Source organism: Aquimarina sp. RZ0, from assembly GCF_008370685.1.
GTDB lineage: Bacteria > Bacteroidota > Bacteroidia > Flavobacteriales > Flavobacteriaceae > Aquimarina.
This window is the reverse complement of sequence record NZ_VTZU01000013.1, coordinates 1-106,656: the sequence shown is the minus strand read 5'-3', so window position 1 is coordinate 106,656 and position 106,656 is coordinate 1. Positions and strand designations below refer to the sequence as shown.

Annotated in this window: 54 protein-coding genes and 1 pseudogene; 22 read left to right on the top strand and 33 right to left on the bottom strand. The window is 33.9% G+C overall.

Annotation, left to right across the window (positions count from 1 at the left end; all coding sequences use genetic code 11):
• From F0000_RS28570 to F0000_RS28090, 4 genes are all read right to left on the bottom strand, one after another.
• Positions 1-198: phage integrase N-terminal SAM-like domain-containing protein (locus F0000_RS28570; protein WP_368668078.1), on the bottom strand; the 198-nt coding region annotated here is incomplete at its 3' end.
• Positions 199-1,522: 1,324 nt separating this feature from the next.
• Positions 1,523-2,665, bottom strand: a complete 1,143-nt coding sequence (locus F0000_RS07085; RefSeq protein ID WP_149624015.1) for a N(5)-(carboxyethyl)ornithine synthase — start codon at positions 2,663-2,665, stop codon at positions 1,523-1,525.
• A 440-nt stretch (positions 2,666-3,105) separates the two neighbouring features.
• Positions 3,106-3,279, bottom strand: a complete 174-nt coding sequence (locus F0000_RS27640; protein ID WP_188112040.1) for a hypothetical protein — start codon at positions 3,277-3,279, stop codon at positions 3,106-3,108.
• A gap of 647 nt (positions 3,280-3,926) precedes the next feature.
• Positions 3,927-5,324, bottom strand: a complete 1,398-nt coding sequence (locus tag F0000_RS28090) for a hypothetical protein (protein ID WP_223148881.1) — start codon at positions 5,322-5,324, stop codon at positions 3,927-3,929.
• 1,190 nt (positions 5,325-6,514) lie between these two features.
• Between F0000_RS28090 and F0000_RS07075 the strand changes: the two genes are divergently transcribed.
• A complete protein-coding gene (locus F0000_RS07075; RefSeq protein WP_149624014.1) occupies positions 6,515-10,273 on the top strand; it encodes a G8 domain-containing protein in 3,759 nt (1,252 codons plus the stop codon).
• 328 nt (positions 10,274-10,601) lie between these two features.
• Here F0000_RS07075 and F0000_RS07070 read toward each other — a convergent pair whose 3' ends face one another.
• The 10 genes from F0000_RS07070 to F0000_RS07025 all read right to left on the bottom strand — a co-directional run bounded on the left by F0000_RS07070 (position 10,602) and on the right by F0000_RS07025 (position 21,713).
• The gene (locus F0000_RS07070; protein WP_149624013.1) at positions 10,602-11,558 is read right to left on the bottom strand and encodes a DUF4340 domain-containing protein; all 957 of its coding nucleotides are present in this window, start codon (positions 11,556-11,558) and stop codon (positions 10,602-10,604) included.
• Positions 11,551-13,056, bottom strand: coding sequence for a Gldg family protein (locus tag F0000_RS07065; RefSeq protein ID WP_149624012.1), 1,506 nt, complete (start codon positions 13,054-13,056; stop codon positions 11,551-11,553). The genes F0000_RS07070 and F0000_RS07065 overlap by 8 nt, the downstream gene beginning before the upstream one ends.
• Before the next feature lie 14 nt (positions 13,057-13,070).
• Complete coding sequence (locus F0000_RS07060; RefSeq protein WP_149624011.1) at positions 13,071-13,796, bottom strand: ABC transporter permease subunit; 726 nt, start codon at positions 13,794-13,796, stop codon at positions 13,071-13,073.
• A gap of 2 nt (positions 13,797-13,798) precedes the next feature.
• A complete protein-coding gene (locus F0000_RS07055; RefSeq protein WP_149624010.1) occupies positions 13,799-14,728 on the bottom strand; it encodes an ATP-binding cassette domain-containing protein in 930 nt (309 codons plus the stop codon).
• A 22-nt stretch (positions 14,729-14,750) separates the two neighbouring features.
• Positions 14,751-15,167 carry a hypothetical protein gene (locus tag F0000_RS07050; protein WP_149624009.1) on the bottom strand — a complete coding sequence of 139 codons (417 nt, stop codon included), beginning with the start codon at positions 15,165-15,167 and terminating at the stop codon, positions 14,751-14,753.
• A 31-nt stretch (positions 15,168-15,198) separates the two neighbouring features.
• Positions 15,199-15,636 carry a hypothetical protein gene (locus F0000_RS07045; RefSeq protein WP_149624008.1) on the bottom strand — a complete coding sequence of 146 codons (438 nt, stop codon included), beginning with the start codon at positions 15,634-15,636 and terminating at the stop codon, positions 15,199-15,201.
• A gap of 636 nt (positions 15,637-16,272) precedes the next feature.
• Positions 16,273-18,006 (bottom strand): glycosidase, encoded by a 1,734-nt coding sequence (locus F0000_RS07040; protein ID WP_149624007.1) that lies wholly within the window; start codon positions 18,004-18,006, stop codon positions 16,273-16,275.
• Between the two features lie 10 nt (positions 18,007-18,016).
• Positions 18,017-18,955, bottom strand: coding sequence for a carbohydrate kinase family protein (locus F0000_RS07035; RefSeq protein WP_149624006.1), 939 nt, complete (start codon positions 18,953-18,955; stop codon positions 18,017-18,019).
• A 33-nt stretch (positions 18,956-18,988) separates the two neighbouring features.
• Positions 18,989-20,299, bottom strand: a complete 1,311-nt coding sequence (locus F0000_RS07030; protein ID WP_149624005.1) for an MFS transporter — start codon at positions 20,297-20,299, stop codon at positions 18,989-18,991.
• 520 nt (positions 20,300-20,819) lie between these two features.
• Positions 20,820-21,713 (bottom strand): hypothetical protein, encoded by an 894-nt coding sequence (locus F0000_RS07025; protein ID WP_149624004.1) that lies wholly within the window; start codon positions 21,711-21,713, stop codon positions 20,820-20,822.
• A 175-nt stretch (positions 21,714-21,888) separates the two neighbouring features.
• Here F0000_RS07025 and F0000_RS07020 point away from each other — a divergent pair, with 175 nt between their 5' ends.
• The 5 genes from F0000_RS07020 to F0000_RS07000 all read left to right on the top strand — a co-directional run bounded on the left by F0000_RS07020 (position 21,889) and on the right by F0000_RS07000 (position 37,021).
• Positions 21,889-26,013, top strand: a complete 4,125-nt coding sequence (locus tag F0000_RS07020; RefSeq protein ID WP_223148879.1) for a hybrid sensor histidine kinase/response regulator transcription factor — start codon at positions 21,889-21,891, stop codon at positions 26,011-26,013.
• 217 nt (positions 26,014-26,230) lie between these two features.
• Positions 26,231-29,314 (top strand): TonB-dependent receptor, encoded by a 3,084-nt coding sequence (locus F0000_RS07015; RefSeq protein ID WP_149624002.1) that lies wholly within the window; start codon positions 26,231-26,233, stop codon positions 29,312-29,314.
• 21 nt (positions 29,315-29,335) lie between these two features.
• Complete coding sequence (locus F0000_RS07010) at positions 29,336-30,880, top strand: RagB/SusD family nutrient uptake outer membrane protein (protein ID WP_149624001.1); 1,545 nt, start codon at positions 29,336-29,338, stop codon at positions 30,878-30,880.
• A 130-nt stretch (positions 30,881-31,010) separates the two neighbouring features.
• Positions 31,011-34,346, top strand: coding sequence for an FG-GAP-like repeat-containing protein (locus F0000_RS07005; protein WP_149624000.1), 3,336 nt, complete (start codon positions 31,011-31,013; stop codon positions 34,344-34,346).
• Between the two features lie 167 nt (positions 34,347-34,513).
• Complete coding sequence (locus F0000_RS07000) at positions 34,514-37,021, top strand: glycoside hydrolase family 3 protein (protein WP_149623999.1); 2,508 nt, start codon at positions 34,514-34,516, stop codon at positions 37,019-37,021.
• 635 nt (positions 37,022-37,656) lie between these two features.
• Here the strand turns inward: F0000_RS07000 and F0000_RS06995 are convergent.
• Positions 37,657-41,655 carry a non-ribosomal peptide synthetase gene (locus F0000_RS06995; protein ID WP_149623998.1) on the bottom strand — a complete coding sequence of 1,333 codons (3,999 nt, stop codon included), beginning with the start codon at positions 41,653-41,655 and terminating at the stop codon, positions 37,657-37,659.
• Positions 41,656-41,704: 49 nt separating this feature from the next.
• Positions 41,705-48,355, bottom strand: coding sequence for a polyketide synthase (locus tag F0000_RS06990; RefSeq protein WP_188112038.1), 6,651 nt, complete (start codon positions 48,353-48,355; stop codon positions 41,705-41,707).
• 370 nt (positions 48,356-48,725) lie between these two features.
• Here F0000_RS06990 and F0000_RS06985 point away from each other — a divergent pair, with 370 nt between their 5' ends.
• Positions 48,726-49,508, top strand: a complete 783-nt coding sequence (locus F0000_RS06985; RefSeq protein ID WP_149623997.1) for a hypothetical protein — start codon at positions 48,726-48,728, stop codon at positions 49,506-49,508.
• An 89-nt stretch (positions 49,509-49,597) separates the two neighbouring features.
• Here the strand turns inward: F0000_RS06985 and F0000_RS06980 are convergent, their stop codons facing one another.
• The 4 genes and pseudogenes from F0000_RS06980 to F0000_RS06965 form a co-directional block, all read right to left on the bottom strand.
• Complete coding sequence (locus tag F0000_RS06980; RefSeq protein ID WP_188112037.1) at positions 49,598-50,443, bottom strand: class I SAM-dependent methyltransferase; 846 nt, start codon at positions 50,441-50,443, stop codon at positions 49,598-49,600.
• Positions 50,444-50,726: 283 nt separating this feature from the next.
• Positions 50,727-52,517 (bottom strand): CotH kinase family protein, encoded by a 1,791-nt coding sequence (locus tag F0000_RS06975; protein WP_188112036.1) that lies wholly within the window; start codon positions 52,515-52,517, stop codon positions 50,727-50,729.
• A 306-nt stretch (positions 52,518-52,823) separates the two neighbouring features.
• Positions 52,824-52,913 (bottom strand): annotated as a pseudogene (locus tag F0000_RS28565) (IS3 family transposase); the annotation flags it as partial.
• Between the two features lie 559 nt (positions 52,914-53,472).
• Positions 53,473-54,729, bottom strand: a complete 1,257-nt coding sequence (locus F0000_RS06965; RefSeq protein ID WP_149623994.1) for a glycosyl hydrolase — start codon at positions 54,727-54,729, stop codon at positions 53,473-53,475.
• A 668-nt stretch (positions 54,730-55,397) separates the two neighbouring features.
• On the opposite strand from F0000_RS06965, the gene F0000_RS06960 reads away from it, so the two are divergent.
• Complete coding sequence (locus F0000_RS06960) at positions 55,398-58,505, top strand: chondroitinase family polysaccharide lyase (protein WP_149623993.1); 3,108 nt, start codon at positions 55,398-55,400, stop codon at positions 58,503-58,505.
• 5 nt (positions 58,506-58,510) lie between these two features.
• Here F0000_RS06960 and F0000_RS06955 read toward each other — a convergent pair whose 3' ends face one another.
• From F0000_RS06955 to F0000_RS06930, 6 genes are all read right to left on the bottom strand, one after another.
• A complete protein-coding gene (locus F0000_RS06955; RefSeq protein ID WP_255452657.1) occupies positions 58,511-61,876 on the bottom strand; it encodes a VCBS repeat-containing protein in 3,366 nt (1,121 codons plus the stop codon).
• 115 nt (positions 61,877-61,991) lie between these two features.
• The gene (locus F0000_RS06950) at positions 61,992-63,551 is read right to left on the bottom strand and encodes a RagB/SusD family nutrient uptake outer membrane protein (RefSeq protein WP_149623992.1); all 1,560 of its coding nucleotides are present in this window, start codon (positions 63,549-63,551) and stop codon (positions 61,992-61,994) included.
• A 12-nt stretch (positions 63,552-63,563) separates the two neighbouring features.
• Positions 63,564-66,503 carry a TonB-dependent receptor gene (locus tag F0000_RS06945; RefSeq protein WP_188112035.1) on the bottom strand — a complete coding sequence of 980 codons (2,940 nt, stop codon included), beginning with the start codon at positions 66,501-66,503 and terminating at the stop codon, positions 63,564-63,566.
• A 1,145-nt stretch (positions 66,504-67,648) separates the two neighbouring features.
• Positions 67,649-70,615 (bottom strand): GEVED domain-containing protein, encoded by a 2,967-nt coding sequence (locus tag F0000_RS06940; RefSeq protein ID WP_188112034.1) that lies wholly within the window; start codon positions 70,613-70,615, stop codon positions 67,649-67,651.
• A 406-nt stretch (positions 70,616-71,021) separates the two neighbouring features.
• Positions 71,022-71,450 (bottom strand): DUF3995 domain-containing protein, encoded by a 429-nt coding sequence (locus tag F0000_RS06935; RefSeq protein WP_149623989.1) that lies wholly within the window; start codon positions 71,448-71,450, stop codon positions 71,022-71,024.
• A complete protein-coding gene (locus F0000_RS06930; RefSeq protein ID WP_149623988.1) occupies positions 71,450-72,583 on the bottom strand; it encodes an FAD-dependent monooxygenase in 1,134 nt (377 codons plus the stop codon). Before F0000_RS06930 ends, F0000_RS06935 begins: the two co-directional genes overlap by 1 nt.
• 83 nt (positions 72,584-72,666) lie before the next feature.
• On the opposite strand from F0000_RS06930, the gene F0000_RS06925 reads away from it, so the two are divergent.
• The gene (locus F0000_RS06925; protein ID WP_188112033.1) at positions 72,667-73,290 is read left to right on the top strand and encodes a TetR/AcrR family transcriptional regulator; all 624 of its coding nucleotides are present in this window, start codon (positions 72,667-72,669) and stop codon (positions 73,288-73,290) included.
• Between the two features lie 62 nt (positions 73,291-73,352).
• Here F0000_RS06925 and F0000_RS06920 read toward each other — a convergent pair whose 3' ends face one another.
• From F0000_RS06920 to F0000_RS06905, 4 genes are all read right to left on the bottom strand, one after another.
• On the bottom strand, positions 73,353-74,237 hold the full coding sequence (locus F0000_RS06920; protein WP_149623986.1) for an RDD family protein: 885 nt from the start codon (positions 74,235-74,237) through the stop codon (positions 73,353-73,355).
• A gap of 202 nt (positions 74,238-74,439) precedes the next feature.
• A complete protein-coding gene (locus tag F0000_RS06915) occupies positions 74,440-74,622 on the bottom strand; it encodes a hypothetical protein (RefSeq protein WP_149623985.1) in 183 nt (60 codons plus the stop codon).
• Positions 74,623-74,677: 55 nt separating this feature from the next.
• A complete protein-coding gene (locus tag F0000_RS06910) occupies positions 74,678-75,328 on the bottom strand; it encodes a CPBP family intramembrane glutamic endopeptidase (protein WP_149623984.1) in 651 nt (216 codons plus the stop codon).
• Positions 75,329-75,443: 115 nt separating this feature from the next.
• Entirely contained in the window at positions 75,444-76,262 is an 819-nt protein-coding gene (locus tag F0000_RS06905; RefSeq protein ID WP_149623983.1) for a LytTR family DNA-binding domain-containing protein, read from the bottom strand.
• A 591-nt stretch (positions 76,263-76,853) separates the two neighbouring features.
• On the opposite strand from F0000_RS06905, the gene F0000_RS06900 reads away from it, so the two are divergent.
• The gene (locus F0000_RS06900; RefSeq protein ID WP_149623982.1) at positions 76,854-78,230 is read left to right on the top strand and encodes a TlpA disulfide reductase family protein; all 1,377 of its coding nucleotides are present in this window, start codon (positions 76,854-76,856) and stop codon (positions 78,228-78,230) included.
• Positions 78,231-78,591: 361 nt separating this feature from the next.
• On the opposite strand, the gene F0000_RS06895 is transcribed toward F0000_RS06900, so the two are convergent.
• Both F0000_RS06895 and F0000_RS06890 read right to left on the bottom strand, forming a co-directional pair.
• Positions 78,592-81,165, bottom strand: coding sequence for a T9SS type A sorting domain-containing protein (locus F0000_RS06895; RefSeq protein ID WP_149623981.1), 2,574 nt, complete (start codon positions 81,163-81,165; stop codon positions 78,592-78,594).
• Between the two features lie 700 nt (positions 81,166-81,865).
• Positions 81,866-83,557, bottom strand: a complete 1,692-nt coding sequence (locus F0000_RS06890; protein WP_149623980.1) for a T9SS type A sorting domain-containing protein — start codon at positions 83,555-83,557, stop codon at positions 81,866-81,868.
• A gap of 1,065 nt (positions 83,558-84,622) precedes the next feature.
• On the opposite strand from F0000_RS06890, the gene F0000_RS06885 reads away from it, so the two are divergent.
• From F0000_RS06885 to F0000_RS06870, 4 genes are all read left to right on the top strand, one after another.
• Positions 84,623-87,865 carry a DUF1553 domain-containing protein gene (locus tag F0000_RS06885; RefSeq protein ID WP_149623979.1) on the top strand — a complete coding sequence of 1,081 codons (3,243 nt, stop codon included), beginning with the start codon at positions 84,623-84,625 and terminating at the stop codon, positions 87,863-87,865.
• Between the two features lie 5 nt (positions 87,866-87,870).
• Positions 87,871-89,376 (top strand): DUF1501 domain-containing protein, encoded by a 1,506-nt coding sequence (locus F0000_RS06880; protein ID WP_149623978.1) that lies wholly within the window; start codon positions 87,871-87,873, stop codon positions 89,374-89,376.
• Positions 89,377-89,430: 54 nt separating this feature from the next.
• Positions 89,431-90,540: a 6-bladed beta-propeller gene (locus F0000_RS06875; protein ID WP_149623977.1), complete on the top strand. Its 1,110-nt coding sequence runs from the start codon at positions 89,431-89,433 to the stop codon at positions 90,538-90,540.
• A gap of 90 nt (positions 90,541-90,630) precedes the next feature.
• Positions 90,631-91,998, top strand: a complete 1,368-nt coding sequence (locus F0000_RS06870; protein WP_149623976.1) for a DUF2231 domain-containing protein — start codon at positions 90,631-90,633, stop codon at positions 91,996-91,998.
• Between the two features lie 49 nt (positions 91,999-92,047).
• On the opposite strand, the gene F0000_RS06865 is transcribed toward F0000_RS06870, so the two are convergent.
• The gene (locus tag F0000_RS06865; protein WP_149623975.1) at positions 92,048-93,661 is read right to left on the bottom strand and encodes a hypothetical protein; all 1,614 of its coding nucleotides are present in this window, start codon (positions 93,659-93,661) and stop codon (positions 92,048-92,050) included.
• 336 nt (positions 93,662-93,997) lie between these two features.
• On the opposite strand from F0000_RS06865, the gene F0000_RS06860 reads away from it, so the two are divergent.
• The 8 genes from F0000_RS06860 to F0000_RS06825 all read left to right on the top strand — a co-directional run bounded on the left by F0000_RS06860 (position 93,998) and on the right by F0000_RS06825 (position 104,441).
• Positions 93,998-96,532, top strand: coding sequence for a glycoside hydrolase family 2 TIM barrel-domain containing protein (locus F0000_RS06860; RefSeq protein WP_149623974.1), 2,535 nt, complete (start codon positions 93,998-94,000; stop codon positions 96,530-96,532).
• Between the two features lie 126 nt (positions 96,533-96,658).
• A complete protein-coding gene (locus F0000_RS06855) occupies positions 96,659-97,822 on the top strand; it encodes a glycosyl hydrolase (protein WP_223148882.1) in 1,164 nt (387 codons plus the stop codon).
• Positions 97,823-97,869: 47 nt separating this feature from the next.
• Complete coding sequence (locus F0000_RS06850) at positions 97,870-98,886, top strand: zinc-binding dehydrogenase (RefSeq protein ID WP_149623972.1); 1,017 nt, start codon at positions 97,870-97,872, stop codon at positions 98,884-98,886.
• A gap of 25 nt (positions 98,887-98,911) precedes the next feature.
• Positions 98,912-99,676 (top strand): SDR family oxidoreductase, encoded by a 765-nt coding sequence (locus tag F0000_RS06845; protein WP_188112042.1) that lies wholly within the window; start codon positions 98,912-98,914, stop codon positions 99,674-99,676.
• 31 nt (positions 99,677-99,707) lie between these two features.
• Positions 99,708-101,159, top strand: a complete 1,452-nt coding sequence (gene aldA / locus F0000_RS06840; RefSeq protein ID WP_149623970.1) for an aldehyde dehydrogenase — start codon at positions 99,708-99,710, stop codon at positions 101,157-101,159.
• A gap of 19 nt (positions 101,160-101,178) precedes the next feature.
• Positions 101,179-102,273: a mandelate racemase/muconate lactonizing enzyme family protein gene (locus F0000_RS06835; RefSeq protein ID WP_149623969.1), complete on the top strand. Its 1,095-nt coding sequence runs from the start codon at positions 101,179-101,181 to the stop codon at positions 102,271-102,273.
• Between the two features lie 46 nt (positions 102,274-102,319).
• Entirely contained in the window at positions 102,320-103,372 is a 1,053-nt protein-coding gene (locus F0000_RS06830) for an aldose epimerase family protein (RefSeq protein WP_149623968.1), read from the top strand.
• Positions 103,373-103,424: 52 nt separating this feature from the next.
• The gene (locus tag F0000_RS06825; protein WP_149623967.1) at positions 103,425-104,441 is read left to right on the top strand and encodes an L-rhamnose/proton symporter RhaT; all 1,017 of its coding nucleotides are present in this window, start codon (positions 103,425-103,427) and stop codon (positions 104,439-104,441) included.
• Positions 104,442-106,656: the final 2,215 nt, after the last annotated feature.

Genomic DNA, 106,656 nt, shown 5'->3' with positions numbered 1-106,656 from the left:
CATTTTAATAGAAGAATGACTTACTTTACGAAGTCGTAAGTGATACATATATTCAGTAATTTGTTGATCATTGAGTAGATGAAAACTTTGATCATAATACAAACTGATCTGACATAAAGCACTTAAGTAGTTGTTGCAGGTAGATTCTGAATATCCAGAGGCGATATAAACCTTTCTATATCTTTGGTACGCCTTTATGAAGTTCGGTACAGTTCTTTTTGCTTTTTCACAGCAAGACTCAACTCTTTTTTTTGATACATAAGTTATAGATTTTAATTATTTCTATTAAATTACGAAATCCAGCAGAAAAAAGTTACCGAAGGTTTAGTTCAACATGAATATATAGGGCATGCCTTCTTTATATTCCATATCCTTAATATACAATAATTTACAAAAAAACAGGGAATTTTCAACTATTTAATTCTTTAAAACGGTACCAATTTGCTATCATTTTTGGGGTCTAACTTTCAATACGTGTATTCATTTTTACCATCATGTCATTTATATGTAGGTTGTTTAGATCCAGTTAGGTACAGAATCTCTGTAATTTCCTTTTGAAAATCTTCTTTGTCGGAGTTAGTAGTAAACATTTTACCTGCGAAGTTTGATATATCTTTTCCATATTCCATTTGCCCGAACATTTACATCAGCTCTTAGATGAAATCACCGTAAACTGAATTAAATTACTTTTTAATTCAGACGAGAAAGAAGATTCATAGATCTAATATGGTGCTTTTGGAACGATATTAGACTGAAAGGATCAAACGGATTACCATATTCCCAATACTGTAAAATTTTCGGGTATAGCCATCAGATTAAATTTTTAGGCAATATAAAATAGATTAATTCCCTGTTTAGAACATAGTTTTATCCTAAAGAACATAAAACATCGTGCTTTGCTTTGTAAGAGTCAAATATTTTGATGATAGCATATCACAAAATTAATTACAAAAACTTAAACACGGCTTATACGATTTGTGATTAAAAAATTCGTATAAATTCATTGAATTATTTTTTCTTTATGCAAGGCAAAAAAATCAAGCATAGCTATAGCTACGGTTTATTTTTTAAACGAAGTAGAAAGGAAAAAGAAACGATGAATATGCGAAATTTTTAGTTATAAATCGTATTATATGGTTAGTCTGGAGGTTCAAAGGGATTAAGAAGTTTTAATGTTATAGCTCGATTAAACAATAATGTCATAAATAGATAGAGCAACTTTGTAGCACTATGTTAATTCTTTGATTTAATGCGTGATTCAAAAAAGGGGTGGATATATTTTCCTGCTAAGCCACTTTTTTGATAAAATTGTCCAAACCCAGACATAGTTGTCTGGGTTTTTATTGATTATTATTTGTAATCAAGATGAGTCCTAATAGGGATGCATACTGTTTTCTTGCAATTACACAAATCTTGTTGACTACTTTACCCGATAATCGAGATTTAAATGTTCCGAGGCTTGCCTCGAAATCAACTTGTTTTTTCAATAAATGTCTCGTATCCTTTCCCTGAGGTAGTTTACTTAATTCACTACATGAGGATAAGCTTCTTTGCGATTCTGGAATCTAAGAATGGCTTGTTTTACTATTACTCCCTCGTCTATATTTATTGCATTTTTGATAGTAATATTTTCTAACCAGCCTGTTCGTCCTTCGAGTACTGATCTTAAATGTACAATTAGTGCCGCAGAAATTGATCTTGAAGCACTTTCCCAAAAATAGCTTGGAGTATGATCCACCGCATAATAATCGATCTTGTCTACTGCTATAATTGGGTTTTTAAAGCTGGTTGGTTTAGCAAAATAAAAACCCATTCCTTCATCACAACTAACATCGATGATCAACGTACCTGGTTTTAATCGAGACCTTTCCTCTTCAATTACAAAATTTATAGGATCATTCGGATCTTGAAAAGTACCATTAATTATGATCTCAGAATCACTGATCAAATCTAACAGGGGTTTTTCTGATCCGTCATGTTCTACTATAAGCAATCGAGGATCATTGATTTCGTTTTTAACAATTCGAGCGTAATTTACATCCAACACCTCTTCTCTGACCTCATGATCAGGTCTTTGAACACATACAGTGATGTCTCTAAACCCATGAGCTTTTAATGCGTAAATAGCTCCTCTACTGACGGCACCAAAACTAAATATAATCACTTTCCTTTGATTTCCATAATGCCCATCTATGCCTTTCAGTTGCAAGGCATGTATAACAGCGCAGTAACCTGCCATTTCATTGTTCTTATAAAAAGTATGTCTACCCATTTCTCCATTTGGCTTCCAAACGAACATATCTTCGAAGGCTATTAATGTTAGTTTTCTATCTACAGCCGTTTGGGTAATCTGCATTTGTTGAGCGCAGTGAGGATACCCCCAAAGGACGCCACCCATTTTTAACGCTTCAAGATCAGACAATACTGGTTTTGCTATAATGGCATGCCCAATATCTGATAATATCTCATCTCGTGATGCCATTCCTCCTGTTTGATCTGCAATTTCTTCATCTTTAATATTAAAAGGAATTCCATATCCTTTTTCGAAAATAAGCTGTCTGCGAATGTTTTCTGGAAGCCTTTTCAGATGTTCTGGATGAATAGGGACGCGCCTTTCATCTTCTTTTTTTGAAGTTCCAATAACACCGATTTTTGATAAAGCCATATGATTTTTGTTTTTTCAATTGAAATTGACGGTCGCTATTAATGAAATAAACAAGACGTCTTAATAAGATTGTTGTAAATGGTTACTTAAAAATCAGTCATTAAGTGATATAGCGCATCAATAATCAGAAAAGACATATAGAAAGTGACCTTTTGGGTTTCCAAGGCTAAAACCTACAAGTATGATAATATCAACGGATAAATAATCCGATACCAAAGATACCTTAAATAAGCGTATTAGCAGGTCTCAATCAGTATAATTGATGAGACTGAATAAATTAGTAATTTGAAATAGAAAAAAACAAGTAATATTATTTTCTCGTTCTCCGTGAAAAAACAGCACTATATACACCGTATATTTATTTTTTATTTGATAAGATCAGATCTATAGTTATAAATATTTTTTACTTTTCTACTATTTAGTTTTATATAAAAATCTAATTATTCTTCAAACCAATTAAGGTCATTACACATATCCAAAGTTTCGTTCATTAATTTAGAGTAATTTTTTAAGGGTTTGTTGTATAATCCGACAAACAAACCATCCTTACCAGGAAAGTAAAAATAAAATGAATTAAATCCACTTACTTCGCCCGTAAGATAAATCATATCCATTTTTATATCTAGATTTGGTCTTGGGCGTTATAAATCAACTATATATTTTGGATCTTATGTTTTGAAGATTTATCTTATACTATTGCACTTTGAATTCGTTGTGAAAAAAAGCATATTTTATTATCTCAGTGAGGAAGAAAAAAGAACATTTTATTTCAGTAAATTCAAATAGTAGTATTATATCCGAATGCGTGAAAAGTAAATCAGGGAAATGGTACTTCGAAAATATATATTCTGATTTTAAAAAAGAGGATTTCATAAAAAGCGTACCAGATTTTCTTTAATGAATCAACGACGCTTTCAATAGTTTAAATTATGCCATAGGGTTTTGTGATGCGCGATGAGGATATATATCAATAGTATAACGTTTAATCATCATCATTATCAGTGAGTGTTATAATAATGGATAATGTACTTCCTACATCATTGTTTAAAAGTATACAAGTTCTTTAATATGAGTATAGGCTTCTTCTACAGCTTGCACCCTTATTTTTTTATAACACTCGTTATTAGAATGTTAATGATTTAAACTGTCAAAGTCAAGAAAAAATCTCAGAACTAAACTAATCATACAAACAAAAAATGCCGAACTATCAAAATAGTTCGGCACTTATCAACTAATAAATTTTACTTATGATAATATTTAATTAATTTGTTGGATTACCATATTGTTGACCAATTGCGCTGCTAAATGGTTGAGAAATTACCGGACAGTTGATAATCGCTCCTGCTGCCGTTAACAAATCTGACAAAGAATTTGATGCTGGATATTGATTTAAATTACCTCTAAAAGGTCTTAAAATACCTTGTTCCAATAATTCATTTATTTGATCGAAACTTTTTAGGATTACACGCTCTTCTTCGGGAACTGTAAATTCTGTTAAATGAGCATCCCACATTGGTGCATAATCAGGATCTCTTGGATCAATAGGGAATGTATTTGTCGGATCCATAGTTTGTCTGTTACTTAAAGAAGCTGTATTTAGTCCTTGGAATAAACCATCACCAGTATCTCCTCTACCATTTACTGTAGGACTAAAAGGTAACATAGAACCTCCAGGGAAGTTTCCAAATGATGGTAATTGCGCTAATCTTGGTGCAAAAACTCCCAATTCAATTGCTGCAGGAGCTGGATCAGAAGTATCGGTTACAATATGGAAGTAATAAGGTCTGCCATTATGCCAGCCGTCTAATAATTGTAATACTACCGCCGCTCCATTTCTATCTAAATTTGGATTATTCTGATTGTCTTCTTGTTCTGAAGATGTTCCGTTTCCATGTGGAATTCTATCGTGTAAACCTGTACTATTTGCTATTGGTTGTGCATTGATAATTACATCTGTTCCTGGTAATACGACATAAGAAGACCAGTTCTCATCTGCAATTGCACCTGGATTAACTTCTGCTGGAGGGAATCCAAATAATAACCCATCACTTGAAAGTCCACCTGCTACTAAACTTCTTGCTGGAGAAAAGTCTACTGTTCCTTCGAAAACAAGTCTACCATCATCACTCCAGGTAGAATTTTGATCGCCACCAGAACCAATTGCATTTGCCATTCTAGGCGCATAGATAACTCCTAATAACCTTGCTAGTTCTTTATTTGAAGCTTCTGTAATTACATAATATAGCTCTCGTGGGGTTCCATTAACTATTTCCCAGCCTTGAAACATAGGAAGTCTTACTGTGGGACCATCTGGAGCAACATTTCTGTCTACCGTGTAATCTACACCTAATACACTTGGAAAAAATACATTTGCTTCTTCTGGATAATCTACCGCCGGGTTATCAGCATCAAATGGAACTCCTCCATCAGTAGAAATACTAGTCAATAATAAATCCGCTGCATCAACCATCATCTCTACAACAGCATCTTCTCCATCTTGTCCGTCCACTCCGTCTTGTCCGTCCACTCCGTCTTGTCCGTCCACTCCGTCTTGTCCATCAATCCCGTCGATACCATCTCGACCATCTTCACCTTCGCAACTTGCAAAAAATAGACCTAGTGACAATATTGTCACAAATATTAAATTAAATTTTTTCATTTTTTTTCATTTTTAAATCTTAATTATTAATTTTAATGTACGTATCTTTTGTCTTCTCTAGAGTTGTGAAAAATTTTCAAAAGTTTAGACCTATATCTTTAGTTTTACTTACAATAAAAAAAAAGTTAAAAAACTGTAAATAATTAATTTCCTAACAGTTAGGTGGTTAAGGTTTTTATTTAACAAAAATATAACTTTTTTTATTTTGATTTTACAAAATGTTAGTTTTGTTACATTTTTTTTGAAAAAAAATGACTATGTAAAAACCAGAATTGTCAATATTTTTTTCATTTTCTTATAATTTAAAGTCGGTGAAGATTAGAACAAAACTAAAGAGTTGTTAAATCAAAAACAGTATTATTTAGACTGAATTTAAATAATGTTTTATTAATTATACTACCCTTGATTCATACGGAAACAAAAAAACAATCAAAATAGCTCGGTTGTATTCATACTAATAAAGTGGCTTGTATAAAGCTATAGATATAGCTGATTGGAAGCAATAAAATAAATGTTTGGGGTTATTTCTATAATTAGATTTTATTAAACAAAAATGGAAGCTTTTTGAGCTTTCATTTTTACTAAAACCAGATAAATCGAAAAAAGTCATGGCTATAGCGGCAATATAAAAGTCCTAAATGTAAGGACATGATACTAAATTAAATAGATCGTAATTTAAGAAAATTAACAAAGCATGAGTTTGCCCTGGTATACTCACTTCTTCTATATATAAAAGACTGATAATCAATTACATTAATTTTTTATTGAAAATTTATAGCCAAAATTGACATTTCTTAATAACAACAAGATAATAGCTTTTAAAATAAGCACTTAGATCATTTTATTTATAAAAAAGAATAGGCTGATTAGTTACATATTATAAGACTATTTAACTGAAAATCTGTCGATAATAAAACCTTAAACAATCTACTATTGGTGGATTCAATACTTCAGCACTAAACAAAATATTACCCCAAATCGTGTAACCGTAGGTTAAACCTCTCTTTCTTTGCACCGATTTAAAGATTTTTCCTATGGATAGCTCTCAGTAAAATTAATCAATCCGTAAGAAAAAATCTTCCTTTTGGGTTTTTGTCGGATTCTAATAGTATTTGGTCTAACTATCTGTGTAACAGGAGTTTTTTTTATACTAAAATAGCTCAATAAACGTTTATTTAAAAAAAAATATTATGAAAAACTTTATTTTTAAGAGCTCTTGGAGTTTTATACTTATTTTCTTAACAACATTCAATATCACTGCTCAACAAGTGACTAAAGCTAAAGCCAACGGAAACTGGAATTCAGCGAATACTTGGGATAATGGCGTCCCTAATGCTAATAAAAGAGCCATAATCAGTAAAAATTTTAGGGTAAATATTGTTGGAAGCCATACTGCAAAAGAAGTTGTGGTACACGGCACACTAAATGTAAATGAAAATGGAAATCTCAACAAGGCGCTAACCACTCGATGGGTGCACGTAAACAGCGGCGGTGTCTTCAGGATAGGTCAAGCTAACAACCGTTTTGATAGAGGAAATTTTACGCTTACCCTAACAGGAACCGATCCTAATGCCAACCAATCAGTGCCGATGGCTAATGGCATGAATATGGATATAAAGAAAAATGATGGTTTTCTTATGGCCGGAGGCGGAGGAAGACTTCAATTTTTTGGAGAAAATAGACTCCCCTTTACCAAATTATCTCAAACTGCCGCTATTGGTGCTAGAACTATCACAGTAGCTAATATTATTGATCGCAACCATTCTGGTGCACTTTCAGCACAACATGATGGGGTTCTAAACTGGGAAGTTGGAGATCAGATTGTTATAGCCAGTAGTGCTACAGATTATACCCGTGAGGATGTTCGAACCATCACCGCAATTCAAAATCTTGGTGCCAATACAAGATTAACACTAGATCGCCCGTTGACATATATGCATTATGGAGAAATTGAGACCTATGGAAAAGATCTAGACCCGCAAAGTATCAATCCAGGAAAGACCTTTTCTATAGATTTACGAGCAGAAGTGGCATTACTTAGTAGAAATATAAAAATAAAAGGAACAGAAGCGCAGGATACCGATAATTTCTTCGGGGACAGAGCAAAATTAGTTAAAGAAGGTAAAGGTAAAGCCAAAAATGGAGTTGGAGGTCATATCATGATCATGCCGTCTGCAGGACAAATAAGTGTCGAAGGTGTTCAACTAGATCTTATGGGACAGGCAGGAAGATTAGGAAGGTACCCTTTTCACTGGCATGTAGCTAGAGATCGATCAGGAGATTACTTCAGAAATTCTTCTATTACTAACAGTAACAATCGTGGAGTAGTAGTACATACCACCGATAATGTGGTTGTTGAAGGTATCGTTTTACACGATGTTCACGGTCATGGATTCTTCACAGAAGACGGTGTAGAGTTGAACAACAAGTTTATTAATAATATTGCTTATGGTATTCATAGAGTTCATCCCGACGATAATAGACCTGGAGCTGCTGCTTATGTGGTAGATGAAACAGATACTTTTCATGATAGAACAGATCGATCACGAACAACATCTGCCTTTTGGATTGCGAATGCAGGAAACGATTATATAGGTAATGTAGTAGCGGGATGTGAAGGATCCGGAATTTGGTTTGGACAACCAGCATTACCCAGAGGTGCTGCCGGAAAAATTGCAGAATATGCAAATTTTAGACCTAGAGAAACTCCTTTAGCTAATTTTGATCATAACACAGTACATTCTAGTGTCACTGGATTTGTAGTAGCCTTAAGAGGGAATGCTCCTGATGGAGGTGGTGCTTTTGGTGAAAAAGAGCGTACATTTGGTAATATTGATCCTGTTTATAAAAATTTGACGATTTATTTGACAAGAATTGGATTGTATCCTTTGGTATCCAATGTCAGACATACGTTTACAAACTTTAAAGCGGCTGATAACAACTTCTTTAGCTGGGATTCTGATCCCAATTTGATCAAAGATGCCTTGTTGGTAATACGCAGTCGAGGAAATCTTAATGAACGTAATAAAGAAGTTACTGGTTTAGCACTTTACCATGGAAATACAATTATAGAAAATGCACATATTGCTGGTGTTGGTGGAAGATTTTTTGTAGCTCAAGGTGGTGGAAACCGTGTGCGATCAGGTGCAGAAACCGAAGGGTTATCTTATGAAAATGATGGATCCTACTCAAAGATGAATGCGGCGCAACGAGCTAATCATTTAAGCATTAGAGATGTGTATGATCGTGATGGTACGTTGACATCTCGTTTTGGTGGTGGTCCTGGTTATTCTTTTGCTCCATTAGATCCATGGACTTTCGATAGTAGTTTAGGAGACAAAAGAACGGGTAGTACCAATGATCAATTCAAATCTATTGTGACAAAACAACGTTATGTCAATCTTGAAACCCCTACAAGTTCTAATCCTACTAGAGAAAATAAAAGACCTAAAGTCACCATTACATCTCCGCAAGGGGTTACTATAGATTTTAAGAAAAGAAATGAATTTAATCAAAGAAGAGTAGGCTTAAAAGCTGGTGCCGAATATACACTGCGATTCCCAGAAGGATTCAATATTGATACTCAGGATATGTTATTGTCGCTTCACCAGTGGAGTATGCCTTCAAATACAGTGGGTGTTATTTTAAAATTGGTAGATCAGGCTAATAATATCAAGCCTAGAAATTATCAAACAAAGCAAGTCTTTTCTAAGTTAAATTCGCTTGGAGCTCTTAGAAATTCGAAAGTAGATAGTTATTTCAGGGCTGGTAATAACGACCTTTACCTTAAACTAATGAATCGTGGAGAAAGTATTCACGGAAATTGGATTCACTTTGTGAAAGCTGATCCAGGTCCATCTCAGAACACTAAACCCGTAGTTAGTTTTGTATCACCTTCAAACAAAAATCTAAATATTGGTGATAATTTGTATGTTAAAGCAAACGCACGTGATGCAGACGGAACTATTAATAATGTAAAATTGTACGTGAACGGCACACTTGTTAGACAAGAAAATATAACTCCTTATGAATGGGGCGCTAGTGGTCAAGATGATCTTTTATTACAAAATTTAAGTGCTGGCAGCTATACGCTTAGAATTGTAGCTACAGATAATGATGGAGCAACCAGTGAAGCAACACTTACTATTTCTGTAGTTGACCCAAATAGCGACCAAGTAGTATTATTTGATGGTTGTAATTACAGCGGTACAAGCGCTAATTTCAGTGAAGGAACTTTCGCTTTTAGAGAATTCACAAGTAAATTTCCAAACGATAAATTGTCATCTATTAGAGTGCCTAGTGGATACAAAGTGACGCTTTATCTACACGGGGGACCTTCTGGAAGAACTTTAGTATTGACTAGAGATGATGGATGTTTGGATAATAATAATTTTAATAATATTACTTCTGCCATTAAAGTAGAGCGTCAAGTAAGAGTATTTGGAGGTTGCGCTTTTAGCGGAACTAGTGCATCATTTGGAGAAGGAACTTTTGAATTTAAAGAATTTACGGCAAAATTCCCAAATGACCGCTTGTCTTCTTTAAGTGTTCCAAATGGGTATAAGGTAACACTTTATGAACATGGAGGACTTTCTGGCAGGACTAGAGAATTTATAGCAGATGATGACTGTTTACAAGATAACCGTTTTAATGACTTGGCATCTGCCATCAAGGTTGAAAAAATTGGCACTACAAGAGATAACAATGATGTTTTGAATGCTTCTATAAGTATGTACCCTAACCCAACGGAAGGCTTATTATACTTTGAGAATGTACCATTAGAAAGCACAGGATTTGTATATAGTCTGAATGGTAAAAAAGTGATGGACTTTATTGTCGATGAAAACTATCTAATTGATATCTCAGGATTAGCAAAAGGAATCTATTTCGTAAATATTATAGATAGTGAATCATTACAAGAAATTTTTGCAAAGGTTTACAAAGAGTAAATTTTGTAGGTCAAAGTATTAATTATACGATTTGTGATTAAAAAATTCGTATAAATTCATTGAATTATTTTTTCTTTATGCAAGGCAAAAAAATCAAGCATAGCTATAGCTACGGTTTATTTTTTAAACGAAGTAGAAAGGAAAAAGAAACGATGAATATGCGAAATTTTTAGTTATAAATCGTATTACTCAAGATGAGTACTACAATAAAAAGAAACCTTGGCTATACCAAGGTTTCTTTTTTGTCTAAAAAAAAAATGTTTTCTATTTGAATATTTTAAAACCAGAAATAGAAAAAGTCGAGGTGCGTTCCTGGTATAATAATTCGTTACTTAATAAAATGATCGCTACTAACAAATAATTGCTTAAAAATTCCGATAGAATCACTTTCGAAAAAGACTTGAGGGTTCATAGTAGATTTTAAATAAAATTTGCTGGCTATTGTATCCTTATATGCTTCAATTATGGTTTCATTCATATTATTTCCTTCAATTCTTATTTTGTAATCAGCTTTTGTTTTAGGTATAAATGTATCCGCAAATTTTGAATTATTTTTATAAGATATAGTTGTTAAGTACTGAGCCACTTTTGTTGAATCAGCAATTATTTCTCCTATATTCCAAACGCTGTCTTTTTTGTGGAGTATCAAACGCTGCTCTTCTGGATAATCAAACTGAATTTTGGTTACTGAATTTTTGTCTACTTTTAAAAAATCAGAATTTCTCCAGGAATTAAAATCCCGATTGAAGGTATTGGATAGCATTCCTTTTGCACTATACACTTTTGGATCATCATTCACGCGTATATATGTAGATCCATTAAGATTATATTGACTATACTGATTTGCAGGCTTTTCATATTTAATTTTTCCAAGGTACAAGGTTGTTGGTTTTCCTTGATTATCCTCTACAATCACTTTGATAGCTGTAGCGTCTTTTAATTGATATGTAGCCCATTTATCTTTTGTTTTAGCAACTAACCGCTCTATGGTAAGCTGTGTTAGCTGACCGAGGATCATATTTATATTTTCAGGTTTCATAACACTAGAAATCGTTCCTTGTGATACCTGCCAATCTTGAGTACTTTTTGAAAAAGTGATTTCAGTACCATTTGTAGCAACTTTTTGTATTCTAATCTTAGATACTTGAGAAGTATCAATTGCAATAATATCTGTTTTTAAGGTAGTTTTATTGTTATTTTTCCTAAAATAATTTGTCCCCAAAAAGATGATTGCTAAACTTGCCAAGACACCAACCAATACTTTATTATTAATATTTTTACTCATAACTTTCTTGCATTCTTTTAATTCGTTTGTTTTTGTTCATTTGCATACGTACCACGCCATAAATGACTACTAGAAGTATTGGGAATAAAAAATTGAAATACTTTAATACTGTTTTAGTACTATCCTCTAATACCTCAATTGGTCTGTACTGAATTCCCTTTGTTCTGAGATCAATTAACCCCGTATCATCACTAAGCCAATCTATAGCATTGACCATAAAATTTATATTATTAGGCTGCACTTGCTGCTCTTGATTAGCATTTACAGCAAAATCTCCATCACTAATAATACAAATTCGAGATCTATTACCATTAGGATGAGTTTGCTCCAGTATTCCTGCGACAGTTTGTTTTTGTAATGGAAAATCATTTTCTGTCCATTGTTTTTGAATATCAAAGTATTGAGGAGCTTTTACACTTCCAGATTTTTCTGAGGTAAAAGCAATAGGTGTAAATTTCTTTAAAGAATCATTTGCTGTATAGTTAATTGGGCTTGCAAATTGCATAATTACCGCTTCTAATCCTTTGGTAATTGGGTGATCAGAAAAAGTATTGATGATGGGTAAATACGGAAAAGAAACATTAGAATTGAAACGAAACATTCCTTGTTGTTGCTGCACACTGACCGAAGCACATTGCGCATCTACCACAAAATCATCTTTGATGTCTACTCCTTTTTCCTGTAACCAATGCTCAACACCTGTATTAACAACTGAGCCATAAGACCTGTTAAGATCTCCATCAACTCTGTTTAATGCTACGACTAAATTACCACCTCTTTCTAAAAAGTCATCTAATTGTTTTAAGGCTCCTTTTTTTAGAGTATCCGAGGGTTTTACTAAAGCTACGGTCTTAAATGTATCCGGAATCGGAACAGAATCATTGAGGTCCAACGGTGTCAAATTATACAATACATCCAATCCTTGCTTTACCTGTATCATTTGTTGTAAAGAAGGCTCTCCAGAACCTTGTATTAATCCTATTGACGGCTTATTGGTTACTGCAATTTTTTTAATCGAAGAAGATAAAAGATATTCTATAGGAGCTCCTGGTTGCATAAAAGGAATTACCTCTTTTTGTTCTTCTAACGCTAGTACAGCTCCAAGAAAAGCTTTCTGTTGTTTCATTTGATCTTTTTCTCTTACATTGATCATTACCGGATTAACGCCTGATTCTATTGCCAGTCGTTCTTTTTCTTCATTTTCATTAGGGTTAATAAATTCATACACTAGATTATTATCAGAAAGACGCGCATATTCTATAAGATATTCCTCAAAATCCTTTTTGGTTTTAGCAATATCTGGCGGGAGGTTCTCAGAGAAGTAAGCTTTTACAGTAATTGGATTTTCTAGTGATTCCATAATATCTTTGGTGGCATCACTTAATGTATATTGATTGTCTTCTGTAAGATCAATCCTAAAAAAGAATTGTTCTGATACAAGATTGATAAATACCAGAATTCCTATAATCAAAAGTATGGTAATACTTAATTTTTTCATTTTGCGTAATAAATTTATTTAGACATATGCCTTTTTGATAATGAAGTTTCTGCTAGAAAAAGACCTAATACAGTAACAGATAAGAAGTAGATGACATCCTTAGAATCGATAACTCCTCTTGAAATAGACTCAAAATGGGATTGTAGACTTAAGGAGTCCAATAATTGTCCCGTAATACCGGTAAAATTATCGGCCAAAACACCAAAAATGATATGAAAAAATAGCCCTATTAGTAGAGCCAGCATAAAAGCTACTATTTGATTGGTGGTAATACTACTGGCAAAAATCCCAATAGCCGTATAAGTAATACTCATTAAAAATAATCCTAGATAACCACAAATGGTTCCTCCATTGTCTAAATTTCCTATATTAGAAATCGTAATTATATACGGTAAGGTAGCTACTAAAGCGATGCAAATCAATAGTAAAGATCCTAGGAACTTACCCAAGATTAATTGTCGATCCGTTACTGATTTTGTCAATAACAATTCTAAAGTTCCTGTTTTTTGTTCTTCTGCCAGCATTTTCATAGTAATAGCAGGAATAAAAAAGAACAATGTCCAGGAAGCGATATTAAAAAATACTCTCAGGTTGGCTTGCCCTACCAAAAAAATATCATTGCCATATAGCCACGTAAAAAAACCACTAAACCCTAAAAATAGTCCGAGGATGATATAGGCGATTAGCGAATCAAAAAAAGTTGCTAATTCTCGTTTTGCAATAGTCCAAATAGTGCGCATAATTAATTCATTGTTACGTTTCTAAAAATATCTTCTAATTTGGTTTCTAAGGGGGTAAGCTCTGTAAGTACCCACTTTTTCTGTACACATAGATCGAATATGGATCTTCTGGAGCTTTGTTCGGATACACTTTGTAATTCGAAAAGATTAGTGTCTTTTTTTACAAAATCGACTTCACGTACTGTGGGGAGCTCATTGATTGATTGTATGACAATGTTGGGATCAGCATCTTCAATACGTACTCTTAGTATTTCATTGCCCTGAGCTTGTTTTCTTAAAGTATCAGCTGTACCGTCTGCAACGATAGTACCCTTATTGATAATCAAAATACGATCACAAGTCGCTTCTACTTCTGGTAATATATGTGTACTTAAAATCACCGTTTTTTCTTTCCCCAGATCGCGTATTAATTTTCTGATCTCAATAATTTGGTTAGGGTCTAATCCTGTAGTCGGCTCATCTAAAATCAGAATTTCGGGATCGTGTATCATTGCTTGTGCAAGTCCAACACGTTGTCGGTATCCTTTGGAGAGTTCTCCTATTTTTTTATGTTTCTCCCGATTGAGCCCACAGATTCCTATCATTTTTTTGATTCTTTTTTTGATCTGTGTTTTATCAAGACCTTGGATTGCAGCACAGAATTCCAGATAATCTATTACAGGCATATCCAGATACAAAGGGTTGTTTTCTGGTAAGTAGCCTATATGTTGTTTTATGTCATCCGATGTTTCTCTAACACTTTTTCCACCGATACGAATGTCGCCTTTTCCGATACCGATGTAACCCGTGATCATTTTCATTGTAGTGGATTTTCCAGCACCATTTGGCCCAAGGAATCCTAGTACTTCGCCAGTTTTGACGTCAAAGCTGATGTTATTTACAGCTGTTTGAGGGCCATACGTTTTTGTTAAATTCTCGATTTGTATGTTCATAAAAACTAATGTAATTGGTAATTTATATTTTGCCTTGTTTTTTTATATAGGTTGTATCTTTTTTTTGGGGTTTAGATTCAAAAAAATGATCAAACAAACTTTTTTGATCCAGCATCCTTTGTTTCCATATAGAATCAATATGCATAAAACTATCAGTAAATATAGATTCATCTAGCTCAAATGAATTTCCAAAAAAAGACGAATGTTGATTAGGGAAGAAGTCCTTAAAAATGGAATCTAAATGCGACCTGTTTATAGTACCAGTAGTACTGGAATAAGAATAAATAGAATCATAACGTATCAGATTTCCGTGTTCATCATACTCTTTATTTACTTCAATTCTTTCATCTGGTTTATTTTTATCATTCCTGTTTTGAGCGTACGGTAAGTTCGTTACAGAAGTTATAAGGAATACGACGGTAATTATTATTGTTTTCATTGTGATGACCTTTAGTATGTTGTACAATAATTTATGATATAAGTTGTAAAACTTCTTTACTGTTTTGAATGTAATGATAGATTTTTGAACGCTTTTTTTTAATCTCTCTATTGTATTCCCTGCTTTTTTCAATACGCTGAATTAATAGTGATTCTATTCTATATTTTATGGTATCTATTGGTAACTGCTTTCTATAGGGGAGTGCAATATGACCTTCAATAAAGATGTATTTGCAATATTTTTTAAGTAGGGACTTATTATAAGCAGTAATTTTTGAAACCATCATGCCGACACGTAGCATTTTACCCTTTATATCAACCTTAAAATTGTTCTTTTTTAAGTAAGAGATAGATATGCTAAGACCTATTCCTCTAGAAGTAGAAGCCATTTGTATATTTTCAAAAGTTAAGTTTGGGTTGTTTTGATTACTATAACTTTTCTTATTTTTATGTATATCTAAAAATTCCATAACATTTTGATTTAAATTATACTTTGAATAAGTATTCGTTTAAACGAAATAGAATGAATTCAGCAGAAAATGTTCTTTCTAATGCTTTCATTTTAATACAAAAAGATTAATACCTTTTAAAAATGATTAATTTAAGTTCTATCTATAAAACTTAAATTCAAAAAAATCTATCCCCGATGGGAAGATTGTAAGAAGTTTACTGATCTTATGAAGCCTGTTTATGTATGAAGACAATATATGAGTAAAAAAGTGGTTGTCAATCGACCAAACCGAAAACACAGGCAAATAACTGTTTTCTAATTTAATAAATCGCATTACTATATTTTTTTATTTGACAAATAAAAAAAAATCAAATCAAATACCAAAACTAAAATTATAAAAAACAAGTTAAAGAATTGTAAAAATGGTAGCTTTCGTAATTGAACTCATCTTGAGTAATGCTTTGACTTACAAAAGCCAAACTTTTCTGTTGAAAACCACTACTCAAGATGAGTTCATTGATAATCTCTAAAAGCGATAAAGGTTTTCTGTTTTTTGTGAAATTAATGAATGGAGAACCAATAAATCTTAAGCAGAATCAAACTAAGTTGTTAAATAAAGTTACTGATAATCTATCTAAATCGTATATCTGAGTACTTAATAAAAGTATTGATTTCTTATTCCGGCTTTTGTGTAATTTATTTTGAAATGGTATGTTTTTAGATTTGCAGTAAGATGTGCAATCTCATCTTGATTTATCCACTTAATATTAATTTCTTCATCCGAAGTGTCGTTAATCATGATACTTCCTGAAAATGCTTTTGATGTATTTCTCAATCTAATTATTTCCAATTGTTTACGCACTACATCTTGTTGTAAACCATTTTCAACAGCCTGCATTGAAAGTGTTGTTCTATTGATTTCTTTATGACTGGCATTTCCCCCTTTATTTACAGCTTCAATATCATTTTTACCAGCAAAAATATCTAAATACCATACTTGTGGAACCCCTGGTATAAACATTTGAATCGCTCTGGCAAGTACTAATTTTTGCTCATTTTCGCCCAGAGCGCTAAAAAATGTTGCATTCACTTGATAATAAGAAATCTTATTACCTGATGGATCATAAAGATTTTTTATACTACCACCTCGTTCCATTATCGTGCTCATAATAGCTTCAATCTCCTGATTTTCCAGTAGTCCTTTATTATAAGTTCCGTTAACATCTTTACCTTTTAGATCGAGTATTGGAATTCCGTCGTGACACCCTAACATATTAACTGTCTTATAACCGTTGTTAATAATTTCTTTAGCCCATGTTATAAGTGCTTTACTACTGCTGTTTTCAAGAGTATGAATGGTTAAACCTGGCAAAAAAAAATCATATATTTGATAGCCTTTTTCAGAAACTTCTTTGTGTAAATACGATCCATATTCTGCATGGATTTCTGGCAAGATAGTTAGATCATTTTTGTCCGCAATTTGTTTAATCCGCTCTAAATACTTCCAGGTTCCTGGTGTATTGAAAAAGTTGGATAGCCCAATTTCTTTATGCAAATATGCAAAAGCATCTAATCGTAATATTTTACAGCCAAAATTGCGTACCTGTTGCAAGGTTTCTTCATAAAAATTCCAAACCAATTGAGATTTTGCATTCACATCCATTTGACCCAAATACGATCGATTCTGAGATACACGCTGTAAAATTTCATCTTTACAATGTATACAATCTTCAAAATCAATTGTCGTAATGTCTTTGCCTTCTTCTATTGCCGAATTAATATTGTTGCAAATCCATTTAGCTTGATTAGAAGTTAATCCATTGACTTTAATCAGGTCATCAATACTTATTTTAGTATACGTAATTTGTTGATAGAACGTATTCCAGTATGGCTTTTCTGAGCCATCAGGAAAAAGCACTTTTAAAATTGGTAATCCAGATTTTCTCATAAATAATTTTTTAAGAAACTCTTCTTTAGGAATTAAAACACCATCATCTCCCATAGTACCATGTCCTTTCCAGAAGTTGTTCCAATCAATAAAAAAATCTTTATATTTTGATTTTTCTCCATAGTTACGTAAATCTTTAAATTGAGGAGATGTTACTGATAAGTGATTTAATACAATATCAAGCTTCAATTGTATATTAAGTTTTTCTAGTGCTTTTAAATCTTTTGTAGAAACCAAATCTTCATTAAGGTTATAATTGATTATAGAAAAACCTCTATCCAAATCACTATTAAAAAAGGTAGGCAGTATGTAAAACAATGAAAAAACATTTTTAAATTCAGGCATTTCCAGCATTTTTATAGTATCACTCAACTTGTTGCCGATACTATCCGGGTATGCGTTAAGCATAACCCCGTTATTAATATTAGAATCTTTTGACATCATTGATGAGTTATAAAAGTTCTGAAAATAGGGTGCGATTATTTGGTAGACTCCCTACATTTTGAAGTTTTAATGCTGCTAGTTGGAGCGCAACTTCCAGACACTTTTCAACAGGTTTGTTTTTTATGTAGGCAAACAAAAAACCAGACCAAAATGCATCTCCCGCTCCGGTAGCATCCTGTACCCGATCAATTTTTATTGCAGGTAGTTCTATTACTTTTTCTCCTTTTTGAGATAGCTTAACACCTTTACTCCCCAGCGTCAAACATACAATATCGATATCTATAGCATGAAAAAAGTTGAAAATTTCTTGATGAGGTAATGTTTGCTCGAAAAGCCTGAACATATCATCTTCGCTAATTTTTACCATCGGATTGAATTTACAATATGCCTTAATCACTCGTAATGCTTCGTCACGACTTTTCCATAATTTTTTATCATAATTTATATCGATACTTAATTTGCATCCTACATTAAACGCTTCTTCAGCTTTTTTTAAAATGGTGGATTGTGCCGGTTTTTTACTCAGTGCAAAACAGGTAGTATGGTAAATCTTTGTTTTTGAAAGTACCTTTTTTAAAATCTGTTTTTCTGAGATGTAAGAATCAGCTTTGCGCATCGCAATAAAATCAGGTGTATGTGCTGTTCTCGATACAAAAATAACACTAGTAGGTTTATGGTCAATTTTTTTTATGTAATTGGTGTGTACTCCCACTTCGTGAAGCTTTTTAAAAATATAATCTCCAAAACCATCATTTCCAACAGTAGCTACCAGTACCGGTGCTAAACCCAATCTAGCCAAATTCATAGCAACATTAGCAGGCGAACCTCCTAAATACCTATGATAATCACTTGTCTTATTAATAGGAACTTCGGTTTGATGCCCAATAAAATCTATGAGTACCTCTCCAACACAAAGTATGTCTATATCTCTAGTATTATCTTTCATTTTTGTTAATTATAAAACCTTAAAAAACATAAGCTATTGTAGTTTAACGGTCTCTTTTTTACTCTTAATGAATAAGGTACAAACCAAGCTTATCAATAGCAGTATTCCTGCAAAAGTGATCGCATTTCCGGGATGGTTATTCAAAAAATACTTTAAAACATATCCAAAGGATAGTGTTTGGAGTATCATGGGCACTACAATCATCATATTTATAATTCCCATATAAACTCCATAACGTTCTTTTGGAATGTCCGCAACCACCATTAAATATGGAATCCCCATCATACTGGCCCAACCAATACCAAAACCAGTGATGGCAAAAAACAATAGGTTTTTATTTTCGATATGTGGAAATGCCAAAAAACCAATAGCTGCTATGAGCAAACAAAATGCGTGTACTTTTTTTGCACTATATTTTTTTGCAAACCCGACCAAAGCAAATGCTATTAAAAATGTAACTACGTTATACCAACCATTGACCAAACCTGTCCAGCTTACTGCTTCGGCATAGGCATTACTATTTGTTGCCGGAGTAGCATTCCAAACCGAAAGTGCAATGCTTTTGGAGGAATTTTGCCAATAACAAAACAGCGCATACCATTGAAAAAGATACACCAACGCTAATTGCCACATTACTTTGGGCATATCTTTTATAGCCGAAAAGATTTCAAATAAGGGAGAGAATATCTGTTGTTTTTTACTTTTTAATTTTTTCAACTCTTCTGCTGATGGCGGGATTTCGGTTGTTTTACTAATACTCCATAAAATAGACCCTATGGAACAAGCTGCTCCAAGAAAAAAGGAGGCATAAACCCAGGAGGGTAATGATCCTGTTTTTCCAATAATAATCATGGGAAAGATAAATAATGATAAATTGGCTAATGTTTGCCCAAAACCGGTAAAAAAACTTTGCATCTGAAAACCCAAAGGCTGTTGCTCATCATTTAGCTTATCGGCTATAAGTGCCCGATATGGTTCCATAGCGGTGTTGTTCCCTGCATCCAAAATCCATAATAACCCTGCTGCCATCCATATAGAACTACTATAAGGAAATGCTAATAATGCAATACTGCATAAGATAGCTCCAATTAAAAAATACGGTTTACGCCTTCCAAATTTTGAACTCCAGGTCTTATCACTCATCGCTCCTATTATTGGTTGCACCAGCAAACCTGTTACGGGACCTGCAAGGTGTAATAACGGAATTTGATCTGGAGTTGCTCCTAAAAAATCATAAATAGGAGTTACTGCACTTTGTTGTAACCCAAAACTATATTGAATACCAAAAAAACCAACATTCATATGTAGGATTTGCCAGAAACTTAATTTTGGTTTTTTAAACATAGTATTATTTACGGGTTAATTGCTTTGAAAAGTATCGAAAGCACCTTTATTCATTACACATTTTTCATCTATATCTAAAACAGGTAGCATTAAATAACCATCAAACTCTGCTTTTACAACGCAGGTTGAAAAGCCAGCAGACTAAATCAAATAGGAAATAGCATTTTGATTAAATACTAAAGCAGCATTACGAAGTAATTCAATTTTTTTTCAAATCGTAATAAAAATGCTCTTTTTGACTCAATTTCCGATACTACTATAAAATATAAAAACACTTCATTGATCAAAAAATAACTATTTCTCGCCAGAATAAAAAAAGTTTAAACCACTTTAAATCATAGAAATCCAAATACTCCCCTGTTTTTTTAATTTGTAAATGGTATAACAGCGAATGCATAAATTGTTTTACAGGATCAATAAAGCGACAGGTCATATGTAAGGAAAATAATTCTGCTTACATATAACCTGTTACTTTGGCTATTTAATTTATTATGAAATATCGATCACATACAAATACCTATTATGGACATACTCCAATGTTGTCTAAGTAAAAAGTACCTGCTACATCATCTCCAGGGCTTATTTGCGCAGCAAAACGAATATATTCTCCAGATGGAATAAAGGATTCAAAATCCAATACCCCCAATACCCCATCAGCATTGCCAGTAAAACCAGCTGTAGCAGTAGAAAAATTAATACGAAGCTCTTCCCATCCGCTACCAGTATGAATAACTGTGACTTCGGCTTCTCGTTCTGTATCGTTATTAGGATCTTGTTGTACTGCAAATTTTATCGGGACTTCTACGTTTGACCAAAAATTTAGCCTAATGATTTTATCATCAGCGCTAAAATTTGCATTGCTTAACATTTGAATTCCAATGCCATCAAAATTGCCACCGCCATCTTGAGTTATTTGTAATACATTTGATATTTCAGGATTTGCACCAGAAGGGTCAGGATTTTCTACAACTTCTACCGCGGCGCCATTAAATCCAAATTCGAATGCACTTCCGCCTCCATCATCCCAGGTAACCGGCGTACCAAAAATTGGTGCACAAGGGTCTGCCGGAGGGACTAATTCAAATTGCTCCTCGGTAACTTTGTCATTAGCAGCGATAGCTCTTATCGTAACAAAGAAATTCTCTTCAGATTCCGGATAGGTAAAAGTTAACGATTCTTGAATACCAACTAAGGTTGCAGGTTGAGCAGGAAGCCCAGATAATACTTCAAATGCTGTTGCTCCTTTTGCCGTTGGGTTTATAGTAACCGAAAAAGGGGGTGTCATATTATTAAATTGGAGGTTAGCCTGAACATCAGTAGGAGCAGGGCCTTCTACCAATACAGCATCAAAGTCATTTTCTCGATCACAAGAAAGTATGGAAATAAGAACCATTCCAAAAATAAAACGTCGCATAAACAATTATTTTTAATAATTTAGTTGACACAATATAGTTCATTACTTCTATGAATGAATAGATTGATGTTTTTTTACAGCCTGTTTGCAACATTTGAAGCTTAAAATGCTACAAATTTTATTTTATCTAAGGATAAAATGTTTTTTATTATGTTTTAAATTCAACATACATATGATGAAATTTAAAATGGATTTTTATAAGCTTTCAAAACGTGTACTTGTACTTGTTTTTCTGATTAATACCATAGGAATCCAATCTCAAATAAATTTTAAGTCCCTTAAATTTCATTTGGTTAAAGAAAATATATTCCAGCGACCAATAACCAGCATGGTTATAGATACCTATGGTTTTATATGGATAGGAACCGATGGTGCCGGGCTCTACAAGTTTAATGGTTTTTCTTATACTTATTATGGCCATGACTTAAAAGATGCTAATAGCATTAATAGTAATTCTATAAGCTCATTGTTTATTGATGCTTCCGGGCAATTATGGATAGGTACCAATGCTGGTTTGTGTATGTATGATAACCGACAAAATTCTTTTAAACGTTTTGAAATCAAGACCGTAACCAAAACAGACGATAGCTACCCTAATATTGTATGCATTGCGCAATACAAAGATGAATTATTGGTAGGAACTGTTAATAGAGGGATTAAAAAGATAGATGTTAAAAACAGATTGATAAAGAATTATGGTTTACATAAGACAACCGTAAATGACTTGAAATTTTCAACAAAAGGAGATCTATACATAGCTACAGAAGAAGGGCTTAAATTAGAATTGATTCATAATAAGGGCGCATTTGAAAGTATTCCTTTATCTAATAAGAATAGTGCCTCAGAACATATTACAAAATTACACTTGGATCAACGGGAAAACCTTTGGGTTGGTACTTTGAAAAGCGGGATGTTTAAAAGCGATTTAAAAAAAACTCGTACATCATTTGATGCCTTGGCTATAGCACCTCAAAGAGTTATGGATATTGTTAGCGGGATGGATCATGTTTTTATTTCTGTTGAAAATGAAGGTCTGGTCATTATGGATATGAATGGGAAAGCGGTGAAACATTATCAATATGATGCACAGGATAGTAGTAGCATCGCATCTAATTCGGCCTGGTCATTATTATTGGATAATGAAAATAGGCTTTGGCTTGGATACTATGAAAATGGTTTAGGTTTTTTTGATAAATATCATAATAAATTTAAATCCATACAGAAACAAGATGTGAATAATAGCTTTCAGATCAATAATGTAAAAGCCTTTGCAAAAACAGATGATGGTAAAATTTGGATAGCTCAGAATAACAAAATTGATATTTTGAATACTAATTCTGGCGAGATTGTCAATGTTTTTGGAAAATCAACAACAGACTACAAAGGGCTTAAAAGAGAAATCTATGTCGAAGGTATTTTTGTGGATAGTAAAGGAAATACGTGGATAGCTACCTGGGGTCATGGTATTTTTTTACTAAAAAAAGGGAGTAAGACTTTTCAGAATTTCACAATGGAAAATACTGCGGGTGTTCTTTTAACAGATAAGATTAGATGTTTTACAGAAGATGAGCTTGGTAATGTTTGGATTGGTTCTCATTTGGGAGGAGTGTATTATTTTAATTCAAAAAAAGGAAAAATTGAAATTCCTATAGTCGATTCTGTTGAAAACACAAAGATTGCAAAAAAGGATATCAAAGTAATTTTTCATGACAGCTTTGGTGCGATTTGGGTAGGTACATCTTCGGGGCTTTACCATATAGAAAGTCAAAAAGAAAAAGGATATGTCGTCATTTGGCATGGAAATGCACTTTCTTCCAAATTTGGAGGGCATCCAAGTTCTCAACGCATATTGGATATCTATGAAACTCAGGATGGAATTGTATGGTACGGGACTAATGGAGGATTGTTTTATTTACATAGAGAAAAGCAAGATTTTGAACGGTTCGAGTTGCCGGATTATGACCTTACGTATGTAAATGCCATATTTGAGCCTGTAAAAAGCGAACTATGGGTAAGTAGCAAAATGGGGATATTAAAAATAAAACGGGATACAAAGGAAGTTGTACAGTTTACTAGTGATGATGGGTTGCTCGAAAATTTTCTGATCGATCGTGGGGTAATTATGGATAATAATGACCGGTTTTATTTGGGTACCAAAAACGGAGTAAATGTTATCGAACCTCAAGATATAAAGTATAATCCTTATTTGGTAAAACCATACCTAAAGGATGTTAGAATTTTTAATAAAAAGACGAATCAAAAAGAAAAAGGCAATTATTTTGATGTGACCAAAGAGATGAATCTAGTTACATTACAACACGGTCAAACAATACTGACTATTGATTATGAGGCAATAAGCTATACTAGGCCTGAGAAAAAACAATATGCTTATTTTTTAGAAGGTTTTGAGAATACCTGGAATTACGTAGGATCAAAAACCAGTGCGACCTATACAAATCTGGATTCTGGCGAGTATACATTTAAACTCAAAGCATCCAATAATGATAATAAATGGGATGAAGCCGCTACTGTTTTAAAGATTAAAGTACTACCTCCCTGGTGGAAAACCTTTTGGGCGTATTTGATTTTTCTTCTTCTACTGGCACTGATGATCTTCTTGGCAACGTATTTATATAGAAAACGAGTCAATGAAAGAAACAGTTATAGACTAGAAAGAGAACGAAGAAAACAGAAGGTAGAACTACAGCAACAAAAACTACAGTTTTTTACAAATATTTCTCACGAATTCAGAACTCCTCTTACCCTAATCATCAATCCTATAAAAGAACTGATAGAATTAGATGAAGCAGATTTTTCTGCTTCGGTACGCCAAAAACATCTTATAATCCATAAAAATGCTGAGCGTCTTTCCAGATTGATTAATGAATTGATGGATTTTAGAAAATTACAATCTAATAAACTTCGATTAAGAATTAATCAGTTTAATCTTATAGACCACGCCAAAAGGATCCTTAGCTTTTTTAATGAAGAATCAAAAAGAAGATCAATACGTCTTGATTTAAAATATGAAAGTGCAAATCTGGATTTATGGGCTGATAGTGGAATGTTAGATAAAATTTTCTTCAATTTGTTGTCTAATGCCTTTAAAGTAACACCAAATGAAGGTCGAATACAAGTAAGCATAATTTCCGGAAGTAAAAAAATATTACCATTAATCAGTAAAGAAGTACCTATTCCTGTCATAGAAATTCATGTAAAGGATAACGGTCCTGGAATAGATCAAAAAGATTATAAAAAAATATTCAAAAGATTTTACCAAATTAGTGAATTAAATAAATCATACTACGGAAGCACAGGTGTTGGCCTGGAGATGGTAAAAAGCTTTATAGAACTTCATAAGGGAGTTATAGAAGTTGAAAGTGAATTAGGTAAAGGATCTGTTTTTAAGATATCTATACCCTATGGCAAAGAATTTTTTGGAAGTGCAGAAGATTCTTCAGTAAACTTGGAAAAGCAAAGTGAATTAACCGAATTCGAACCAAAATCAAAACCGGAAATCTATAAAATTGAAGAAATCCTATCTAAAAAAGAGATAAAAAAGAGATTGCTCATTGTAGAAGATAATATAGACCTTCAAGACTATCTTGTCTCAATCTTGGAACAAGATTACGAATTGCTTTTAGCATCTGATGGTCAGGAAGGTTGGTTTAAAACCATGGAGCATCGTCCGGATATCATTATTACTGATATCATAATGCCTCTTATGGATGGTATGGAGTTTAGTAAGAAAGTAAAAAACAATCCGGATTTAAATCAAATACCAATAGTGATACTTACAGCTAAAGATTTAGCCAAAGACAGGATCAAAGGTATGGAAGTCGGGGCAGAAGCATATCTGGTCAAACCTTTTGATGCAAAGGAACTTAAGGTAGTTTTAGAACAACTACTTCTGAAAAAAGAGCATTTATTAGAGCAGTATGCAAATGTACCTCTCGATCATCAGGCAAAAAAAGAAAAAGATCTGGATAATGACTTTATTCAGAGAGCCGTTAGTTTTATTCAGGAAAATATAGAAGATACTTCTCTAAACGTTGAGAAATTATCGTCACATCTTTGCCTGAGTCGCAGTCAGGTCTATCGAAAAATAAAAACCCTGACTAGCTTATCACCGGTTGAATTTATAAGGAGAGTACGTTTAGAAAAATCAAGAACGCTTTTTCAAAATAATAAAAATATTAATGTGAGTGAGGTAGCTCATAAAGTGGGCTTCTTGTCTGCTTCTTATTTTACTGTTTGTTATAAAAAACAATATGGGGAGCTTCCAAAAACCAAAAGATGAACTAGTATTGATTATGGGATAACCATCTCTGCTAAACTTTAATAATGGATATACTGTTTTTACTTATGAATGAGCCAAATAACTTTAAATACAACATATGCAACATTTATTGCATCATATAAACTACTCTAAACCTTCACGTAAATTTAACTTGCGCTTAAACTAATCTTCGTAGTGTTAAAATATCACTCAGGGAACGATAAAAATTCAATTTGAAATGAAATCTATAGTAATTGGAAAAATTAAATTAAAGAATCTATTTGCTGTTTTCTTTCTGATTATAACAAGTCAGGTTATGGGGCAATCAATTACAGGAACTGTTATTGATGGTGATGGTCGCCCTATCCCTGGAGTAAATGTTATTATAAAAGGAAAAGGAAAAGGTGTTATTACTGATTTTGACGGTAAATATGCTCTGAATCAATTGAAGAATGATGATGTTCTGGTATTTTCATCTATTGGCTTTAAAACCGAAGAGGTTCTCTATACAAATCAAAAGGAAATAAATGTTGTATTAGTTGAAGATTTGGTAAGCCTTGACGAAGTAGTTATTGTCAATTATGGTCGACAAAGGAATACACCGGTTTCGGTTGTTAACTCAGAAGCGTTGAGTGAGTTCCCTGCCACAGATCTTGGTCAGGCACTTCAGGGTAGAGCTGCTGGGGTTACTATAACCAATGGTGGTTCTCCGGGATCGCAAACCTTGGTGCAAATACGCGGAGTCAATACATTTGGAGATGGTACACCGCTTTTTGTGATAGATGGTGTTTTTACCAATAGTATTAATAATCTTGACTTGGCTAGTATTGAAAAAGTTGATATTTTGAAAGATGCTGCTTCTCTGGCAGTATATGGTTCAAGAGGGACTAATGGAGTAGTGCTTATAACCACTAAAAAAGGGAAAGCAGGAAAAGCATCTTTTAAATTAGAAGCATCTTCTGGTGTTCAGGAGTTTAATAGAAGATATGATGTATTGAATACAGAGCAGTACATTCAATTTCTTCGTGAAATTAATGCCTTGGTTGGTCAAAATGGTGGACCAGACTTTCCGGTAGGAAGAGTTAATAATGACCCATTGTTTGATGGTAATGGGATAGATACAAATTGGCAGGATGCATATTTTCGATTAGCACCTATGTATAACATTAGTTTTAATGTAAATGGAGGTAGTGAAAAAGCTAGATTTAATCTAGGGTTTTCCAGATTAGATCAAGATGGGATTTTTATTGATACTGGTTTTAACAGAACTACCCTCAACCTCAATACAGATGCCAATATTGCTGATTGGTTGGATATTGGACAAACGCTGGCATTATCTTTTAATGAAACAAAATTACCCGAACAATCCGGAGGTAGAGATGCTTTTCAAAATATACTACGTCAGGCACCATATATTCCAGTTGTTGGAGAAAATGGTCTTTTTGGAGGTACCACCACAGAAGATGCCAACGATTCTAGAAATCAAATTAGAATACAAAATTCTCAAGATAATTTATCAAGATTTTCATCAGCTATAGGTAGTTTGTTTGTCAATATTAAAATCGCGAACGGACTAACCTTCAGATCTCAATTTGGGTTGAATACAAATCTACTGTTACAAGACGCTCAAAGAAAAGCATTTGAAGAAAGTGGTCAATTTTCTAATACGATTAATTTTATAGCCAAAACCAGACAAACATTATCCCAAACGGTATTGACTAATACATTGGCTTTTGACAGAGATTTCAATAAACATTCTGTAAACGCTTCAGCAGTATTAGAACAAACAAGAATACGATTAGAATCGGCATCAATCTCTGATAATAATGAAGTGTCGCCTGATATCCCTGAAGCATTCTCACCAAATGCAAGAGCAACATCATTTTCGGTTCCTGAAAATTTAAATTCTGTTCTTTTCCTGGCGGGTTATGGATTTGATAATAGATATTCTATAAGTGGTTCAGCAAGACGCGACGTTTCCTCAAGATTTTTACCAGAAAATGCATCTCAATGGTTCTTTTCTGGTGGAGTAGGATGGGATGTTTCTAATGAGCCCTGGTTTGATATTGAGGCAATTAATAGTTTTAAATTAAGAGCAAGTTATGGAGAAACCGGGAATAATAGAACAGGTAATGCCGTAAACCAGTTCTTACCAACATTGGGACTAAACTTCCCTGTCTCTTTAAATAATGAAACCTCACCAGGAATTAGCCCTAATAATGCCGCAAACCCTGATTTGCGTTGGGAGACACAAATTAAACAAAATTATGGTTTGAATACAGCTTTTTTGTATGACCAGATTCAATTTGGTGTAGATTATTTCAAGAACCGAAGTGAAGATCTTTTGATTCCAGTAGAATTACCTCCGTCAGCGGGAATTCCCGGGAATGCGCAAACAGGTTCTACAGTGATTAGAAATATTGGAACGGTAGATGTAAAAGGTCTCGAGTTTACTATAGGATATAATGATTATAAGGGTGATTTTAAATGGAATTTTTGGGCGAATTTAACAAGAGCAGAAAGTATTGTTGAAAACCTTGGTCCAACCAATGAACCTATTGAAAGAGCAACCCTAAATCCTCCATTTGCTCAACGATTAAATCGATTGGCAGTCAATGAAGCTCCGTTCCACTTTTTTGGTCTGGTAGCGGATGGTGTATTTTCTACTCAAGAACAAATAGATGCAGAGCTACCCAATAATGCTGACGCAGCAGTTCCTGTTCAACCCGGAGATGTAAGATTCATAGACTTAAACGGAGATGGGTTGATTAGCTTTGAAGATCAGGATGTTATCGGAAATCCAAATCCTGATTTTACTTATGCCATTAGCCTTAAAGCAGAATATAAAGGTTGGGATTTTGATGTGCTCTTTAATGGAGTACAAGGAGTGGATATTCTAAATAGTAATATCTTTTATTTAGAAGGTTTGGAAAATGGATTTAATTTTGGAACTCAAGTATTACGAAGATGGCAGAATCCTGGAGATGTTACAGATGTACCACGATTTAGATTTGGAGATAACATTAATAATTCAATATCTACAAGATTCATCGAAGATGGTTCGTATCTTAGATTAAGAAATGTAACTATAGGGTATACTTTACAAAATAATTTAGTAAGTAAACTAGGAAAAGGGTTTATTAAAAAGTTGCGATTGTATGTGCAAGGTCAGAACTTGTATACATTTACAAATTATACAGGGCTAGATCCAGAAATAGCACCATTTTATAATGCCCAGGGCTTAGTGGATGGTTTGGGAATTGATAGAAGTGCTCAACCCAGACCCATTACGGTATTGAGTGGAATTCAAATAGAATTTTAAAAAGATTAAATTTTGGAAAAGATGAAAAAAATTAGTAATTATTTGTTAAAAAGCACTACATTCTTTTGTATGCTGATATTTACAGCTTGCGATGAAGATGTGCCTGTAGAAAATACAAATGCATTGAATCCTGAAATATTCTTTGAATCAGCATCTCAAGTGGAGGCTGCAGTAAATGCAAGTTACAATCAATTTCAGATTCTATATCAGCGGGTTGGATATGTTTTTCCAGACACCATGTCTGATGAAGTAGTGTCTAGTGGTGATGCAAACTTTGCACCTTTCAATAGATTTGAGTTTAATGCAACTCTAGGTAATATTGCACAATATTGGACTGCATGTTTTAACGGTATTGGAGCTTGTAATTTTGTAATAGGTAATGAGGAGAGAATGAGAACCAACTCAGCAAACAGTGATTTTACAGAAGCTGATGTCGATGATGCATTAGGTCAAGCCTATTTTTTAAGAGCATTATACTATTATCATTTGGTAAAACGTTTTGGAGGCGTGCCGATCAAAGCAGATTTGGCGACTGCACTTGATGATGAACCACGTGCTACTGCAGACCAGGTGTACGATCAAATGATAGCAGATTTGAAATTGTCTACCCAACTTACTTTTCCTAAAGGGACAACAGAAGTCGGGAGAGTTACACGAGAAGCAGCTTATGCGCTTTTGGGTAAAATCTATTTGCATCGTGAAATGTATACAGAGGCACAACAAACTTTAAATAATGTTACTAACCATACGCTATTACCATTAGAACAATATCGTGATAACTTTAGTGAATCTGGGGAACATAACGATGAGTCTATGTTTGAAATCGGGTATAATGGAGAAGTAGGCACCGAAACAGAACGTTGGGCACAAACAGGGATTGGAACTTCTGAGGTGACTTTTCATTCTCAGGAGTATACAGGATGGGGCAATGCAAAACCCTCCTCCAAAGTTATTGCAGAATTCGAAGACGACGATCCAAGATTAGATATGGCGATACTTCAGGATGATACCGATACGTATGGTCCGGGAGATGTCTTTCAGTTTCCTTGTCCAGGATGTTCTGGTGGACCAGTATGGTATAAGTTTTCTCAATTGTACGATGATCAGGATGTAGCAGAAAACAGTGGCGTAAATGTTAGAATTATGCGATATGCTGATGTTGTACTGATGCAAGCCGAAGTAGAAATGAATTTAGGGAATATTGATGGAGCGGTAAGTTTTCTGAATCAGATTCGAGATCGTGTAGGTATGCCAAGATATGGAACTGCTACTATGGATGCTCGCGGTTTTCCGGTAAATACATCAGAGCAAGTATTTAATGCTATTGTTCACGAAAGATTTGTAGAACTTTGTGGAGAGCAGCAACGTTTTGATGATTTGATACGCTGGAATCTGGATGATGAAGAACTCTCCATTTTCCCGGATGAGAATTTTAATAATCCTGATCCTTCTCTTCAGAATGTTAGAAATTATGATCCAAATGTTCATAGAATAATGCCTATTCCTCAAAACGAAATAGATAGTAACACACAAATAGGACCTGAAGACCAGAATCCAGGCTACTAGCGATAGATGTTACCTGTATTAGAATTGTAATGTGGACAATAAGGACTGAAAAATATTTTTTTCACACTTATATTACGAATAATCTCTATAAACAAAGTATTTTAGGAAAAATAAGTAAAATGGATACTATATGTCGAGAGTTTTTCTAGTATTGTCATTGTTGAGTGCGGTTGTTTTTTTGGGTTGTAATAAGAATGCAAATAATGATAAAAAAGATCAACAGGAAAAGTCGAACAAAAAGATTTTTAACAAACTTTCGGCAGAATCCACAGGAATACGTTTTGAAAACCGACTTGTCGAAAGTGATACCTTGAACTATTTTACGTACCCATATATTTATATGGGAGGAGGAGTTTCTGCAGGAGATATCAATAATGACGGCTTGACTGATCTTTTTTTTACCGGTAATATGGTTGATAATACGCTTTATCTCAATGAGGGAGGTCTTACATTTAAAGATGTGACCTTGGATTCAGGTTTGAAAGGAGATAAGCGATGGTATACCGGAACAACTATGGCAGATGTAAATGGAGATGGTTTATTAGATATTTATTGTCTGGTTGCCGGGCAATCCGGAAAAAAGCAAAATCAACTTTTTATTAATAAAGGTGATAGCACTTTTGAGGAAAAAGCAAAAGATTTTGGATTAAATGATGCAGGAAATAGCGTTGATGCAACTTTTTTTGATTTTGATAACGATGGTGATCTGGATGTATTTGTGGCTAACTACCCCATCACCCCTTTCGAATATAATAGTTATCATTACCAAAGGCGAATGGACAGGGTAACCGATTTGGAAACCGATAATCTATATAGAAATGATAATGGGTACTTTACAAAAATCACAGAACCTTCTGGGGTAAAGCTATACAGTCTTTCTTTAAGTGTTACGGCATCCGATTTGAATGATGATGGGTGGACAGATCTTTATGTTTCTAATGATTTTGGTACTCCAGATTGTTTATACATAAATCAAAAAGATGGAACTTTCAAAAATGAAATCAAGCATGCAACGGCACATACATCTTTTTATGGAATGGGAGTAGACATTGCAGATTTTAATAATGATGGATTGCTAGATATCGTTCAAATGGATATGGATGCGGCTTCCAATCGAAGATCCAAAGCCAATATGGCTAGTATGAACCCAGAACTGTTTGCAAATATCGAACGAGTAGGGTTTCAGTATCAATATATGCAGAACACACTTCAAATGAACACTGGCTTTAACCATAAAGGTGTTCCAAAACTTAAAGACATTTCGCGTTTGGCAGGTATTTCATCCACAGATTGGAGTTGGGCTCCGTTAATGGCAGATTTTGATAATGACGGCCTTAAAGATTTATTTGTTACTAATGGTACCCGTAGAGAAATCAATAGTAAAGATTATTTTGAAAGTCTATCAGGAGAAAAAAGACATAAAGATAGTTTGTTGGCTAAGAGTCTTCGTATCCCGTCAGAACCTATTGATAATTTTATTTTTAGGAATAATGGAGATCTCACGTTTTCAAAAAATAATGAGACATGGGGAATAGAAGACAAAGGCTTTTCTAATGGAGCAGTGTATGCAGATTTAGATAATGATGGGGATTTGGAGCTAATTACTAATAATATAGATCAAAAAGTTTCCGTTTTTGAAAATTATAGTTCAGACGTTAATAATCACCTTACATTGACTTTCAAGGGAAGTTCTAAGAATTTACATGGTATAGGTACCAAGGTTCATATCTATCATAAGAATTCGCATCAAATTCAGGAAGTTTCTTTGAGCAGAGGGTTTCAGTCTTCAGTAGCGCCAAAAATTCATTTTGGACTTGGGAAAGATCAGGTAATAGATAGTCTTATTGTGATATGGCCTAATCAAAAGAAACAAAAACTAGTAGCCGTAGCCGCAAATTCAATATTAGAACTTGATTTTGAATCAGCACAGGAGAACATACAAAAAAAAGATGTTGCCAGTACGTTATTTGAAAGTTATCCGGATACTTTGGCACTTTATAAGCATAAAGAAAATATCTATGATGATTTTAAAAATGAAATTCTTTTGCCACATAAGACTTCTCAATTTGGTCCGGGTATAGCGGTCGGAGATTTAAATGGTGATGGTATGGAAGATTTTTATATCGGTGCAGCATCAAAATATCCCGGGGGGATGTTTTTCCAAAAGGCAGATGGTACCTTCGAACAACAAAAATTAAAAATTCTATTACAAGATAGAATGCACGAAGATATTGGTTCTCTAATTTTTGATGCTGATAATGATGGTGATAAAGACCTTTACATCGTTAGCGGAGGTAATGAATTTGGACCCAACTCACCAATGCTACAAGATAGACTATATATCAATCAGGGGAATGGAGATTTTGTAAAAAGTAAGGAAGGATTGCCAGTATTTTATGAAAGCGGTAGTAGAGTGTATGCTTTTGATTATGATAAAGATGGAGATCAGGATTTATTTGTGGGAGGGAGATTGGTTCCTGGAAATTATCCTTACCCGGCTAGCAGTTACATGCTAGAAAATAAAAGTGAATCAGGAGTAGTTAAATTTGTTAATGTCACTCAGAAAATTGCACCAGCATTCAGTAAACTCGGTTTGGTTACAGCTGCTCAATGGTTGGATTTTGATAATGATGGGTGGCATGACCTGGCGATTGCCGGAGAATGGATGAAGCTGAAAATTTTTAAGAATTTGGATGGGGCTACCTTCAAAGAAGTAACTAGGGAGCTAGATTTAGAGGATACCACTGGTTGGTGGTTTAGTCTTAATGCAGACGATATTGATAATGATGGCGATATGGATTTGATTGCTGGCAACCTTGGAGATAATTATAAATATAAGGCAAATGGAAAGGAAACTTTTGATGTCTTCTTAAATGATTTTGATGGAAACAGAACAAACGATATTATACTAAGTTATTATAATGAAGGAGAACAATTCCCTGTTAGAGGTAGAGAATGTAGCTCGCAGCAGATGCCTTCAATCAAAAAGAAATTTAAGAATTATGATGAATATTCCAAGGCTACCTTACTGGATGTATATGAAGAAAAAAAACTGGAGAAAAGTATTCATTACAAGGTGTCCTCTTTCAAAAGTGCAGTGTTCTTTAATCAAGATGGAAAATTTAAAAGGAACGATTTACCTGTAAGAGCACAAATAGCACCGACAAATCAAATTCTGATTGCAGACCTGGATTCTGATGGCATAAAAGACATGATTTTGGGAGGCAATCTATATGGCTCTGAGGTAGAAACACCAAGAGCTGATGCAGGCCATGGTACTTTTCTAAAAGGGATCAATAATAATAAGTTTGAAGCATTTTCCTCAAAGGAAACAGGGCTTTTTGTTGATGGAGATGTAAAAGATATGGCATTCATAACCATAAAAGGGGAAACCTATATCTTGGTAGCTAAGAATAATGACTTTTTAAAATTTATTAGGATAAATACTAAAACAAAGCTTAACTAATTTTGGTTGAGCATATTTGATGATGGCGATCTATATTTTCTATTCTTTTTTTAACTAAAAATTTCATAAAATTTATAGAGGTCACTATGCGAAAACTAAATTTAAAACAACTCTTAATTACTCATTTTAATTTAATATAAAACCACAAATAACATCAATTTTTCAATATGTATACTACCAGACGTTTTAACTTATATATATCCTCACTATGTATTTTGTCAATATTAACCTTAAGCTGTGTTCAGGAAAAGGGCATTACAGATAAGGGAAAATCAAAAAAACTTGAAAATTCTAAAGATTGGCCAACTATCAAACCGCTACCACTTGATCCAGCGATTGAGGCAAAAATAGATGAACTACTCCCAAAACTAACATTGGAGCAAAAAGTAGGTCAGGTTATTCAGGCGGATAGTGAATCTGTTACACCAGAGGAGGTAAAGCAATATCGGTTAGGTTCTGTACTAAGCGGTGGAAACTCTGCTCCAGGGCCGTTGTCCTATGCAGATACAAAAACTTGGTTGTCCATGGCTGATAAATATTATAACGCATCTATAGATACAGAAGGTGTTGAGGTTGCCATACCATGCATATGGGGGATAGATGCGGTACATGGTCACGCAAATCTTAGTGGAGCTATAGTTTTCCCACATAATATTGGGCTTGGAGCGATGAACAACCCAGATTTAATTGAGAAAATTGCATCGGTGACTGCTCTGGAACTTACTGTATCTGGTCATGATTGGACGTTTGCTCCAACTTTGGCTGTGCCTCAAGATCTGCGTTGGGGTAGGAGCTATGAGGGATTTTCTGAAGATGGAAGTATTGTAAAGTCCTATGCAGATCGAATTGTTTATGGATTGCAGGGGCGTCGTGGTGAGGCTGATTTTATGGGAAACGGACGGGTCATATCTTCTGCAAAGCACTTTCTTGGTGATGGTGCTACAGAAAATGGTGTTGATCAAGGTGATGCCCTAATTAGTCAGGAAGCGTTGCGCAATGTACATGCGGCAGGCTATTATAGTGCGATCCCCGCAGGTGTTCAAACTGTAATGGCTTCTTTCTCGAGTTGGCGTGGTAGAAAACTACATGGTGATAAAGAGCTGTTGACGGATGTCCTGAAAGGACAATTAGGGTTTAACGGTTTTGTTATAGGTGACTGGAACGGTCACGGTCAGGTTCAAGGATGCACAAATACAGATTGTCCGCAATCTTTCAATGCTGGTGTAGATATGTATATGGCTCCTGATAGTTGGAAAGGTTTGTATGAGAGTACATTGGGACATGTTAAGAATGGAACGATTGCGATGTCACGCTTGGATGATGCTGTACGTCGTATTCTTAGAGTGAAAATTGCTTCGGGTATTTTTACTAAAGGTACTCCCAGTACACGTAAAAATGCAGGAAACGAAAATCTCTTAGCACTACCGGAAAACAGAGCTATCGCACGTCAAGCTGTTCGAGAATCCATGGTTTTACTGAAGAATAACGGTGGTGTTTTACCAATTGATGCTAAGAAAACTATTTTGGTAATTGGTGATGGAGCAGAAAGTATCTCCAAAGTATGTGGAGGTTGGACATTATCATGGCAAGGTAAAGATCATACAAATGATGAATTTCCTAATGGAGAATCAATACTAGAGGGGATCAAAGATGTGGTTACTACCTCTGGAGGTAAAGTTATTTATTCGGTTGATGGAGATACAGATGCAGCAGCAGATGTTGTAATTGCGGTATATGGAGAAGACCCATATGCAGAGTTTCAGGGCGATCGTAAAAATCTTGATTTTGTACCCAATAATTTTGATCTAAGTGTATTAGCTAAATTTAAAAAGAAAGGCATTCCAGTTGTTTCTGTTTTTCTATCAGGTCGTCCATTATGGTGTAACCCCGAACTGAACAATTCTGATGCTTTTATTGCAGCATGGTTACCCGGTAGTGAAGGAGGAGGTATTTCTGATCTGTTATTCAGAAGAGACCCTTCCTATGATTTTACGGGTCGTCTTTCATTCTCATGGCCTTCAAGTGCCGTCGTATCAAAAGATAGTAAAGCGCTGTTTAAATTAGGGTATGGACTTTCTTATAATAGTACGGTAACACTCGATAATCTTTCAGAAATTTCGGGAATAGAAAATAGTGAAGTAGTGTCTACGGGTGTGTTTTATAGAAAAGGCACAGCGGTTGCACCTTGGGGATTATGGTTACGTTCGGGCGAGTTAGTTAAACAAATTGCTAGTTTTCCTACATCTGTTGGAGGACTGATCATTAGTAAAACCGACCGTGAGACTCAGGAAGATGCATTGAGAATAAAATGGACAAAATCAGATTTCGATCAGATGCGTATCAGTGCAGTTTCTCCAAGTGATATGTCTCGCCAGGCAAATGGTGCCATGGAACTTGCTTTCTTTGCTAAATCATTTAAGGGTACAGATACAGTTGTAAAAATAGGGATGTGTGATCTGGATTCTTCTTGTGATAAAACCTTTAATATCAATATTAATACTACTGATTGGCAAGAATATCGAATATCTCTTAGTTGTTTTGGCAATCTGGGTGTTGATATGAGCAAAATTAGCGCTGCGTTAATGATAACTGCAGAGGAAGGCGTAGATATAGGTTTAGACAATATTCGTTTAGAATCAGATATTGATGCAAAGCCAGGATGTGATGGTAAGTAGGATTTATAGTATTTCTGATTTAAAATAAATCATTGATTTTTAGTGTTTTAGACAATAAATAGTATAGAGGAAAGCTTGAAAAGCTGAGGTTTTTATCAAACTAAAAATAAGTTATTTCCCATTGAATACCCCGATGGCCTTGCCTCGGGGTTATTTAATCAGACACGTTTTATTTTTGTAACTTTTTAATAATACGATTTACGAATAAAAATTTCGCATCTAATGATACGATTTATAACTAAAAATTTCGCATATTCATCGTTTCTTTTTCCTTTCTACTTCGTTTAAAAAATAAACCGTAGCTATAGCTATGCTTGATTTTTTTGCCTTGCATAAAGAAAAAATAATTCAATGAATTTATACGAATTTTTTAATCACAAATCGTATGACATTCTTTTTCTACTATATTTTCTTCATAAAATGAAACAATAGCTATTCTTTAATTTGATTCATCAATCTAGCGAAAAATCCTTGCCATTATTTTTACGAAATTCTCACCCGTAAATCGTATAAAAAGTCATCTATAGGTCAATTAAAAAGGGAGTTTCTGAGCTATTCTTTGTTGTTTTTCATCTTTGTGCAGCTCAAAATAGATACGTTTACTTTTTCTATAATTCTCATTTCTACAACAGGTATCATTCTGAGTCTATTGGTTCAGACTTGTCCAAAACATCTTGTAACTTACTGCCAAACTCTTCGACAACAGGAGACAGAAACATTTCAGAATGATTTCCGGGGATCATATGTTTACGAATTCCTTTTAATGCAATCTTGCTCCAACCTAAATATTTGTAGTCGTGTGCATAAAAAATATTTTTAGTTGCTCTAAAAAGATCTACTGTTATGTCTTGTGGAATTAGGCGATAACGCTCAAATGCCAATTGGTGCATTTTATCAATTTTTGTAGTACGATTAAACTGCATTTGCTGTTGCTTTTCACGTCCGTATTTTAGCCTTAAATACCATCCGGAAATTTTTAGTGTTAGCAGGTAATATCTGCGTTTAAAGTTTTTTATGCTACTAAACATGTTAAACGTCATAAAAATTAATTGGGCTATGTTATAGAACATAGAGACTATTTTTTTTACAAACGGATTAGAATAATAATATGAAGGATAAACATAGCTATCAAGTAATGCTAGGGTTTTCACCTTTTTTCCTTGAGCTCTTAATTGTTTTGCCATTTCGTAAGCAATCACACCTCCAAAAGAAAACCCTGCCAATGCATAAGGACCTTCTGGATTTACGGATATAATTTCTGAGATATAATGAGAAGCCATATCTTCAATAGTGTCATGAGGTTTAGCCTTACCACTGAGTCCTTTAGCTTGTAAAGCATATACAGGTTGATTAGGACCTAGGTTGTCAGCTAAATTTTTGTAAATTAAAACATTATAATTAGCGCCGTGTACAATAAATAGAGGAGGTTTATTTCCTTTTGGTTTTAACGGGACTAATGAATCCCAGGAAATCTGTTTTTTATCTAGATACGATGCTAATTTTTGAATAGTAGGCTGTTCTAGCAAAGCAGCTAGCGGCAACCTGTTTCCTGTTTGTTTCTCTATTAGTGTCATTACTTTTACAGCGATTAGAGAATGACCTCCTAATTCAAAAAAATCACTATGAATATCAATTTTATCAACCTCCAGACACTCTTCCCAAATGGATGCAATTATGTGTTCAGATTTGGTTTGAGCCTTTGTGAAAGTTGATTGGTTAGTCTGGATTGAGGATAAATTTAGTAAAGCATTACGGTCTATTTTTCCATTGAGTGTTGTAGGGAAATTACTTAACACATTAAACTGTTGTGGAACCATATGAGCAGGAAGTATTTCAGACAGACTTCTTTTCCACGTACTCATTGTAGCTTCAGGAATACTATTTGATTGTGTTGAAACTACATGGGCGATCAGTACGTCATTTTTTACAATAACTACAGAGCTGTGTACAAGTTCTAATGAATCTACAGCTTGTTCTATTTCGCCCAATTCAATACGATGTCCTCTAATTTTGATTTGATGATCCAGACGCCCCAGACATTGTATTTCTCCTGTCGGAAGCAATTTTCCCAGATCTCCGGTACGATATAAAATAGGGGTATGTTCCGTTTCAAATGGGTTCTTTATAAATTTTTCATATGTTAAGTCTTGACGATTCCAATATCCTTTGGAAACTCCATCTCCTGCAATACACAATTCTCCAACTGTATTCGGAGAAGCCAACAAATTGTACTCATTTAAGATATAGAATTGAGTATTTGAGATAGGATGGCCAATGGTGATAATATCATCATCCTTCATAATTCTTTTGACAGCAGACCATATGGTTGTTTCTGTGGGGCCATACATATTCCATAATTCATATGCGCTATCTAATATCTTTTTTGCTAATCCTATCGGTAGTGCTTCCCCACCGCAGAGAGCTTTTATAGGTAATGTTTCTGTCCACCCGGCATCTAACAACATTTGCCAGGTCGTTGGTGTAGCTTGCAACATAGTAATATGTTCATCTTTTAACAGCTCAAGCATAAGTCGGCTATCTTTAGCGGTTTCATCATTGGCTATGACTAATGTAGCACCTTTTAGAAGTGGAAGAAACAACTCGAGTCCTGCAATATCAAATGATATCGTTGTAATTGATAAAAAGGTGTCGTTTTCTTCTATACCCGGTTCATTCATCATACTGGATAAAAAATTAACCAGATTTTTATGAGTGACCATAACTCCTTTTGGCTTGCCTGTAGAGCCCGACGTATACATGATATATGCAAGTTCATTTATATCAACAGATATGTTTGGAGGAGATAATGGATACTTGGATAAATTTGGAAATATAGTGTCTGTTATTAGTATATTTACATTAGTCTTAAATGAAGACGAAAATTCTTTTGTTGTAATTAGATAATCGGCTTCAGCATCTTTCATCATAAATTCTAACCTTGTTACAGGAAAGTTAGGGTCTAGCGGAAGATAGGCTGCACCACATTTCATGATAGCAATTAAGGCTACTACAAGCTCAATAGATCTTGGCAAAGAGACAGCAACATAATCACCTTGCGTTACTCCCTGTGTTATCAAATAGTGAGCTAATTGGTTCGCGCGCTCTTCTAAATTTTTATATAAAACCTCTGAATCACCAAATTTGATAGCTTGTTTCAGGGCTGTGATTTGGGATTGATTTGTCAGCAGTTCGTGTAATGGTAGTTTGTGGTAAGAAGCTGAAGTCGCATTCAGTTCTGCATAAGCCGAATTATCTACTTTTATAATATCACCGATTGTACTTTCTGAATTAGCTACAATATCAGTCAGAACTTCCTTAAAAGAAGTCATCATCTGTGCAATAGTTTCCGGCTTAAAAAGGGCCACATTATACGACCATTCTAATATGAGTTCACCTTCTGTTCCTGTAGCATTTACAAATAGCTCAAAGGCTTCATAAGCTCTGGGATTACTTTTTAACTTATAATGCAGTTCTTTAAAATCAACTGCACTGGTCATTCCCATATCAATATTAAACATAATAGGAACCAATGGCACTCTTGATGGATCTCTGGCAATTGTAAGTTTTTGGAGTAGTTGACCAAAACTAAATTGTTGATGATCATAGGCATCAAAAATTGCAGTTTTTCTATTTTTTAAATACTCGAGGAATGGTGTATCCGGTGCAAGTTTACTCCTCAAAGGAAGTAAATTTACACAATGCCCTATTAACTGAGTCTTACCACTCTGAGACTGACCTGCTGCAGGAAGACCTAAAACCAATTCATCCTGACCTGTTTGACGATATAGAAAAACCTCAAAGGCTGCTAATAGTGTAACGACAAAACTAGCACCAGATCGAATTCCTACTTTTTTTAAATTAGCTACTAAATCACTATCAATTTCAAAATCTAAGCGTTCTCCATTAAAAGTTCTTAATCGTGGTCTTGGAAAATCTGTTGGTAAGGTAACTATTGGAACAGATGATTCGTATTGTTGAAGCCAATATTTTTGGGTTTTTATATATTCCTGACTTTCCATAAATTTTTGTTCTCCATCTGCATAAGAACTAAATGTTTCAGCTTGTGGAATATCAGGTGGTGTATTCGTAATATTTGCCGAATAGAAACTTCCTAATTCTTCAAGCATGATCCCAATAGACCAACCATCACAAATGATATGATGCGCAGTGAGTATCAATTGATGCTCTTGCTCAGAAAGTTTTAATAAACCAGCCTTAAATAAAGGTCCGTCAATCAGATCAAAAATATAATGGGCATCTCTGGATATATAGTTTTGTACTTCTTTGTTTTTATGAGTTATGTCAAGCTGCGAAATGTCCTGATAAAAAACCTCAATAGGAAGTTTTTTAAAGATGATCATAAAATGCCCATTTGGGCTAAAAGTAGCTTGTAAAGCTTCATGCCTTCCAATGAGCTTTTGTATAGCGCTTTCTAGAGCTGTTTTACTCAAGTTTCCTTGAAGTGTCAATGAAACAGATTCATTATAAGCTCTATTTGCATCTTCTCCACCAAGCACGCAGGCCATCCATATTTCAGACTGTGGTTGGGTGATAGGAATTATACGAGCTATTTCCGGACCAGAAAATGGATTGAACGTGCTAGTAATAGGTGTTTTGGTAATTATTTGACTCATAGGCTATAAAGCTATGTATTCAGAACATTATTATTAGTTTTTTAATACTTTACAATTCGATTTTATGGTATTCACCATTCTTTTGCTTATGTGCTACGAACCAAGCTGGATTCCCATCCTCATCTCTTCCAAGCTTAGCACCTTGAACAGGAGGAGTATTTAATTGATCAACTGGATTCTTGATTGATATATCATTTGTTTTTGTATCAAAATTATTGAGTTTAGTGTTCAAAAATCCAGCAGAGATTAACTCATTAATACTAGAAAGGAGTACTGTTTTAACCTGTTGAATATCTTCTTCAAGATATGCATTTGTGAGAAAGCATGGAAATCCGTCCCAAATGTGAATACCCTTTTCTCTCATTAATGTAAATAACAACTCCGAATAAGAGATTTCTTCAGTAAATTTAAGTCTCCAAAGCGAACCAAAATATGTTATTTTCATAGGTAAACCTTGTTTTTCAAACGCTTCATTAAGATCAGATGCTAGATTTTCGGTCATAGAGGTTAATTTGTTCTGGAGTGCAACTCCCTGAGATTTCATAAAAAGTAATGATGCTTTAGTAGAAGCAAGCGCAAGCGGATGCCTAACAAATGTGCCGGCAAAGTAGGTTACTCCTACTTCTGGAATTGAGTTATCTCCGTATTCCCAAAATCCACCATCAAGTGCATCCATATATTTTTTATATCCCAAAATAGCACCAACAGAAACTCCTCCGCCAATTACTTTTCCATAGGTAGCAATATCAGCTTTTATGTCAAACAACGCTTGTGTGCCGCCGGGATGCATTCTGAACCCGGTAATGATCTCATCAAAGATAAGTAAGGTTTCTGAAGCTTTGGTGATCTCACGAACCTCCCTAAGAAAATCTACAGGTTGAAATTCTGGTCTGCGACTTTGTACGGGTTCTGCAAGAACTGCAGCTACTTCATTCGCACGATTGCGAATAATTTCCAGACTTTCTTCTGTACCGTACTCCAGTAATAAAATATTCTGAACCGAATTAGGTAAAATCCCTGCTGCTGCCGGGAAGGTTTTTAGCTTTTTAGATCCTCGCACAAGGGCTTCATCATTAATTCCGTGATAGGATCCTGTAAATGCAATAATAAGTGATCGTCCGGTAACAGTGCGTGCAATGCGCATCGCTCCCAAAACAGCTTCTGAACCGGTATTGCAAAGGGCTGCTCGCTCATGACCTGTAAATTCGCAAAGAAGTTCACAAACTTCGCCTGCCAATGGATGTTGAGGTCCTACTTCAAAGCCAAGTTCTATTTGCTGATGTAGGGCTTCTTTTATAAAATCAGGTTGATGCCCAAACAAACACGAACCAAAGCCATTCAGGGTGTCAATATATTCATTGCCATCTACATCCCAAAGACGATTTCCTGACGATTTTTCAATAACAATAGGGTAGACCAGCTCTTTTGTTAATGGCTTAAAGCCTGATACCACCCTTGGATCTGCCATATGTGTTCGATGTTTTTGAGTATATGTTTTACTACCTCCCGTTTTTTTATTGTAACTAAGAATTAGTTTTTCTAAAAAATTTTGTTGCTCACCGTTAAGTTCGGATGTTTGTCGATCGATTTTTGGGGAAGCACCAAAAGGTTTTTTATGCTCCTTAATCTCATCTTCAGAACGTGCTTCTGATGATGAATTGATGATGGGAGTTACTGGAGCTGGAAGTGGTTCCTGGATCGTAACGGCGGGAGCTGGATTATTTCCTTTTAATAATTCCAGTTGCTTTCCTAATAATTGAAGTTGTTGAGCGATCAAATCTATTGCAGAAGTATTATTAGTATAGGCATTACCTGTGTTTATAGAATTAGCAGGAAATGACATACTTGGTGTTACTTGAGAAGCATTGACAGTTGATGTTACAGGTGCGGGAGCAAAGCGTTCTGGAGGTAAGGTTGTATCCAAATAGTCTGCCAAAAGGTTTGGTGTACCAAATTCATCATTTAACTGGCGAAAGCTAATAGGAGTTTTGAATTCATTTTTACAGATAATTGACATTTGTGTCAGAACAAGAGAATCGAGACCAAGCTCCAGAAAACTATGGTCATACTCAGAGGCTTCAATCTCCATTCCCGAAGTATTCGAAACTATTTCTGAAATTTTTTTCAGAATTTTTACTTTTCTATTTGGTTGTGAAACGGTAGTCATAGGAAATTCTATAGATGTATTATTGCTGGATTCAATTAATTTATTTCTCTTTTCGGAGGTTAGCTCTTTTATGGGTGGATCTACCCAACAAGGTTTGCGATCAAATGCATAAGAGGGTAGTAGCACTCTTTGTCTGGGTTGTTTTGTATAAAATGCCTGCCAGTCTGGTTCTATGCCCTGTAGCCAAAGTTGTCCCAAAGCCTTTAATACGGTATGGTAAGAATTTTCGTTTTCAGCGGGTGCTACTAAACTGGCAATCGCGGTAGTTGATTTTGCTTTCTTTTTTTGTTGTGATAAGGTTGTTAATGCGCGACCGGGACCAACCTCTAACAATAGTATGTCTTCTAATCCAAGTGCCGTTTCCATAGCATCCGAAAAGCGAACGGTTGCTCGCAAATGATTTGTCCAGTATTGAGGGTCGGTAGCCTCTACATCACTAAGCCAGGTGCCTGTCACTGTAGAAATAATGGGAGTATGAGGTGCATTTAATCGTACTTTTTTGACTTCCTCTTCGAAACCCTTTAAAACGGGGTTCATCATAGTAGAATGAAAAGCATGACTCGTTAAAAGTAATCGATTGGGAATTTCGTTCTTTTCTAAAGTTTTAGAAAACAATTTAATAGCGCTCTCTTCACCAGAAACTACACATAATTGATCTGAGTTTATAGCGGCTACAGAAAGTGTTTCTGGAAGCATTGCGGATAAACTATCGTAAGTCATTCTTACAGACAGCATACTACCTTCTGGAAGTTCATTCACTAATTTACCGCGAATAGCAATAAGAAGTAGTGCATCTTTTAAGGAAAATACACCCGCCAAATGAGCTGCAACAAATTCTCCGATACTATGCCCACAAAGTAGTGTAGGACGAATTCCCCAATTCATCCATACTTGAGAAAGTGCATATTCTATTACAAATAAGGCAGGCTGTGTAAATCGAGTTTCTTTTAAAATATGTTCTGCTTCTTGAGTGTTGTTTTCAGGATATAAGATCGTTCGGATATCAAAATGAAATTCTTCTTGTAAAATTTCAGCACAATGATCGACAGCCTCTCTAAAGACATTTTCGTGATTATACAATGCTTTCCCCATTTGTAAGTATTGTGCTCCCTGACCAGGAAAGAGAAAAGCAAGTTCGTTTGGAACGATCTTTAAAACGGTATGGTTGCCATTGTTTTTTTTCTTATTTATTAAATATTGAGCAGCTTTGGCAGTAGTTTCGCCTAGTATGAATTGACGATACTTAAAACTATCTCTGGTTGTATTTAAGGAATAAGCGACATCGGCTAATGAAGGTGGCGCTTTTTTTTGTAAATAATTAGTTAATTCTGTTGTATATGTGTCTAAACTGGAAGCCGATTTTGCAGACCAGGATAGTAGTTGTATCGGTCGTCCTGAATCAGATGGTTTAGTCTCTGTGGTATATTCTTCTACAATTAAGTGTACATTGGTACCACCAACACCAAATGAACTTATGCCAGCACGACGGATAGCTGATGATTGCCATTCACGTAAGCTTGCATTTACATAGAAAGGACTGTTTTCAAAATTTATAGCTGGATTAGGTGTTGAAAACCCTAAAGAAGGTGGTATCTGCCGATGATGCATCGACAATATAGTTTTGATTAAACCGGCAACACCTGCAGCTGCGGTAAGGTGTCCCATATTACTTTTTATAGAACCTATAGCGCAATAGGATTTTTGATCTTGTTTTCCAAAAGCCTTGTGCAGGCCCTCCATTTCGATGGGATCACCCAGCGGAGTAGCCGTACCATGTGCTTCGATATAACTAATGGATGAAGGTAAGATTTGACTGTCATGAAGTGCTCTACTAATAGCATCCGCCTGCCCTTCTGAACTAGGAGCAGTAAAACTACCTTTACCGCCACCGTCATTGTTAATCCCTACTCCTTTTATGACACCATAAATAAAATCTCCATCTTTTTTTGCGCGCTCCAGACTTTTTAAGAGAACGACTCCCGCACCATCACTAAATACGGTTCCTTTGGCATCCGCATCAAAAGAACGGCAATGTCCATCAGAACTCAACATAGAACCTTCTTGATACAGATGACCACTATATATCGGTGCTGTTACACTCGATCCCCCAGCGATGGCGATACTACATTGATTATTGCGAATGGCTTCAACAGCTTCGGCAATAGCAAGTAATGAAGTGGAGCAGGCAGATTGAACACTGACGGCTGGTCCTTTAAGATTCAGGTGATATGCAGTTCGAGAAGAGATATAATCTTTTTCATTTACTGTATTGGCTTGAAGCGTTCCTATACGATTTAATACTTTCTGATTGGGTAGTATATTGTTTTTATAATAGGTGTTTGTCCCAGTTCCTGCATACACTCCGATACTTCCTTTATAGTGTTTAGGGAGATGTCCGGATTGTTCAAGAACCTCCCATGCAATTTCTAAAAATAATCGCTGTTGTGGATCCATAGCTTCTGCGAGTTTTGGGTTCATACCAAAAAATGCAGCATCAAATTCTTTTGCAGAAGGCACAATGCCTCTTGCTCTTATATATAGAGGATCGTTACGTAGCGATCCGGGAATGGTCTTATCAAGCTCTTCTGGTGTGAAAAAAGAAATGGTTTCTTTCCCTTCCTTAAGTACTTCCCACAATGCCTCAATAGAAGAGGCTCCAGGAAATCTGCCTGCCATTCCAATAATGGCGACATCACTCGTAGTGGTTTTGTTTTTTGTTTGTGTTGAATACTCTATTAAAGAATCTGGTTCTGAATCTTTTTCAAGGTACTTGGCTACTAAACTTATTGTAGGATACTGATAGATTTTAGTCACCGGAATTTTCAGTTTCAAAAGTTGTCTCATCGAGGTAGCTACTTTTTGCGTTAGGAGAGAAGTTCCTCCTAACTCAAAAAAGTTATCATCAATACCAATGTTTGGTATTTGAAGAAATTTACTCCATATGGAGGCAATATCTTTTTCTAGTTTTGTATGTGGCTTTTTAAAAAGAGATGCTGAATCTGGTCTTACATATTCGGGTGCTGGTAGTTTTTTCTTGTCAATTTTACCATTGATGGTAATTGGAAACTCATCAATCCACATGAAAATCGAAGGAATCATATGATCCGGTAAAATCTCTTCAAGCTGTTTCCGAACAGTATTTGTATCTTGTTCTAATATTGCTGATTGTAAATAGGCAACCAGTTTTGGTTCTCCTCCTGTCAAATTACTAACGATTACTGCATTTTTTTCGATACTAGGGAGTGTATCAAGAACTGATTCAATCTCACCTAATTCAATGCGGTGACCTCTCACTTTGACCTGCTGATCTCTTCGTCCAAGACATTGTACTTGACCATTTGGTAACAATTTTCCTAAATCACCAGATAGATATATTTTATTTCCTGTTTTCGAAATAAAAGGATCTTCAAGAAAGTTTTTATCGGTTAATTCGGGTCTGTTTAAATATCCTAGTGATACTCCATCTCCACCTATAGCTATTTCTCCTACTTCTCCAGGTACTACAGGGGTGCCTTTTTTATCTAATAAATACGCATATGTATTGGCAACAGGTCTGCCTATAGTAATTGGATCATCATTCTTAGTGATTTGTGTTAGAAAAGCACATACTGTAGTTTCTGTTGGGCCATAAATATTCCACAATTCGCTACAGAGATCCAGAAGTTTATGAGCCAAATTTAGAGGTACAGGTTCTCCTCCGATTAATGCTTTAATATTAAGCGGTTTTTTCCAGCCCGAATCTAGAAGTATCTGCCATATGCTCGGAGTACCCCACATCATAGTGATGTTGTTCTTGGATGCTTTTTCTAGTAATAGTTGCCCATCAAGTCTCGTTTCTTCATCTACAATAGATATAGATGCACCGTGGATCAGAGGAAGAAATGTTTCCATCACCATAGCATCAAAAGAAATGGTAGTAACAGCAAAAATCGTATCGTGACTATTGATCCCTGGTTCTATTCCCATAGAATAAATAAGATTGATCGTGTTTTGGTGAGATACCTGAACTCCTTTGGGTTTACCTGTAGATCCAGAAGTATAGATGATATACGCTACGGATTGAGGATCTATTTTTAGGTAGAGTGATTTTGCAGGGAAACTACCTCGCTTTTGTAAAATATCTTCAACAAATATATTTTTTGATGTATCCGGAAGATAGTTTTTTGAAGATTCACATAGTACATAACTTGCTTTGGAATCTGTAATGATAGTCTCTAATCTCTTTTTGGGATAATGCACATCGATAGGGACATAGGCGGCACCGCATTGCAGAATAGCAAACATAGAGACTATCAATTCGGGGGATCTATCCAGAGAAAGTGCAACAATTTGACCGGGTCGAACCCCTTGATCCCACAAATAATGAGCTGTTTGGTGAATTCTTTTTTGAAGCTCGCTATACTGAATTTTTATAGTATTAAACTCTATGGCGATCGCGTTAGGATTCGCCATAGATTGTTTGTCTATAAGTTCATGAAGCGTTGATTTCGGATACTCAAGTACCGAGCCTTGTATTGTAGTAGCAAGTTTCATCTTTTGTTTATATTTCCCTTGTAAAAATTAACTAAAATTAACAATTAAATAAGTAATTTTTAGCATTTCAAATTTAAAAAATATTTTAGAAGCGCCTAATTAATAATAATACTTATAAATTTACACTCAAATTGAGTGTGGATTAATTGATTAGATTTACCTGCTAATAGCTAGATTCAGTAGGGTTTTGGGGAGATATAATATTTTATGAGTATAAGATTACATAGACTATAAAAATGAATAAACTTTTCCAGATTACGTAATTAAGCGTGTTAAAATCCTCTTTTTTCTAAAAAATTAATCAATTTGGTAAGAAGGTTATGATTTTTAATCCAAGGACTCTATAAAACAAATATTATTAAAGAAAACTATGAAAGATTTTATAAAGAAGTATGAAATTTGGATATTTTTAGTGCTTGCTCCTTTAATTAACACCATTATTACGTATGCCAATAGCAAAGGGATTATTACTGGTTTTGTATATACTCATGGTCGTTTTTATGCACTTTTATTCTTATTAATTTGCATTGTAAAATTTACAAAAGGCAATGAGGGGATAAAGGATGTATTTAGACCGATGTTAATCTGGAAAATTAATCCGATGTGGTATCTGTTTAGTTTGTCATTTGCATTAACGCTGGCTGCCTTTACTTTGTTTCTGAAATCTATTTATTATGACATTGATTATTATGCACTTTTAAAATTGAATGTTCCAACCTTAAGGAATAGTTTTTTTTTACTGACCTGGGCATTTATGGGAGAAGTTGTATGGGTGAGTTATTCAGTTCGTACCTTATCAAAAATGATGAAACCATTTTATGCAAGTCAAATTATTGGTATTGTTTGGGCTTTATGGTGGATTCCATCTGTGTATATCAATACAGGTGTTATTGAAGACCTTCCCGCATGGCCTTTATTTTTAAATATGATGGGTGCAGCAGGGATGTGTGCCATTATCTATGCACAAACCAAAAGTGGTATTTGCGTATGGATATTACAATATATGCTGAATATGTCTATAATATTATTACCTGTTTCTCCAACGGTTGGTGGTATCCCAACCTATTCAGCATTTGCTACTATTTATTTTCTAACGATGTTAGCTTTTATGTATTTTATGAATCCAATCAAAAAAGAAGTGAAAAGTGATTGAGTTTTTTTGACTCTGAGAGATTACAGTGTTTTATAGAAGCACTTTGGAGTTGAGACTTTTTCAGAGAAGGATTTTTTTATGAATACATCCTAATTTTTTACCCCAATAAAACTGAGTTTGGAGGATTCATGAAGTGGTTTATAAGACAGATGCCATATACTAAAGCCTGCATTTTTAAAGAGTTTAGGGTAGTTATGTGAAAATGAGCGTTCAGGGCCATAAGGTTGAGACCCAGAGTTTATGTCAAAATTATGATCTGTACCATTAGGTTCTATAGCAATAAAGATAGTATTACCCAAACTGTTTATTTTCTTTAGAAATGTTTGTAGCCGTTCTTCTGTAAAATACTCTAGTACACCTCTTGATGTTACAAAAATAGTATTCTCTTTACCATGTTTTTTAACCCATTCAAAACCATCTGAGGCTACAAACTCAAGTCTTTTATTTGTGCTGAATTTTTCGATATTTATATTTACTTGAACTTGGCTGAGATCAATCCCTACAAAATGATTGATATCAGGAAATTCTGAACTCAGATATTCTAAAACATTTCCATTCCCTGTGCCAATTTCTACCAGTGTATTAAATGTTTCTGATTGATTTGATAATTCATCTTTGAGAAGCTCAAAAATAAAGGAACAATCTGGTAAGAAATTCTTCTCAAAAGTAGTGTTGGTCGCTTCAAAAAAATCGGCACCTTGTTTTGTCCAATAGTTTTGGTGCATTGCTGCTAATGTCTCATAATCTTGTTTATTTTCGACTTTCTTCAATATGGCTCTGCGCATTAAGCGTTCTGTTAAACTTAAATTGTTTAACACCAAAGTGACTCCGTTTTCTGATAACTGATTCGCTTTTTTGGGTTGTAATAGCACTAATAAATTTCCTAAAGTACTGGCAAGTATTTCAACAAAAACAGCTCTGATTTTGAGTATCATCATACATAATTTAGAAAACAATTAAACATCAAGCTTTCCTTCTTTTAGAAAAAACTATAAAAATTGGATATCATTAAAAAACTAATATACACAAAAAGGTGATAATAGGTTTTGCAAAAGAAATTAATATTCAAATTTGATTTTGCTGTATTCCCGACCAGGTACTATTTACCATCTAATCATAATTTTTAAAAACAAAAGAAAATCCAAGATTTACAACTAATAAATCTTGAATTTCTATTTCTTCAAAATTGTTATAGTAACATCCTGTAGTCGATGTACACTATTCTTTAATAAATTTTACGACTTCACTATTTCCGTCCACTGTTTGTACGTCAATAAAGTACGTTCCTTTGGGAATAGAAGCTACATTCATTTCTTCGGTAACCTTTGTTTGTTGTGCTAACTCTTGTCCCATTAAGGAATAAAGTGTTAGGCTCTTGACCTTGCTTGTAGTAGAAATTTTTAAGGTTTCTTTGACAGGATTAGGATATAAAGCAATTGTAACTTTGTCTTTGATCTGGTCATCTATTGATAATACTGGTTCATTATTAGTATTAAAAGTCGGATCTTGTATCATAAAATCTCCTGTTCCATTAGGCACTCGGGCATAAGCTTTATTGAGTTCTTGTGCCCCATAATTAACTTGATCTATAATAGTGAGATCCTCATATACCAGTAAAAGGTTACCTCTTGACTTTTTAATTTGAAAGTTCGTATGAATACCTTGCTGATGAATATCCCGATCTGCCCATAAAATCAAATATCCATTGGCAGGGATGGTAACTTCAGAAATAAAATTCCATTTTTTAGGAAAATCAATATCATCACTAAGATAGAAATGCTGATCTAGTACAATGTCCTGGTTGGTGTTATTATATAACTCTATCCAATCAGGAGTCCCTCCGTCAGGCTCTTGTATTCCTCCTGTGTTATCACTAGAAGCAACAAATTCGTTAATAACAAGATCCCCAGGCTGTAATGGATACGAATAATCACGACAGCTTACTCCTTCAATAGTAAGTTGATCTTGTAACCAACCTCTTCTCTTATCAATCCATGTTCTTAATTCTGCTGCCGATGTTACAGTAACTCCTTGAGAATTACTAGCCATCACAGCTTCATTATTACTAATTAGTTCTTCTATAAATGATGTATCAAAAAGATATTGACTAAGTTCACAAGCTACCTCAAGATATAATTTTTTGTATTCTGGGGTGTTCCAAATGATGTCTAATTGCCATCGTGGCTGAATTGTACCAGCATTAACATCTCCTCTAAAAGTAAAGTTATAATCCCAAGGTAAAAAGTGAAATAATTTACTCTTTTCACTGTAATAGGTATAATAATTAGTATGAGGAAAATTATCCACCGCTTTTATCACATCATTGATTACAATAAACTTTAGAAAATCTCGAAAATAAACTTCCTGGAATAATTGTGGGTTTATATCGCCTAGATGCATATCTCCAAAATTGCCAAATACATCAAGCCCGTATTTTAATTCACGTTTATGTTTAGAGGTATATTTTGATAAACTTCCTGCATCTGCAAAATGATCTTTTATAAATGTTTTATCTATTTGCTGCACTAACAGATAAATATTGATAAACTCATCATTAACATACACCTCTACATAAGAGCTTCTTGGAGCGGGTACTCCTGCACGTCTAAATAGTTCATAGGATATCCTATCTTTTTGGCGGAACTCATCAACATAACTATTAGTGAGATTAATTTTTTTCATACCATCAAACTCCTGATCAGGTACAAATTCATTGATATCGATTTTCATGGGTACTTGTTCTCTTCTAGCGGAGCTTCTTCCTTTAGTCCGTATACCAACAGATTCAATTTTCTCGCCATCAAACTTCATATCAACCTGATAATAAGGTCGGTCATCAGGTGTGTCTACATCATCTTGTAATGTTTGATAAAGATTTGGATCTGTTTTTGAAGTAATTCTTAATTCATGAATTTTAGTGGAGTCAAATAATTTATCTCCCTTCGTTTGAGAAAAACCCGAAATGTAAGTAATAAAAGAAAATGCTAGTAATATAATTCTACTTGTCATCATTTTTTTGTGTGTGATTATATAGTATAAACGCATTACTTTTAAAACACCCTACCTTTAAATTTAAATAATATTAACCCGTGATGTATGCAGAAAAGTTGTGCATTCTGCTAAATAGTAATAAATTGAGATCAAGAGGTTGTTTTTACAGACTTTTATCTGTAAACTCATCTATCTCATTTTAGACAAGTGTTCGGGAAAACCCATTAAAATAGTGAATTTGCAAGAGAAATTCTGACAATTTTTCTAAGACCTATACTATATTTTTAAATTCATAAAATTGTGATTCGACTTCTATTAGGAATTTTATATCTTAAATGAAGAGGGTGATCTTTTTCTATTATACCACACCTCTATATAATCGAACACAGCTGTTTTAGCTTCTTGTATTGTTTTTAAATTATGATAATAACGAACTCTTTTTTATTGTTTTATAGTTTGTAATATGGTTTAAAAAGAGTATACATTAAAAGTCTATAGTTTGAGGTTCTGATACGATTTATAACTAAAAATTTCGCATATTCATCGTTTCTTTTTCCTTTCTACTTCGTTTAAAAAATAAACCGTAGCTATAGCTATGCTTGATTTTTTTGCCTTGAATAAAGAAAAAATAATTCAATGAATTTATACGAATTTTTTAATCATAAATCGTATGAGTACACTATTAAATAAAAAGGATATCGAGATATTTGAATTGTTTGAAGCGACCTCACGGCTTTTAAAATTTCTGTTTTCAGGAAGTACGACTTTTAGACAAGCGCTAAATTCAGAATAGTAATGCAGATGTATGATACATTTTTTTGATCAAAAATCAATTTTGTTTCAGAAACTAAATTCTTTCGAGATTAAGGTAAGGTTTATAAGAACTGAGAGATTCTGAATACCTCACTCATTAAAAGTGTATCATACATCTGTATAATTGACAACAAACGAGATTATTCCTTGTTATTATAATTTATTTTATGACTAGCTTTTTAGTATACATTTGTGAAAACCCCATTGCGGTCAAGGTATAGATTCCTGGTTTTTTGTTAAGTTCGATCTCGATAGGTTCAGTGCCCTGAGTTATATCTACTGTTTTAATTACTTTGCCAAGCATGTCGCTTATTAGTAATTCATAGTTCCCTTTTTTTGGAAATTTAATAGAAAAAAAGCCATCAACTGATGGATTTGGGACTACTGATAATTGATTGTTTAGCAATGTGTTTTTTTCTTGATATAGCGATTCCTTTCTTGAATTTCTCCATCCGGGCATATCGCGTAATGTTGTTGTTCGATATGAAAAATAAGTGTCTTGAATTTGTCGGGTACTATTTCTTTCGAAAACAAGTTCTGCCCATCCCATAAAGAAAGTCCAATTAGGTTGACTTGCTATAACTTGAGGAGAAGGAATAAACTCAAATTCGCCTATACCCATAGGTTTGCTTCCAGCGAAATTTTTGGCTTTATTATAGGTTCTGGTGGTATAGCCCTTATTATACATATCGACTGCAAATACATCCCAGTACCTTCCGCCAGGGTTGTAGCTCCACCAGTCATAATTAGAATCGTCTACATCAAAGACAAAAATAAGGTTGCTTAGACCTTTAACATTTTTAAAATAGTTTTGAGTAAGTCGATATAAACGTTTAGATCTGTTATTCCTTTTCACTCCACCCCACCATGAAAAGTTATTATTGATCTCGTGTAAAGGTCTGAAAAATACTTCTACACCATTATCTTCTAATCTTTGAAGGTAGAAAGCCACTTCATCCATCATTTCTTTCCATTTGGTATTAATAGGGGTTCCATTTCTTAATAACTGCTCCCATTCCCAGGATGATAATTTGCTTCTTACTCCATTACCATCAAAACCACAGGGTTGGGATTTTGCAGGATTACAAGCGTGCCACATTAAACTCACAATAGCTCCGTTGTTCCATTCTATAATAGCCTGTTCAGTCATTTTCCAGCGATATTGAATATCTTCTGAACTAAATAAGAAATCACCTCCCCATAATCCAGGATATTCACCAGTTACTTCATTGATTCTGCGGGTTTGTTTTGATGGATCCCAGTTAGGTTCTCTGTTGTGATGACCAGTTACAGTTCTCTTTCCTTTAATACTATACAGATGATTTAAAGATTTCCATTTTGTCTGTGCTATGCTTTCTGTATAAAAAAAGGTGCAGAATAAGAGAATACTGATTGTAGGGATTGTAAAGTACTTCATACGTTAGTTTTAAGTTGTTTTAGGATACTGTTATTGTGATAGTTTAGGTTTTTATTATCGTGACGTGGATTAAGGTGTTTGTAGGTTTTTGATTATTAAGTTGTTATATGGTTATAGGCAATTAGTTGAAAGTTATGCCAGCAATATTCCACTATTTTGATAGTAAAAAATGGAAATATGATGTTGTAAAGGTATTAAAGTAAGAAAGGTGTCAATAATACTATGCTGTTTAATTATGATACTTTGATGGGGAATTTTGAATTTATTTTTAGTAGGGAATAATCCTCTTAACTTTATCTGGTGTATCTAAATATTTTCCAGCAGGATAGCTTGAGAACTTGCTTCGGGATTCTTGGATTGGTTTACTCGATAATCGAGATTTAAATGCTACGAGGCCTGCCTCGAAATCAAAATGTTTTTTTTCAATACATGCCTCGTAGGTTTGCCCCGAGGTAGTTCATTATAATTATTCAGTTGATCGATAGTTCTGAAATTCTAGAATCATATCATTTTTTTAAGTACATTCATTCCCTTTATCCGGGTTGGATGAATTGATAGATACTATTTTAATTTGAGTGGTAGAATTGATAGCTTTTGCACACTATAGCTATTAGATTGATGGTGTCTGATAATTTATCTTAGCTTGAGTATAACTTAAAACCTAACGAATGAGTCATAGAAGAAACAATCGACCTATATACGGGTATTCGGTAAAAATATTTAAGACTACCATATTTTTTTTCTTTGGATTTATATATGGTCAACAGGAGAAATCTTCTGTAGAAGGTACTATATTGAGTTTTGAAAATGGAATTTCAGACAACATAAAAGCTTCTAAAGGAAAAATCTCGCTTTCCTCTTTGCACTATGCCGATGGATCGAACAGTCTGCGATGGGATTTTGTTCCCGGAGATGAATTACAAATAAAAGCTGAGATTGGTTATCGACCGCAGAAGATAGATACCATTAAAAAAATATTAGATACATCATATCCGCATCTTAGCAAACCTATTGGGTTTGATTTTCCTGTTTTTTCTGAAAAAAGGCAAAACACAATTTTGAAATTCGTTTTCGGAAGAGATGCAGAAGAAGATTGTTCTATTGATTTACAATTAGGTTTTGATGGCTGGCGGAGAGTTAGTACTGCATATGACAGAGGTCATCTAAGAGGTACTCCCAAGATGGATATGAATATTTTGAGGATTAAAAATCTATCGAATACCTCAGGAACAATATATTTGGATCATCTTATCTTTTCAAAACAGCTAAATCCCAGGGCTGTAAAGCCTGATCCGGTTATACCGAGTATTTCTTATCACCCACAAAGACGAGGACCTGCCGGAAATCGCATTAAAAACTATAACTATTTAAACAAACCCTGGTTTCCTTTAGTAAAAAAAGTAGAGAAAAGCCATACAAATTCTTTTAAAACCATTCATCAGAGGTTAGTAGATATTCAGTATGAAGGGCTTCACAGTATTTCTAAGCTTTCTGGAGAAAAACTAAAAGAGTTATCCGCTGTGCACCAATATTTTAATTTAAAAAGAAGAGAAGGATTTATAAATGGATTACATCCTACAAAAGGAGAAGACCGTAAGAAGCTCTGTTTGTTTATAAAAAATCTTGGAATCTTATATAATCAAGTACAAGATGAAGGTCAGAAATTAGTAATCAGTCGGTATCTTATTGATTGTATTGAACATGGGATAAACACAGATGTTAACCTAAACTGGTACCATGGCAGAGGGTTTGCCGATGGATGTTACCTTGCCAGAGATGTATTAAAAGAAAAAGGTTTACTGGAAAAAGCAATTACATTTATTAGACGGAAATACGATTTTAATAAAATATATGATGAAAACACGGTAAGAGGAGTTCATGGCGGGAGAGGAACTAGCTCAGATGACTTATACACAAATTCTGTAGGAATGCTTCTTTGCGTATTACTTATGGACGAGACTCCGGAAAAAGTGAGGGATATGCAACATTTTACGTCATATTACAGTAATATTATGTACAATTATGCTCCGGGAATTTCAGATACTTTTAAACCAGATGGTTCGCATTTTCATCATGCGAATGCCTACTTAATACGATATGGGCAATATACAATGCGGGAAGTTTCTAAAATGATTCGTTTTTTGAGCCATACAGATTTTAGAATCTATACAGATGCTCACCAGCGAATGAAAGACAATATGCTAATCAGAAGATTTTATAGGAGTAAAAAATATTTCCCCTGGGCTTTTGCTCATAATCTAATCAGGCCGCGAGATCAGGTGAGTATTGATGAACTGGTACATTTAGCCTTTGCAGGCACACCAGATGATAAGGAAACTATCGATACAGATATTGCTAGCGCTTATTTGAGAATAATCGAAGGAGAAGAGTTATCAGAAGAAGCACTTTTTTTTAAGAGTAAAGGTATTGCACCAGAAGCTTCTCCAACGGGTCATCATACCTTGAGTTACTATGCCAAAGGAGTGCATCGCAGAAATGACTGGATGGCGGTTGTAGGGTCTTTTAGCAAGTACATTTACCAATCCGAAAGCTGGCATTGGAAAAGGGGATTTGTAACGACCAATCAATTTTTGAATTGGGGAATGCTCGAAATCATTCATGCGGATAAAAAAGGGCATCCCTATGTAAATAACGGCTGGGATTTGGATGGCTGGGATTGGTGTCGTTTTCCGGGAACTACAGCTTTTAAAGCTCCTTTGCAGCGGATTAAAACTTTACCCATTAAAAATAATGATGATGAAGATGAACACCTAAGATCTGATCAGGCTTTTGTGGGAGGATTAGATATGGATACTGGCGATGGCATATTTACAACAACCATTCATGGGCATGATAAATATGATCTGGATTCTTTTTATGCTACCAAGTCCTGGTTTTTCTTTGATGATTTAATTATCTGTTTGGGAACAGGTATTCAAAATGATTTAGAGAGCTACACCACAGAAACCACATTGTTTCAAAATTCAAAATTGCATACTACCAATAGTCTGGTTATCGGGAATAGTAAAGAATCTGATATTACTAAAAAAAATGAAAAAATAACATCTGCCGATGGTACCTGGTTGTTTGATGGTTTTAAAACTGGATATTATCTTGCAGATGGGCAGCATTTTTATATTAGTGATGGGTGGCAGGAATCCCGAGATGCTGAGGATAAAATAGATACCAGAGGTGCGTTTGAACTTGGTTATATAACTCACGGGAAAAGCCCTGACAATGCCAGGTATGAATATGCAATAAAAATTGATACTACTCCGGAAGAGATGTTTTCTTTCTCTAAAAAAATGTCATCTGATGATCAACCATATGTAGTAGTGAGAGCTGATCAAAAGGCTCACATTATATATCATAACGATAAAAAAACAGCTGCATATGTGCTTTTTCAAAAAGATTATGAGCTTAATCATCAATATTTAAAAGGGAGTACACATCCGGCAATCATTACGATAAAAGAATCAGATAAAAATAATCTTAAGGTTGCTATTAGTGATCCTGATCTTCGTTTTTATGAAGGTTTTAGTGCGGATGTAGATCTGGCACTCAATAGGGCAGAAGTTCCTCCGTATTCTCACTATTGGTATAATAATGAAAGTATCGCCTCTACCATAAAAGTTTTTGTAAAGGGTAATTGGAAAATTAAAAATACTGTAAAAGGTATTTCAAAAATTGTTCAAAAAGCCAATAATATTACGGTTTTAGAATTTAGATGCCAGCATGGGTTGACCTCAGAAGTCGAATTAATAGCTGATGAATGAATTGATTATTTTTTAGAATTAATAATGTTATACAAATCATGCATTTCATTATTATTAATTACCAGAATTTTATCGCCCTGTATTGTTTTTAAAAAGCCAAGATTTCGTACATCTCTGTCGGCATAGAATCCAGTCGTTGTATTGGGTATCCAGGAAAAAGTATGATCAGACATACCTTTTAGAAAAGATCCTATTCCAGCATCTGCACGAGTAGTTTCTATCTCAGACTGATAATTATTTCCTGCCAGTAGTAAATCTTTAATACCATCCTGATCTATATCCTGATATAAGATACTATTCACTGGTGCAATCTGAACCTCGTTAGGAAAAGGCTTAAATGAAAAGTTGCCATGATCTTGATAAAAAATACCAGATCTGAACTCGTTTGCCTCATAGTGTAAAGCAACCTTAATGCTTTTGCCTATGATTCCTTCTAAATCCTGATTTGCAAATTCGTGGTGATTCTTGATTTTATCATTTAAATAGGGTATTTGTTGTGCGGTACAGTTTTTACCTCTTACGGGGACTTGCTTATTTTTATAATATTTAGCGAGAACAATATCTTCAGTATTATTATCATCAAAATCATCAGTATATATATGAAAAGGTTTTTTTTGTGTAGCTTGATATTTGTAATTCAATCCTAAATTACCTGCAATAATATCAAGATCATTATCGCCGTCAATATCCTTGATTAAAATTTTATTCCACCAGCCTTTTGTATTTGATAAATCGGGATATTTTTCTGAAAGACTGAAATGTCCCATACTATTTTCAAAGACGTTAATTCCCATCCACTCTCCCGTAACTATAAGATCTAAATCTCCATCATCATCAATGTCTATAGATTTTGCATCAGTAACCATTCCTGTTTTGCGTAATTGAGGTGCTTTTTTTAAGGTAACGTCTACAAAATTTTTATTTCTGTTTTCCAGTAGGGTGCTTATAGGAGCATAGGGGTACTTACCTGGAATAAGTCTGCCACCTACAAATAGATCCAGGTCTCCATCTTGATCGAAATCTAAGGGTACTACTACAGATCCTGCTACCTTCATTTCTGGTAAGCAATCATTACAATAGTTAAAATTTTCTTTACCAGTATTGATATAAAGTCGGTCTTGTAGCAAGGGTGAGTTTGTATTGAACTCATAACTACCGCTCACAACATAGAGATCCAGGTCTTTATCATTGTCAGCATCAAAAAATACTGCACTTATATCTTCATGTTTTTTATGAATTTCTAGTTCTGGAACCTTAATCATTTCAAAAGTACCAGAAGAAGTTCCTTTTAAAAGTTGCCCGGATTGATCAAATCCTCCTCCCAGAAATATATCATCCAATCCATCATTATTAATATCTGCTATAGCAAATGCCGGACCTAATTGTGATAATTTATGCGGTAGTAATAGTTGCAGATCATAGTCATTAAAAACAGAGTCTTTGTGTTTTAGAAAGGATGGTTCTTTTTCAAAAAGCTTTTCCTGGGTTTTGACCTTTGTATCTGGAGTGGCTAATTGTGTGTTTTGATAGCTGAGTGTGACCAACTGATTTGCCTCAATATTTTCTAATTCCTGAGTCGCACCATCAGACCAGGTTATTACTATTTTTTTTACTGTTTTGTGTTTGCCAATCCCAAAATATAGCCTGTTTGATCCTGAGGATAAATATCCCCTGGCATTGAGTAACTGCTTATATAGTATTGTATTGTCTGGTAGCCATATTTTTATAGAAGTTCCTATTCCGAATTGATTATTTTTTGGTCCTTTACACGTAAAATTAAGATAGTTGTTTTGTGATTGTTCTATTGCATTATTTTTTAAAAGTGTAGCTGTATCATTGATATTATTAATGGCAACATCCAGATCTCCATCATTGTCCAAATCAGCATATACAGCTCCATTGGAGAAAGTAGGTGACATATCAGCCCACTGAGAACTCACATTTTTAAAGGTTAAATCCCCCAGATTTTTAAATATGTAATTATGAATTTTATTCTGAGGTAAACTATTTGCATACGTTGCATATTCTATATCAGTTGGTCTTTTACCTTTCTGTCTGATTTTTTGAATAATTTTCTTATTAATATCCTGATCAATTACATCTCTATAAATACCATTGGTTACAAAAAGGTCAGTAAAACCATCAAGGTCATAATCTGCGAGTAGGGGAGTCCAACTCCAATCAGTGTTGGCAATACCTGCCATTTGAGCAATTTCACTAAATGTGTCATTAGCTGTATTAATTTGTAACATATTATGCATATACTGATACTGATAATCGTTATTGATCATTACCTGAAACTTATCCATAGAGGTCATTGCCATAGTAGTTTTAGAACGGACATAATCTTCTGGGTTCATATCTAATACGACGATATCCTGCAATCCATCATTATTTATATCCCCAACATCGGCACCCATGCTATAGAATGATACGTGTTTAAACATTTTTTGACTTTGATCCGTAAAGGTTCCATCTCTGTTATTAATGTATGCAAAATCGGGCATTTCAAAATCATTACTCACATAGATATCGAGCCAATTATCATGGTTTAGATCAGCTACCTGCGCATGAAGCCCAAAGGCTCTTTCTATATATATTCCTGCTTCTGCGGATACATCTTTATAGTTTCCCTGACCGTCATTTCTCAATAATTTGTCACTTCCTCCCAGCGCAAGGGTATTCGGATTTTTTTGTACTTCTTTCAGGTCAAATAGTTTGCGATAGTCTTTGGTGACCAATGGGGCATTTACAATATATAAATCTAAATCCCCATCTTTGTCATAGTCGAGAGTAGTCGCCATAAATGATCTGCCAATATCAGCTAATCCATAATCTTCTGCTTTTTCAGTAAAAGTCAGATCTCCATTGTTAATATAAAGTAAATTGGAGAAGGTATCTTTCTGATCATACCAGCCTGCTCTACATATATAGATATCTAGATAACCATCCTGATTTATGTCGAGAGTAAGTACTCCTGTAGCAAATCCCGGTAGTTTTTTAATTCCTGATGCAGCAGTTATATCTTCAAACTCAAAACTTCCTTTATTGATGTATAATTTATGATCAGATGTGTTTGCAGTAAAAAAAAGATCTATAAATCCGTCATTATTAAAATCAGCAGCAGCTACTCCACTTCCATTATAAGAATAGATGTATTTGTAGTAATGAAAATCTTTACTGTTTTTTATGATGTTTTTAAAATATATTCCAGATTTATCAGAGCTAATATTCGAGAATAACATTTTATCTTTTTTTGTCGTTTCTGGTTTTTGACATGCTATTATACTACCAAAGGTAATGATACATAGCATGATACTTTTTACAAAGCAGGGTTTTAATACTTTTTCAATCATAGTATATGGCATCATAGGATTGATTGTAGCAAATATAGATTGCTTTTTGGAAGCTGATTTATTTTGAATAATCAATTCAATCAAAAAACTGAATCCCCCTCCATAAAAGTGGAGGGGTTTAAAATCATATTTAATCAGCTAATTGAGGAGAATTATCTATTTCTCTCTGGGGTATTGGTGTAAAATATGCGTATTTTCCATCTGCAGAAGGAGTTTTGTTATTTATAATATCCGAAACTTCATCGGGAGATCTTTGCGCAAAAACTTCTGCAATACGATCCATACGAACGATATCGTGCCAACGCTCGTATTCTCCTGCTAATTCCCACTTTCGTTCGGTAAAGGCAAGTTCTCCCAAATCTCCGGTAACGATATCAATTGAAGGATCAGGAGTATTAGGATCTTTGCCTGCGGCTCTCCGTCTCACCTGATTAAGAGCTTCCCAGGCCTCTGGGGTTATATTCCCTGATCGACCTGAAGCCTCAGCATAGATCAATAATAAATCTGCATAACGCATAAAATATCTATTGATTCCGTTACGCGTAGAACCAAAAATATCCTCAGTTAAATCTCCACTGATGACTTTACGCAATAATGGATGTGGTTCATTTTGAAAATTCCTCCAGTCTGCACCATCAGGTTCCATTCCTCTTGGGATTACTTCAAGTACGTAAGTGTCTTCAAAACGTGTTGAGGTTCCTTCATTATTTGCGGCTTCTTCCATATCTTCAAAGAAAGTAATTTCTCCAAAAGTTTCACTCCATCCAGAAGCATCCCCAGGCAATCCAAGTCTTCCGGTGGTTCTATTATTTGGAGCACACCCATCATTACAAAATACCAACATAAATATAGATTCTTTTTGTTCGAATCTTTTAGAGATTGTCCATAATTCTCGCAGGCTAGGATTTAATTCATATCCAAAATTGCCATCAATAATTTCTTTTGCTTCTGTAGCAGCCATAGTATACCGACTTGGATCATTAAGAGGAAATCCAGCCCAATGCATATATAATCTGGCTAACAAAGCCTTTGCAGCACCTTTACTAGGACGTATTCCCACAGTTTCAATACCCGGATACTCATCAGGAAGTAATCGTTCTGCTTCTCTTAGGTCTGCCTCGATTTGCATATAAATTTGCTCAAAAGAAGCACGTGTTAATGGTTCGAGGTTGTTTGTTTTTAGTTGTATTGGGATTTCTCCATATGTTCTTGTTAATTTTAAATAGCAAAATGCCCGCATAAAATGAGATTCTCCTATTAATCTTTCAAATTCATCTTTATTTGTCTCATTAACTGTAATATTTTCTCTGGCATTAATCGCTGTATTTGCGCTGGTAATTACTCTGTAACAGCCCAGGTAAGTTCTTTCTATTCTATCAGAAAATGAGGTTTGGCTTCTCCAGTCAGCATCTCTGTATCCTTGTTTATTACCGCCACTAAAAGTGGTAACATCATCACCTCCGTACGAGGCAAGAAAAAAATCTGACCATTGTGCTTCATTTGCTAATTGCTGATACATTCCTGTAACGATTGCTCGGAGTGTTCCAACAGTTGTCAGGGTTTCTGGTGATATTTGTACTGCTCCGGGATCCTCATCCAGATCCGCACAAGCACCTGGAAAAATGATTAAAAGAGCGATATATATACAAGTTTGCCAGTTTCTTTTTTGTTTAGTTATTTCAATTTTCATAATCTGTTTTTTTTAAAATCCTACATTAAAACCAAAGGTTATTGTTCTTGGGTTGGGGAACGCTCCATAATCTATTGATGCAGAAGCATCTCCTGTAGCTACATTACTAGACGAGCTTTCCGGATCATACCCTCGGTAGTCAGAAATTGTGAATAAGTTTTGTCCGCTTCCGTAGATCCTGATAGCGCTAAAGGGTTTGATACTATCAATTGTATATCCCAATGTTATATTAGCCAATCGTATAAAATCTCCTTTTTCAATAAACCTGGATGAAACCAGGTCTTCTCCTCTTACTGCAGGTATTTCTGTTTGATTCTCTGGGGTCCATCGGTCTAGAAAGTCTGGGTGTATTGCGGAACCTCCTGCATTGGGGCGCACCATTTCAGAATATGTCAGGTTATAGATATCAAAACCGTGTGCTCCCCTGAATAAAAGATTAACGTCAAAATTCTTATAAGATACAGAGCTATTGAGTCCCCAGGTAAGTTTAGGAATTCCATTTCCTATGATATCAAGAGCGGGGTTTCCCTCTTCGTCCAGAACATAGCGCGGAGAACCAGGAACCCTGCCGTCTGCAGCATCTGCCGTTTTCCAGGTTCCCAAAAAAGTAGCACCAAAAAATTGACCTAAGGGTTCACCTACTTTAAGGATATTAAAATTTTGACCTATAAATGATGGTCTTGTCAAGATTTGATCTTGCCCACCTAAATCTACGATTTCATTTTTTACAGTAGATAGATTCGCATTGAGATTCCATGTAAAATCCTTATTACTGACCAGAGTACCTTCTACACTAATGTCTAGACCATTGTTTTTTACTTCACCAATATTCGTCAGTAAAGTTCCTCCTCCAGAAAACCCTGGGATAGGTTTTCTGAGCAAGAGATCCGTAGTGTTTTTTTGAAACCAGTCAATAGTAAGATTTAGTTTATTGTTAAAAAAACCGATGTCTACACCTGCATTTATTTGTTTAGTAGTTTCCCATTTTATGTTTTCATCTACAGTAACGGGTGCTCCCAGACCAATTTCTACATCGGTACCATCAAAAGCAAAATCATTATTAGCAGGCAAATTAGTAAAAGTACTTAAAGGAGCAATGTTCTGATTTCCAATCTCTCCATAACCTAATCGAGTTTTTATATTGGTAACAAAGCTATCTTCTGATAAGAAATTACTAAAATTATAAGCTCCTGATATTGAAGGAAAATACCCTGTTCTATTTTCTTTTCTAAATCTGGAAGACTGATCAATACGCAGAGTTCCGGTCATATAAAATTGATCGTTCCAATTATATTCTGCTCTACCTACATAAGATTGAATGGTTCCTTCTACTTTATTAGCGCGTACTCTGGGGTCATCTCCCAACTCTAATAAATAAAAAGCATCTCGTACTGTTTCTATAGCAAAACTACCAGCATCTCCTCTGGTAATTCTATTAATACTATTCTGAAGTTCATAAACCCCGGTTAGTTTTATATTAGATTTTCCAACATGTTTGTTCCAATTTAGGATATTACTCACTTGATATGTAGTAAGTCGCTGATTAGAAAACTCTGCTCGTGGTGGTAGTACACTAGATCCGTCAGGAATTCCCTGGAAATCTTCAGTACTTTGATACCCTTGCACAGTACCTATTATTGTATTAAAATTTAAACTATTAGTAATGTCATAAGATAAATTAAGATTTGCATTGAATCGATCTTGCGTTATATCCAAAACTCTTTCTAGTTGTACTGCTACAGGATTTATTAAGATATTCCCCAAGCTGTTGGGAGACTCTAATGTAAAAGAACCATCTTGATTTCGCAGAGGTACTGTATTATCCCAGGTTAATACTCCCAAAATACCTCCTCGTCGATCTCGACCTGAAGCAACACCACCGTTTGCAGTATTAAACCGTTGTTCTCTGGATCCAAAAACATTCAGACCAATTTTAAACCGTTCTCCAAAATCCATATTAATGTTGGATCGCAAGGATAATCTATCATAATTAGAATTGATAACAATACCTTCTTGATCTACGTATCCAGTTGATAAAAAGTAAGAGATATCGTTTTTGCGACCACTGGTCGAAAATTGATAGTTATCCAAAATTGCAGTTTCAAAATAAAGATCCTGATAATTTTCTACGCCTCCATCTATTACTTCTACATTGTTTAATGCTGCAAATTGTGCCGGAGTCATTACGGGTAGATTTTTTGGTGCCGTAGCAATAGATTTAAAATATTGAAAATCAATCTTAGGTTTTCCCTTTCCTTTTTTCGTATTCACGACAATGACACCATTTGCTCCTCTAGAACCGTAAATTGCTGTAGCAGAAGCATCTTTTAAGACGTCTATCGTAGCGATATCATTTGTATTCAAACTTTCTAATGTTCCTCCAATAATCCCATCTATTACGATTAGTGGTTGATTACTGAAATTAATAGAATTTGATCCTCTGATACGTATTTTGATATCGCCTCCGGCAGCTCCGGTAGCATTCGTTACAGATACTCCGGCAGCTCGTGCCTGAAGTGCATTTTCTACCCTAATTATCGGCTGTTGTTCAAAGTCTTTTGTAGAGACAGAGGAGATTGCAGAGGTTAAATCTTTTTTTGAAGATGTACCGTACCCGATTACAATCACTTCTTCAAGGTTTTCTGAGTCTGGTTCTAAGACAACGTTTATTTCAGAACGAGTATTGATTGGTACTTCTATAGGTCTAAAACCGACATAGCTGAATATCAATGTTGCATTGTCTTTTACATTTTCTAATATGTAATTACCATCAAAATCGGTTAATGTACCATTTTTGGTTTCTTTTTCTAACACATTCGTACCTGGTAGCGGTATTCCTGTATTTGTAGTTATTTTACCTCGAATTGTATTTTGACTTAATAGTGTAGTATAAGTCAAAAAGATACCAAAGTAGAGAGAAAGCTTTAAGACACTAAATATGTTTTTTTTCATGAAATTTAATTTGTGATTCGTCTCATGGCAAATTAATAGAAGCATGTTTTCAGAAATGAGCAGACCATTATGAAGACTATTTTTTTAAGAATAAATTCATAATGAATATTAGTGCTAATAAATAGTTCTAATTGTTATAGCCTGTAAAACAGATCTCTTAACTGTGATGAGAAAAATTATTAAAGGGTTTCGATATTGAACAATAGCAGATTTCAAGATTCAGAGTGCTAAGAAAGACATCCAATCAAAGAAACCTTTTTATGTGTCTAATAAATGACTTTTCCAGGGTTGAAAAGACAACGCCTTAAGGCTGAAATATACATAATACGAGAGATAAAGGTTAAGGTTTTAAGTAGTATCATAGTTTTCATTAGTTAATTTTAGTTAGTATACTATTGAGATTAATTCTATATCAATTTCTTTTGTGTTTTATTTGGCGTATTGAAATTGGATTCACTTTTTGTTTTCTTAAAAAATGTAAAAATTACGTAAGTAACCGCATCAATATATAACAGGGTAAGGTTTCATAACCCTAACCAAAAAATGTTAAATAAATACTAAATTCAATTACTTGGTTTTTTCGGTTATGTATAATTTGATTGATGAACCAAGTATCGATCATCAGTTATCAAAGTAGTAATACCATTTCTACCTTAAAATTACCCACTAAAATTTGTTCTTTTCTCCTTATGCTTCAAAATAAAAATTAACCGTAGATTAGGCTATGCTGAACTTTTCTTTTTTGCCTAAAGAAAAAACAACTGCATTTATTTGGGTAATTTTAAAGCAAAAATGGTATAAAGCATTACCCAAGATGAGTTCATTTACTAATGAAGTCTAAAGAAATCTTTAAGACAAGTTTTTATCTCATTCATAAAGGTGAAAATTCAAAAATTTTTGTCTCCAAAAAAAAAGAGACAGCCTATTCAAGCTGCCTCTTATACGATTTGTGATTAAAAAATTCGTATAAATTCATTGAATTATTTTTTCTTTATGCAAGGCAAAAAAATCAAGCATAGCTATAGCTACGGTTTATTTTTTAAACGAAGTAGAAAGGAAAAAGAAACGATGAATATGCGAAATTTTTAGTTATAAATCGTATTAGAACGTAGAAATTCTATAAATTCAAATCCAAAAAACTAGATTCATTCTACGAGAATCTTCTTTACCATTTTATTCGATTCAGTTCCTGTAGTCACAAAATATATTCCAGAAGCTAAATAAGACATGTCCAGATTATGTTCATAAAGACCTTGCTTATTTTTATCAAAATGATATGTTGCTAATTTCTGACCAGAGGCTGAATGCACCTGAAAAGTAACGTTACTCTCAAAATCGGAGCGTAATTGTATTTTAAAATGATTTTCCTGCAATTGAAAGACAGTAAACTCAGGTGCTTTTGTATCAAAATTTCTAGATAAGGAATTATCATCCTTGATTTCGACAGTATAATCCTGAGTATCTCCAAAAATTAACTGAGCACAAGGTTGATCTGCATAATTAACATCCTCAGAGGAGATTGTACTGGCAAATCTCACTCTTAGTCTATGCTTTCCTAAAGGAACATTATCTGGAATGGTTATTGAAAAATCGTCAAGGATACCATCAGAAGGTTTAAAATTTTGCAATAACAATTCGTTTTGATCAAATTCGTAATTATCATTAAAATCAATCCATAAGGCTATTTCTCCCGATCCTGCGCTACCACTTGGGAGGGCAACAATCGAACCTGTATACGTTTCTGAACGATTTAAAACAATAGCTTCTGTTACTGTTGTAAAATCTTCATAAGCAACTTCTTCACAATCGATAAAGACATCAATAAATTGGGAGACATTTGATAAATTGAATTGTGTTATTACATTGAAACTACTGCAAGGGGCATACGGGGTACAGTATTGTTTGATGATCTCTGCACTTCTTGTATTGTTTGTAATATCAGTGTCATTGATTAATGGAATATTGATAACCATAGGGTAAGTTCCTGGTTCTGTTATATCAACTCGCTGCATAAAAGAAAAAGTGATACTCTCCCCGGGCTCCAAATCTTTTGATATAGTTTCAGTAACAGTGTCTCCATTATTAAATGTGTAAGATACGGGGACGTTGCTTTGTGTTTCTATTCCAAAATTTTTGATCTTTACAGTTACCTCCATATTATCAGATAGAAACTGATTAGAAGCTGGAGAAACTAATTTTACCAAACCAATATCTACAGCTTCTTTTTTATCGATGTGTATAAAATGACAGTTATTATTGAAATTTTCATCAATTTCCATACAGGTACTACTCTGGATTCTAAAATTATCACCCACACTTAGATCTGCAGTACGATAAAAAGTAAAATCCACTGTTTCACCTGGTGATATACTTCTTGTAAAAAGTTCATAAATAGGTCTACTTCCATTAACACTATAGCTTATCGGAAAATATGACTGAGATACTGATCCATAATTCTTAATAGACACCGTAATCTTTTCAGAATTGGTATATTGTTTTGGCTCTTGTATTCCGATTACGGCGACATCATTTTGTATACTTTTTGCCATATCAAACACGCCAACAATAGTTCTGGCATTATCCCCTGTATTTTGGAAATATTCTGCTGTATGCCAAAATGTTTGGTCATCAACAGGATCGATCGTTAATTGTACATAATCCCCATATCTGGAAACTACATTAGGAGCTGAACTAACACCAATAGTACCTTCGCTAAAGGTCATTGTTCCAATTGGATCTTCAGAAAGTCTGCCTGTATAATTAATAGATACAAAACTATCCTTAGTGGCATTATTGGCTATAGTTCCCATACTTGAATATCCCATCCCAATATTCCCGGCGTGATCCATTCCAATACTTCCTGCCCAGGCACTTTTACCTTCGGCAGCCTCATAAGTCCCTTCCTGATATACCTCCCATGGTTTACCATCTCCAGCTTGTCTTAATTCATACCAACGTATTCCACTCCTAATAATATTAGAGTTGTCTGATATATTTACATTAAAATTAAGAACGACCGAGTTATGATCGCAAAATCGTCGATAATTAACCATTTGACTTAACTTTGACGGAGGATTTAATATAGGATTGTTACCTGGCTGCGGAATACTTGTATTTGAGAAATCAAAATCAGATAACATTCCATTATCAGCTGTAAACTCACTTGTTAATTCAAAAGTAGAAGCGGCTGAATTATCCCAGTTAACATTCACTGTATAGAGTAGTAAATGATCTTCATCTACATTAAATTCTGAATCATCTTCAAGAATTAAAAGCTGTGCATTTCCCGGAGGAGGTAATTCTGGACCTGTAGCGTGGAACGGCAAAATTGCACCAGGACCTAGACTATTATCACCAATATTAAAACCAACCATTTGTGCACTTGGATCCCCAATAAGTAACTTATCACGTTCTAATACAAGTACATTATCCTCAGGCTTATTTACATTTATGCTAACATAATATCCATCTGACCAAATAGAAAGTTTTGGAAAATCAGGAAATCTCGATGTCGTAAATCTATAGGTATACCACCCATCATTTACAGGGTCTGATCCTTTACAGACAGCTACCAATATGCCATTAGGTGATCCACTAAACTGCATAACTACAAAACGATCTGCATAATTGTCATAAACAACTATAGGATCTCCTGTGGCTTCAAATTGCCAAATATTACTCAAAGAAGCTTGGTAAATCAATGCATTACCGTTTCTATCATGTATAGAAAAACTACTGTTTCTGGCACTTACATAATGATTTGATCCAATAGCTCCTGTTGGATCCGATGGCGAAGTCGCTCTACTCCCGGTTTCAAAAACCAGGGAAGGAGGGTTTGATTGTCGGGTATTGGCTGCAGTTTTTTGGTTTTTTAGTAAAGGATCCGGTCCCTGAGATCCTTTTCCTGGAACTAAATTATTATTATGGTGCTTAAAAGGGTTGACAGGACCCGCTTCAGATACTCCTGGTTCTAAATTCATGGTCGACAGAGGAGGTGTCTCTCCTAAAAAAACAGCAGTACTGGTAGTGCTGGCTTTCCCTACCTTTGTTTGCTGTGCTTGACTAGAAAGTAAGCCAAAAAAGATACATATGATTGATAATTTTTTAAACATGGTTACAAAAAGTTTTGTGTGAATTGATATTATTTTTTTTGGTTTTGTACGAAACATTTGGTTATATAACGATTTCATGAAGTACGTACCCTACCCTCCAAAAAGCAAGTAATATGTACATCCTCCTCTGCATTAAAAAATAATTTGATTCAGTTCACAGTGATTTTATCTAAGATGATACAACCTTTTTATTAAGCACTAACTACCTTATACGATTTATAACTAAAAATTTCGCATATTCATCGTTTCTTTTTCCTTTCTACTTCGTTTAAAAAATAAACCGTAGCTATAGCTATGCTTGATTTTTTTGCCTTGCATAAAGAAAAAATAATTCAATGAATTTATACGAATTTTTTAATCACAAATCGTATTATACGTTACATTATAAGAGTATTGTTACCAATAGTTATTTAGTCATTAGTTGTATCAGTATTCCAAGTATTCCAATTGATAAACACAAAGGTGAAAACAAGTTAGAGTCGGCTTTTGCAAAATTGGTTTTCTTTATTTTCTTAAAAAATCCTAGATATTTAAAATCTCCAATTGCTCTTAAAATAAAAATAGAAGGAATAAGCCAGGATCCATAATTTGTTACCCAATTTGGGACTTGAATATTTATAAATCCAGATTTCATGAGATACATGAGCCCAAATAGAAGTAAAACCAGCGCTACGATTAAAGTTGCAAATTTAGGAATTGAAAGTATGTTTGTCTGATTGTTTTTTGTCGGAATTACCATTTCTAATCCCCATTTTCCACCAAAAAGCCAATAAAAATGTATAAAACCTAGTGCGATAAAAATGGCTAGTAAAATAATTGATACTATTGTTGTCATCATATTTCTACCAATTGAAAAATTTGTTCATTTTGTTTTCTATTCACAGAAGAAGGTGTTAATCTTAACATTTGATTACGCAAACCAATTGATATTGGATTTTTGAAATGTGCCATTTTTCCAATAAACCAACTTGTTTTAACTACTAGATGAGCTTTTGGTAATCTTAATTTTTGATATTCCGAAAATGCTTTAGTAATTTCATATGTATACAAACATTCTGAAAGTACAAAAGCATCTTCGATAGCCTGACAAGCACCTTGTCCCATATTTGGGGTTGTTGCGTGTGCAGCGTCTCCGATTAGACAAATTTTTTCTTTATACCAAATGCTTGTTGGTTTTAAATCTGAAATCTCAGCGGTATATATTTTTTCTTTTTTTGTTAATTTTATGATGTCTTTAATTATTGAATTATATGTGCTAAAATATTGGTCTAAATCGTTGATAGAGAATTTATTTTTGTTGTTTTTGAATGCTTTTAAGGCATACCAATACACTTTGTTTTTTGCTATTTGAACAAAACCAAAACGCTCGGATTTTCCCCAGGCTTCGTTCAATTCATTTCTGAATTTTACCGGTAATTCGCATTCTGCAATTCCTCTCCAGCATATTTGATTAGCATTTCTTATTTTATTATTTGGGAATATTTTTTGGCGAACAATAGAGTTTAATCCATCAGCTCCCAAAACAGTTGAGGATTGAATTTGTTTTCCATTTTCAAATTTTAAAAAATAATCATTCCCGTTTTTTTCTATTGAAGTAAGTTTATGATTTAATTCAATTTTAGTGTACTTTAATTTGTCGATTAGAATTTTTTGCAGTTTTCCTCTATGAATTGCAATGTTTTTAATAGTATGTTTTTGCTCAAAATAGGACAGGTCAATTTTGGAAAGTGGCTTTAGATTGGAATTGGTAATATTCATTGAAGAGATTGAATTTCCATTGTCTTCAATTATTTTTTGCAAACCTAACTTTTCATACACTTGCATTGCATTATTGGCTAGAATTATTCCCGCTCCCACGGGCTTTATTCGTTCAGTTTGTTCAAATATTCTTGCTTTAATTCCTTTTTGTTCAAGCGCAATTGCAGTAGTTAATCCTCCTATTCCTGCTCCAATAATATCAATAATCATATCTAATCAGTATTGGTTTAGTACAAATGTACTATAAATAAATTAACTTAGTACGTTTGTACTATATAATGTATTTTTGTTTTATGAATGCTACAAAACAAAAGATTTTAATAAAATCATTAGCGCTTTTTAATAATAGTGGAATTTCTAAGACTTCTTTGCGAGCTATAGCTGATGAAGCTGAAATTAGTGTAGGTAATCTACAATATCATTTTAAAAAAAGAGAGGATATAATTGAAGCTCTTTATTTTCAATTAGCAGAAAAAATGGATAGTATTTTTTTTATACCGACCGATGATTTATTAAAGTCATTTTTAAATCTTTCTAAAGAAATGATGATAATACTTTACGAGTATCATTTCTTTTTATTAGATTTTGTAGCGATAACACGAAGAAATCAGAAGATAAAAAGTCATTATTCTGAACTTTCAAAACGAAGAGAGATTGAAACTTTAAAAATGGTAGAAGTTCTGATCAGGAATAATTTCTTTCGTAAAGAATTACTCAAAAATGAATATCGCAGTTTATTCAAAAGGATTGAGGTGATCAGTAATTTCTGGTTTTCATCTGTTCTAATTCGAGCTAATCATCTGTCGGGAGAGTCGATTAAAGAATATTCCTTACTGATCAATCAAAGTATTTACCCTTATTTAACTACAGAAGCAAAGAATCAATATACTAATCTTTTTCCGTCAGAGTTGGTTTAATTAGTAGTAGGGTCTATTGCCTGATGCGTTTTAATGCATTTTTTATAGTGTGTTGCTGCTGTTTATTTATTTTCTCTCCAATCAAGAGGTAATGTTCTTGTATGGATGCTACGTGGTTTTTGATAGACATACTTAATTTGTCCTACAAAAGTCCCTTTTGGGAATTTTGTTAGAAGAAGTGGTAGTGTAATTGACTTGATTTGTTCGTAATTTTCATCATATTCCAAATAGTTTTTATTTAGTTTAAGTATGACCGAAACATATTTCAGGTCTTTATTCTGCTCAATTTGGTCGTATACACGTATATCAGAAGTTAAGTATGTTCCTAAGCTATCTGCAAAAAGTTGTTCAGTTTCATTCGCTATATTTTCGTTTAAAGAACTTTCAATATACGTCACTCGATTACTTTCCATTTTTGACTTCAGACCTTCAAATGGAAGCATTAAAAGAGTCATAAACCCATATCCAAGAAGGATTGAGACTCCGATTTGAGCGTAATTAATTTTTGATTGTTCGAGTTCTGGATTAAACGGAACTACTTTTGTTCCTGCCACCATATCTCCGATTCTTCTACTTGGACTAGCTAAGGTTACAATAACTTCTATTGGCCAAAGAATGCAAAATATGTTTCTAACCAAACACCTAATTGGAGAAGCTACATTATTACTGGAGTTTTCAATTACTTGTAGTTTTAAAACTCTCTTTGCTATGCTTCGTCCTTTTATACAGTCTTTACAGAAGTAAAGTGCCAAACCAATAAGCCCAAAATAGATTAAGCCACCAAAAATGTCAGGACTAATTTGTTCGTGATTTACTTCAAAGGCAGTCGAAAATCCAGAAATCATTCCAGGAACAAAAAAAATCATTGAGATGAACATCATAATAATGTGGTCAAGGAGCATTGAGGCAATCCTTGTTCCTGCGTTAGTTTTTTGCGCTATTGTCATTTTGTATCTCTAGTTTTTTGCAGTTCAAATAATGGATTTGTGTATAAAACATATTGAGTAATAAGATACTACATTTTCTGATTAACACGAAGCCTGGTTTTTATATTTTGCTTTAATTTTTTATTCTCAAAGCCAATTTTTCGGTTGAACATATATTTAGCTGTGTTTTATAGACCATTTTGTTGTATGCAGTTTTTATTTTTCAAAAGTCATAATAAATAGTTGGGTTTTTAGAAATATTAGGATAGCGGTTTTCAATCTCAAATTCAGTCACTGTAGAATCGTCCCAATTTGGTGTTAGTTTTATTATACTAGCAATTAATTCATATGTAAATTCATCTTCAATTGTATTTTCCAGATTCCGTTTTAATAATGGTATTCTCATTACTAAAATTTTATAGTAAACGTCCATTTTTGGGTAGGTTTTACGTGTTCTAGACTTACCCCCAACCATTGTATATAAATAGTAAGGCAACGGTGTCAAAAAAACCGTGAGCGGCGATATTGAACCACAAATCGTCCTTACGAACATGAAAAATGATAGCAAATAGCATACCTAGAATACCCGTTATTATTTGACCACTTATTCCTTGATACGAATGAATACTCCCAAAAATAAATCCAAAGAGTACAATATTAATAACCAGACTTATGTTGCTTGAGCCAAAAAACTTAGTAAACTGTCTCATTAAATATCCTCTAAAAACAATTTCTTCGCAGAATGCTGCTGATATCCAGATAAAAACAAATAGACTTATTGTTGCAGGCAAGTTCCCGGTATATGTTTCAAAAGCAGAAAAGTCCATGGGCTGCCCTGTAAGATAAGTAACACTTGGTACCATTATGTAGAAATAAAATAGAAAAAGAACTGCTCCAAATAGTGGAGCTGTTATTAATAGATTTTTTAACTGTATTCTTTTGCGTTGAAAGCCTAAGGATCTAAATACATTTTTTTTATACTCTAGAGCACTTGCTAATAATAATATTAATGCCGCTATGATCACCTGAAAATATCCGGATAGAAATAGAATACTACAAAGAATAATGGCGATTACAGGTGTTAATTTTGTAGTTAAAAAGGTCTTAGTCATTTTTTTATCGTTTTTAATTTTAAGCGAAGTAAAAACGATAAGGCAAGATAAACAGGGGTATACAGCTTATTTTTACTGAATGGTATCAAAATAACAGCTGAATAATCATTACATTTTATAGTTTACCCTCAAACCAATTCATAAATTCTTGTTTTTTATATCTACTGATACTTATTTGAAAAACTTTTTTGTTAGAAATTTTAGGTTTAAGAACGACAGATAGTTTTCCATTCTCGATAGACTGAACTTGCTCAATTGATCTAGCGTGAACAACTGCTTGTCTGTTTGCTCTAAAAAAGCTTTGCTCGCTCACTTCACTTTCAACTTCGTTCAGCGTGAAATCTGTAACAATGGAAGTTCCATCAGTTTTTACAATGTATACTATTTTATTTTCACTATAAATAAAAGCAATTTCGATATAATTGATCAAGGTTATTTTACCGCCTTGTTGGACTTTAAGTTTTCCATATATGGATGCTAGTTTATGAAGTTTGTAAATGTCTTTTGAGAATAAAACAGCAATTCCGATTGTGCTCAAAAGTAATGAGATGGAAATACCTATTAAAAAACCATATAAATCATATTTTTCATTTACCAGCTTCACTATAATAAGATAAAATATAATATATGCAATGGAAATATAACCTAATGTTGAAAATAGAAAGCGTAAGAGTACTTGAGTATTGATTTTTTTAACGAAGTACTTGCCTTTAAAATACCTGAAATTGAAGAGGCTTATAACGATTACTATACTTCCAATCAAAATTGAAAGTAGCATAGAGAACCAAGGGAAGCTATAGGAATCATTTAAAGGGGAATTTTGTGGATCTGCGAGGTGACTAGCCACTAAAGAAAGAATGAGAAGATTAAATCCGTTTCGTATCCAGAAATTTGAAAAGTTGATATTTTCTTTTAGAAATTTAATGATATTCATTGAAAATTTGAATCTATTTTTAAATCATTAATAGTTTCATCAATTCCAGTAGAAGAATTAAATGTATTGTCAATAGTTCCATCGGATTGACAGTAAATAATGTTAATAAATAATAATAGTAAAAATGTAATTTTCTTATTCATCTTTTTGTAATTAGCTAGACTACTAAAATATTGGATATAGGTTCTGTATAGCCTATATCTCTAAAAATAGCATTATTACATTAATAAGTAGGTGATTTGTATACTTATTTTAAAATATGCAGGCATACATGAAAATGCTAGAGTTAACTACGTTGGATTGATTGTTATTGTTTTGTAGAAAAATGATTTTGGGAGATAAAAATCACAATAGTAGTTGTTTAAGTATCATTTTTCTTGTCATATATCATTACGCCACATTACTACTGTAAAAATTACACAGTGACTAATCCAGTAGCAGAAAATTTTGCAAATTAAACCCGAAAGCCCTCCGCCATGCCATAAGCTTGGGGTAAGTAGTTATTAACATAGGGTAAATATTTGTATCTTTAATGGATAATAATAAAAAGAATTATGAGACCCTACTCTAACCGTAAATGCAAAAATCAAAATGAAAAAATCAGCAACACTATTAGTTATTATAATTGCAGTTGTCTATTCCTGTAAAAAAAGTGAATTAAGTAACAATTTAATATTCTCAGGCAAAATTGAAAACCCTAGCTCGGATACTTTAAACATTTTAAACAAAAACCGAGAAATTGTGAAGTCTATTATTTTAAATAAAGACGGAACGTTTAGAGATACTCTGAATGTGCCAGAAGGTTTTTATAGTTTAAAAGAAGGTAAAGAATGGACACAAATTTATTTAAAACCAAAATATGATTTGAGTCTAACGCTAAATGTAAAGGAATTTGATGAATCAATAAAATACGAAGGAGCAGGAGCTAATGAAAATAATTACCTTGCAAAAAAGGCACTTTTAGAAGAAGGTTTTGGCAAACTAAATTACTATGGTTATTATGGAAAACTTTCTGAAAAAGAGTTTCTGAAACTAACAGATTCTTTATATAATGTTCAAAAAAACTTTTTAGAAGAAAATACAAATTTAGACAAAGATTTCTTTTACATAGAATCTAAATCTCTTGAATTTGGTATGTTAGATAAGTATTCTTCTTATGAAGATATGCATAAATTTGTTACAGAAAACGAAGATTTTAAAGTTTCGGAAAACTACCCTGATGCTTTTGAAAATATAGATTTATCTAATGAAGAATTTTTAATTTCTCCTAATTATATCTCTTACGTGGAATCTTATTTAAGTAAAAAAACTAGAGAGAAAGTCAATACACATGACAACAATGTTGATAACACTTTAGCATATGTAAAAACAATTAAAAAAGAAGTAAAGAATAGTTTAATAAAAGAAGAATTGCTGTACAATACAGGGATGTGGCAATTAAGCCGTACTAAAAAGTTAGATAGTGTTTTTAACCAAATAAAACCAATACTAACTAATGAGAAGCATGTAACAGAAGTAACAGAAAAATACAATAGATTAAAAAAAACAGAAAAAGGAGCTATTTCTCCAGTATTTGAATTCAAAGATATCAATGAAAAAATTATTTCACTTAATGATTTAAAAGGAAAATTAGTTTACATTGATATTTGGGCAACTTGGTGCTTACCATGCATAAAAGAAATACCTGATCTAAAGAAAATGGAAGCTTATTTTGAAGGTAAGGATATTCAATTTGTTAGCATTTGTAAAGATGATACTAAAGACCGTTGGAAAAAAATGGTTGAAGAAAAAGAATTAGGTGGGATACAACTTTTTGCTTCAAATGAAAAAATGACTTTTTTTGAAGATTATTCTGTTCATGGAATACCAAGGTTTATCTTAATTGATAAAAACGGAAAAATAATTGATGGCAATGCGAAACGACCATCTAACCCCGAATTACAACAAGAAATAGAAAAATATTTATAGAAATATTTATTTCTTTTTTTACAATTAAATAGAAAAATAAAGATGAGTTCATGTATTTTCCTTAATGATTACTCATAAAATATTAAGAGAACCAGTAGAAATATAAGTAAAAACAAATCGAGGATTTTATAATAATATAACAATAACGTTACTAAACAATTTTATAGTTGCAACGACTATGTTTTTAATGATTTATGTTGATTGGTGTATTGTTTTGTGAAGATCAGTCTTTATAAGGTGAATGCTTGCATAGAGGTTTAAAAAAAATAAATGTATACCTTGTGCTGTAATCAATAGTAGAAAAATAAGGTCATCTAATTAAAAATTTGATGACCTTACAATATTTTTATTAAAAAAAATCTTAATTTGTTTTAACAAATTTAGTTGTTAATATCCCCATGTTACTATGTAGTTGCATAAAGTAGGTGTTCGCAAACAAATAGCTAACGTTCATATTGGTAGTAGTTCCACCGAAGATTCCAACTACATTACCAGCGACATCATGTATCGTAATTTGTTGCACAGAAATGTTTGTATTTACGGGTGTTAACGTCAGATTTCCTGTGGTAGGGTTAGGTGATAAGGTAAAATAATCTGTAAAAACAGGTACTGAAGGGGTATCTTTCTTCTTGACTGTCACAGTCTCTACTTCTGTGATTACAGGAGGATTAAAATCAAAATATATATCAGCTTTATTGTTGATAATATCTCCTTCTACAAGGTTGTCCTTTGTTTTGATTTTAAACAATACATACCCGTCATTGTTGGCATCATCAAAAGGCAGGTTGATATTACTAAAAGTGAATTCTATTTTTTTCTTGTCAATAACCATTGCAGTGTATGAATGGCTGGCTTGCAGAGGGATGAATGATTCGATATCTAATGTAGAAGTATCAATATCATCCTCAACTCTAATATTAATAGCATTTGCAGTTCCCTTGTTCTCAAACCGAATTAAATAATGTAAATAATTACCCACATCGTTAGGTTCTATCGTAGCTCCTTCCAGACACGTCTTATCATTAGGATCAAATGAATTTACTGCTGTTTGGTTAAATATGGCCACATTATTATCTGGAGTTGCATCAGTAGCAGCGATCGCTGTAGCCTTATAACTCAATATATCTCCACTATTTACAGAAGGATTATCAGTAGGTCGGTTGACCTTTAAAAAGACTTTTATTTCTCTAGACTCTTGAGGCTTCAGGTTTGTAAAATTCCAGGAAAGCTTATCAGTTGTTATGCTTGTTGTGGTTGGTTGAGAGGATACAAACGTTAAAACATTTTGCATAAAATCTAACGCAATACTTCCTGATTGTCTATTGGTTCCTTTATTTTTATACGTTATTAGGTATTCTGCATTAAATCCAGGGACTGCCATTCTAATAGGAATTAACGTAACTTCTAAGTCATTATGAATACCATTAGGGGTTATGCAATAATTTCTTACAGCATTCGGGGCTTCCTGGGGAAAATTAATAGGAGCAGTAGGTGTTAATGGGTCAAAGTATTCTGGGTTTTCTAACAAAGGAAAAATAAAATTAATACCATCATTCCCTATAGTTATATATTCGCCTGAATTATTAGTAAATACTTCTCTAAATCCATCTGCGCCTGATACTCCAAATTTAAAATTTGAAAAAGGGATATCATCGGCATCTCCACATCCATCATTATCGATGTCATAAGTAACCTTTCCTGAGATTATTGCATTACAATTACTAGAGACTACTGGTTTTGTAGATGTAGACAAATAAATTCTGTTACCTAGTGCCTTTATTGTAGGAGTAACATAATCTTCATCAAGACATAGTAATTGTAGTTTAGGGCAGCCTTGAAATCTCAAAGCAAATCCTATCGGAGTGTTTAAATCTCGTTCTAATCGTTGCTCTGACAAGAATGCAATTGTGATTTCGGGGTTGTTACTAAAATCTATTCTTTTTATGGCACAATTTGATACATCAAGACTTGTTATGTTGTTATTACTTATAATAAGATCTGTCAGGTTCGTATTTTGAGTAAGGTTGATATCTGTTAATATATTATTATTGATATAAAGACTTCTTAGATTTACATTGTTGCTTACATTCAGCGTATTCAATCTATTCGTTTGAGCACGAAAAACCTCGAGGTTGATATTATTGTTAGTGTTTATTGAAGTGAATTCATTGTCCTCTATACGCAGAATTTCTAATAAGGTATTTCTGGTAATGTCTAAATTCTGTAATCTATTCTTATTACAACTAAGAACCCTTAATCTGCTATTTTGAGTAACATTTAAACTGCTAATGGTATTGTTATGAAAACCAAGAATGCTTAATAAACTATTTTGAGTAACATTTAAAGCTGTTAATCTGTTATCATTGATTTCCAGCGTTCTTAATTCTTGATTACTAGTAAGGTCTATGTTCCTCAATTGATTTTTGCTGACTTTTAAGATTCTTAGCTGAGCAAGTTCGCTAAGATCTAAATTTTGTAGCCTGTTATTAAAGCAATTAAGCTCTCTTAATCTAACAGCATTGCGAGAACTGGTTATTAAGTTTGTTAGTTTATTGTTATTACAATAAACTTTTTTTAAGTTTAAATTTCTGGATATATCTAAGCGGATTAAATTATTTAATTGAATACGCAATTCTGCAATTCTGATATTTTTAGACAGATCTATACTTGATAAATCATTATTTGATATATCTAATCTTGTTATTTTAGTGAAATACTTAATTTCATTGGCGTTTGTAATTCTTTTTCCACTTATTTTTAAGTGTCCTTGGAACTGTTCGGCTTCTTGTATAGTAATTTCTCCATTACGGTTGGTATCTATAACTGGATTATGACTTAATAAAGCATTTTTAAAATTAGCATCAGTAAAATTAATTTGCGCATAACTGATTGCATTAAGACATAAGAGTATGCCTAAAAAGATATTTTTTTTCATTTTGATTTTGGATAAGATTTGTTTATAAGAGTACCTCAAAAATGAGGGTACATGAATATTTTTTTTAATGATTTAGTGACATAATTTGTTTTATCTATGTTTTAACTTAAAGGCTACTTTTGCGCAAAAAATAGTAAGTATATAAACCTTGCGAAGCAATCAATTACTTGTAATGGTTTACACTATATAGATTGGAAAACTTAAAAACATAACAGGCTTTGATCTATGTAAGATTCGATTAAGTCGAGAGAAAAGATGGTAGGTTACTATTTTTTCTGATATGAAAAGCTGTTTTCTTAAACTGGGGAAAATATAGTTATTTGATTTGTAGTGATTTGTGTTTTGTTTTTTAAACGGATGTTTGAGAAAAGTAAAACTAAAAAAAACTAAAAAAATATTGAATTATAAAAAACCGAGTCTATAGGTTGAAATTCTTATGATATGAAATCTGTACAATATATACTATTCTCAAATTAATAAACCCACAGGGAATACCAAGATGTATACCCCGTGGATTGTATTTTTTATTGAACTTATCTTGAGTAGTGGTTTTTAACCAAAAAGTATAGCTTTTGTACTATGAAGTAGGTTTTTTCAGTGTAGCCATAGCTACGGATAAAAAAACCAACAAAATTAGCGTGCAACGTGTAAATTTTGTAAGTCAAAGCAGTTCTCAAGATGAGTTCCTTTTATAAAAGTCCTAGTTTATGACTAATTTTAAAGTTTTATTATTATTAATCTGAATAAAATAAATACCAGAAGCTAAATTTGAAGTTTGCACAACTTGAGTGCTATTTTTTGCAACTAATGTTCCAATGACTATCCCGGTAGTACTGTACACCTTGATTGTGTCTCCTAGATTGATTCCTTCTACGAAGATATCATTTCCGCCTAATACAGGGTTAGGGTAAGCGTTTATTACATTAGATTTACTGAGACCAGAAAATGCTTTGTTATCGTTCTCTATTTTCCAATCAAACGTTTCCCATGCAAGAGGGTTGTTACCTCTTGGAAATAAAGCAGAATTATTAACATTATGAGCTGCCTGAACCCATTTATTAACACGCAGACTTCTTAATGCGACTTTTCCATTACCTCTGTTTCTCCATTCAAACCTTTCCCAATTAAGATCATTATTTCCACGAGCTCTAATAATGACATTTTGATTGGTATTATTGCTTTGTATATATCTACGCGCAGATAATGAATATAACGCAACACTAGTGCCATTTCTGTGTCTGTCAACTCTGAATTTTTGACGATCCCCTTCGATATTATTTTTGTTGGCATATAGGTCATTTGATAATTCGGTGACTGCTGATACAAATTTGCGATCACCTCCAGATTTTCTTAAAGAGATAATACTTCCTATTGGCGCTCCGTCAACGTTTCCACCGTTTCCACCGTTTCCACCGTTTCCACCGTTTCCACCATCAGATGCGACAGGTCTGTATACACGTACCCAGTCTACAAACATCGTATTTCTATTATTGTTATTTAGATCTCTCTGTGATGATACAGGTCTTCCAGCATGACTTTCTGTGTCCAAAATGATAAACATTTCTTTAGTAAATCTTCTTTGATTTTCTGTTAGGATAGATGTATTTCTAGTAGGAGATTGTAATCTTGCTTGTGCCAGACTGCCATCTAAGTTGCTAGCAAGTCTTCCAGGAACATAATGTTCCCCATTAGATACAGGCACGCCATCAAGATAAAAGGTTATATCAGTGGGGCTTCTCCAATATACACCAAATCTATGATAATCATCTCTCCAGAAAGGGGTGCCATTAAGTGTAGTAACATTACGATTTGCTTTAAAGAAAACTTGATACGTATTGTCAATATTTATGGGGCCGTTAGGACCCTGACGATCAAAAATATGAAAATTAGTAGACATTTGTTTACTAAAAAAAGGATCTGGAGAGCCTCCATATACTTCTAAAATATCCAGTTCTTGAAAGCCTCCAGAATCTAGCATCCAGAAGTTGCTGGAGTTTTCTATATTAGAAACTTTTATTCTCGCTTCCATAAATACCGGGTACCGTATCTTGGTTTTAGAAGAAATTACACCACAGTTTACAACACCATTATTGCCACCTCTGTAAGAGGCTTTGATTTCCAATTTACCATTTCTTAATCTCGTATTATCAGAAGTCCAAAATGTTTCCCCAGGACCTCTGAAATTTCTGTCAGGATTGTACCTATCATCCCATCTGCTGGTAAACCTGGAGTCAGATTTACTGTTGTAGTTAAAGTCATCAGAATAATCATTTTGTATTTGCCAGGTGTTTCCAGCGCCAGGATCAATTGGGAGTGGAATTCCAATCCAATCTTGAGCATTTAGAACAAGTGAGAAAAATACGGCAAAGAGTACTGTTAATTGTTTTTTCATTTTCATTTTTTTTGAGTTTGTAATTAAATGTGAATAAGACTTATTCAATCGCATTATTATGAAATAAGTCTGCTTTGGAAATTATAAATACATAGTCTGAATTTATAATATGAATAGTACGATTCAATGAGAATCTGTATTTCGATATTTATTCTCTACTGTTTTTTAAAGATGCATCAAAGTTTTTTGAGAAATAAAAATCAAATGGAGCTCTTGTTAATATTTAGTTAAATATGTTTTTAAAATATAGGGTTAACTAATTCATAAAAAATAGATTTAAATTTGGTTTAATGATTTTTCATTTTTAATCGTTTATAAATGAGATATATTTAAAAATTTAACAACAATGTATGATTATTTTTATTTTTTAACAATATTAGTTTACTAGATTTAAACTGTACAAAACAGTTTTATACTGCTTTTTTATGTGATATAGTCGATTTTTATGTTAAAAAAATGAATATACTCTTGTTTTGTTAACGTTTTTTTAAGTATATGATGTTTTATGTTGTGTTCGGGAAGATTGTTTGATTAATACAACTTATTTTATAATGATAATCATATGTGTTTATGATTTATGAAGAAACAAATGGTTTTGTGATAGGAGTGATGGGGAGAAAAAGTGGGGAGGTTAAAAGCGGAGGTTAAAGAGGGTGTTTTTTGTTCTGTTTTATTCAATATTATTTATAGTCAAGCTCTTAATAATTACATTTCAAGTTTATGAATAAAGAGTAGTTGTCTTTATATATATAGACATTTGTCGAAGAGAATGGGCTTTTAAGGAGTGTGCTGGAGAGTATACCTGTTTTTGAAGATATTTATGGTTGTTTTTAGATTTAGTATTTTTGATAAGATTTGTTTGCTATGCTTATCTTAAATATTTACATTAAATTAAGGTTTTGTTGAAATATTCTAAAACTCTTAATTTATTATGAAAAGTTGCTGTCTATATTGCGTCAGTTTAGTTTTAAGGTAGCGGTTGTACAGTTTTTGTTCAGTTAAATAAAATGCTGTAAATTATTGATATTATAATTTTATCACCGAAATTTTGTTAAATAATTAAACATGACAGGAAGATCCTTTCTAATATTTATAATTTTTATAGTAACATTTTTTGTAGGCTGTAATCCTTCATTACCAGAAGATGTAGAAAAAGCGTACGGTTATCTGCCTGAAAAAGTAGATTACAACATACATGTTAAACCTATCCTTTCTGATAAATGTTTCATTTGTCACGGACCAGATAAAGCAAAGGTATCTGCTGGATTACAATTGCATAGTCCTGAAACTGCGTTTCTGGAACTGCCAGAATCTCCAGGTAAATTTGCCATAGACCCGGGTAGTCTTAAAAAATCAGAAGTCTTCTATAGAATTTTATCAGAGGATCCTAAAATGGTAATGCCAACCCCCGAGTCTTATTTGTCTTTGTCCGCAGAAGAAAAAGCCATATTGATCAAGTGGATAGAGCAAGGAGCAGAATATAAGGATCATTGGGCTTTTATTCCTCCGCAGCGATCAGATGTTCCGGTAGTTGATAAAAAGTATGAACCAGCGAACCCTATTGATAATTTTGTTTTGAAAAGGTTGAACGAGCAGAAGCTGGAACCTGCGGGAAGTGCCAGTAAAGAATTATTGTTGAGAAGAGTTTCGTTTGATCTCACAGGATTTCCGCCGACAAAAGAAGAGGTACTCGATTTCTTAGGTGATGATTCTCCAGAGGCATATGAAAAACAGGTAGATCGCCTTCTCAAATCACCTCACTATGGTGAAAAAATGGCAGTAGATTGGTTAGATTTGGCTAGGTATGCAGATACTCACGGGTATTTTGTAGATCGTTATAGAGATATGAGCCCGTGGAGAGATTGGGTTATAAAATCCTTTAATAATAATATGTCGTATGACCAGTTTGTGACTTGGCAACTGGCAGGTGATCTATTAGAAAATCCCACGAAAGAACAAATATTGGCAACAGGGTTTAATCGCCTACATCCTCAGAATTTAGAAGGTGGTATTATAGATGAAGAATATCGTGTAGAATATGTTTCGGATCGTACGAATGTAGTAGGGCAGGGACTCATGGGGATGACGATGGCTTGTGCCAAATGTCATGATCATAAATATGACCCTATTTCACAGAAAAATTATTTTGAATTGTATGGTTTTTTTAATCAGGTAAATGAATCTGGTCAAATCCCGTGGGATTGGTCTACGCCGGTTCCTACTTTGTTGCTTCCTACAGAGGAAGAAGAGAAAATGGCTTCATATATAGAAGGTTTAATAGCAGAGCAAACCAAGGAAATTGAGGAAATTAAGGTTGAAGAATCAAAGAAAGCCACATCCTGGATTGCTGAGTCAGGATATGTGAAAGATTCTTTTGATGATCAAAAACACTTGTTAGCATATTATGATTTTGAAAATAATTCCTTGACCAATAGGCTTAACAGAAGGGAAAAAGGAGTTATGAAAACTCAGTTCTCGAATGGTCATAAAGCGATGTTTGAGAAAGGTTTTAAAGGTAAAGGGCTTCAGTTTGAAGGTGATGCCTGGCTTGATTTGGGAAAAGTAGGTATATTTCAACGGAGTGAGGCTTTTTCTATAGCATTGCGATTGTATGTGCCTAAAGATTTAAAGGAGGGCGTAATTTTTCATAAAGCTCAGGGAACAAGACTTCATAGTTATAGAGGGTATCACGTAAAAATTAATCCTGATAATACTTTTGAGTTTCTTTTGGCTCACGTATGGCCCGATAATGCTATTGTAGAAAACACTTTGAATAAAGTTCCCAGAGATCAATGGATACATCTCACTATGACATACGACGGATCTAGTAAAGCAGCAGGACTGAGGCTGTATTTGAATGGAGAGGAAATGAAGTCTGAAGTTACCATAGATAACCTGTATAAAGATATCATCTTTCATAATTATGAAGATTATATATATGCAAATCCGATAGAGCCTGGATTGCAGTTAGGAGGAAGGTGGAGAGGGAAAGGTCTTACAAATGGAACGATAGATGATCTTATGGTTTTTGACAAAGACCTGACAGCTCTGGAGATTCTTAAATTGACGGATGAAAAGTTATTAGAGCCTGTTATTGCAAAAAAGCCCGACCAGTTAACAGAAGACGAGCGCACTCAGTTACTGGAGTATTTTTTGAGTACAAAATCAAAACCATTTAAGAGCGCTTTGTCATCACTAGAAAAAGTTAGAACCAGATATGCAGATAGTGTAGATAATATACAAGAAATAATGGTGATGAAGGATACACCAAACCTTCGTAAGACGTATGTCTTAGAACGTGGGCAGTATGATGCACATGGAGACGAGGTTTTTTCAGATACTCCAGAAAGTCTACCACCGATGTCTGAGGATTTACCAAAAAACAGACTCGGGTTGGCTAAATGGCTAATGAATCCAAAACATCCTTTAACTGCCAGAGTAGCTGTGAATAGATATTGGCAAAACTTTTTTGGTACAGGAATAGTTAAGACATCAGAGGATTTCGGAAATCAGGGCTCAATGCCCACACATCCCGAATTATTGGATTGGTTAGCGATTCAGTTTATTGAATCAGGCTGGGATCTTAAACAGCTCAATAAATTGATCGTTATGTCAAAGACATACCAGCAAAACTCCAATGTGTCTGATGAATTACGAGAACTTGATCCTGAGAATAAATTCTTGGCAAGAGGGTCTGTTAAAAGGCTTTCCGGAGAGATGTTGAGAGACAATGCATTGGTAGCAAGTGGGCTAATTAATAAGAAAATAGGTGGGCAAAGTGTAAAACCTTATCAGCCAGATGGGCTATGGGAGATGACACGCGCAACATATAAAAAAGATGTAGGAGATGATTTGTATAGGAGAAGTCTGTATACAATATGGAAGCGAACAGCGCCTAATCCTACTATAGCTACATTTGATGCTGCTAATAGGGATATCTGTACTACCAGAAGGCAAGAGACAAATACACCTTTACAAGCGTTGGTATTGCTTAATGATCCGACATATCTGGAAGCAGCAAAAGTTATCGGAAAAAATATGACGAAATTTCTGAATACCGAAGCAGGGATCAAAGATGCGTATATGCGATTAACAGGGAAAGCGATATCAAAAGAAGAATTAGAAGTGCTTATGGCATTGCAAAAAGAAGAACTTGATAAATTTCAGGAAAATATAAATAAAACTAAAGGTTGGTTGAGTTCAGGAGATTTTCGATTTGATGAACATGACAATTCTCCATTAATTGCGGCTAATGCTATAGTAGCTAGTACGATTATGAACTCAGATGCAACAATAACTAAAAGATAATATTTATGTGTGATCATCATGATAAATTAAGATCAAATAACAAAGATCTCCAAAAGGTTGAGAAAATGTTTGATCGTAGAGAATTTTTAACAAAAACATCTTTGGGAATTGGAGCATTAGCACTAGGTTCTTTATTAAATATGGATAAAGCCTGGGGGAATGTCAAAAATAATGTGCAGCCAGATTTAGAAATGTTTAGTCGTAATAATTTGGGATTGCCTCATCATATGCCTAAGGCAAAACGCGCTATTTATCTTTTCCAGAGTGGAGGGCCGTCTCAATTAGAATTGTTTGACTATAAGCCAAAATTAAAAGATTTATTTGGTAAAGAATTACCCGAATCCGTTAGAAAGGGACAACGGTTGACAGGGATGAGTGCTGATCAGAGTACATTGCCTATAGCAGCGTCTATTATAGATTTTAAGCAATATGGAGAGTCTAGAGCCTGGGTGAGTAATGCGATGCCATACCTTTCTGAAGTAGTAGATGATATATGCTTTATTAAGTCCATGCAAACAGATGCAATTAATCACGATCCTGCTATTACCTTTTTTCAGACAGGTAGTCAGCAACCTGGAAGACCATCGATAGGTTCCTGGCTGAGTTATGGTTTGGGTTCTGATAATGAGAATTTACCTACATTTATCACCTTGATATCTAAAAATGGAGCGGGGCAACCCCTATATTCTCGACTATGGGGGAATGGTTTTTTACCAACAGAACATCAGGGAGTTCAATTTCGTAGTGGAAAAGATCCGGTATTATATCTTACGGATCCTGAGAACTATGATGGGCATGATCGACGTAGAATGTTAGATTATTTAGGAAAGCTAAACAATGTTCAGAATAATTTTTATGGAGACCCAGAAATAAATGCTCGAATGTCTCAATATGAAATGGCTTTTCGTATGCAAACGTCAATCCCGGAAGTAACAGATATGAGCGATGAACCAGATTACATATTTGATATGTATGGTAAAGATAGTCGCGACCCAGGCACCTATGCTGCAAATTGTTTGTTAGGACGTAAATTACTGGAAAAAGGGGTGAAATTTGTTCAATTGTACCATCAGGGATGGGATCAGCATATTGGTTGTCCAGGTGGTGTGCTAGGTAATGCAAAGAAAACAGATCAGGCAAGTGCAGCTTTGATTAAAGACCTTAAACAACGTGGAATGTTTGAAGATACATTGGTTATTTGGGGTGGTGAGTTTGGAAGAACTGTATATTCTCAAGGAACACTAACAGCTACAGATTATGGGCGAGATCATCATCCTAAGGCATTTACCATGTTTATGGCAGGAGCAGGTGTAAAACCTGGAATATCCTACGGAGAGACGGATGACTTTAGTTATAACGTGGTAAAAGACCCTGTGCATACTCATGATTTTCAGGCAACATTAATGCATCTTTTTGGGATAGATCATGAGCGTTTAATTTTTAAGCACCAAGGAAGACGTTTTAGATTGACTGATGTTCATGGCCATGTGGTTAAGGATATTTTAAGTTAAATAACATATCTTTTTTACATAAAGAAACATAAATAATCAATTATACCGATCTCTATGAGCTCAAGAAGAAATTTTATTAAAAAAACATCATTGGTAGGAGCTGGTATTGTGACTTCTCCTTCTTTTGGTTTTCATATCGTTAAAAAAAACAAACCTCAGAAAGAAGAAATTGTCGGTCATGGGGAATATCAATATAGAATCATTAGAGATTGGGCTAAAATCAGCGCTGTAAAAACTCCTATACTTAATTGCCATGAGATGCAGATGGATAGTAAAGGGAGGTTGATTATGATGGGTGATCATACAGATAATAATATTATGATCTTTGATAAGTCTGGTAAATTACTCGATTATTGGGGGACATCGTATCCGGGAGGTCATGGACTTACTATTGCTGATGAAGGAGGTGAGGATTTCTTGTATCTAACAGATTCTGGATGGTTTTTGGATAAAACTGGTAACTGGGTTCATCATAATGGGAGAGTTACCAAAACCACAACTGATGGAAAAGTGATTTTTGACATAGGACATCCGCAAACTATTGGTGTTTATGAACCTGGAGATCATTTTTGTCCCTCAGAAACTGCGATTGGTCCTAATGGAGATATATATGTGGCAGATGGTTATGGGATGGATTTTATTGTCCAATATGATAGTAAAGGTCAATATATAAGGCATTGGGGAGGGAGAGATAATAAAGATCCTAAGTATAGATTAGATAGTGCTCACGGAGTAGCAATTGATTATCGAGATAAAGATAATCCTATGGTAGTGTGTACTTCCAGAAATGAAAAATCTTTTAAATGGTTCACGCTGGATGGTAAATATATAAAGACATTACATTTGCCTAATATGCAGGTGTGTCGACCTGTTTTTGATGACCAAAACTTGTACGCAGGAGTTTGTTGGTCACAGCCTAAAGTAGGACGTACTACCTGGAAAGAACATACTGGTTTCGTTACTATTTTAGAAGGAGATACTGTTGTTTCTAATCCAGGAGGGACACCTCCCGAATATGTGGACGGAAAACTTCAGAAATCGTACCAATTGGCACATAAGCCAATACTACACGGGCATGATGTTTGTATTGATGAGGATAAAAATATCTATATATGTCAATGGAATGCAAATAAGACAGCTCCACTAAAATTAGAAAGAATATAAAATTAAACGCATTTTATAAAAATTGGTCTTTACTGTTTAGTTGGTTAAGCACCTTTTTTTGTAAGATGCTCTACCAGTAATTAGTTTTTAATGAAAGAAGTTTCAGATATTGTATTGTTTTTTGGAAGGTTTCACCCATTATTAGTCCACCTTCCCATAGGTTTTTTGTTTTTTGCCTTTATTTTAGAAATAGTATCCAAAATAAAAAAGAATGAATTGTTAAAAGAAGCTGTGCCTTTAGCATTGCTACTAGGGACTATTAGTGCGGTAATTGCCTGTGTTCTGGGATATATGTTGTCTCTTAGTGGGGATTATCAGGATGATGCCTTAGATGTGCATTTTTGGTTTGGGATCGGAACGACTGTGGTTTCTGCATTGGCATGGGGGTTAAAAACTAAAAAAATCCAAAAGTTAGTAACGCTGCCAGGAAACGTAAACCTGGTTACACTTGTTTGTATTGTTGTTTTACTAAGTGTCACCGGGCATTATGGAGGTAACTTAACTCATGGCGAAGATTATTTGACGGCTTACCTTCCTTTTGGGAAAGAAGAAAAAGAAACACTTCCGGTAATTACATCTATCGAGGAAGTTCAGGTTTTTACGCATATAGTGAATCCAATTTTACAACAGAAATGTACGAGTTGCCATAATTCTGGCAAGAAAAAGGGAGGGTTGTCGTTAGAAGATGAAACTGCAATAAAAAAAGGAGGGAAAAATGGAGCTGTAATTGTCGCAGGAGATGTTTCAAAATCAGAATTGGTACATCGAGTGTTATTGAATCCAAACGATGATAAATTAATGCCTCCTAAAGGTAAAACACCTTTAACTGATGAAGAGATCAAGGTCTTAGAGTATTGGATAGCATCTGGGCAATCAGATTTTAAGATTACGGTAAATGATATTCAAACTCCAGAAGAGATTAAGAGTGTTATAAGGACGATGTTGAATGTAGGAGAAGAAGGTAAAAAGTCGTTAGCAAATGCTCCTATAGTTTCTAAAGATGTCATTGAAGAGTTAATGGCTGATGGGGTGCATATTAGAGAATTGGTTTCTGAGTCTAATTTATTAGATATTGCTATGTTGCCTGGAAAAGAAAATAATGCTGAAAAAACAGCTCAACTACTTAATAAATTATTAAAAATTAAAGACAATATTATTTGGTTATCATTGCCATCTAATGGTGTTACAGATAATAATCTTAAAACAATAGGAGAATTTACGAGCTTAAAGAGGTTGAATGTAGAGAAAAATATGATCACAGATCAAGGTCTAGAGTACCTGATAAAATTGGATCAATTAGAAAGTATAAACCTGTATAATAATACTTTGGTAACCAATAAAAGTGTTGAAGCTCTTTATAAAATAAAGAACCTTAAGAAGGTTTACGTGTGGGGAACATCTATAAGAAAAGAAGATGTTGTCGTGCCAGCGGATAAGGCTCTTAATTTTGTTTTTTAAGATTTTAAGAATGTAGGCGTTTTTACAAAGTTTTGTTATGATATCAGGGTTAATATTGTGACACAAATTCAACCAGATTGTCGTTTCTTTCTAGTTTAAGCTTCTTTCTTAATCGATATCTGGAGGTATGAACACTTTCTATAGAGATTCCCAGTAATGATGCCATGTCTTTACTTGAGAAATTAAGTTTTATAAGGGCACAAATTTTTAGATCTGTTTGAGTCAGAGCAGGGAAATCTTTCTTAATTTTTTTATAAAAATCCTGATTTATATCAATAAATCTTGCTTCAAACTCTTTCCAGTTACTGCCTACTCCGGATTGGATCGATTTTATTACTTTATTGATAGAGGTTAAATTGAGATCCTCTTTATTTTCTGTAAGCGCATTTTTTAAACTAGCGATGAATTCATCTTTTTCAATGAGTTGTAAGGCTGATTTTGCTAGCTCTTTGTTTTTTAATTCAATAGCTTTTTTAGTTTCTTTCAGTTTTATTCGTTGTTTCTGTTTAAGTAAGATTTTTTCTCTTTTGTGTTTTCTTTTTAAATTTTTAAAAACCATATAACCAAATACCAATAAGAAAAACAAGGTTACAAACAATAAGGTAGACCTTAGAAGGGATATTTTTTGTTTGTGTTCTAATTTTAATAGTTTTTGTTCCTTTAAAATTTGCTCTTGTTCATTTTTTTGTATTCGATATTTATCTTTTATTTCGAATAAATATTCGTTGTTTTTACTGTTGATACCAAAGATTTTGTTTTCTAATTCTATGGCTTTTTCAATATGAAAAAAAGCTTCTTTGTACTCTTTAGAATCATAATATATTTTAGATAGCTCTTTGTGATTTATGATCTTATAATTCATGTGGCTATTGTGCGTACTGGATACTTCAAGGGATTTAGAAAAGTGAAACTTACTTTTTTCAATTTCTCCTTTCATTTGGTATACTCTTGCAAATAAATAATGTATAATTACTAAATACGATTCATTATTGTTTTTAAAGTATTCGTAGGACTTTTCAAGAGTTTCTTCTGCTTCCGGAAATTCACCTTCTGCAGCTAATAAGAAGCCTTTTTCAGCTTCCAAATAGTAATTCTGAGTCTCATTGTTTTCAGAGTTATAGAAAATGTAGCAGCTATCAACATATTTTCTTGCTGTTTCAAAATCTCTATTATATCTATAGAAATTGGCAATAGAAAAATAGTCGCTTATTAAATAATCGACACTAATCTTCTTTTCAGAAAATAGTTTTTTGCTAATATTTAGTGCATTATCAAGGTTTTCTAAAGCCTTTTTGTTTCTATTGTAAAAACTATATAGCCAGCCGAGTGACTGATAAACTCTTGATTTAGAAAATTGATCATTGCTTTCTTCAGCTAGATATAGTGCTCTCCAATACCCGTCATAAGATTTATCAAAATCTAGATTATGACCATACAATTCTGATAATTCATTGATGCTGTTTATAAGATTAAAAGTATCTTTTTTGTAAGCAAAATATTCAATGCTTTTTTTGTAGTTATGAGTAGCCTTCTCAAAATTGAGAAACTTATTTTTTCGTGCATCTTCTAAATATTGATTTGTCTGATACGGTGTTTGACCAAATAAAATATTTGCACTAACTAATAATGTTAAAAATTTAGTTATAAGTGATAGCTTCTTCATCATGTAATCCTTATATTATTTTTTATTTTATATCAATTTAATAATTAAAGAAGTTTAATTTTTAACACAATCAACAGCTTGATAAGTAAATAATGATTAATTTGCAAGCTGACGAATTAGTAAGATAATGTGCAAAAAAAAGGGTTATTTCTTAGAAATTAACAAAATTATCAAAAGAATGTTTTTTTTGATTTATTTGCACTGGCTAAAATAGTGTTTTTGTCTAGTTAAGCAAGCTATTAAAAAACAATTGTCTATTTATTGTCTAGTTAGGGTTGGTCAAGAATTTTGAATTTAGTTTTGATATTTGTTACTTAAATTTTTTACAAATTAAACATGAGATTAAGAACTTTTAATATTTTTTTTATACTTTTTACTTCTTTTTTAATAACAGCGCAAGAATACTCACAAATCGGCAAACATGATTTTAATTTTGATTGGAGGTTCCGACTTACAGAGAATTCTTGGGAGGTAAATGATAAAAAAGGGAACACTTGGAGTGATGTCAACTTACCCCATGATTGGAGTGTAGGTTTTTCGTTTAATTCAGAACATGGAGAAGGTGCAACAGGGTATTTACCAGGAGGTATTGGTGTTTATGAGAAAGATTTTTTGCTGAATAAAAATGATCAGACTACCACCTACATTTTATTTGATGGAGTCTATAATAATAGTGAGTTATCTATTAATGATACATTATTAGGTGTTCATCCATATGGGTATTCACCATTTTATTTTGATATTACAAAACATCTGAATTCTAATAATTCTCCAAATAAGCTAAGGGTTAAAGTAGATCGTAGTAGATATGCTGATAGCAGGTGGTATACTGGATCTGGAATTTATAGAAATGTAAAATTGATACATAAGAATAATCTTCATATTCCAGTATGGGGTGTTTTTATTACGACTCCTGATATTTCGGATGTAGAGGCAAGCACACACGTAAAAACTTCGATTAAGAATAATAATACAGATGCACAAGATTTTGATCTTGAGATTCAGATTCTTGACGATGGTAATCAACAAGTGTCTAGTTATAAAAAGAATTATAAACTAGAGGCTAATCAGGAAGTTAGTTTAGAAAATACTGTCAAAATTCAAAAACCTTATTTGTGGAATATTGATAGCCCAAGATTGTATAAAGCAGTAATTAAGTTATCGCAAGATGGTAGTGTAATAGATGAGAATATAGTTAATTTTGGAGTAAGAAAAATAAAGTTTGATACAAATAAAGGTTTTTTTCTTAATGATGTTAACGTTGCTATAAAAGGAGTTTGTCTTCATCACGATGGAGGTCTAGTTGGAGCAGCAGTGCCGAAAGACGTGTGGAGAAGAAGATTGAACAAGCTTAAAGACGGCGGTTGTAATGCAATAAGAATATCACATAATCCAGCTTCACAAGAATTTTTGGATTTGTGTGATGAAATGGGATTCTTGGTGCAAGATGAATTTTTTGATGAATGGGATAATCCAAAAGACAAAAGATTGAATATGAATGAAAAAAGTGTAGATTCAATAACAAGAGGATATACGCAGCACTTTCAGAAATGGGCAGAGAGAGATCTTAAAAATACAATTTTGGCACACCGTAATCATCCTTCTATTTTTCAATGGAGTATCGGGAATGAGATAGAATGGACATACCCTAGAAATGCTGATGCCACTGGTTTTTTTAATAATATGAGTTGGAGCGGTAATTACTTTTGGGAAGAGCCTCCGCATACAATAGAACAAATTAAAGAGAAACTGAAAACCTTGCCGAAAGGAAAATATGATATCGGTGAAACAGCCAAAAAATTAGCAAGATGGACTAGAGAATTAGATACAACAAGGTATGTAATAGCGAATTGTATTTTACCCTCTTCCAGTCATCTTTCTGGCTATGCAGATGCTTTGGATGTGGTAGGATACAGTTATAGAAGAGTGTTGTATGACTATGGGCATGAAAACTTTCCGGAGAAACCTATTATGGGAACAGAAAACTTAGTGCAGTGGCACGAATGGAAAAGTATACAAGAAAGACCTTTTATTTCTGGAACTTTTTTATGGACAGGAATTGATTACATGGGTGAATCTAATGGTCAGTGGCCTAGAAAAGCAACTCCAAGTGGTATGTTGGATGTTGCAGGTTTTGAAAAACCTTCTTTTCATATGATGAAAACATTATGGAATGACGATCCCCACGTTTATATAGCCACTCAAACTATTGATAAATCTATTTATAAAAAGGATCAAAATACAGGAGAACTGGTAGAAAGAAAAAAAGATGCATGGAAAACAGCCTTATGGGTATGGCACGATGTGAATGAACATTGGGATTATAAGGAAAAACAAGATATTGCTGTAGAGGTATACTCTAATTGTGATAAAGTTGAATTATGCCTCAATGGAATGTCGATGGGAATTAAAGAATTAAAAGATTTTGAGGATAGAATTTATAAATGGATCATTCCTTACACAGAAGGAGAATTGAAGGTAGTTGGTCAAAAAAATGGTGAAACTGTTGCAATAGAAACTATAAATACGGCAAGTAAGGCAACAAACATCCAGATATCAACGGATAAAGTAGCATTAAAATCAGATGGCTATGCTACTGCGCATATAGTTGCTCAGCTTGTTGATGAGCACGGAAATCCTGTTAAGACTCAAAATGAAGAAATTACTTTTGAGGTACAAGGAGACGTGAAAATTTTAGGTGTGGATAATGGCTCCGCGAGAAATGTGCAAGATTATCAATCTAATAAGATTGTTACGGATAAGGGTAGATGTTTGTTGGTTCTTCAGTCTGCTAGAAAAAAATCTAAAGTTACGATTAAGGCTATTTCCAAAAATATGTCCAGTGACATAATTCACGTTACAATTGATTAACTTTACCCAAAAATAATATAAAATCAAATGAATTTAAATTTTAGATATTTAAGATACTTAGTCGTTAGTGCTTTTTTAGTGTCTTGTAATGAATCAAATACTCAAACAAAAACAGAAAATACAGATATGAAAACTGAAGAACCTTGCGATGATGCAAAGTTGGATTTGTCTCAGGAAAAATTGGATAGATTTGGAATAACCAATAAAGAATATTTAAGTGCTGCTTCAAAAAGAGCTTTGCAATGGAAGTATGTAGAAAATGATTGGTATAGAGTGTTTGATCAAATGCAACCATTAAAAGGAGATTTGGCATATGAAGAAGGAGTTGTGAGAAGAGATCCATCAGCCATGATCAAGGAAAATGGGAAATATTATGTTTGGTACTCTAAAAGTATAGGAACTACAGATGGTTTTGGAGGTGATGTAGAAAATGATAAAGTATTCCCTTGGGATCGATGTGATATCTGGTATGCCACTTCAGAAGATGGATGGACCTGGAAAGAAGAAGGTATTGCTGTGCCAAGAGGTGAAAAAGGAGCATATGATGACAGATCTGTGTTTACAGTTGAAATTATGAAACATGAGGATATGTATTACCTATGTTACCAGACCATTAAGTCTCCTTATGATGTGCGTACAAAAAATGAAGTAGGTCTAGCCTGGTCTTCATCACCAAACGGACCGTGGACCAAAAGTAAGGAACCTATTCTAAAACCATCAGATAATGGGGTTTGGAAAGGAGAAGAACAAAATCGTTTTGCAGTTGTCAAAAAAGGAGATTTTGATTCTCATAAAGTTCATGATCCTTGTATTATTCCTTTTAACGGAAAATTTTATCTATACTACAAAGGGGAGCAAATGGGTGAAGAAATATTATTTGGAGGACGTCAAATTCGTCATGGAGTTGCTATAGCAGATAATCCCAAAGGTCCGTACGTAAAATCTAAGTACAATCCAGTTTCTAATTCAGGACATGAGATTTGTGTATGGCCTGTTAAAGGAGGTGTCGCTTCTCTAATAACTACAGATGGACCAGAAAGAAATACTGTACAATGGTCACCCGATGGAATTAATTTTGAAATTAAAGCTGCTGTAAAAGGGGCTAATATGCCGCACGCAATTGGATTGAATAGATCGCTAAGTGCATCTGATAGTAATCCAACACAGATTTTTGACTGGGGATTATCTCATGTATATAATAGTTGGAACTATCAAAGTATTATGCGTTTCAGTTCTCATAGAAAAACATCGCACGTTGCAAAAGGTGAAAAAACACGTGAAGAAAAGTAAAGAGAAGAAAATAAATACGATAATTAAGTAATTTAATATACATAATATTGAAAGCAACTAGATACGAAGGTAATAAATCCTTCAGCGTAATCGAAAAGGAAATCGAAGCCCCCTCAGAAGGTGAAGTGCGAATAAAAGTAGCGTATTCTGGTGTATGTGGTACAGATGTACATATTTATCACGGGATGATGGATCAAAGAGTGGATATTCCAGTTACAATTGGTCATGAGATGTCTGGAGTAATTGATGCTATCGGAGCCGGAGTTACAGACTTTGGGGTTGGTGATAAGGTCGTAGTACGTCCTTTGGATGATCGTGGTGTAAAACCTTCAGATAAAGGTTTTAATCACGTTTGCGAAGATCTCAAATTTATAGGTATTGATAGCCCTGGCTCAATGCAGCAGTATTGGAATGTTCCGGCATTTACATTACACAAACTAAAAGAAGAGACAGACCTAAAATTAGCTGCTTTAATCGAGCCCTTGTCAGTAGCAGTTCACGATGTTCGTTTAAGTGGTTTAGTTTCTGGAGAAACGGCAGTAGTGCTGGGAGGAGGGCCAATAGGTTTATTAGTAGCTATGGTTGCAAAAGATGCTGGTGCTAATGTTATTATTTCGGAGGTTAATCCAGTACGAATTTCTAAAGCAAAAGAATTAGGGTTTGACGCTGTTAATCCTACAGAAATTGATTTAGTGCAATATGTGCGTGAGCAAACGGATGGTCGTTTGGCAGATGTAGTTTTTGAAGTAGCAGGTGTGCAACCCGCATTGGATATTATGACTGAAGTGGCTGGGATTCGCGGTCGCATTGTTATGGTAGCTATCCACGGACAACCAAAACCAGTTAATTTATTCAAATTTTTCTGGAAAGAATTAAAATTAATAGGTGCTCGTGTATATGAAAAAGAAGACTACGAAAAAGCAATTGCACTAATTACAGCAAATGAATTACCATTTGAAGATATGATTACAGATGTGCAACCTCTGTCAAACATTCAAGAAGTTTTCGAAAATATCGATAAAAATCCAAATGGATTAAAAGTATTAATGGATTGCCAACAATAAAAAGCTTATAACTTAAGAAATGAGTATTTTAAACCAATTTAATTTAGAAGGAAAAACAGCCTTAGTAACAGGTTGTAAAAGAGGAATAGGAAAAGCCATGGCTGTAGGTCTTGCTGAAGCAGGAGCTAATATTATTGGAGTTTCTGCAAGTCTTGAAAAAGAAGGTAGTGATGTAGAAAAAGAAGTAAAAGCACTGGGAAAAGATTTTAAAGCCTATCAATGTGATTTCTCTGATAGAAAATCTTTATATGAATTCATTAAAGAAGTAAAATCAGATTTTCCGGTAATTGATATCTTAGTAAACAATGCCGGTACGATTTTAAGAGCACCTGCTGCAGAACATTCTGATGAATACTGGGATAAGGTGATAGAAGTGAATCAAAATGCACAGTTTATCCTTACCAGAGAATTAGGAAAAGAGATGATAAATCGAGGGCATGGTAAAGTTATTTTTACAGCCTCTCTCTTAACTTTCCAAGGAGGAATTACAGTACCTGGATATGCAGCTAGTAAAGGAGCTATTGGTCAGCTGACAATGGCTTTTGCTAACGAATGGGCAGGAAAAGGTGTTAATGTAAATGCAATTGCTCCTGGATATATAGCAACAGATAATACTGAGGCATTACGTAATGATCCTAATAGAGCAAATTCAATTCTAGCAAGAATACCAGCCGGTAGATGGGGGAATCCAGAAGATTTTGCTGGTCCCGTAGTATTCTTAGCATCAGAAGCTGCCAGTTATATGAGTGGTACCATCATGGTCGTAGACGGCGGATGGATGGGAAGATAAATTTTTAAAAAACATCAGAAAAAATAATACAATGAGCAATATAAAAGAATACCAATTATTTATTGATGGAGAATGGATCACTTCTGAATCTGGAGAAACTATAGATGTGGTTAGTCCTTCTACAGAAGAAGTTGTTGCTGTTATTCAGAATGGAACCGCAGAAGAAGGTATAAAAGCACTTGAAGCTGCCGAAAAAGCTTTTAAGTCCTGGAAAAAAACGACTCCTCGCCACCGAGCAGAAGTTTTATATAAATTTGCGGATGCCATCTTGGCAAAAAAAGAGTATCTGGCAAAGTTATTAGTAAAAGAACAAGGAAAGTTGCTAAAAGTAGCTACAATGGAAGTAGAAGTTACAGCTACTTTTATTCAATACGCTTGTGAGTGGGCCAGAAGAATTGAAGGAGATATTTTGCCTTCTGATAATGAGGATGAGCAAATTTGGATACAAAAAATTCCAAGAGGAGTTGTGGTTGCTATCACTGCTTGGAATTTCCCACTGGCATTAGCTGGAAGAAAATTAGGACCAGCTTTGGTTGCAGGAAATACTTTAGTGCTTAAGCCAACATCAGAAACACCACTTGCTACCCTGGAACTTGGTAATATTGCCAAAGAAGTAGGGATTCCCGACGGTGTAATTAATATCGTAACAGGACCTGGAAGAGCAATGGGTAATGCATTAGTAGAACACCCTCTTACAAAAATGGTAACAATGACAGGTTCTACACCTGTTGGTCAGCAAATCGCAAGAAATGCTGCACAAAACCTAACCCATGTACAGTTAGAGCTAGGAGGAAAAGCTCCTTTTATAGTATTTGCAGATGCAGATATTGATGCCGCTGTAGATTCCGCCTTACATTCTCGTTTTGATAATTGTGGTCAAGTATGTACCTGTAATGAGCGTATGTATGTACAAGAAGATATTTATGATGCTTTCATGGAGAAGTTTGTTGCTAAAGTAAAAGCACTTAAAGTAGGTGATCCAATGCTGGAAGATACAGATATGGGGCCAAAAGTAAACAAAAGTGAGCTTACTCATATGGAACACTTAGTAGCAGTTAGTGTAAAAGAAGGAGCAACTATAACTACAGGAGGAAAACGACCTGAAGGTGCTGAGTTCGAAAAAGGATATTGGTTTGAACCTACAGTACTTACAGATGTGACTCAAGATATGACTATTGTACACGAAGAGTCTTTTGGGCCGATCTTACCTGTTTTAAAGTTTAAAACGTTTGAGGAGGTTGTAGGATATGCTAATGACTGTGAGTATGGTTTAGCAGCAATGGTATTTACTAAAGATATGAAAACTATTATGAAATGTAATAGCGAATTAGAGTATGGCGAAATCTATGTAAACAGAGGTCATGGAGAACAACATCAGGGATTCCATAATGGATATAAGCTCTCTGGAAGTGGAGGTGAAGATGGAAAATATGGTTTTGAGCAATATTTAGAAAAGAAGACTTTTTATTTAAATTACAAATAATCAGAATATCTGAATATAGATGAATAACGAAATTATAAAGATAGATACCCAACTATATGAGGTGCCTTTACCAGAAGTTTTATCTGATGCTAAACATGGAGATCATTATCATTTTGAGCTGGTTACAGTCACGATAACATTAAAAGATGGTAGCAAGGGTACAGGATATACCTATACTGGAGGAAAAGGAGGAAGAGCCATAAAGGCGATGATTGATCATGATTTTGAAAAAGCATTACTTGGCAAAGATGGTTCGGATATTGAAGGTATCTATGATTTCTTAGAATGGCATATACATTATGTAGGCAGAGGAGGCATTGCTTCCTTTGCCATTTCTACTATTGATATAGCACTATGGGATATCCATTGTAAAAAGCTAGGACAACCACTTTGGAAAGTAGCTGGAGGGGCTGATAATACCTGTAAAGCGTATTGCGGAGGGATTGATTTACAATTTCCATTGCCAAAGCTTTTGGATAACATGAAGACTTACCTTAGTAACGGTTTCAATGCGGTAAAAATAAAAATAGGAAGAGAGAATCTGGATGAAGATATAGAGCGAATCAAAGCTGTAAGAGAATTTATAGGTCCAGATGTAACCTTTATGGTAGATGCTAACTATTCTATGAGTATAGATAAAGCGCTGGATGCAATTGATAGGTTTAAAGAATGTAATATCACTTGGTTTGAAGAACCTATAATTCCCGATAATTATAAAGGATACGGCGAAATTGTTGAAAAGACAGATTTTCCATTGGCAATGGGCGAAAACCTACATACTATTCATGAATTCGAATATGCTTTTGAACAATCTAAACTATCATTCATTCAGCCTGATGCTTCCAATTGTGGAGGAGTAACGGGATGGTTACGTGTAGCAGCATTGGCAAAAAAACATAACATACCTGTTTGTTCTCACGGGATGCAGGAACTGCATGTAAGTTTAGTGTCCTCTCAGGAAAATGCAGGATGGCTGGAAGTACACAGCTTTCCGATTGATGAATACACACAAAGACCGCTGGTTGTAGAAAATCACAGAGCAGTTGCTCCCGATACTCCAGGTGTAGGAGTATTCTTTAACTGGGAAAAACTAGCTCCCTTTAAACAAAAATAAAATACATCTCACTTAACTTTAACTATCATCTTAATACATTGAAAATATGAAAATTGAAAAAAAGAATTTTGGGGCTATCGATAACCAGGAAGTATCACAATATATATTATCGAATAAAAATGGAATGATAGTTAAAGTTTCTGATTATGGGGCTACCATAACCTCGATTCTTACGCCAGACTCAAAAGGAAACCTACACGAAATTACTTGCGGTTTTGATAATGTTGATGGTTATTTTTCTAAAGATTACAAGGATAATGCACCCTATTTTGGAGGTACAGTAGGAAGATGCGCATCCAGGATTAAAGATGGTAAGTTCAGTTTAGAAGGAAAAGAATATACTCTGGCACAAAATGATAGAGGTAATCATCTGCATGGAGGGCTACTGGGTTTTGATAGAAGAATGTGGGAAGCTGGAGAGGTTACAGAAGGAGCAGATCAAGTTACATTGGTAATGACCATCCATAGTGCTGATATGGAAGAAGGATATCCAGGAAATGTTTTAGTGAAAACCGATTTTACTCTTACCAATGAAAACGAGTTGATAATTTCTTACTATGCCGAAACAGATAAGGCTACGCCAATTTCGTTAACAAATCATTCCTATTTTAATCTAACAGGTTTTGAAGAAACGGTACATAATCATAAAGTAACCATACATTCTGAAGGTTTCTTGAAAACAGATGAAAAAGGAATTCCTGATAATCTGGATGTGGTTGACTTAACCGGAAGACCTGAAGATTTTAGACAAGGTAAATTATTTAGTGAAGCTTTGGACCACATGGAGACAGGTTTTGATAATTATTTTGTTTTCGAAAAAGATTTTAAATTGAAAAAAGTAGCTTCTTTTGAGCACGCAGGTAGTGGTCGTGCCATGGATGTGTCAACTACTGAACCAGGAATGTTATTTTATTCCGGATATTTTACCTCAGACCTTTTAAAAAGAGAAAATGGGGATCAATACGGAAGGTATAAAGCATTCTGTTGTGAAACACATAGATATCCAAATAGTGCAAATTTGGGAGAGGCTCCTAAAGGAATTACCTATCCTGATGCACCTTATACAAGCAAAACTATATTTAAATTTTACAATGTATAAATAAGATTGTAAAACCGAGTGTACACTAAATTATCTAAATAAAACTAAAATTATGATTGTAGGAATTATATTGGCCATTTTAGCGGGTCTTATGCTTGGGCTTTATGCCTTACCTGAAAAATATACAAAAGGGTATGAATTTGAGAATACCTGGGGAATGATGTTTTTTATCAATATGCTTATTATTCCTATAACAGCTGGTTTTTTGCTGGTTGAAGGTTTTCAGGAAATAATTGCTAATATTCCTTTTAAGATTTTAGGCCTGATGGCATTTACCAGCATTCTTTGGGGTATCGGTGCTATGATGTGGGGTAAAGCTATTAATTATATTGGTTTATCTCTTGGTTTTTCTATATTTATAGGAACTGTCATCCTTGTTGGATCATTACTGCCTTTTTTGGTAGATGGCTTGCCACCTATGAATGTTTTTTATATAATATTAATAGGTATTCTTATTGTGCTACTTGGCGTGTTTTTTAATGGAAAAGCAGGAGTTTTACGACAAGAAAATGATAAAAAAGATGATAGCCAGGAAGTGACTTCAAAATCTTCTTCAATGACTATTGGAATCATAATAGCTGTAGTAGGAGGATTGCTGGCTACAGGATTTAGCTATGCAAATGCTTTTGGGAGACCCTACTTGCATGAAGCTTGTCAAAAAGCTGGTAATCCAGAATGGATCACGGCTGTAATGGTTATGATTGTTATTTATGTTTCTGGAGCGCTCTTTGTAGTTCCTTACTTTATCTATCAATTGAGTGTTAAAAAACTTTGGAATAAATTTAGTTCTGTTCACACAGGTAAAAATGTGATGTATACTTTTGTGATGGCATTATTAAATTTTGCGGCATCCGGTACTTTTGCTTTTGCAGCCTATAAGCTGGGGTCATCAGGTAATACGGTAGGGTATGCTATTTTTAATACTTCCTGTGTTGCAGTAGCTATAATTACAGGAGTGTTAACTGGAGAATGGAATACTGCAGGCTCAAAATCTAAGAAATTTCTCTATTTAGGGTTAAGCGCCATGATTCTTGGTGTGATTGTGATTGCCTTCGGGAATGCGGTGTAGTGACTAATTATTGTTAAAGAATTATCTTTCTGGATTACCCATTCAGTTCTCTGAGTAGTATTTTTCGATCGTATTAATTTAGCAATCATTAGCTCTATCTAAATGATTGTTAAATTAATATGATGCGTAATTCCTTATAAGGTTTAAATGGGTAATTCTGTTATTTTTGGTTGTATGGCGATAGAAAAACTTGTTTGTTTATTGATTCATTTCAGAGTGAAGATCGATTATTTTTCAGCTTTTGTAATCCTCAGTTTTTGATATTCGTTTAATTTTATTGCTATTATATATGTCATAATCTATAATTGCCTGTGTAAATACGATTTTCATCAATTGTAGTATTATATTGGGAATCATTTGATGATCTTTCTGTGCTATCAATGATTCTTTACTTTTTTTTCGTGGTCTTTGTAAAGCCTTCTATAGAGACTAAAGATTCCAAGTTATTTAAGTTACTTATTCTCTACTTTAAGGAAACGAATCCTTTTATTGATGTAGGATCGATGATATTTCTACTATAAGTCCAATTACACTTTCTTCAACCCGGTTCATAAATGTTGTTTTGTAGGCATGACAGGTAATGTTTTTTCCATTCTATCATAAAGGTTCAATGACCTTGTTAGCAACTATTCTATCGGCTTCTACAATAACTCCCCAAATTAGACTACAGTATCGGTAATGATATTACGTTTGTGACCATTGATTTTTTTATTGCCGTCAACCTCTTTTGGTTCACTTGTAAAAAATCAGGCTTTATGGATTGACTATCAATAGATAATAAGCTAGGTGTTGGTTCTTTTTCTTGTCGACTTCACTCCATTTTATTGATCCCTGTATTTAATTCTTCTTGCGTTCTATCTTTTTGCCATTTGTGAAAATAGTAATATACACTACTTCATTTTGGAAAAATATCTGGGACATTATGCATTGAGTACCTGTATTATGTTACTATAAAATGGCATCTACAATAGCTCGTAATTTATAATGACTTCGTGTTTTCTTAGGTAAAAATAATTGCATATATTCCTATTGTTGGTTAGTTTATTTGTCATATTGAGATTGTGTGAATAATGTTGTTTTATCAGTAGTAAAGTTTTGGTATTCAAGTTTTTATTAAAAAAAACACACGAAAATTTAGTTTAAACATGCTCTAAGGTAAATTTGTAGTCACAGATAAGAGGCTCATTTTTCTGAAATTTGGCTGTGTTTCTGATGATATTCATTTTTTGATTCTATGTGTGTCTATGAATGCTTAAAGAAAATAAATAATATTATAGTAGAGAATATTGGAGTAATACGATTTGTGATTAAAAAATTCGTATAAATTCATTGAATTATTTTTTCTTTATGCAAGGCAAAAAAATCAAGCATAGCTATAGCTACGGTTTATTTTTTAAACGAAGTAGAAAGGAAAAAGAAACGATGAATATGCGAAATTTTTAGTTGTAAATCGTATAAAAGGGATTTTTATAATTTACGTTGAATATAAACAGATGTCAGAATTATAAGTTTTGTTTTCGATTGCTTCTTATATGAAAACAATGGCTATAAGGACAGAAAAGTAATAAAATAGTTCTTGATAACCATTGAGGTTTAAAAAGTTATTAAGTTGTTTTAATTCAGCTTAAACTATTTTGATTTTTGACTATGCTACCCTGATTTTTTGTCGAAACAAATAATAACTATCTTCTATTTAGAATGACTCTTAAAATTAGCCTGATATTAAGATATTTTAAATTGGTGTTTTATAGTATTGAAAAATTAACAGTAAAGATCTCTAAAAAAACTGAGAATGTTCATGTAATTAGTAATGATTCCTTCTATGAATGCTATAAATTAGGATAAAACCTACTATCTTAAATGAAATCACGACCTAAACTAAATCAATTTTTTTTAGTTCAAATGTGAAATAAAAAGAAATTATTTTTCAGGTAATTTTATTTTAGAATATGGTATTGTATTCTGTATCAGGTAAATTCTAGAACAGTCGAAGATTTGCTAGAAAAACCGCCTCTTTTTACTATAGGTTACCTCTAAAATTAATTTATTTTTAATCAAATAGTTATAGTATTTTACTGACTAAACACAGGTGAGATGAATAGTTACAAACGCACAGGAACAACTTCTTTATTTTCAGAAAGTTATCGATTAGAAAAGCTTAGTAAACAAGGAGATCCTTTAGAACGACTCACTAAAGTAGTAGAATGGGAATATT

Coding starts and splice junctions, on each gene's coding strand:
- F0000_RS07085 (WP_149624015.1), bottom strand. CDS start 2,665: ATGGCTTTATCAAAAATCGGTGTTATTGGAACTTCAAAAAAAGAAGAT.
- F0000_RS27640 (WP_188112040.1), bottom strand. CDS start 3,279: ATGGATATGATTTATCTTACGGGCGAAGTAAGTGGATTTAATTCATTT.
- F0000_RS28090 (WP_223148881.1), bottom strand. CDS start 5,324: ATGAAAAAATTTAATTTAATATTTGTGACAATATTGTCACTAGGTCTA.
- F0000_RS07075 (WP_149624014.1), top strand. CDS start 6,515: ATGAAAAACTTTATTTTTAAGAGCTCTTGGAGTTTTATACTTATTTTC.
- F0000_RS07070 (WP_149624013.1), bottom strand. CDS start 11,558: ATGAGTAAAAATATTAATAATAAAGTATTGGTTGGTGTCTTGGCAAGT.
- F0000_RS07065 (WP_149624012.1), bottom strand. CDS start 13,056: ATGAAAAAATTAAGTATTACCATACTTTTGATTATAGGAATTCTGGTA.
- F0000_RS07060 (WP_149624011.1), bottom strand. CDS start 13,796: ATGCGCACTATTTGGACTATTGCAAAACGAGAATTAGCAACTTTTTTT.
- F0000_RS07055 (WP_149624010.1), bottom strand. CDS start 14,728: ATGAACATACAAATCGAGAATTTAACAAAAACGTATGGCCCTCAAACA.
- F0000_RS07050 (WP_149624009.1), bottom strand. CDS start 15,167: ATGAAAACAATAATAATTACCGTCGTATTCCTTATAACTTCTGTAACG.
- F0000_RS07045 (WP_149624008.1), bottom strand. CDS start 15,636: ATGGAATTTTTAGATATACATAAAAATAAGAAAAGTTATAGTAATCAA.
- F0000_RS07040 (WP_149624007.1), bottom strand. CDS start 18,006: ATGTCAAAAGATTCTAATATTAATAACGGGGTTATGCTTAACGCATAC.
- F0000_RS07035 (WP_149624006.1), bottom strand. CDS start 18,955: ATGAAAGATAATACTAGAGATATAGACATACTTTGTGTTGGAGAGGTA.
- F0000_RS07030 (WP_149624005.1), bottom strand. CDS start 20,299: ATGTTTAAAAAACCAAAATTAAGTTTCTGGCAAATCCTACATATGAAT.
- F0000_RS07025 (WP_149624004.1), bottom strand. CDS start 21,713: ATGCGACGTTTTATTTTTGGAATGGTTCTTATTTCCATACTTTCTTGT.
- F0000_RS07020 (WP_223148879.1), top strand. CDS start 21,889: ATGAAATTTAAAATGGATTTTTATAAGCTTTCAAAACGTGTACTTGTA.
- F0000_RS07015 (WP_149624002.1), top strand. CDS start 26,231: ATGAAATCTATAGTAATTGGAAAAATTAAATTAAAGAATCTATTTGCT.
- F0000_RS07010 (WP_149624001.1), top strand. CDS start 29,336: ATGAAAAAAATTAGTAATTATTTGTTAAAAAGCACTACATTCTTTTGT.
- F0000_RS07005 (WP_149624000.1), top strand. CDS start 31,011: ATGTCGAGAGTTTTTCTAGTATTGTCATTGTTGAGTGCGGTTGTTTTT.
- F0000_RS07000 (WP_149623999.1), top strand. CDS start 34,514: ATGTATACTACCAGACGTTTTAACTTATATATATCCTCACTATGTATT.
- F0000_RS06995 (WP_149623998.1), bottom strand. CDS start 41,655: ATGAGTCAAATAATTACCAAAACACCTATTACTAGCACGTTCAATCCA.
- F0000_RS06990 (WP_188112038.1), bottom strand. CDS start 48,355: ATGAAACTTGCTACTACAATACAAGGCTCGGTACTTGAGTATCCGAAA.
- F0000_RS06985 (WP_149623997.1), top strand. CDS start 48,726: ATGAAAGATTTTATAAAGAAGTATGAAATTTGGATATTTTTAGTGCTT.
- F0000_RS06980 (WP_188112037.1), bottom strand. CDS start 50,443: ATGATACTCAAAATCAGAGCTGTTTTTGTTGAAATACTTGCCAGTACT.
- F0000_RS06975 (WP_188112036.1), bottom strand. CDS start 52,517: ATGACAAGTAGAATTATATTACTAGCATTTTCTTTTATTACTTACATT.
- F0000_RS06965 (WP_149623994.1), bottom strand. CDS start 54,729: ATGAAGTACTTTACAATCCCTACAATCAGTATTCTCTTATTCTGCACC.
- F0000_RS06960 (WP_149623993.1), top strand. CDS start 55,398: ATGAGTCATAGAAGAAACAATCGACCTATATACGGGTATTCGGTAAAA.
- F0000_RS06955 (WP_255452657.1), bottom strand. CDS start 61,876: ATGATGCCATATACTATGATTGAAAAAGTATTAAAACCCTGCTTTGTA.
- F0000_RS06950 (WP_149623992.1), bottom strand. CDS start 63,551: ATGAAAATTGAAATAACTAAACAAAAAAGAAACTGGCAAACTTGTATA.
- F0000_RS06945 (WP_188112035.1), bottom strand. CDS start 66,503: ATGAAAAAAAACATATTTAGTGTCTTAAAGCTTTCTCTCTACTTTGGT.
- F0000_RS06940 (WP_188112034.1), bottom strand. CDS start 70,615: ATGTTTAAAAAATTATCAATCATATGTATCTTTTTTGGCTTACTTTCT.
- F0000_RS06935 (WP_149623989.1), bottom strand. CDS start 71,450: ATGACAACAATAGTATCAATTATTTTACTAGCCATTTTTATCGCACTA.
- F0000_RS06930 (WP_149623988.1), bottom strand. CDS start 72,583: ATGATTATTGATATTATTGGAGCAGGAATAGGAGGATTAACTACTGCA.
- F0000_RS06925 (WP_188112033.1), top strand. CDS start 72,667: ATGAATGCTACAAAACAAAAGATTTTAATAAAATCATTAGCGCTTTTT.
- F0000_RS06920 (WP_149623986.1), bottom strand. CDS start 74,237: ATGACAATAGCGCAAAAAACTAACGCAGGAACAAGGATTGCCTCAATG.
- F0000_RS06915 (WP_149623985.1), bottom strand. CDS start 74,622: ATGAGAATACCATTATTAAAACGGAATCTGGAAAATACAATTGAAGAT.
- F0000_RS06910 (WP_149623984.1), bottom strand. CDS start 75,328: ATGACTAAGACCTTTTTAACTACAAAATTAACACCTGTAATCGCCATT.
- F0000_RS06905 (WP_149623983.1), bottom strand. CDS start 76,262: ATGAATATCATTAAATTTCTAAAAGAAAATATCAACTTTTCAAATTTC.
- F0000_RS06900 (WP_149623982.1), top strand. CDS start 76,854: ATGAAAAAATCAGCAACACTATTAGTTATTATAATTGCAGTTGTCTAT.
- F0000_RS06895 (WP_149623981.1), bottom strand. CDS start 81,165: ATGAAAAAAAATATCTTTTTAGGCATACTCTTATGTCTTAATGCAATC.
- F0000_RS06890 (WP_149623980.1), bottom strand. CDS start 83,557: ATGAAAAAACAATTAACAGTACTCTTTGCCGTATTTTTCTCACTTGTT.
- F0000_RS06885 (WP_149623979.1), top strand. CDS start 84,623: ATGACAGGAAGATCCTTTCTAATATTTATAATTTTTATAGTAACATTT.
- F0000_RS06880 (WP_149623978.1), top strand. CDS start 87,871: ATGTGTGATCATCATGATAAATTAAGATCAAATAACAAAGATCTCCAA.
- F0000_RS06875 (WP_149623977.1), top strand. CDS start 89,431: ATGAGCTCAAGAAGAAATTTTATTAAAAAAACATCATTGGTAGGAGCT.
- F0000_RS06870 (WP_149623976.1), top strand. CDS start 90,631: ATGAAAGAAGTTTCAGATATTGTATTGTTTTTTGGAAGGTTTCACCCA.
- F0000_RS06865 (WP_149623975.1), bottom strand. CDS start 93,661: ATGAAGAAGCTATCACTTATAACTAAATTTTTAACATTATTAGTTAGT.
- F0000_RS06860 (WP_149623974.1), top strand. CDS start 93,998: ATGAGATTAAGAACTTTTAATATTTTTTTTATACTTTTTACTTCTTTT.
- F0000_RS06855 (WP_223148882.1), top strand. CDS start 96,659: ATGAAAACTGAAGAACCTTGCGATGATGCAAAGTTGGATTTGTCTCAG.
- aldA (WP_149623970.1), top strand. CDS start 99,708: ATGAGCAATATAAAAGAATACCAATTATTTATTGATGGAGAATGGATC.
- F0000_RS06835 (WP_149623969.1), top strand. CDS start 101,179: ATGAATAACGAAATTATAAAGATAGATACCCAACTATATGAGGTGCCT.
- F0000_RS06830 (WP_149623968.1), top strand. CDS start 102,320: ATGAAAATTGAAAAAAAGAATTTTGGGGCTATCGATAACCAGGAAGTA.
- F0000_RS06825 (WP_149623967.1), top strand. CDS start 103,425: ATGATTGTAGGAATTATATTGGCCATTTTAGCGGGTCTTATGCTTGGG.